The following is a 113,580-nucleotide window of genomic DNA, read 5'->3' on the forward strand; positions in this document are numbered from 1 at the left end:
CTCTGTACTGACGTAGGCGGGCGCGTAGTCCGAGCTCTCTTGGTCACAGCCGGACACTCACTCGGCGGACAAACGGCGGGTAACATGTTCGGTTTGCGCGTCCTCAACCCAGAGACCAAGAAGGAAGAGGACCTGTGCGACTCGCGCATCAACGCAGGCGTGCTATTCGCCACCGCTGGGCAAGGTGGGGACAGCCTGACAACGTTCGCGGCCGAGAAGATGCCGCATCTGAACGTGAGCTTCGAGCACATGACCAAGCCCACCCTCGTGGTCGTCGGGGATCAGGACGACACTCCTAACAAGTATCAACTGACCGTTCGAGGGCCGGATTGGATGACCGACCCCTACTTCCTCAGCCCGGGAGCCGAGAGCCTGCTCACCCTTTTTGGCGCAGAACACTCGCTTGGAGGAATCGCTGGTTACGAGGTTAAGGAAACAACAGACGATAACCCAGAACGAGTTGCCCTGATCAAGAAGGTTACATGGGCTTACCTTCGACATGTACTCAATATTGAGCAATCCAGCTGGTCGGCAGTGAAAAAGACTTTGTCTGACACGGCAAATTCAATTGGTCGAATTGAATCCAAATAAAGCTCTAGAAAAAGAGAGTAAGCTCCCCCGCCGGCCCAATGCCTGTAAAAGAGCTTACTCTCTTTTTCTGATCAGCACGTTAATGTCACATATATTGAGCTATGCTGTCCAATTGTTTAACGAGGTTGCCCGATCTATTCCGCGGCAACCTCGTTGTGTTTTAATGAAATTAACGTTTCCCGGCATGGATATGGTCACACCGTATTGAGGCATCTGTCCGGAGGTCATGACGGCTTCCTCACTCGCGATTGAAGATAATACAGCTGTTCCAACCCAACCGGCGCGTTGCACTTCCGGAACTCAGCCATTAACTTGAACATTCCCTCTAAGATATTCAAGGCTATATATATCGGAGATTTTTTCCAGCACACGCTGCGCATGTTCTGTAAATTTCAAGTCCGCAATCCGATCTTTGAACAGAAACACGCCGGTCTCATTGCTGTTTTTGCCGAGAGCTCCCTCATATAATAGGTTGGCTCCATGAGTAGGCGGAGAGGAAAAAAACTTCATAAACAGTTCAAACCCTGCGGTCAGTCCGGAATCTTTTCCTTTTCTTAGCGTATTGTTAATGCCTGGGTCAACGCTGCGGATCTTAATGCCTTCCTTTGCAAGCTGCGGTGCGACGGCTTGGGTCCACAACGAAAGAGCCAGCTTTGAAGTCGCATAGGGTCCATACATTTTGCGGAAGGTTTTGGGATGCTCCAATTTTTCGATCGTAAACTCCTTCGTAAATCTAAACACCTGCGACGAAGTGTTAATCACGGTTTTTAAGCTGCCGTTCTTCAACAGCTCCTTCAATTCCATCAGAACAATAAAAGGAACGACCGTCAACAATTCATAATGCAATTCGCGGCCTTGTTTCGAATAGCGCAGCTCACTTAAGCCTCCTCCGGCGTTGTTAAACAAAATATCGATCCGCTGTTCCTTGCTTTTGATTTCTTCCAAAGAGTGCCTCAAGCTGCCATATTCGGTGAGATCCTTCACTTTATAGGCTCGGAGCCGTCCGTCCTTGAGATGATTTTGAAGGAATCTATCGTCCGCCGGAAAATCCGACCGGTTCAAAGCAACCACCTGCCAGTTCTCCGACAGCATTTTCCGGGTCAACGCCAATCCGATCCCGTTACTTGCGCCTGTAATCAGTGCAATATGTTCTCGTTGGTTCTTACTCAATGCATGTCCTCCTTCATTCAGAATTTCATCGGTTATATGTGCTCATCAGTCGGAGTCGGGCAGGAGGATCAGTTTGCCGTGGGCACTCCCGCTCTGGCTGATTTGAACAGCTGAACGCCATTCATCGAGTTGGAAAGTCTTCGCGACCGGAATCGTGAACTTGCCGTCCGCTGCGTACCCGGCAAAGTCGCCGACAACGTCATAACGTGCGGTATGTAGTTCTCCATAGCTGGTGCGAACGCCAAGTTCAGCGGCTGCGGCGAAATCGCTGACGGTTAGAACATGCTGGGGATGCCCGTTGACGATTTCGACCAGATCTTTCAATGAACCGCTGTTTGGCGCCGTATCCAGGGCGAGGTCAACCGGCTGTTTCGCCAGTTCGGTCACTCGTTCGACCATTCCATCACCGTACGAGGTCACCAACGCTCCCATTGAGCGGAGCTTGTCGGCGTAGGTGGGCCCAGCGGTTGCGATCACGTGGGCACCGCGCATGAGGGCAATTTGAACGGCGGCGAACCCTACCGTGGTGCCGGCTCCGTGCACGAGTACGGTCTGACCCGATTTCACCCCAAGAGTATCAATGCCACGGTAAGCGGTTTCGACTGCCATTGGCAACGCTGCAGCTTGAACAAAGTCGAGTCCGGCCGGCATACGGAACCAGTAGTACATAATCGCTTGATCCGACGCACCGGCACTCGATCCATTCATGAAATCTGCCCCACCCAGAACGGAATCGCCGATGGCAACATCGGTTACGCCCTCTCCGATTGCGTCTACAATACCGGCCACGTCTAGCCCGATTCCGCGAGGCAAGGGCAATTGACCGGCAAAATGGCCTTGGCACGTCACCCAGTCAACCGGATTTAAACCGCAAGCGCGTACTCTCACGCGAATTCGTCCCGGCCCTGGCTCTGGGATCGCCACCTCATCCAAGCACAAGACATCCGTTGGTTCTCCGTATTCGTGGAACCGGATGGTCCGCATGGTATTCTCCATTGTGATCTCCCCTCCATTTTGCTCTGATAAAATCGTGTTCTCTGTGATTTCGAACGTTCTTCCAAGGAAAACAAAGAAATCCTAAACTAACTATAAAGTTGACTAGAAGCCAGGGGGGCATGAGGGGAACCTATGCCCCCTGCCCTCGCTTTAATAGATCTAATGTAAGAACAGAGGAGCTTAGATCTGGGAGCCGCCTCCATCGACAGGGAACTCAGCCCCGGTGGTATAGGTGGCCTCAAATGCTAGAAATGCAACAGCCTTGGCTACCTCGACTGGATCGCCTAAACGCAGCATTGGAATCTGCTGTCTCATCTGTGCCTTTGTCTGTTCGGCAGCTTCTTCAGGCATTGACTTTTCCATGATGCCTGTGTCAATAACGCCGGGACTGACTGCGTTGACGCGAATATTTCGAGGTAATAACTCGCGCGCCAGACCTCGAGTCATGGAGCGCAGCGCTGCCTTACTAGCTGCGTAAGCACTGAGCATTGGGAGACCCACTACGTTCACGATTGAGGTGGTAAGGACTACCCCGCTACCTGAGCCTAACAGCGGAGCGAGTTTCTGCACGGTAAAGTACGGTCCTTTGGCATTGATTGTAAGTATCTCGTCGTACTTTTCTTCTGTCATGGCTTCGAAAGGGACAAACCCCGTGACACCGGCGTTAACGAACAGGGCATCTACGGTTCCAAATTCAACCTCCACTCGATCGGCTAATGCGGCGATATCCTTCAATGAGGCGGCATCGCTTAAGACCGCGATCGCGTGGCTTCCGAGTTGTTCACGAGCCGCATCCAGCGTCGCCTGAGTACGTCCGGTAATCAGAACGTGTGCGCCTTCATCCACTAGCAATTTCGCCGTCGCAAGGCCGATTCCGCTGCTGCCTCCCGTGATCACGACCTTTTTTCCAGAAAATTTGCCCTTACTGAATGATTCCATTTAAATCGTCCTCCCTTTGATAATCCGTAATCGGATGATTAGGTACAGGAGCGATTATACATCAGTAAATTTAATAAGTAAACAAAATTAATTAAATTAGTTCATTTAATTAATTTCATACATAAGGGTCAGCAAATTTGTTATAATATGTTTTATAGGCATCAAAGGGAGGGTCTTATCCGTGAGAAAAGCTGTGAGTGTAGATACATATGTGGAAAAAATAAAACCCATTATAAGAAAAACAAAATTCAGCCAACTGAAAGTCGACGATCTCGCAAAATATATGGATATCAGCAAAGTGACGCTCTATAAGCATTTTTCCTCCAAAGACGACATCATCGAACAAGTCGTGGATTATTACATTGATTATTCGAAGAAGGCTGACACCGTTGTGAAAGACGATTCCGTCTCTTTTTTGGATCGTTTTCAATTAACATTTTTACAATCTTTGATGTGTGCCGCGTATATCTCTGATTTGTTCTTGCAAGATCTGAAGGAATTTTATCCACACCATTTTGAGAATCTGTCCGTTGCCCTGCAAAATCGGAATAAAAGCTTACAAACTTTTTTTGAATCCGGTATGGAGCAACAGGTTTTCAACAGATTGAATGCCGTGTTGTTTATGGTTCAAGATGACGCTGTTCTGCGACGTTTTATCGAGCCGTCATTTTCGATTCAGTATGATATCACTGTGAAACAAGCGATTATGGATTTCTACTACATGAAGCAGTATCAATTGCTCAAACCTGAATATCTGAAGATGATTGACGACTCCGATATGGAAAGGAAGATCGTTCATATTTTGCAAGCCATTTCGTAAGCGAAGCATCCATATCCGATTCCGTTGTGTTTCGCTGAACGTAGGATAGGTCGAAGGACGTCAAGAAAAAAGGAATCCCCCTTGAGGAATCCCTTTCTATAAAAATTATAATGTTCGACTTTACATCCTCTTTTAGTTAGAAGCTGGGGCTGGGCCAGCACCTTCTGTTGGAGGTGTTTTTTGCATTTTTTCCTTTGCTTTCTCGATTTCTTCCTTCTTCAGAGGTGCGCCGAACCATTACGCAAACGAATGACGATAGCGTAGGATTGAGAAAACTTAAAACTATAGATGTAATGGGAGGAACTGATTTGAGGACGGATATAAGTAATTGGATGCCAATAACTGTGCCGGAAATAAAGAAAGTTTTTTCTGACATGCCGCTTCATTGGTGTATCGCTGGAGGTTGGGCTTTAGATTTGCATCTATGTAAGCAAACAAGGGAACATAGCGATATAGATGTTATTATCACTCGAGATGAGCAATTAATCGCTTATCAGAATTTAAAACGTGATTGGATGTTATACAAGGCTCAGGATGGTATTTGGGGAAGATGGAGAGTATTTGAACTCTACCGAAGACATTTGGGTTAGTAAGAGTAGTGAAACGCCTTGGGCATTTCAAATTATGATAATTGATACCGAAGAGAATTTTTGGACTTATAAGAGAGATAAATCAGTCAGAAGACCACTTGATCAAATTTGTTTGAAAACTGTTGAAGGCATACCTTATTTAAGACCTGAAATCCAACTTCTCCATAAAGCAGGTAGTTCGCAAGTACGGGAAAAGGATTATAATGATTTCCAAACGATGCTTCCGTCACTTCTACCACAAGAAAAAGCATGGCTGAAATCTTCTCTAAACCGGCAATTTCCAGAAGGTCATGCCTAACTCAAATTTCTTTAATATATAGCGTAAATGCTTGTTGCTGCTCCTAACTAACGGGAAACGATAGTTCAACAGCACAGCGGCAGTCTAATACTTTATTTTCTCGTTCAGGACTGCCGTCGGTTTAAATAATGGGGTCAGTCTAAAACGGAAATGCAAGGCGACACGGCGCCGCCCATCGCCCCTTCCATAACCTTCAATAGCGAGTAGATCACTGACAAGTCATCGACAGGAACTTTATAATCCGATTTTAGATCACTATGTTATATTGAATGACTTTCAACGAAATTTTCCGAAGAGCCAGAAAATAAAAGCGCGTGAGGAATAAACAAAGGGGCAACCTTTTTAGATCGCCCCCCATCCTATTAATGAACTGCTATCCTTAAGCCTTTCAATTTCACTCCCGCTCAAGCCCTTGTCCATCCACGCGATGGCTCTCGATTAACTGCATAACCCACGTTTCATCAAATCGAAGCTTTTCCAGCCGATGCCGGAAAAAGATCTGAATATATTTCTGCTCCCCGCCGGGAATCCGTTCGTCTTTGCTCGCATATTCCAACCGTTCTTCCTCGTGACGGATTTCATAACGCAGGTAATCTTTGTATTGATGCAAAATTAAAAACTGCAATTCCTTGCTGATCAGTTCAAAATTTTTCAGTTTCGTATAAAAATGCAGCTCGTAATCCGGCGAATATGGAATCGGTTCTTCCATCAACCGAAAAAAACGTATTCTGCCTTCGTCCGTAAGTTTGTAAGTCTTTATTTTTTTTCCTCTTCCTTGTTTGGCACCCTCCGGTTGCTCATCGGGAACCTGTTCGATCAGCCCGTCCGCAAGCATGCCGTGGATCAGCGGATAAATCGCCCCCCAGCTGACTTTTCGCGTAGGACCAACGATCCCGTTCAAAATTTGATGCAGCAAATAGCCGTGCATCGGGTTATTCATCAATTCGCCGAGTATGAACAATTCGTACAAACGAAAGGCCCCCCCTTGTAGGTTTTACTGCTTTTAAGCAAACAACAGTATAACATACGGCTGCCTGAAAAAACAGAAAAGCCGCAAGTCGCGGCTTTTCCTGGCCGCATCCGTTTGCGGCCGGTTCCGGTATTTCGCTTTGTCACCCTGCCGTTACGCCGAATGCTGCTGCGCCATCACTTGGCGGTGCTTCGGCAGGAATGATACGGCGAGCAGGTTCGCAATCGCGATCCCCAACATGAGCAGAAAAACGGCATGCATTCCGGCAGTCAGCTCCGTTTTGGAGCCGATTATGGTTACATACTGGTTGTAAATCGTGCCGAATACCGCGATGCCGACCGTTTGGCCCAGCGCACGGGCCAGCATGCTGGAAGCGTTGGCGACGCCGCGTTTTTCCCAGCCGACAACCGATTGCACGACAAGGGTGGAGGGCGTCGCAACGAACCCCATTCCCAGTCCGATTAGCACGAGGATACCGATCCAAAATACGTAGGGCGAGTTCATCTGCAGCGCAATCAGCCAGAGGGAGCCTGCCATGACCAGCGAAGAGCCGAATACGATCGATGCCTTCACCCCGACCCGGTACATGAGTCGGCCGGCGATGTTGGAGGCGAGCGGCCAGGCCAGCGACATCGGCATAGTGATCAGGCCCGAGCTTGTCGCGGAATTGGCGAGCACGGATTGAATCCAGATCGGCGAGTACACCGTCAACCCCGTCGTAATGCTAAACGTCAGAAATCCGCTGATATTGGTGACGTTCAATATGCGGATGCGGAAAATCGATAACGGGATCATCGGTTCCTCCGCCCGTTTTTCAATCCAGAGGAACAACATAAAACATACGGCCGATGCCGCGAACAGCCCCACGATCACCGGGGAATCCCAGGAAAGCCGGGACCCGCCGCTCAGCAGTGCATACAACAGCGCGGAGAAAGTAATGGTAAACATAATCGCGCCGAGGTAATCGATTTTTTTCGCCTGACGTTCGATCGGCTGGTGCAAAAATAAGACCACCAGCAGCAGGGCGATGATGCCGATCGGCACGTTGATGAAGAAGATCCATCGCCAGGAAACTTGATCGACGAAGTAACCTCCGATTAGCGGGCCGAGAAGGCCAGCCACGGACCAAACGGACGAAAAGACACCCATCATTTTGCCGCGCTGCTTACCCGAGAACAAATCGCCGATGACGGTAAAGCACACGGGCGCAAGCGCCCCGGCGCCAAATCCTTGCAAAGCCCGGAACCAAATGAGCCCCGTCATCGATTGCGCGGCTCCGCACAAGATGGAACCGAGCACGAATAAACTGATGCCCGCGGCGAACACGGGTTTGCGCCCGAATAAATCGGCTAGCTTGCCGAAAATGGGGGTTGCCACGCAGGTGGTCAACGTATAAACCGCAAACACCCAACTGAACAGCGTCTCGCCGTGCAAATCCTTGATCATATGCGGGGTAGCGGTGGCGACGACGGTCGCATCCAACGCGCCAATAAACATCGCCGCCAGCAGGCCGGCGACAACCATGTTGACCTTGGTTTTCGAGGCCATGCGAAAAACGCCTCCTTACATTTTTTTATGCCGCCCTTTGGCTTAACGATTGCAAACCAAGTAAAGAGTATTGCCTTGAGGATCGTTGAAATGCACGACATTAGCCTCCTTGCCTTCCACGGAATCGTGGAATTGAACGCCGCTGGTTCTCAGCGTTTCGATGGCTGACTCCATGTCCTCCACCTCAAACCCTATGGTCATGCTGCCCGATTTTTCCGGAAGGGAACCTTGTTCTCCGGCAAGATGCAGGAGACCGATCGTCAATCCAGGTGCCGCGATTTGCGCAAAATGCCCGTCACCGTGCTGCAGCTCCAATCCCAAGGTTTCGGTATAAAATTTCACTGCCTCTTTCATATCCGCTACCATCACAGTCACATTGCCGCTTTTGAACATCTTATATTTCCTCCTTATTCGATTGATCGATTTTATTATATCAAAATAATATAATAAGTAAATATATTTTATTGATATATTTTTCGGGAAAATGGTGAGGAGCTACGTAAAAAAGAGAACGCCCTCAAAGGGCGCTCTGTCTATCCGGGCAGCCTTGCGTCGCCCTCGATCCTGCCGCACGTGATGTGCCTTTCTCAAAGATGGGAGAAGTATGCTAGACTAAAACAGCCTTAGCCCGATGGGAAGCTCGAGCTAAGGCTGTTTAGACATTTTGTTTTATTCCACTGTCTACTTGACGATATCACTAAAGGGCGGCCTTCAATCTTGACGTTATTGCATCATTACTGTCTTTGGAATGCAACCTTTAGGCCTAGTCCGATATAAATTGCTCCGACGAATTTGCCACTTAGGCGGCTTAACCGGCTTATCCATGTCCTCCCTTTAACCAGTTTTCCGAGCGCAGAGATACCTAGTACAATTGAGGTTGTATACAATGCACTTAAAATCACAAAGACAACACCAAGGATCAAAAACTGCGTGGTGACTTGACCTCGTTCGTGATGAACAAATTGAGGCAAAAAAGCCAGAAAAAACAGCGCTGTCTTTGGATTAAGAACTTCTGCAACAGTTGCCGAAAAGAATGACTTTAAAGCTCCTGCCGTTTTAACCTTTGGAAGTTGTGGATCTGATGGCTTACTCATCATTTCTCGAATTCCTAAATATAGTAAGTATACCGCTCCTGCATATTTAACAATATTGAAAGCTAGAGCAGAGGTCATCAGTATAGTGGAAAGCCCGACAGTAGCAAGTATGGTGTGAAGAAAATCTCCGATTGCGATGCCAAGCCCTGCCATAATGCCTCCTTTTCGCCCGTTTTGAACGGTACGAGTAATGGTAAGAAGAACGGCAGGTCCTGGAATTAAAAATAGAAGAATGACAACGATAACATACCCCAGTAAAGTTGAAAAATCCGGCATCAGGCTTCCCCCTTCAAAAGCATTCAAGATGATATATTGTTGTTACGGTTTTGCAGCCATTGTTCAAATTCAGCGGGTGTGCTCACTTTATGATCTAATACAGCCGTATAGATATCAAAGCTTTTTACCTGTTTACCATACTCGGCTCTCGATGCCCAGACAGTTTTGATCCGCAGGATAGAGAGAACCGCCTCTTCATGAAGACGACCGGGCAACGTACGAATATGCCGCAGATCAGGTTGTTTCTCAGGATCATCAACGAACCAAATATCCAGTGACCACTGGCTCCCGCTTCTAGATAAGTAATCCAATCCAATAAAGTACCCGTCCGGGTAAGCCGGATCGGTGTTCCAACTACCGGTATCGTTCATAAATTTCATCTGCCGAATCTTGGGATTCAATATCAATAGCGAAGCAATTCCGGAAATTACAGCAACGTCCAACTTGGAACAAACGACCGTCATATCAAGGTCTCTCCAAGTCATTAAACCGAGTGCCGCACTTCCAACTTTGACGGGCATGCCGGCTGCTTTTAGCGATTGGATAAGGTTCAATTCTTCCGCCACTGCAGCGGCCTCCGCTTGCAGCTGAAATTGACGAGCAAGCAGATCTTCACGTTTTATCATTTATTCGCTCGCCTCCTGACGTTCATACCAATTGTTCCTATAGTTTTTTCTATCGTGGTCAACCGCAAAGCCAAAGATGACTTTCAACATAAATAATGGAAGAAAGAATTATTCAATTCATTACTTTACCACTCCATTAAAATCTTATGCAATAGCCTTGTTGTAAACGCGAGTTGACCAAATCAATGTGATAATCGTAATAACCGCAATGACAATAAATCCTACGAAAACTGATTGGTTTATAATTGATCCTTCCGCTAATTTTTTGGATGCTTCTACTCCATAATATAGCGGATTGACATGGGCGAGTACTTGTAACCACTTTGGTCCAAATGACATTGGTAATAAAATTCCGGAAAGTAAGGTTAACGGTAATTGTAAACTTGTTACTACGGCAGCAACCCCACCCACATCTTGGAAAAGTAAACCCAGACTTCCAGACCATGCTGAAACCATCATCGTAAGAACCGAGAGCAATAATAATTGTAATAGAATACCAACACAGTGCATTTCATAACCAAATAAACTTGAGATTGCTAAAACGATAATTGCTGGAATAAGGAACGCTACGACATCTTTTAACACCCCTCCCATTAACATAGCGAACCGACTGGCTGGGGTTACACGTAAACGTTCAATAATCCCACTTTTTAGGTCAAAAACCATTGACCATCCAGCCCCCATTCCAGAACTAAATGCCAAGAGAACTAAAATGCCCGGCACAAACATATCTAAAACCTGAGCGGTAGTCATAGCAGGATGGGTAATGTTTTTCAATAATGGACTAAATAATAAGATATATAACAAGGGAGTCATCAAACCTGAGATTACCCAAACCATTTGGCGAGCTGACTCTTTTAATTTACGAACAAAGAAAATATTCGTTTCCCGTACAACCTGCATCATTGTTCTTCTTCCTTTCCGCCGTCACGTAATTCTTTACCTGTTAATGTTAAAAAGACATCATTTAAGGAAGGCATGGATAACGATAAATTGGCTAATTCAATCTGATGTTCTTTTGTGAAGTTAATAATATCCGTAATTAATTCTTCACCTATGTCAGTATAAATGGAAAATTTCATATTTGCTTCGGTCACTTTATCAAGTTCTAATTGTTTAATAAATAGTTTCATTTTTTCGCTGTCCTGCAGATGTTTCATTTCCATTGAAACAACTTCACTCGAAATCTTTTTCTTTAATTCTGTAGGTGTTCCTTCAGCGATAATATTGCCGTGGTCTATGATAGTTAAACGGTCACATAACGCGTCCGCTTCTTCTAAATAGTGAGTCGTTAGGAAAATGGTCATTCCATTGTTACGTAATTTTTTAATGTGCTGCCATAAATTAGCGCGGTTTTGTGGATCAAGTCCTGTTGTTGGTTCATCAAGAAATAAAACTTTGGGTTCATGTAAAATTCCTTGAGCAATCTCTACACGGCGTTTTTGCCCACCAGACAATGTACGAACAAAGCGCGGAAGTAATTCATGAAAATCTAGCAATTTACTCAATTGTTCCATTCTCTGCACTGTAACATCATTTGATAGCCCATATAATTTTCCTGTTAGCTCCAGATTTTCCCGTACTGTGGCGTTTGGATCCGCACCACCTAGCTGACTAACATAACCTATATTTGCACGGACTTTTTTGGCTTCGGTTAACACATTATATCCAGCTATATAAGCTGTTCCGCTACTAATGGGCAACAATGTTGTCAGTATTCTTTGTGTAGTGGTTTTACCTGCTCCGCTCGGTCCAAGAAAACCAAAAATTTCTCCTTGATCGACTGTAAAGCTGATATTATCAACAGCAGTAATTTTTTCCTTTTTGCTCACATAAGTCTTACTTAAACTTTCAACACTTATTAATTTGAACATAATGTTTATCCCCTTCTTTCTTTGTTTTTCAGCTTCTTTTAAAACCCAAGCTTTACGATAGCATCAAGCCTATTCCGGACTATTACCCGTTTCACTTCCTATCGCGAAAGGAGTGTATACATTTTCATAAGCCACATGCATCGTCATCCCTCTTAACGCATGATCCAAATTGTGGCAGTGATCCATCCATAGTCCGGGATTATTTGCCAGGAAAGCAACTTCAATCTTCTCGCCGGGTTCAATATTTACTGTATCTAAGACAAGTGGGCTTCCACTAATCGGTTTTCCATTTTTACTAATGACTTGGACATGGTGTCCATGAAGGTGCATCGGGTGATCGGCAAAACTCCGGTTTACAAATGTTGTCTTCACCAGATTCCCCTCCTTGACCATAAGGGTCGGGGTATCAGGGAACGTTTTTCCGTTAATAACCCACTGTTGTCCTGCCTCACCGTTATAGACACCAAAATAGGTCTGATCAAGAATCAGTGTAAACGTTCTGTCGAACTCGGTGGAGGTATTGAATGGAGCCTGTGCCGGTGAACCATATTTCGTGATATCTAAAATCTCTCCTTCATCGAGCACATTTCGTTCCCCATGTCCGTCTGGGCTATACACGATTCCTATTGGTTCGCCTTCCATTAGCATTCCCAGCGTAACGGCGGTGTCAGGCATGATGAATTCGATATCGTAACGTCCCCCTCCTCCGATTCGTAATAAACTAGTCGTCAGAGTACCTGGCTCATTCATCTCATACCCATCGATGGCTACAACCTTGAAAGGCACGCCGTTCAAGGAAAACGTACGAGTTAAATTACCCGCATTTACGAGACGGAGACGTACCGGTGTTCCCGGATTAACCATTTTCCTTTGGAATGTATCTGCCGTATCCAGGGCTGGAATATGCCTGCCGTCCGGAGTGATCCAATCATGAGCCACAATCGTCGTATCCATCGTTTTTGTTTTATGTTGACTGGATGGATGTATGATAAATGCCCCGAATAACCCCTTTTGCACTTGGATAGAGGACTGCTGGTGGGAATGGTACCAATGGGTTCCCACCTCTTTTACAACAAATCGATAGGTATACGACTCTCCAGGCATTACGGCATCCTGCGTCATCCCGGCAACTCCATCCTCACCATTAGGGACATCAACTCCGTGCCAATGAATGGTAACTCCATTATCGATATTTTTATTCACTAATTTTACTTCCACCAAATCCCCTTCATTGGCGACAAGCTCCGGGCCTGGGCTCTGACCGTTAAACGTCCATGCTTCAATGGTTTCACCGGAAGCAAGACGAATCTTCTTTGTCTCTGCGTAGAGGATGTATTTTTTGTCAGGAATGTCTGTTTGAGGTCCTTTCAACCCCACAACACTAACCGGCTTATTGTCTGAATTGGAATCATGACCGTCATGGTGGGGATTTTTATTTTTATCTAAGCTGGAATCTCCACCCCCAAAATCGGCAGTATGGTGATGGACCATATTCATTCTGACAGGAAATTCACTCATCTTTTGAGAAACGACTAATCCTGTTATGGCTACTACAAACACCAAAACGAAATATACAGCTCCTCTTACGATTCTTATGCTATATCGTGGAAGCCGATTTTCCAGAAGCCTTATCCTTCTTCCATGGTAAAGCCATAGCAGACCTGCTGAAATGATCAGTAACCCACCATAAATCAAAAGATCTTTTGTATTAGGAATTGCAGGAATGTCTATCGTTACTAAAAAAAAGGCAAGTACTGCTCCCACAGTCATGACATGTACAGACACAATAAAGAACAGTAAAGACTTTTTATTGGTTCCCCTCGATAAGTTAGACAGCGCAAAGATCAACACAGTTGCCGCTGGCAAGTAACAGAGGCAATAGGTTCAAGACCCGGTCCATGATAAATAGCCATCCGTAATTTACGAAAATGATCATGATGTCCAGTGCCCAAACCATGATGAGGGCGGTACCGATGTAGACGCCAGCTTTGGCTGTTTTTAGCCATAATCGGAAGCTCGATTCACTCTCTCCAACATATTTGAGGTGATTCGCGGCATAGCCAGTAGCCCCTGAGACACCCACTAATAACAGTAATAACAAAAATTCCACTCCCATAAGGAATTCGAACACGACGGTTCCCTCTTTTCCCGAAATTTATCTTAATTATTAAGATATATTTCATGATATCAATCAGTCGTTACCTTTACCTCGGTCTTAAGGCTGATTAAGAGTTCTTAAACTTTTAGTTCTGACTGCCCCAACGTATATCGCTCAGTGAATGGATCCTCTATGCTATACTTTATGTATCGAGATAAATTAAAGGGGAATGTATTATGCGACCGACACAATCAGACCTTCATCTGTCACTTTTAGAAGCTTCCAAGCAGTTATCCACTCAAACTATCATGTTTCATCAGGCGATAGCTGGGCATCTTGGCCTTAACATTACAGATCATAAGTGCTTAGATTTGATTCTAAGCAGAGGAAGAGCCACTGCAGGACATCTAGCAGAGTGGACGGGACTAACCACAGGTGCTATTACAAGCGTGCTAAATCGCTTAGAAAGAGCGGGCTATATCCGCCGGACGAAGGACCCTAACGATCTCAGAGTGGTCTATGCCGAGCCGCTCTATTCGCAATTGCATACGATTAAAAAAGCATTCACTCCGTTAAACGATGCCATGCTTGAACTCTACTCAAAGTACAGTCAAGAGGAGTTACAGACCATACTCGATTACTTGATTCTCTCCTGTCAATCTCTTCGAAAGCTTACCGACGACCTTCGTAAACCAACTATAGAGAATCAGTAAAGCCGATGTCGTTAGTCCAACCCCATTTATCTTAATCATTAAGATAAATGGGGTGATGAGGTATTTCTATTAGAAATTTAGAACTAATTTTAGTCCTAGACTTAGCATGCTATGCTGAAGCCTAAACCACTCTTGCACTGCAGCAGACCGTATGGATGTTAACCCTCAAGGACAGCTTTTAAGCCAGCAGCTGTTTGCCGCTGCTCTTTCTTCATCGATTGACGCATGAAAAATTCAGCTACCTTCGGAACGTTGTCAACTTGAATTGAGAAATGAACACGGCAAGATTGATCTGAGATCGGCTCAATACGATAGCTTTCGCGAAACGATTGTTTTTCATCAGGAACTGTCTCCATCGTTAACAATTGATCCTGAACAAGCTCGGTCACGATCATGTTTTTTTCGCTCTTGAAGCCTGAGTATTTTCCACTTTCAAAATACTTGGTCCCCAACTGAGCAGGTCCTTCAGGAGTAACTCGAGTCTCCATAATGCCTTTAATCCAGGAAGGTCTCCCCTTTAAATCAACGAGGCGTGAAAAAACGATAGATGCGGGATAATCATAGATTTCGGTATATTCAAATTTAAGCATAATTATTATTCCTTTCGTTTTTGATGTAGTTGATTTAACGAAAAAGGATTGTCGACAGAGCATTGGTTAACATTTTTTCCATTTCCCCCTTATTCTCCCCAGTACCCGGTTTTCGCCATCCGATATACCCGTCTGGCCGCACGAGAACAGCCCCTGTGGAAGTTATACCGTATGCATCAAGAAAATCGTTCCCAGGATTGTTGAAATCAGCATTATGCCCATCAACCTGATAAATATCTATCGGGAAACGTAGCGTATCTTTAACATGTTTAGCAGCCTCCACCCAGTTTTTTCTGTCTGATCCAACAAGTAACACAAATCGAGAACCAAACAGATCGATGGAGGAAAGCCGCTGACCGTTACGTTCCAAAACGACGTGCGCAGCGCGGCTTCCTGGCTGACCCGTCCACGACTCTGGCTGTTGTACAAGGGGGAGGTTCTGCCCGTCTCCATCCGGTATGAATGCGCCGTCTGGATAGCGATAACCCATATTGACATGTAGGGTGTTTACCGTAATTCCATCCGTTCCTTCATGTTCGCGCTGCTGGGAGAGCATGACGACCTGTTCCACGGTGTAATCCGCTATAGGCCGGCGCTCCATGTCGTAAGTGGCAAGCAAGTCCTCGCCAGCTTCACCGCGCAACACGGCAGCCAGCTTCCAAGCGAGGTTGTGTGCCTCGGCAATGCCGGTATTGCCTCCCAAGCCGCCGCTGGGAGGTTGAACTCGTGCGGCATCACCAACGATAAATATACGGTCTTGCTGGAAGCGATCAGCTACGCGAGCAGCCATTTCCCAGGTTAATACCTTCTTGAACTTGACTGGAATGTCAGGGATTCCGATAGCTGCCCTTACTAATGCAATACATCGCTCTTCCGGGTAATCGTCAATCGTTTCTTCCTCCGGATCATAGATCACATCCAATCGGTATACATGAGGCCGTCTGTTTGTGCCGGGATACAAGACAAGGCTTCCGCTTGCGTCTTCATTAGCGAAGAAACACATATGTGCATTCTGGTTCTTGAAGAGATCATGGATGTCCGCCTCGAAAATGACGCTGATCAGATGAAAAAGTGTCCCCTCTCCATGCTGCCCGATTCCTAAAGCTGCACGGATACCACTTTTGCCTCCGTCGGCTCCAACCATATACTCGGATCGAATTTGGCGTGTTTTGCCGTTGGTGCGATCCCGAATGGTCGCCGAGATACCATGCTCATCTGCTTCGAATCCGATCATTTCCGTGTTGTATCGAAGATCGGCACCTGCTTGTTCAGCCTTCATCCGAAGCACAGGCTCAAGTAAATCTTGTGCAATGCCGTTTCCTTCAACAGGACTGGCATCCGTAAAATATGCGCTCATATCTTCCATCAGATTCTCGAATACTTCCCCGGCCAGACTCTCGACAAACATGATACCGAATTCCCGTGGAAAAGGTGGTTCTTCATGGCGTATCTCCTCTTCAACTCCGGCAGAGCGAAAGATTTCCATCGTGCGGGCAGTCAAGCTTGAGACGCGCGGATGGATGGCCGTGCCCGGATGGCGTTCGACGACTATTGACTTTATCCCTTGTTTAGCCAGAAACAGGGAAAGGGATAGACCTACGAGACTCCCCCCCACAATAAGCACAGGTACCGTTTCGTCAATCGTTGTGGAATTTAACGGATTCATTATGACCATGTCCTTTCGTTATTCAATTTCTTTTTCATCTAATCGGTTATCGATTGACTCATTTCTCTTGCGCAGCTCCTCCATGCTCCATGTCAGCCTTCGGGCTTCAATATCAACAATGACGGATTGGATCCATCCGATTTCAGCTTCAAGCACAGCTTGTTGATACTCGCTTTCCAACAAAAACAGCCTCGGCAGTCTTAGCGTAGCTCCTTTCTGAAACTGATCTTTGAGCCGAGCAAGTGTGTTCTCTAGCGCTTTGACCCGTTGTTTGAACAGGAGAGCCACATCTTCGGGCGTGAGCAGCGCCAGAAAAGAAACAGCAGCGGGAAATTCCAAAAACTCCTGTGCCGGTGTAGAAATCATTTCACGAATCCAAGTATAGGCAGCTTCATGGCCCAGATCCGTAATTTCATAAACAACCAAGTCCGGTCTCCCTTCGTTCTTTTTCTTACCGTGAATGGCAATGGCCTTGTCTCGATGTAACCGTTCAATCGTTTGGTAAATACTTGCTCGATGGCGAACGTTAATGACCTCGTCCTTCTCCCTTTCTTTAATTAACTGTTGCATACGATACGGATGCATAGGCTCCTCAATAAGGAAACAAAGGATGGCTAAAGCGACAGGTGATTTTTTGATATTGGTTATCATAGTCATAATATAACTAGTAATAATATAACGTGTCAACAGAAGAATCGTTAAAAAAAGGCGCCCAATAAGTTGATCGATTGTAAAACCATGAAAATCATAGTATATCCCGTGCTACATTTTCGGACCTCTTGGGACTTAGGCCCGGGAGCCAACAAAAAACAGGTAAATCCCTTACGCCAACATATCGCGTTACTGGTATGGTGCAGGGAAAGTGAAATTTTATCTCGACGGCTACCAAGAATGCGGGACTGGTGCGGAGGTTTTCTTCAGTGGTGCTCGGAGCTTCGTGAGATACGCTAACGATAACCCGGTACATGAACAAACCTACTCCACTCCCTTTATGGGTTTCCCACACTTCCAAGTAACAGACAATACGAGACCGCATATTTACAATGGAGCTACTTGTCCGATGCGCGGCTTCTATCGTTGGCATATTCTTGACTCCATATTGTTTGAAGAGGATTACGTGTGTCACCGTACAGTTCGCGCATGCTCCGCGTCGACGATTAACTAAGCGGCCAAACCGGCGTGAATCACGCTATCAGAATTTGGTCACATTGACTTATTCGCATGATCAAGTTCCCGGATTCGATGATCGACTGAACGGAGCCAGCAAGGCTTTGCTGAATAGCGGCAAATTTAACGACGGTGATTACAGGGAAAATGACAGAAGCTTTGCGGATACGATCCTTTAGTTAATTGGTCCAAAACAAACAGCTGCCGCAAGCGTTGTTAATTTCATCTCAAGGGCACCCAGAGTTAATCTCAGTTTCTTCATAATTTGGGATCACTAATTGGCCGCCCTTAAAAACAACAATTGCTGGCCCTTTAATCCACTTTTCAAAACAATTCCAGTGAACTTGTAAGATTTCGACTAAACACTGATATAAACACGATTGCAGCTACATTAGTCAGGATATATTCTTTTCCCTTCACGTACCATTTACTTTTTCATTTTGTGCAGTGTTTATTATGTTGATTTCTACTGTAACGACTATAGGAACGAGTTCAGAGAAACAAACCTCTCTCCCTATGTAAAAAGAAAAATCGTTGGTTCCACTATAATTCGTGCCAATTTGTGAACCTCTACATAGGCATCTATATAGGATAAAAAACCAATCATTTGAGAGGGGTATGAATAGTGTACCGCAACTCGTATTTCAATTATCAGTACTACAATCCTATGCACTACAATAATTGGAGTTATATTCAATGTCTGCATTATTACAATCGTGACAATCACCAATGGAGTCCTCATTTTAGAACCGTTAAATTAGGAGATTATGAGCGAAGACCATTTGTTGTGAACATCGACCAAGCCGCTAAGCAAAACAATACTTACCGCACAACTCTATGGACCGGGGAACAATTACAAGTTACTCTTATGAGTATTAATGCTGGAGATGATATCGGTTTAGAAGTACATCCGACAACGGATCAATTCATACGTGTTGAAGAAGGAGAGGGACTTGTCCAAATTAGCAAAGATAAATTAGATTTTCAAAAAATAGCATATGATGACTATGCCATTATGATACCCGCGGGAAAATGGCACAATGTTATCAATATGGGTAATATACCGCTTAAAATTTATGTTATTTATGCCCCACCTGAGCATCCATATGGTACAGTTCATGAAACAAAATCAATTGCCATGTCAGCGGAAGAAAACCACCAATTCTAATTAATTGAGTGAGAGGATATTATTAGAATGAAATTGTGTTTTAACTATTGATATGTTAGTCGTCAAAAACAGCGGGGAACTAAGACAATGTTGTAAATAAGCCTTAATTCCCCGCTGCTTTAATTTTAATGGAGCTGTCTAAGCACACTTACAATAATAAATCATGTACTGATAGGTCAAAGGTCACTTTTGCGACGGGCAACCACTTCCTTCTCGTGCTTTTAACCTCAGACTACATCAACGGGATCGAAACCAATTCCAATATAAAAGGAAGATCGTTAACATTTGCAAGCCATTTCGTAAGTGAAGCATCCATATCCGATTCCGTTGTGGACTACATTGCTAGACGTCTTCCCTTAAGAGTTGAGTGTTACGCTGAACGTGAACAGACAGAAGCATAAGCGCCTTGACGAATGTAAACTTCCATGATAGCTGTGTGGCGGATGCTAAAACTAAACAACGAATAAAAGTTTCAGTTCATAATCAGTATTGCCTACAGGCAATCACGCCGCTCCGCGGCACCTTGACCTCGTACACAGCGATAGTAATAGAATGGATGTGAATTTCCATATCGCAGCCCTCATAAAAAAAGTAATAGCTGACCCTTGAAATCGAAAAAGCGAAAGCCATGAACGAGAAAATAATGTCCAGACTTTCGCTTTTTCATTGAACGTTAATGTTATCCGTTAAATTATACCCATAAAAAGTATTAAGCAATGGTGTACATGAGTATGCCTCCCTCCTTTAAACAGATTCTTTATCTCTTCAGCGCAATTATTCGTCGTACCCTAGAATCATTTGGTCCAGCGGCGTGCCGGCAAGCACCATTGGGTACACATTCTCGTTGGTCGGGATGACGAACTCGACGAGCACAGGTCCTGTCGTCTGCAGCGCTTCTAACCAGACCTTGGAGGCTTCGTCCTTGTTCGTTGCCCTTAATCCCTTGATCCCGTATGCTTCCGCTAGCTTGACGAAGTCCGGACTGCCGGACAGATCAATCTGGCTGTAGCGTCGTTCGTACATCAATTCCTGCTGCTGCTTAACCATGCCGAGCACCTGGTTGTTCAAGACCACGATCTTGACCGGAATCTGATGAATCGCGCAGATCGCCATCTCCTGCGCGCACATCTGCATGCCCCCGTCGCCGTTGATCGAGACGACGAGACGATCTGGATTTCCGACTTTAGCGCCGATCGCGGCCGGGAAGCCAAAGCCCATCGTGCCAAGACCGCCCGACGTGATGAGCGAGCGAGGATGCTTGAAGCGGTAAAACTGCGCGGTCCACATTTGGTGCTGGCCTACATCGGTGGTGATGATCGCCTCTCCTTGCGTCGTCTCGCTAATCATCTCGAGCACATATTGCGGCTTAATGACTGTATCCGAATCGGTATACCGAAGCGGATGCTGCACCTTATACTCTTGAAGCTGCTCAAGCCAGGTGCCCGTCTGGGCTGCTTGCGCTTTCGTGTTCGCATAAGCCAGCACGTTTTTAATATCGCCGATGCATGCGAGATCTGTCTTGACGTTCTTGCCGATTTCCGCAGGATCGATATCGATATGGGCGATACGTTTGGCCAGAGGCGCAAACCCGTCCAGCTTCATCGTGACCCGGTCATCGAAACGCGAGCCGATCGAAATAATGAGATCCGCATTCTGCACCGCCATGTTCGCCGCATATACGCCATGATGTCCGAGCATGCCCAGCCACATCTCGTCATCGCTTGGAAACCCGCCGAGGCCGAGCAGAGTGGTCGCGACCGGAATCCGCGTAGTGTGGACGAATTTGATCAGCTCCTGGGAGGAGTTCGCATAGACAACGCCGCCGCCTGCGATAATAACCGGCTTGCGCGCTTCCGCAATCGCCTGAAGCAGCGCATCTATTTCCGCCGGATTCGGTTCCGGGGCTCCATGGTATCCGCGCAACCGAACCGTGTCCGCTGGACGATATGCCATCCGCTGGTTGGTCACGTCTTTTGGAATATCGATCAAGACAGGACCTTTCCGGCCCGTGTTCGCGATGTAGAACGCTTCATGAATGATGCGAGGAAGGTCGTGTACATCGCGAACCATGTAGCTGTGCTTCGTAATCGGCATCGTGATGCTAATGATGTCCGCTTCCTGAAAAGCATCCGTGCCCATGACATTCGTAGATACGTTCCCCGTTATGATCACCAGCGGTACCGAATCCATATAGGCGGTTGCAATCCCGGTCACCAGATTTGTTGCACCTGGACCGGATGTCGCGATGCATACCCCAACCTTCCCCGTTGACCTGGCGTAGCCGTCCGCCGCGTGGATCGCGCCTTGTTCGTGTCGGGTCAAGATATGCTTGAAATCTGGCTGATGTACCATCGCGTCATAGATATAGAGCACATTTCCTCCAGGATAACCGAATACGCACTCTACGCCTTCCTGCAGCAAGCCGCGCAAAAGCACCTCCGAACCGGTGATATATTCCTCTGATGGCGTCGTTGTTTCATTCGTCATTCCTAATTGCTGTTCCACTTGGGCAGCCTCCTTTGCAAAATACTCCCCCTCTCCTCCTGAGCAAACTGACAGCGGTCAGCTCATACAGGGACGAAAGGGGATTTTTTCGCGGTACCACCCAAGTTCGCTGCACCCTCGCGAATGCAGCCTCATGAGGTAAGGCCGATGCCTTACCTGCGGCGCGTTAACGAGCACCATTTCGGTTAAGCCTACTTGCGGGACAGAAAAAGACCAGCCGCGCTTTCGGTTAACAGCTCCGAGACGACACCATACAAAGGGTTAAGGCAAAGGTTTCAGCGTTTCCTCTGCTCTCTGGGCATAACCGCCCTTGCCGGCTTTCTCTTCATCGCCTGTTGGTATTAAACAAATAACCCCTTCCATCCCAAGGCTCATAGAAATGCTAGAAGCCTTGGGACGAAAGGGGAATCGCGGTACCACCCAGGTTTACTGCAACCTCGCAATTGCAGTCTCATGAGGTAAAGCCGATGCTTTACCTGCAGCATGTTAACGGATGCCAGGCCGGTTGATCCTACTTGCGGGCGTGTAATCACGCCTTCCGCGTTCGGTCAACAGCTCCGAGACGACACTATACATGCGTTACGACGGAGGTTTCAGCAAACCCTCCGCTCTCTGGACATAAACGCTATTGCATAGCCTTCTCTTCTTCGCTATGTTTGGATTTTTCTGATAATAGCACAGACTCGACTTTTTTTCAAACCGAATGATTTATCTCACCTCAAAGTGAGGCAACAGCAACTAGATCAAGTTATCCTGCCCATAAGCAGAGCGAGGTCGCCGATCGATCCACTGTAACCTCGTCGTGTTGTATTTATTGAGTTCTTGTCCCCGTTAAGTTTAACCTCTTCATGCTTCAGATGAGTATTCACGGTTTCGAAAAATATAAAATTGCCGGCAACACCACATGATCAACAATCTCTTCCAATTTCTGATGCGACACCCATCCATTTTCAAGCAAAAACGTATAACGAATTTGCTCAAAAAGAATGAGTTTGGTCGCTTTAGGTGGGAGCTTTGTGATTTCTCCCCGCTGTACGGCCTGTTGAAGAACGTAATCCATAATCTTAATATTGGAAGCCGTTGCTTCGGCCAACATCTGGCTTGTCCGTTCTCGCTCCTGCTGGTTAATCATCTCGGAAAACAGCATTTTAAATAATCTAAACGGTCCTTGGTCGGACTCCAAAATAAAATGCTGACCAACAGATACTAAATAATCACGGAGACTGCCTTCGTCAAAATCCAAATTCTTGAATTTCTCTTCCGATTGTTGCATCCGTTGTTGGACAGCTGCAAACACTAAATCAAACGGAGTATCCCAATAACGATAAACCACCGAACGACTGGTATTCGCCTCACGAGCAATACGCGCAAAATTAATCGCGCTGTACCCTTCCGTCTCCAGCAGACGATACGTTGCTGCATAAATATCGTTTTGTAATTGGTCGCCGCGGCGGCGGCTTTTATTTGATTCCGTCATCACTCTTTCTCTCCTTGTACGTTCATTATACAGCAAACTGTATCTTAAATAAATAAGATTCACTTATGTATCTAATTGACTTTTTAAGATACACTGATGTATCCTAATTATAAAATAAGATACAGTTATGTATTTAAAGGAGAGGTAATCATGAAAGTTATTGTTTTAGGAGCATCGCACGGGGGTACTGAAGCGGTTGAAGCGTTACGATTGATGTGTAAGAATGCGAACGTTCAATGGTATGACAAAGGAGACTTCTCCTCCATTTCGGCCAAGGATCTTGAATCCATTCAACAACAAGGAGTATCCATCTTCGGCAACACTGAAATAACTAAAGTAGAACCTGGCAAACATCAAGTGGAAATATTCAATCATGCGACAGGGGAGACGCGAAAGGAGGATTATGACAAGTTAATTATAAGTCCTGGTGCAAAGCCATTTATTCTTCCTGTCCCTGGACATCATTTAAAAAACATCGGTACGATGAGCAGTCGACAAGACATATTCAATATGAGAAAACACGCTGCAGATCCAGATATCAAGAACGTTGTTATTGTTGGCGCAGGATACATCGGGACTGGTGCAGCTTCATTATTTGCCGAATCAGGGAAAAAGGTTACGTTAATGGACATCAACGATCGTCCTTTAAGCTCCTATTTAGATCAAGAATTTACGGATGTACTTGAAAAAGAAATGAAAGATCGCGATGTCGATTTGGCACTGGGCAACTCGATCATCGAATTTGTCGGTGATGAAAATGATAAAGTCATCAAGGTTGTAACTAAAAAAGGGACCTATTCAGCTGACCTGGCCATCTTGTCTGCCGGCAATCGTCCCAACACGGAATGGTTGCGAGGCGCAGTGGAATTATTGCCGGATGGCAGAATTAAAACAGATGAATACATGCGTACAAGTGATCCCGATGTTTTCGCCATTGGGGATGCAACAACGGTTTGGTACAATCCCGGTAAAATGCGGATGAATGTTTCATTAGGAACCAACGCGCGTCGTCAAGCACATTATGCAGTAAAAAACTTATACGAAGCCATTCACCCGCTTCCTGGCGTACAAGGCTCTTCAGGTGCGCATATTTTCGATTATTACTTCGCTACAGCTGGTTTGAATGATAAAACGGCAAAAAAGCTTGGAATTGAAATAAAATCCGTCTACTTGGAACAAGGGACAGCCCTGTTTTCTCCGGAGACGACCGTTATGTTCAAACTGGTTTACGATCCAACAACTTTAGAGATTTTAGGGGGACAAATCATGTCTAAAGTTGATTTGACTGCTAATATCAATACGGTCTCCCTTGCGATTCAAACCGGATGCACATTAGAACAATTGGCCTATGCCGACTTCTTCTTTCAGCCAGAATTAAACACACCATGGAATGTAATAAATACGGCAGGATTAAAAGCATTACTACAAGAGAATTAATGTAACCGACTTTCATTTCGCATCCACGTGGATGTAGAAAGGGAGAGATTTTGGCCCGCCCCCATTTCCTCGCTTACGACCGCATCGAAAAACCCCGTCTCGGTTGCACCCGGGCACAGTGCGAGCACTCGAACGCCTCGCCCGCGCGTTTCCGCCCATAACACCTCAGAGAAGGACAATACAAATGCTTTTGTAGCCCCGTGAACGGTAGAATAAGCACAAGGCATAAACACGGCTATCGAAGCCACGTTAACGATGACTCCGTTCTCTCGCCTCAGCATATCGGGCAGCAACGAATGCGTAAGATCGACTAGCGCAGCCGTGTTCAGCATAATCTCTTCTTGCTCGCGCTCCGTGTCTATTTCCTCGAAACGGCCATATGTGCCCACGCCTGCGTTGTTGATGAGGATATATCGACCGAAAAGCCCAGTTCGGATATATGTTCGGCCAGTTGACGCGGGGCATTCGCTTTGATACTTGTTCAAGAAAAAGACCTCCTATTTAGCACTTCTCTGACATAAATTATCTTCATAGTACTCTCGTTATGGTTCTCTTTTGTAGAAACGGCATTCAACAGAGACTATAATAATCATGTATAGAGTGCTTTTGGTCTATTTGGTTAATAGCGATATGTATCTTCCATATGAGTAAATAGAGGTGACCCACTTGAAAATGAATCGTTCCTCATCCGCATTGGGTGACTTCCTTAAATCGCGCAGAGAACGGTTGCAGCCTTCAGAGGCCGGGATTCAGCCGCTGCCCGGACGAAGACGCACTCCGGGACTTCGAAGAGAAGAAGTCTCTTATCTTGCCAATATAAGCGTGACTTACTATGCCTGGCTGGAGCAAGGCAAGGAGGTTAATCCTTCGCCGGAAGTGCTGCTAAGTATCAGCAAAGCGCTTCAGCTTGACGAAGACGAGCAGAAGCATCTATTCGATCTGGCCAATGTAGATGTGGCGAGCGTCGTCACAGTGCCAAATAACGGTGGGCCGGACACGGGAGTTCTGCAGAAAATCGTAAATCAACTGCATTATCCTTCTTTTATCACAGACGAAGGTACGGATGTTATCACCTGGAATCGGGCGGCTGAACTCATCGTAGCCGATTTCGGCAGTCTGCCGGACAACGAACGGAATATGATGGACATTATGTTTTTAAAGCCGGATTACCGCAGCAGACTGGTGAATTGGGAAGGCGCTGCCCGTTACTCTGTAGCCGTTCTGCGGGCAGGCTTCGATCTTTACAAGAACAACCCGTTATATATGGAACGGTTTGAACGCTTGATGCGGGAAAGCGTGGAGTTCGTACATTTCTGGGAACTATATGAAATCAAACAAAAACGCGTAGCCACCGCTTTATTCCGTGTTCCTGACGCACAGGAGATGGAGTTCGAGCTCCATTCCGCGGCTGTAATCGATAATGACCCGGGACTGCACTGGTGTTTCTTTGTTCCGGTGCCCGGTTCAGGCACGGAGGAGAGATTATTGCGTTTACTTGAGCAGGACAGGCAGCTACCGTAGACTGTTACTCCCGTTAATAGAATAGACGTACTGTGGCTAGCACCCTCCAGTTGCTTGTATGATTCAGTGGAAGACAACGATTGGAGGGTATTTAGCATGCAAACATGGTTCATTACAGGAGCGTCAGGAGGCTTGGCTTCACGTATAACTCGCCGGTTGCTTGATAGGGGGGACCGTGTAGCTGCAACGGTACGCAAGCCGGGGGTGCTGGATGATCTGCAGGCACAGTATGGCTCTGGGCTTTGGCAGGCTAATTTAGATCTGACAAACTCTCGGCAAATTGCTGAAGTGGTGGAACGTGCATTTTTAGAACTGGGCACGATTGATGTGTTTGTCAATAATGCAGCCTATGGCTTGTATGGCGCAGTGGAAGAAGCAAGCGACAGGCAAATTGAGCATCAGTTTATGACCAATGTGCTTGGCTCCCTGCGTGCAGCGCGTGCAGTCCTGCCCTTTTTCCGTAAGCAGGGCGGCGGTCACATGGTACAGATTTCGAGTATGGCGGGTCATTATTCTATTCCGGGTATGGGACTGTATTGCTCTTCGAAATGGGCGGTCGAAGGCGCCTTTGAAGCGCTAGCTAAGGAAGTGGCTCCGTTCAATATTAAGACCACTATGGTGGAGCCCGGCGGAATCCGAACGAATTTCATTACAAGCAACGCCGTATTCGGCGAGCGGATGGACGAATACCGGGATACGGAGGCGGGCCATTTCGTTAGCCTGATGAAGGGAGAACTGCCTGGTATAGATATGAGCATGTTCAATCAAATGGTTGTCGGCGATCCGGATAAAATGGCGCAGCAGATTATCCGCCGAGTCGACCAGGGAGAGGGTCCGATACGTATGGCGTTGGGCAGTGACGCCTATGAGCAAATCCGGGCAGCCCTGCTGGACAGACTCGCCGCTCTGGAAGCACAGAAAGAGCTGGCTTACTCCACTGATTCAGATGATGTGGTAAAACCATTTTAAAGGACACCAAAGAATTCGACATCCACGGAAACTGATATGCTCCTCTGAAGTAGCCGGTTTATTTATTTAACCGGCTACTCAGAGGAGCATATTTATTACTTGCCGTTATTTGCGATACAGTTCTCCGTTTCACCAAGACATCCGCTCGTCTTGATTCATGCCGAATAAGACTTCTGATTGCCTTCCTATACTAAACTCTTGAAGAAGATTCGAGCTGCTCTGAATGCTGGCTCTGATAATCGATAAGCAGTTGCTGCATCTTATCCACCGTGCCATCTGGATGAGGAACATGAATGGAAACGGTCAAATTAGAATCGTTCAAGTAATGAAATGAAACCAGATCAAAATTCAAGATCCCGAGATTCGGACAATGCAGCGTCTTAGGAGCATCCATAGCATCGAGAACCTCGTGGGAATCCCAAAATGCTCGAAACTCCCTGCTAGCCTGTGAAAGCGCCTCGAACTGCTCGGACCACCAAGGATCGTCGACGTGACGAGCATACCCGGCATGAAAATTAGCAACGATTCGCCTGGCATGCAGTTCCCATTGGTCTCCCTTTAGATAGCGGAAACGGGGAGAAGTAAAGGTCATCCATACCAAATTACGCTCCCTTTCCGACATAACCGCGAGATTCCCATTTATTGCGCAGTAGGCATCATTCCAGGCAATGATGTTCATGCGCGCATCCATGACATTCGCAGGGGAAAGGTTCTGGCTATCCAAAAAACGTTGAAGCTCCGGCGTTACCTTAGAGGGTTGCTTCGTACCGGTCAAGGGAAATTGTTTACGGGCAAGATGGTACAGATGCCTGCGTTCCGACTCATCTAACCGAAGCACCTTCGCTATTCGATCAAGGACCTCAGCGGATACGTTGATATGACGCCCTTGTTCCAAATAGGTGTACCAATCCAATCCCACGTCTGCCAGCAGAGCTACCTCGCTGCGGCGAAGTCCGGGTGTTCGTCTGCGTCCGGAATCCGGCACCCCTGCTTGCTCTGGGGTTATTCGTTCACGGCGTGAACGCAAAAAACGGGACAATTCCTCATAACGGTCCAATCTGTTGGCCATGTTCTCCATACCTCCTACCTATTATGAACGTAGGATTCCCAATCCTACGATAACTAGATCTCTTCCTAGGCTCTTCGAGTCCATTTAGACTAGTTTATGTCCTCCTTAGGAGGAATAGCAAGAATGGATAGACAGTGATGATCGGCCCCACCTGCTCAACTCCATTCAGACCCTATCATTGAGGTGATGAAAATGAAAATAGCCGCCATAGTCGGAAGCATTCGCAAAGATTCATACAACCAGAAGTTAGCCCGTTATATTCAAAACCGTTATCAGCATCTTTTTCAATTGGATGTGCTGAGCATTCGGGGTCTCCCCTTTTACGATCAGGATATCGAGTCTATTCCGCCGCAGCCGGTTATCGATTTTAAGGCGCAAGTCGCTGCTGCCGACGCGGTGTTGTGGATCACTCCGGAATATAATTCGACCATTCCCGGCGTCATGGCGAACGCGATCGACTGGTTATCCCGCGTGGATCGAGTCATGATCGGGAAGCCCTCATGGATCGCCGGATCTTCCATGGGATTGTTGGGATCGGTCAAAGCGCAGGGCCATCTGCGTGACATTCTGTTCGCATCCGGTATTTCCTCGCCGCTGTTGCCTGGAAATGAAGTGTACATTGGTCTTGTTCATGAGAAGTTTAACGAGAAGGGTGAGCTGACTGATGAACCTACCATTCAGTACCTTGATCTTGTAACCGACAATTTCGTGAAATGGATGAAGGAGCTCTCCCAATTGAAGCAGCTCCAAAGTCAAAAATAAACGGAAACCTTGGAGGGAGTAAGATGTTTGAGCATATCGTGCTATTGAAATTCAAGCCCGATGTTTCTATTGAAGTAAAAGAAAGTGCAATAAAGCGCGCACATGACTTTAAAGGGAACATTCCGGGGATCGTGGAACTTAGCGCAGGGATTAACGTTACAGAGGAAATAGAGCATATGCAGGGGTTTACGCTGGGAATCAGAGTCACTTTCGAGAATCAACAGGCTTGCCGGGAGTATATTCAGCACCCCCTGCATCAAGGATTATTGCAATCCATTGGCCCGTTTGTTGAAGGAATCGTCGTTATGGATTACCCGTTTGCTTAATGTTCCCGACACTTGTCATGCTGAAGCATGGCATCACCGGGAGCACCACAGGTATCCAGGACATCATCCGCCACCTCGAAAAGTCGCATACCGCTCGAATGTCGGGAACGCTCTTCCGATTTACCTCCAATATTTGATTTGTTGTAACCGCCACAGTTGTAACTTCGCTGATTACAACTCGTGTATAAAAAAGCCCGCATCGAGCTTTAATTATTGGGGCCTACCTTCTTTCAGCTTTATGTCAATAAAATCAACGATCTGCTGAAGCGAGGAAATTTGAATCATAATATGTTCACGTTGACTTCTTAATTGATCCACCAGTTCAGGATAATTAACGGAATCGGAGTCGACTGAGGCAGCCAAAAATGGCCGCATAGCCTCGAGCGACATTCCCGTTTTTTTGAGGCAGGTTATTTGCTTGATCCTATAAATGTCCTCTCTTCGATAAAAGCGATGCCTGTTTTCCTTCCGTTCTGCCTGAGGCAGCAGCATGATCTTTTCGTAATAGCGGATTGTATCCTCGGAAATACCGGTTTGCTCTGCGACTTGCTTGATCGTAAAAGTTTGTTCTTCCATTATGTCTCCTCCCGAAATTGCCGTTTTGAGCATTATACATCTTGGAGCAGACTCCAAGTCAATCCTATTTCCATCACTTATCCTTGGGCGATTTTTTTATTTTCGCGCCTTGACTTGGATTCGACTCCAACTTTTATTATGGGATCTGCGGGAGAAAACTCCCGACAACAATCTATCTTAAGAAGGGCAGGAACATTTATTATGGAACTAAAGATTACCGCACCCTCTCCAGTCGTCTCGGTAAAGCCGATAGTGCTTTCAGCCCCGGGCCGTGGCGAGAATCTGCAAGTGAGAGTCTCCGCGCCGACGACCGGTCGTAACTTACCTATCATTGTTTTCTCACACGGTTCTGGCTCATCGTTGGAGGGTTACGGACCCTTGGTTGACTTCTGGGCTGCACACGGCTTCGTAGTCATTCAACCTACCCATCTCGACTCAAGGACATTGGGTCTCCCTCAGGCCGATCCCCGCACACCACGGATATGGCGTTTCCGAGTGGAAGACATGAAGCGCATCCTTGATCAGCTTGATTTCCTGGAATCTGCCGTTCCCGGCCTCAGCGGGCGCCTTGACCGAAGCCGCATCGCCACAGCCGGACACTCCTTCGGCGGCCAAACGTCGGGCAACCTGTTAGGATTGCGAGTCCTCAACCCCGAGACTAAGAAGGAAGAGGACCTGTCCGACTCGCGCATCAAAGCAGGCGTGCTATTCGCCACCGCTGGGCAAGGCGGGGACAGCCTGACACCGTTCGCGGCCGAGAAGATGCCGCATCTGAACGTGAGCTTCGAGCACATGACCAAGCCCACCCTGGTGGTCGTCGGGGATCAGGACGACACTCCTAACAAATATCAGCTGACCGTTCGCGGGCCGGATTGGATGACCGACCCTTACTTCCTCAGCCCGGGAGCCGAGAGCCTGCTCACCCTTTTTGGTGCAGAACACTCACTTGGAGGGATCGCTGGTTACGAGGTTAAAGAAACAACAGACGAAAACCCAGAACGAGTTGCCCTGATCCAGAAGGTTACTTGGGCTTACCTTCGACATGTACTCGATATTGAGCAGACCAACTGGTCGGCAGTGAAACAGACTTTGTCCGAGACGACCCATTCAATGGGTCGAATTGAATCCAAATAAAGCTCTAGAGAAAGACAGCGAGCTCCCCCGCCGGCCCAATGCCTGTGAGGGAGCTCACTCTCTTTTTCTGATCAGCACGCAAAAAATTAAAAGATTGTCGGTACCATTCCCCCATCTATTCGGATCGGGGATCCTTTGAAGGCTGAGGCCCCATCTCCCGCCTCGTTTGGCCGGATCGCTTCTTGCCTTCTAAAAGGCGGCGTATTCATGTACGGTTTGTTGAGGTACGTTAGCGATAGAAGTCAACCATATCTCCAAACAGCCGTTTAATAAATTCGAGCTCGCTTTCGTTATATTTTTCCAAAAATTCGTACATTCTTTGCTTTTCCTTCGCATGAAGCTCATCATGAGCGGCAAACAGCTTTTTGCCGACAGGCGTTAGCCGAAAATACACTTCCTTTTTGTTGTCGTTGAACTGGGCTTTTCGCACCCAACCTGCCTTTAGTAGTTTATTTGCGATCTTGGAGGTATTTCCTTTACTTAAATTTATTCTCTCCGCGATGGAAGTGAGATTGATCGGCTCCTGCTCTCCGATGCACGCAATGGTGTGCAGTTCCGTCATATTCAAGCTGAATTCCGATTCAATGTGCTTCCGGATATCCTCCAGGTATGTGGCAGTTATTCGGGTTTCATATTGCTCTTTTTGCTCAAGAAACTGAACGAAAAATTCATGAATGGCGGTTTTGTTCTTACTGGCAGTATCCATGATTATGCTGGCTCCTCGACTTATTTGTTTTATTATAGCATAGATTGTTCTCCGGGAAACAAACGGGCATACTTATATTGATATGAGTTGACAGGATAATGAGTAAACAATTACAATAAAATTGTTTCATATGAAACAAAAATTATATATAATTTTTATCACACTTGTTTTAACAAGCAATAAAAAAGGTTCTAACGAAACAATAATGGATGAAGGAGGTAGCTGGAAACACTTATCCACTTTTCAAGAGAAGATGTATAAATATGGAAATGGAGCATACCTGCCTATGGAAATCGTGAATCCGAAGACATTGACGGATAAGGTTGCATCTGTCATTTCTCATGTCGTGGTAACTACTGCCTCCAAACTGGCCTTCATCTCAGGTCAGGTTTCTGTAGATGAAACAGGAGCATTGGTCGGTTCAGGGGACTATTACGCGCAAGCGATTCAAGTGTTCACCAATCTTAAGTATGCATTGGAAGCCGTGCGAGCGGATCCATTGTACATTGTAAAAATGAACATTTTTGTGGTAAACCACAACCCGGAATTGATTTCGATTATTTTTGACGCAGGATTTCAGGTGTTTGGCCCTAACTGGCCGAAGACAGCAAGTACCTATATAGGCGTTCAAGCACTAGCCGATCCTGAATGGCTTATCGAAATAGACGCTATCGTGATCTTCCCATAATGTTTAAGAAAAGAGGTTATTGATATGAAATATGAAGTCATCCTGATCGGTGGGGGACCTGTCGGCATGATGTTGGCTGGGGAATTGGCATTAGCCGGCGTAAAGGTCTGCGTCATTGAGCGATTAAAAGAGACAACTCCATATTCACGTGCGCTTACCGTACATCCGCGAACCCTTGAAATATTAGATATGCGTGGAGTGAAATCACAATTAATCAGTCAAGGCCGCTTACTTTCGAGAGGACATTTTGCCGGATTAGATACCCCTTTGGATTTCTCGGTGTTGGATTCCTCTTCCAATCACACCCTCTTTTTACCGCAGAGTGAGACGGAGAAGGTGCTGGAGGAATGGGCGCTTAGCCTTGGCGCAGAGGTCTGGAGAGAGGTTGAGGCTCTATCTGTACACCAGGATGAGGATGGGGTTGACGTTAAAATCGGGGGACCTCATGGCGAAACAACGTTAAGATCAGCTTATGTGGTAGGCACGGATGGAGCTAGAAGTTTGGTTCGCAAACATGCAAATATATCATTTGAAGGTACAAATGCGACCTTCACGGCGATCCTGGGGGATGCCGTTCTGTCTGATTTGGCTCCTATGAGTGTCATATCCCGGATTACAGAAAAAGGATTGGTCAGCATCATGCCTATCAATGATCATATCTATCGAGTCTTGATGATCGATATGGAGAGACGTAACATCTCTAAGGATGAGACCGTTACATTGGAAGAGTTTCGTTCATCGCTCATCCGTACGACCGGAAGCGACTTGGGATTGAACGATGTGAAATGGATGTCCCGTTTCGGAAATGCGACGCGGCAGGCGGGACGCTATCGGAATGGTCGATTGTTCTTGGCGGGGGATTCGGCGCACATTCATTTTCCCGCTGGTGGACAGGGAATGAACGTCGGCTTACAAGAAGCGATGAACTTAGGCTGGAAGCTTGCAGGAGCAATCAAAGGCTGGGCTCCGGACTGGCTATTGGACAGTTATCATGCCGAACGTTTTCCATGGAATACGGCCTTGCTCCGGAATACCGAGGTCCAAACCCTGCTTCTGGACGTGACTCCTCCCATCATGGAGCTGCGAAGCATGCTGGCTGATCTGATTCAAATACCCGAGGCTAATTATCAAATCGCTGCACAGATTTCCGCCATGGATGTACATTATGCACCCGACGCCGAAGCGCCTTCCCATCCTTTAAACGGGAAACGGTTCAAGGATCTCAGCTTAAAGCTGAAAGATGGACGATTGATGAACGCCTATCCGTTCCTGCACAAAGGTACTTTTCTTCTGTTGCATTTCCATTCTAATGAGCAGCATAGCGGTCAATGGGAAACGTATAGCAACCTTCAAGTTGTACATGCCTCTTTGGCTGAGGCTGACGCGGATTGGAACGACGTCCACACGGCGCTGATTCGACCGGATGGACATATTGCCTGGGCGATTCCTCTATCCGATCCGAATCCAATGCAAACCATAAATGAAGGAATCACTCGCTGGTGCGGAAACATTACGGATTAGTAATTCGTTTGAGGTGTGTAATGGCTACGGCAAGGTCTGTTTATGATTGAAAACAAGTACCGTCCATTATATCAATGGAATCAAGTTCTTATTCTCAGGCTGAGATAAAACTTGATTCCATAATTCCTCTACGTTATGGCTATCTTGGTTTTGAGGACAGCTCTAGTGGAAAGGCACCGCCAGTTCATTTTCGATGCCGTATCCCATTTCAGGAATGTCAGTATAAAGAAAGATGACGGTTCAGTCGGCTGGATATTCGAATCTTCAAGGCCAGCGCATGATACGGCTCAGCTTAACGTGGCCATCGGCGAAAAATACTAAAGGGGGTCCCTTCCGCTGTTCTTTATAATTATCCTCTGCGGTTCGTACGGATGTACCTCCAATTCCGTTCCGTCAAAAAGTAGGCGGAGTAGCAACCGCTATTAGCAGCGTTTCGCCATCCCAGATATTCTTATAACTATGGGGGATTCTGGCATCATAATAGATGCTGTCCCCTTCTTCGAGCGTGTAACGTTCATTGCCCAGCATAAACTCCAAACGCCCGGAGTGGACAAATAGAAATTCCTCGCCATCGCTATGGCCGACGCCGATGTCGCCATAAGCCGCTCCTTCTTCCAACACTCCCCATATCGGTCCCATTCGGTTGCTGCTTCCTTGACTGAGCGCGTACCAGGTAATACGGGAACCTTCGGAATGCACCAAAGGTTTGCGTTCGTTTTTTCTAACGATAATGCTTCGTTTCTCCTCGCCGAACAAATCGGTAAAATTCACGTTTAATGCATTCGCTATGCGCTTCAGAACACTGATGGACGGATTCGCCTTATCGCGTTCAATTTCACTGAGAAAAGATAAGGATACAGAGGCCGCTTGAGCTACCTTCTTGAGCGTTAATTTCTGTTTTTTTCGCGTGCTTCGAATGGCTTCGCCGATCGAATTCATATGCAAGCCTCCTAAATTTTCGATGCAATTTCGCTGTCGGCGAAATTTATAACTTTATAATAGGCGTAAACATGAGCAATATCAAGCCCTTTCACTATGGCGGAATTACGGTGTAAAAACGTTGATTTAGCGCCATTATTGGACTACCATTTAATTAAGGTTGACGAACGAATCTTACCCGGGTATCTGATCACCGTTCATTTCAACAGAATTATTTTCATTTACAGCGAAATTCTCATGGATAATAAGAAACGAAACACATTGATGCACCTTGTTATCCGGATTAAAGAGATATGCAGAAGGACGAAAGGAGTTCATAGAATGACCGCTAATATTCCCAAGGTCTATCGAGTCGGTGATGTTACCGTGACGCGTGTCACGGAGATGATGCTTGACGGTATTCCGCCAGAAGTATATTTTCCGGGATCGTGGAACCCCCTGTTCCTGGAGGAGAATCGGAACTCTCTTCCAGCTGGCCTGATCGATGGCAATTCTCAGCTTATCGTCAGCATTGGAACGTGGGTGGTGAAAACCCCGAAGCATACGATCCTTATCGATACGGCTACAGGAAACGATAAAAACTTGCCTTTAAATCCCGATCTCGCCAATCTCCAGCTCCCCTATCTCGAGCGGCTGAAGGAGGCTGGGGTTACACCGGAGGAAGTGGACTACGTTCTGCTGACGCATCTGCATGTGGACCACGTCGGCTGGAATACAAAGCTTGTGGATGGAAAATGGGTACCGACCTTCCCCAATGCCAAATACGTATTTCCCCTCGCAGAGCAGCAATATTACTCCAGCGAGGCCAGCCACAATGAGGCAAACGAAGCAAACTTTAACGTTTACGAAGAAAGCGTATTGCCTGTTGTTGAAGCCGGCTTAACGCAGACCATTGGCCCTGAGGGCGGGGAATTCCTTGATCTATTCACATTCATTCCGACACCCGGCCACAGCATCGGCCAAATGTCTATCCGTCTTAAATCCGGCGAAGAAGAAGCTTTATTCGGCGCCGATGTGATGCATCATCCGTTTCAGGTCTATAATCCGGAATGGAATTCAATGTACTGCGAATTTTCCGATCAAGCGCGTGTTTCACGGCTCCGGGTGCTGGAGCTCATCACGGATCGCCCGGTCATTTATTTCAGTACGCATTTCCCCGGAAGTGCGGCGGGGTACGTGACTCGCAGCGGGGGCAAGTATAAGTGGAACTTTATTTAATACAGCCTGATAACAAAATCCAATACGGAAGGCGCTGAGCTTATGACAACCCATGATTTTCTTAAAAATAACCCTATCGTGACCGAAGACCTGCATATCCCGAGCGATACGCCGGGAATCGAGCTTTATGTACGAAATAAACGTCCCGCTTCCATGAATACCTTCTCTAACGAAAAAACAATCGTAATGGTTCATGGCGCTACCTATTCAATTGGCAGTCTGTACGATGTGGAGCTGGACGGCTTCACTTTTCTGGACTACCTTGCCAGCCATGGCTATGACGTATACGCCGTGGACGTTCGCGGCTACGGCGGCTCGACAAGACCGCCTGAGATGGAGCAGCCTGCCGACCTTAATCCGCCGCTTGTCCGCACGGAGACAGGTGTCCGGGATTTTGGTACAGCCGTGGACTACGTTCTGAAACGCCGGAATTTGACGAAGGTCAACATACTGGGAATGTCTTGGGGGGGAACCGTTGCGGGAGCTTATACCAGCCAAAACAACGAGAAAGTAAACAAGCTTACGCTTGTTGCGCCGCAATGGCTAAGCTCCAAACCGGTTCCGATCGATACCGGAGGCCCGCTCGGTTCGTATCGCCTTGTTGCTGCCGGCAACACGAAGGAACGCTGGCTTAGCGCGGCGCCAGAGCATAAACGCGGTGATCTGATTCCGGACGGCTGGTTTGAACAATGGGTCGAAGCCACTCTTGCTACGGATCCGGGGAGCTTAACCGATCATCCCGAGCATATCCGGGCGACCAACGGCCCTATCCTGGATATCCGCGAATACTGGACGGTTGGCAAAGCTTACTATGATCCTAAGGATATCACGGTTCCCGTCCTTCTTGTCCATGCCGAGTGGGATATCGATGTCCCTCTTGAATTGGCGGAGAATTTCTTCACTTCCCTGACAGGAGCCGCCTACCGCCGCTGGGTGGAAATCGGTGAAGGGACGCACATGGTATTGCTGGAGAAAAACAGATTTCAGGCTTTTCAAGCCATTCGCGGTTTCTTGGATGAAGCATACGCGCCGGCGAAGTAAAGCTGCCGCTGCACAGTCGGACTCTAAGATTATATTGCTTGCCTAATGAGAGGCCCGGGCTGTCGCCTCGGGCCTTTTTCTTCACCCATTTATCAAAGAGACGGAGAGGAATTAAATACGATGAGCCATATCGCTATTACAACAACACAAGCACCCGCAGCTATCGGCCCTTATTCGCAGGCCATCGCTTTAGGAAATGCCGTCTATACGTCGGGCATGCTTCCGATTGATGCCGAAGGAAATCTGAAAGAAGGCGTCGTTGACCAAACCCATCAAATAGTAAAGAACCTGCAAGCCGTCTTAGCTGAAGCTGGATTATCTTTAGCAGACGTTGTAAAAACATCCGTTTTCATGACGGATTTAGAGCATTTTCAGCAGATGAATGAAGTGTACAGCCAATATTTCAGCGATCATCACCCTGCCAGAACAACCGTTGAAGTGTCTAAACTTCCAAAAGGCGCCAAGATTGAAATAGAGCTTATCGCAGTCAAACGCAATTAAATCCGCTCCATTATCCTTTATTTCTGTGAAAGAAGGCGCATCTGCTTGCGAACTTATTTGCTTCTCTTGTTTTGCGCAGCCCTTTACGGGAGCAACTTCGTCTTAGGCTCGCTGCTGCTGGAAGCATTCCCCGCCTTGCATCTGTCGGCATACCGGCTTCTGGTTTCATCGGCGTTCCTGCTTATTTATTTGGTTGCAACTCGTGGCTTGGCGAAGATTACGTTCCGCGACTTCGTTTATTTGGTCCCCTTCGTTCTAATCGGGATGCTGCTTCACCAAGTTTCTTTCTTTACAGGTCTCCGGACAACGGACGCAACCACAGCTTCGCTCATCTTATCGTTAGCTCCAATTTTTACGGCGCTATTTGCCCGCTTATTTTTGAAAGAGCCGTTAACGAAACGCATGGTTGCAGGCTCGATTGTCGCCCTCACCGGTGTCTTCTTCGTGGTTGGAACTGGCGGAAGGATGAGCAGAGCCATTACCGAAGGCGTCTGGATCATGTTTATCTGTATGTTGGCATTGTCGGGATCTATGATCCTCATGAAAAAGCTGACGGAACGTATGGATGCGTTTGTCGCAACGGTGTATACCACCGTACTCGGCTGCATCTCGGTATACCCGGTGGCGGTCTGGAGCGAGCCTAACGTACAATTACAGCCTCACTTTTGGTGGTGGGTTCTCTTGGTCGGTTCGGCGCTGCTTATTCAGGGCTTATGCGCCGTAATCTGGAATGCGCAGATTCGCAAGGTAGGGGCGGCTAAAGCCTCCCTGTTTCTGAATTTACAACCGTTTGTCGCCATGATTTTAGGTTATATCACGCTCGGCACCCCGATTTCCTTAACGCAAGTGGCAGGATCTGTTCTCATTATTTCCGGCGTAGTTCTAGCCACTATGCAGGGACAGAGAACAAGGAAAACAGAAGGCGATACACTGAAAATATCCTCTGCCAAGAGGTAAAAAGCCTGGGCTGTAATCGAGGCCCACAAGAAAAAGATGGAGGACTTACGATTAGCCAAAGGGAGCGCTTTATATCACGGCTCCCTTTGGCTTTAGATTTAGGGCCATCCTTTTGCGGGATGGCCCTTTCTTTGATTCGCTTGATCACGCCTTTTTGGTTCTTACTTAGATTCGATGCGACCTAATGGATTGGCACCCTCCTCCAGATCTTTCCGGGCTGCCAACCAGCTTGAATCGTCGAGATTGAGCGCATCGCGAAGCTCCCTCCTTCTCTGATATCATTTGTTCAACTTAAATAGAAGCCTTGTTTTCAAACTTCCGCATTGCCGGTTACGCTTCGTTTCGTTCCGCTATTGCAGATCGGCGACGCATGGATAAAGAAATAATAGCCGGGATGAGTGCCATTGCGACGCCAACTCCGCCAAACCAACCAACTGCTGCAAGAGAGATGCTTTCTACAACGATACCCCCAATTACAGCCCCTACGGCCATTCCCAACTGCACGATAGAATTGTTCAAACTTAGGATGATCCCCGAAGCCTGAGGAGCCATGCCGATTAAATAAACTTGTTGAACCGGCCCCGTCGACCAAGCGAATAAGGACCATAGCATAAGCAAAGGCAACACGATCATGGACGAATGGGAGAACGCCGACAGTAAAAGTAATATTCCGGAATGAAAGAGCAGACCTCCAATCATCGTGCGGGGGATACCCCATTTATCTGCACCGTAGCCGCCAACTTGGGAGCCTATAAGACTGGCCAGCCCAAACGCAAACAACCCGACGTTTACCATCCCTTCGCTCATCCCCGTAATGTCCAAAAGAAACGGCGTTATATAGGTGTACAGCATCGTGTAGCCCAATATCCAGAAAAAACTGATGGAAAGCGCGACAGTGATTCGGGGGCTTTTTAATAAAGCGAGCTGTTCCCGAATAGGAACGGGAGCCTCTCCTTCCGATTTCGGAATCGTCAGCCAAAGGACCAACATCGCCACCAAGCTCAGGGCCCCGACTCCCGTGAAGATGATTTTCCAGTCATGTGAGCCCGCAATGATCCTCCCAAGCGGGACCCCTAGAATAAGTGCGAGGTTAAAGCCCACTAGAACCGTGGCGATCGCGCTGCCCTGTTTTCCAGGACGAGATATTTTGGCGGCAACCGTCAGGGCGACGACCATAAATACCCCCGTGCTGATCGCCAAAATAATTCTTGCTCCAAGCAGCATGCCGTAGCCTGTAGTTGTGACAGTGATCAAATTCCCAACGAAAAATAATCCCAAAGCCGACAGCATAAGCTTTCTCCGATCCATTTTTGCCGTGAGTGCAATGAGAATCGGGGTGCCGATGGCATAAGCAAGCGAGTAGACCGTAATCAACTGTCCGGCCGCCGCTACCGACACTCCAACATCACTTGCAAGCATGTCCAAAATGCCGGCAATCACGAATTCCGAAGTTCCGACTAAAAAGCTGACAATTGCCAGAATATAAATTTTCCATGAGTTTCCCATATGTTTCTCTCCTCTTTTCATTTCAACAGATCTAAATCTATAGAAGTCATATTTAAAAAATAATGCTTAATTGCCGACTTCATTTCTCGGCTCAACCAAGCCTCCTTGTTCCAAGCGTTCGTACTCTGTTTAAGCGTTATGGCCTTACGTCTGACGGGCGAGCTCCTTACGAACAATCGGCGCTACTTTGGTGCCGAGAAGCTCAATCGTCCGCAGCAAGTCGCGATGCGGCAATGAACTAAAATCGTTATACATCATGAATCGAGTCAAGCCTAGGTTCTTATGCAGCAGCACGATCTTCTCTGCGACATATTCGGGATCTCCAACATAAAGAGCGCCTTGAAGGCTGCGGGCTGCATCGTACGAGTCCTGTGTATAAGGAGGCCAGCCTCGTTCCCGTCCAATGTGGTTCATTTGGGCGGCCATAACGGGGTAATACCGCTTAGCTGCCTCTTGTGTCGTATCCGAAATAAAGCCATGCGAATGCGTAGCAATTTGCAGCTTATTCGGATCGTGACCAGCTTTCACAGCGGCTTCTTTATAGAGCTCCACCAAGGGTGCGAATCTCCGCGGCGCACCGCCCAGGATAGAGAAGACAACCGGAAGTCCCAGCAAACCAGCGCGAACAGCCGATTCCGGGCTCCCCCCCGTACCGATCCAGACAGGTAAAGGTTCCTGCTGTGCACGCGGGTAGACGCCCATGTTGTCAATCGCGGGGCGATGACCGCCGCGCCAGGTCACCTTTTCGGATTCACGAATCTTCAGCAGCAGTTCCAGTTTCTCTTCATACAATTCCTCGTAATGTTTCAGGTCATAGCCGAATAGCGGGAACGATTCGATGAACGAACCCCGTCCGGCCATGATTTCCGCTCGCCCGTTCGATAGCCCGTCCAGCGTTGCAAAGTCCTGGTACACCCGCACCGGATCATCCGAAGATAGCACCGTCACTGCGCTCGAGAGCCGGATCCGCTTCGTTGTAGCGGCAGCAGCGGCCAGAATGACAGCTGGCGACGAGCTAGTGTATTCGATGCGATGATGCTCGCCGATGGCATAAACATCAAGGCCTACCTGATCTGCCAATTGGATTTCTTCGATCGCTTGGCGCAGCCTCTCGGCATGCGAGACACCGCCATTTCCGGGATTAGCATGGAGGAAGGTGCTCATTCCAATCTCCATCGTATTCGTTTGACCGCTCATAGTTATTCTCTCCTTCTTAATATGGAATAGGGATGATTAGCAAAGAGTCCCACCATTTCTACTGTTCTAAATATATAGAAATGATTTCGAAAAAAATTACGCCAACAAAAAGGGCGCAAATTTTTCCGCTACTTCTCGATTGACGTTATAGTGAATAAACGATCCATTCTTGCGAGAATCAATCAAGCCAGAGTCCGTCAATTGCTTTAAATGATGCGATAGCGTCGAGCCTGCAACCGATTCAAGCCTTTCACCGACCGCGGTGAAGCATAAATTGCTCTCTTTCGCGAGCAGTAAAGCGATCTTCAGCCGGGTTGGTTCCCCCAAAGCTTTATACACTTTAACCGCTTGCCCCATAGCTTCTTGATTTTCTCCCACTGTATCCACCTCCCCGCATATCTTCTGCAGTTCTATAACTATCGAAATCAAGTTTAGCACCATGTCATTCAAATGTAAAGGGCATATCTGAATCCTGCTCCTTCTACTTCGCTAATTATAATCCTCGACGGCGATGCCGGCAGCCCTTAAATGCCCGTAGGCAACGATTCTGCTAAACTGAGATGAAACTTCATCTGCAGGAAGGGGTTTATCGTCTTTAATCCACCAAATTACAATCCCCATGAAAGACGATCCGAGGTATTCGATCAGCAATTCCTTGGATATCGCTAATGGGGAGTTTCCCTGAGCAGGTTTCCACCCCTCAATTAATTTATCTTTGATGATATTTTCCATTTTCGCTTGAAACTGATAGATTCTATTCTCATCTATTAACATGGAATGATAAAAGGTCAAATTTAGAGAAATATGCTCCAGTACAGTTTGCATGACTGTCTCGAGTAGAGAAATACTGAAAGGATTCATGCTGATGGGACAAAGAATGACCGCATCCTTTAATTCGCTCAACAATTCATTCATACATGTATCTAATAAATCAGGCTTGTTTTGGTAGTGGAGATAAAATGTGTTTCGATTGATCATAGCCCGATCGGCAATATCCTGGATCGTTATCGATTCATATCCCTTTTCCTGAATAAGCTCATAAAACGCCTTTCGAATCGATTGTTTCGTGCGCAGTATTCTTAGGTCGGTTTTCTTGTTCATTGTTTTCGTTCCCCCTAAATTTATTTAGGTCGTTAAGCGACAAAGTTTTATGAGTTGTCTGTTATCCATCATAACTAAAAATATTGAATATTGAGCGTTATATTAGCCTCTATTATAATGAGCAACAGATAAATAAACAACGTCTTGTTCATTATTTATCTAATGACCAAAAAAATTCCCAAGGAGGATATTCCAATGACATCCAATCATCAGAATGAGCTTGTTCGTAAGGCAGTCGCCGTACTGGAAAGTTTTGAGAGCGGCAACCCCGAAGCGATTACGGCTTACGTTCATCCAGATCAATATATTCAGCATAACCAGGCCTTACTCGATGGTCGTGAATCCATGCTTGGCGCACTTGATCATTTAAAGGAAATGGGTACTAAGGTAAGCATTAAGCGTACTTTAGTCGACGGAAATTATGTGGCTCTTCATTCTGTATATCATTTTCACGGCCCTAAAATCGTATTTGATCTCTTCCGTTTTGAGAATGGACTAATCGTCGAGCATTGGGACAATTTGCAAGAGATGGTGGAGAAGACACCAAGCAATCATACGATGATTGACGGACCGGTTACGATTAAGGATATCGACAAGACGGATGCCAACAAAGCATTTGTCAAAAGCTATGTTGAGAACATCTTGCTCGGGAAGAACCCTGACCTGCTGGCCTCTTACTTTGATGGAGATCACTACATTCAGCATAGTCCGCATATTGCAGACGGCCTTTCCGGTCTTCACGCTGCTTTGCAGGCTCTGAAGGAGAGAAATATTGAGTTTCAATATACTCATGTCCACCAAGTAATCGGACAAGGCGATTTTGTCCTTACAATGAGTGAAGGTCTGTTTGATGGTCAACATACCGCTTTCTACGATCTGTTCCGCGTAGAGGATGGAAAGATCGCTGAGCATTGGGACGTAATCGAGGCCATACTGCCGGCAGAAAAACGAAAAAATTCGAACAGTAGATTTTGAAATTTGTGTGGCTAAATCGCAAGGCATCGCCGAAATGTAAGTGCGGTGATGTCTTGCGCTTCACGAATGTACTTGAGCAATCAATTTTGTAATCAAAAAGATACAGAAGCGTTGCTGCAGCAACGCTCTTTTTGTTCATTGCCATGAAGTGATCGTGTGATGCAGCCATATTATATGGTTGCCCTTCACAAATGAACATTGCCGTTGATAATCAACCATATGTTCATTATAAAGAACAAGGAGTAGTGGATCATGAAAATGCTGACACAAAAAATGATGTGGCTGGGCATGGTGCTCGTCCTGATCGTGTTGACCGTATTCGGGTTAGCGATGATGGGATCGGTGCTTGGATCGAAGCCAAAGGAGGTCCCGGCGGCCCTCGTTATCCTTGACCAGCCGACGGAGCTGCCGACTGGAGAAACGTTTGCGGTAGGGGAAATGATCCGGGAAAAGTTGCTGTCGAGCCCGGCAATGCCGTTTGTCTGGCATGTCGTGGATTCCGAGGAAAAGGCTCGGGATGGACTGGATAAACGCGAATATTACGGAGCGATGGTGATTCCTGCGAATCTGAGCAGCGGTTTACTCTCGTTAGCGACTCACTCGCCGATTCACCCTAATGTGAGAATCATCTCCAACGAGGGTATGAACACCCAAGCCTCGATGGTCGTAAGACAGGCAATGGGGCAAGCGATGAACATGATCAATGGGGAACTGTTGCAGCAGCTGCTTGGGCAGATCGGACAGCAAACGGGACAAATTCCCATTGAGACGGCTAAAGCTTTAATGACACCGGTGAACGTTCAGGAGGAAGTCGTGCATCCACCGGGAGTGAATAATGCGGCGGGAAATGCGCCGGGCTTGTTTACCCAGATTATATGGATCGGCAGCATGGTGACCGGAGTCGTCTTGCTCCTGGCTAGCCAGAAGGCGGTCGCCGCGGGTTCAAGGAGATGGACAGTCAGCGCGCTGCAAGCTATCGGGGGGCTTGCGATCGTCGGCATAGCCTCATGCTTCACCATATGGATGGCTTCGTCGTGGTACGGCATGGAACTGGCGAACGCGGGGGAGACGTGGTTGTTCTTATGGTTGGCTGGATCGGCGTTCTTCTTGTTGCAATCTTCCTTGCTGAATTGGATCGGATTCCGTGCAATACCGCTGCTCGTACTGCTGATGTTCTTCTCGGTGCCGCTCCTGAACATGGCTCCGGAGTTCTTGTCGCAGACGACGCGAGATTGGATCTATTCGTGGACGCCACTGCGCTTCGCGGCAGGAGGGCTACGGGAAGTCATGTACTTCGGCGGACTGGACGCCGCTCACTCAAACGCCTTGATTTTGTGGGGCGTCGCCGGTGGATTTTTGGTCTTGCTGCTCTCTTCCGGATTTAAGGCAAATCAAGCGACAGATGCCGCCCCTACTTCTGTTACAGGCGATACAATAAAGTAAGAACAATCAACGATGCGTTGTACTTCCTTTTTTTACGCTCATGTAATAATTTAATTTTCTGGGAAGTATTAAAAAGTTATTATAAAAACAAAAAAAACCCTTGATTTCTCAAGGGTTTCTCTTCGTATGGAGCCTAGGGGGATCGAACCCCTGACCTCATCGCTGCCAGCGATGCGCTCTCCCAGCTGAGCTAAGGCCCCGTAAGCGACTTCTATATCATATAAAAAATCAGCAGGCATGTCAACACTTTTTCAGAACTTTTTTGATAATGCGCAGTGCCTTTTTTCCTTCTCTATATAATGTCACTTATCGATGTTGAGAATTTGGCGCCATGAGAGCGCCGGAAGAGCACCAGGGTCGTTTAAGAACCGTGGCGCTCTTACAGCTCCTGCACGTCCGTATCCTTGGACAGCAGGCTTTTCAGTTCCTTCATGAACATATTGATATCCTTGAACTGCCGGTATACGGACGCAAACCGAACGTAAGCCACCTCGTCGACCGGATATAACCGTTCCATCAGAAGCTCCCCGATCTGGCGGCTCTCCACTTCCGCCGCCGCGGTATTGCGCAGCGCCTTCTCGACATCCGATACGATCATATCCAGCTGGTCCACGGATACCGGACGCTTCTCGCATGCCCTTATCAAACCGCGGAGCACCTTCTCCCGGCTGAACTCTTCGCGGCTTCCGTCCTTTTTCACGACGATCAGCGGCGTTTCCTCCACCATTTCAAAGGTTGTGAATCTCTTGCTGCACTGCTCGCATTCCCTGCGGCGGCGGATGGATTTATTCTCGTTGGCAGGCCTGGAATCCAGCACTTTCGTTCCGGCATAACTGCAATATGGACACTTCATAAGTTGTCTTCACTTCCTTTGTATTCAGCGTGATTCGCCCTTAATGGGCGTCAGAAAAATTTACCAGCAAAACTTTTGTCTTTTATGTTATGAAAATGCGAGACCCGAGACATAATACTTTTACCAACCCAAGGAGGTGAACTTAACATGGCACAAAGCAACAACAACTCCAACAACCTGGTTGTTCCTCGCGCAAACGCTGCTCTTGAGCAACTGAAGTACGAGGTAGCTCAAGAACTTGGTATCTCCATTCCACAAGACGGATACCAAGGTAACATGACTTCCTATGAGAACGGTTCGATCGGGGGATACATCACAAAGCGTCTTGTAACCCTGGCCGAGCAACAATTGGCTGGTCAATTCTCCGGTCAATAATTGATTCTTCCTTAAAAAAGGAGTGTTGGCGGCTCGAAGTAAGAGCCTGTCCAGCGCTCTTTTTTTCTTTAGAAGCCGCCCTTATACACATCCGTATATTGATTATAATAATAAATCACGCGCTGTACATAATGCCGGGTTTCCCCGATCGGTATACTCTTCACGTTCTCATAGGTTCCGTCCCACATGCCCTTGTTGATCCAATTCTTGACGTTCCCCGGGCCCGCGTTATAAGCGGCGATGGCGGCAATCGGATTGCCGTCCATTTCCTTGTGCAGATTCTGAATGTACCAGGTGCCCAGCTGGATGTTCGCATCCACTTCATTCTTTACGCTCAGCAGGTTCACCGACGGGAGCTTGGCCATTTCCATCGCCCAGTTCGCCGTATCCGGCATCAGCTGCATAATGCCCAGCGCCCCCTTCTTGGATTCCTTGCCCGGCTTGAAATTCGTTTCCACCCGGATGATCGAGGCCACCAGAAACGGATCGACCTCATAATAAGCGGCATGTTTGCGGATCTCATCCTTATAATGGATCGGATACAGCAGGGTCATCCAATTGGAACTTAGGAACAGCAGCGCTACAAAAGAAACGAACAGCAGGAGCAGCACCCTTTTTTTACGAAGCCACTTCATAACTGAACCAACCTGTTCCACAGGTTGTCCACCTGCTGCTGCGTTTCGGCCAACGTGCCGCTGTTATCGATCAGGATATCCGCTCGAAGCTTCTTCTCCTCAATGTCCATCTGGCTGCTAAGACGCGCCTCTGCCGCTTCCCGGGTAAGAGCGTCCCGCTCCATCAAACGCGCAAGCTGCAGCTCGCGCGGGACATAGACAACAGCGATCTGCTTCAGATAAGGATAGGCTTCCCTTGCCTCCAGCAGCAATGGAATATCCGCTACCACGAGCCGGTCGGGATGCTGCCGTTCATACGCCTCCGTCCGTTCCCGTATTTCCTGCCGGATTGCCGGATGCGTAATCTCATTCAATGCCGCTCTCTGCTCCGGATGACGGAAAATCATCTCCCCGAGCTTCTTTCGATTCAACGTACCGTCTTCAAACAGGATCGCTTGTCCAAAATGTTCGGTCACTTTACCCAGCACCGGATGACCCGGGAGCATCACTTCCCGGGCGATGATATCCGCATCGACGAGAAGCGCTCCCTTCATGGCCAACATGGAGGACACGGTGCTTTTGCCTGTTGCAATTCCTCCGGTTAAACCGATATTCATGACTTCACCTCATAACAGCTTCATTATACCCATGACAACTAATAAAAAAGCAGGCAAATACGAGATAAAACGCATGCCTCCCTTGGCCGCAAAACGGAGGCCGACCCGCATGCCCAGCACCAGAAATATCCCGCTGAACAAGGAAACCACGGCTGCGGTGCCTAGCGGCGAGAAACCCAGCATCGCTGCGCCGAGCCCTGCTCCGAACGCATCGAGCGACAGCGCGATCCCCAGCCACATCGCCTCCCATGGTGAGATGCTGCCGGAGTCGTCCAGATCCGCTTTCGTCGGGCTGCGGAGAATTTGAATGACGACGCCGATCTTCGGTATTTCAAGGGAGAATACCGCTCGCTGAAGCTGCTCTTGGCCTGCCGTGGTAACTTCACGACGCGGTGTCCCTTGATGAATGGCTCCCGGCGTTTCCGTAAGCGATGCGGAAGAATCCACGGCGGATGCCGGCTGCACTTCAGGCTCGCTGCTTCTCCGAACCTGCTGATATAAAGACCATAGGCCCAGCAGTATCAAAATGGCAGCTCCGATCACGGATGCCGCAGACGGGGATAAGAACCGCTGCAGCAGCGCGCCTGCCTGCATGGAGACGCCAAGCACCAAACCGGAACACAGCGAGATGATCAATACAGACAGCAGCGGTATCCTTGTTTTGCGCAGACCGTATGTAACCCCTGCCCCAAATCCGTCCAGGCTTAACGCCATGGCCAGCAGGGCAGACGAGAAAATATGACTGAGCACCCTTTTCCCTCCTCCAAAGCTCCACATCAAGCTGCTCATTCATGAAGAAGAGCTGCCGATGCGCTCCACATATGTTCCACATTATATGTGGGGGAGCAGGAATGGGTGCACGCCTATTCAATTACTTCTTGACCGGCTGACACTTCGGGCAGTAATGGGTCCCCCGTCCGCCGACCACGATCTTATGAATCGGGCCGCCGCACGCATGGCACGGCTTGTCCTTCCGACCGTAAATCTGATGGCTGTTCTGGAACATCCCCATCTCGCCCTGCCCGTTGACATAGGACTTGATGGAAGATCCGCCCGCGTCGACGGCTTCGGACAACGTATCCACGATCGCATGATACAATCGCTTAAGTTCGGCATCCTTCAGGCTGTTCGCGTTCCGCTCCGGATGAATCTTGGCCCGGAACAAGGCCTCATCAACATATATATTGCCGATGCCGACCACATATGCCTGATTCAGAAGCACCGCCTTGATCTTCGTTTTCTTGGTGCCGATGACTTCCTTGAAGGTTCCGAACGTAAACGTGTCATCCAGCGGCTCATAACCAAGCTTGGCAAGGGGAGCATGCTGGAACTCTTCCCCCGGCGCAAATAGATGCATCGTTCCGAATTGGCGCACGTCCTTGTACCGCAGCTCCGTCCCGTCCGAGAAATGGAAGATGACATGGGTATGCTTCTCCACCGGCTCCTCGGCTCGGTACACCCCGTAACGCCCCTCCATCCGAAGATGCGAAACGAGCACCAGCCCGTCCAGCAAGATCCGCAAAAACTTCCCGCGGCGCTCCACGCCTTCCACGGTATGGCCCTTTAACATAAAAGCAAATGCCTCGATATCGTCAGGACGCTGGATAATCCGCGGCAGGTTCACGGATACATGATCTATATGCTTACCTTTAATCAATTGGTTCAGTGTTCGTTTCACGGTTTCTACTTCCGGCAATTCCGGCATAATGACTTCACCTCATCCCCCATTATACCGGAAGTTGGGACAGAGCGGGACCATGGTTTTGTGGAAAGGTATGGTGCATAACCGCCTCCCTCTTCACCCCATGATCCCCCTTAATGAACCCTATCCGCCAGCACACCGTGCAGCTTTTACTTTGCCTCGTACCAGTTCTCGCCATAGCTGACTTCCGATTTCAGCGGCACGGACAGCTTCAGCGCCTGACTCATCACGTCCGGCACCAATTCCTTCATGACCTCCAGCTCATCCTCCGGTACCTCGAACACCAATTCATCGTGCACCTGGAGCAGCATGCGGCTCTTCAATTGGCGCTCATGGAGCGCCTTGTCCATATGGACCATGGCCAGCTTGATGATGTCCGCGGCCGTTCCCTGAATCGGCGTATTCATCGCCGTCCGCTCTGCAAAAGAGCGCAGGTTGAAGTTGCTGGCGTTAATCTCCGGCAGATACCGTCTGCGTTCGAGCAAGGTCTTCACATACCCGTCTTGCTTCGCCTGCTTGACGATCACGTCCATATAGCGCCGCACGCCCTGGAACACCTCGAAATACTGGTCGATAAACGCTGCCGCTTCCTTCCGCGTAATGTTCAGGTTCTGGGACAGGCCATAGTCGCTGATCCCATACACGATGCCGAAGTTAACCGCCTTGGCGGACCGACGCATATTGGAGTCCACCTCATCCATGCCGACTCCAAACACGTCCATCGCCGTCTTGGTGTGGATGTCCATGTCGTGGACGAAGGCTTCCTTCAGCCGTTCGTCGTCCGAGATATGCGCAAGCACGCGAAGCTCGATTTGGGAGTAGTCCGCTGCCAGAATGCTCCAGCCCGGTTCCGACGGAACGAAAACCTTGCGCAGCTTGCGCCCTTCCTCCAGACGGATCGGAATGTTCTGCAAATTCGGGTATTGGCTGCTCAGACGGCCGGTAGCGGCAATGGTCTGACGATAGTAGGTATGCACTTTGCCGGTTACGGATGAAATCTCCTTCAGCAGTCCTTCCACGTAAGTGGATTGCAGCTTGGCCAATGTACGATACTGCAAAATCAAGCGGACGATATCGTGATAAGGCGCCAGCTTTTCGAGCACCTCGGCATCGGTGGAATAACCGGTTTTGGTCTTCTTGATGACCGGCAGCTCCAGCTTCACAAACAGAATTTCGCCGAGCTGTTTAGGCGAATTGAGATTGAATTCCGTTCCGGCGATCTCGTAAATCTCCTGAACGAGCTTCGCGATCTGCCCTTCGAACTCGCGTCCCAGCTCCTTCAAATCCTCCGCATTCACGGCGATTCCCTGCTTCTCCATATCGGCCAGAATGCGGGAAAGCGGCATCTCCAGATCATGGAACAGCGGGAGCATTTCATTCGCAGCCAGCTCCTTCTCCTGAATGGGAACCAGTTCGGATACGGCCAGGCATTTTCTGGCCATGTGCTCGCTGAGCTTCTCCACATCGGGAACCTTGTACTTGGCCCCTTTACCGAACACGTCCTCATCGGCTTGAAGATAGGCCAGACCGTACTTGGAGGCCAGACCGCTAAGGGTTTGATTCGATTCCGTAGGATCCAGCAGGTAGGCTGCCAGGTGAACGTCGAATGCCGCGCCGGCAAAAGCGATGCCCTGCCAATGCAGCGCCAGGTCAATACGGTGCAGGTCATACCCGCGTTTTTGGATCTCGCTATCGGCAAGCCAAGCACGGACAGGCTCCGCCTCTTCCGACTTCAGCACGTCAAACGGAATGAAGTACTGCCGCTCCTCCGTCGCGAGTGCCAGCCCGATCACGTCCGCATGATGGGGGTTGTCCCCATGCGTTTCCACATGAAGCACGGTCACTTGTGCCAGATGATCCGCAACCTCGGCAATGCCCTTCTCGTCCACAAGGGTCACGTCGATCTTCGCTTCAGGCTTCGACTCCGCCGCATCACCAGCGGCACCGCTTGTGCTCAGGTTCAACCGTTCGATAAGCGATTTAAACTCGAGCTTCGCCAGTGCGGGACCAGCCGTCTCTTCATTCAGGCCCGTAAATGCCATTTCATCCAGCGACTGTTCCAGCGGCACTTCGCGGAAGATCGTAGCCAGCTTCTTGCTGAGTATGGCGGAATCCGCATGCTCCTCGATCTTCTCTTTCATCTTGCCCTTCAGCTCATCGGTCCGGGACACCACCGCTTCAACGGATCCGAATTCATGAAGCAGCTTCAGCGCGGTCTTCTCCCCTACTCCCGGAACGCCGGGAATGTTATCGGAAGCATCGCCCATCAATCCCTTAAGGTCGATAATCTGATCAGGCGTCAGGTTATACCGCTCCTTAATCTGTTCCGGTCCGTAATACTCGATTTCGGTGACGCCTTTGCGGACCATCGCGATCGTGGTATGCTCCGAAGCCAACTGCAGCATGTCCTTGTCCCCGGAGACGACCATCACCTTGCGGCCGGCTTCGTCAGCCTGGCGGGTAATCGTACCGATAATGTCGTCGGCCTCATAACCGCCGATTTCGAATTGGGAGACGCCCAGGCCTTTCAGCAGCTCCTTCAGCAGCGGGAATTGTCCTGAGAGCTCCGGCGGGGTCTTTTGTCGGCCGCCCTTGTACTCCTGAAAATCCGCATGGCGGAACGTTTCCTTGCCGGCATCGAATGCCACCATCATATGCGTCGGTTTATGCTCCTCGATCAAGCGAAGCAGCATCGTCGTAAAGCCGTAAACCGCATTCGTCTGTTGTCCGCTGGCATTGGTCAGCGGCGGCATCGCAAAGAATGCCCGGTAAATGATATTATTTCCATCAATCAGAATCAGCTTGTCCATAGAACACCTCGCACCAATATTACTTCCTTTCCACATGATAACATAGGTTAACGCCAAATCCGAACAATCCGTTCGATTAGCGGTGAATTCCTGTTTTTCCGCAAAATAGCCCCACAAAGTGGAGCCTGTGCTTCGATGCTTATTCCAAATCCTTTGCGGGGGCCCCAAAACATATAAATGCGATGAAAGAATGGCCTCGCTTCGCTGGAGTTTTCTAAATGCTCGCAAAAAAAACGCCGGCTTTCGCCAGCGTTTGACTAACATTTTGCTATTGATTGAGGTCGGGACGATGACCCGTTACGAGGTACACCGTGCTCTCGCCGATGTTGGTTGCATGGTCGGCGATCCGTTCGATGTAGCGTCCCACCATGATCAGCAGCATCGCTTGATTGGCCGAATCCGGATCGGATGTCAGATGCGAATACAGGTCCTGCAGAATGACGCTGTACAAGTGATCGACCTGATCATCATCCTGTGCCATTTTATAAGCCAGATCCGTATTTTCCGTCAGATAGGATTCGATGGATTCCGAAACCATCGCACGCACCATATCCGACATCCGCGGAAGATCCACCAAAGGCTTGATCAGTTTCTGGCCTTGCAGACGGACCGTAACTTTAGCGACATCCCGCGCCAAGTCTCCCATACGCTCCAAATCGCTTGCAATCCGGAAAGCAACCAATATTCGGCGCAAATCCTTTGCCACAGGCTGCTGGGTCACGATCAGGCGGGAGCCGATGTCCATGATTTGCTCTTCCATGTTGTTTAACTGCACATCGTTCTTGATAACCACCTGCGCTTTCTCCGCATCCAAGGTCTGGAGGGACTCCACGCTGTTTGCCAGCGCCTCCTCCATATGCTTGCCCATATCCTGCAGCAAACTTCTCAGCTCATCAAGCTGCTGATCAAACTCAATTCTCCGGATCATGTATGATGCTCCTCCTATCTACTTTTAAGAAAGATCATTGTCGTAATAACGGCCTTAACCGAAACGGCCCGAGATATAATCCTCGGTACGTGCATCCGACGGCGTCGAGAACAGCGTATCCGTGTTTGCGGATTCAACCACTTCGCCATTCAGGAAAAATACCGTCTGCCCGGATACGCGTGCAGCCTGATGCATATTGTGCGTAACCATAACGATGGTGTATTTGCTCTTCAGCTCCTGTACCAGCTCTTCGATCTTCAGCGTCGAGATCGGGTCCAGCGCGGACGTGGCTTCATCCATGAGCAGGATATCCGGCTGTACGGCAAGGGCCCGGGCAATGCACAGGCGCTGCTGCTGACCGCCGGACAGGCTCAGCGCAGAACGCTTAAGATAATCTTTGACTTCGTCCCACAGCACAGCCTGCTTCAAGCTTTGCTCCACGATTTGGTCAAGCTCCGCTTTATTGCGGATGCCGTGCAGGCGCGGCCCGTAAGCGATGTTGTCATAGATCGATTTAGGGAACGGATTCGGCTGCTGGAACACCATCCCTACCTGCTTGCGCAAGGCCTCGACGTGGACCTCCTCGCTGTAGATTTCCGTCCCGCCGATTTGCACGCTGCCTTCGATTCGGGTGGAAGGGATCATGTCGTTCATCCGATTCAGCGTACGCAGCAGCGTTGACTTGCCGCAGCCCGACGGTCCGATGAATGCCGTCACCGTTTTCTCCGGAATGTCCAGATCGACGTTTTTAAGCGCATGGTACGTATCGTAGTATAAATTCAATTTTTTTATCTGTATGATGGATTCCATATCTTATTCATGTCTCCTTTTTCACGATTAGATCTGCTATGCGTCTCTTAGATGTTCTTCGAATACTTGTTCCGAATCCACACGGCTGCGATGTTCATGATGAACAGCATGATGAGCAGCAGGATGATACCCGAAGCTGCCAGCTCGTGGAATGCCTCACTTGGTCTGGATACCCAGTTAAAGATCTGGATCGGCATGACAGTAAACGAATCGAGCAGATTTTCCGGCAAGAAGGCCACGTACGTTAAAGCACCAATCATGATAAGCGGTGCGGTTTCGCCGATCGCACGAGACAAGGCCAGGATAACCCCGGTCATAATTCCAGGAATCGCTGACGGCAGCACGGCGCTGGATACCGTTTGCCACTTCGTTGCGCCCAGCGCGTATGACGCGTCACGCCGGTTCTTAGGCACGGCGCGAAGCGCCTCCTGCGCCGCAACGATGATAATCGGCAGCACGAGCAGCGTCATCGTTAGTACCCCGGACAACAGGCTGCGTCCAAGATTCATGCCGCGCACGAAAATCGCCAGCCCCAGGATGCCGTATATAATAGAAGGAACCCCTGCAAGCGTACTGATATTCAGCTGAATGAGCCGAACCCAGCGGCTGCGGCCCGCATACTCTTCGAGAAAGATGGCCGCGCCCACGCCCAGTACGAAGGACAGTGGAGCCATGAGCAAAAGCAAATAAATCGTGCCGACAATCGGCGATTTCAGTCCCGCTTTATCCGCGATGCGCGACGGAAAGTTGGTGAACAGATCAGGCGAGAGCCGATGAACGCCATCCATCACGATCGTCACGATCAAAGCCATCAAAACAAGAATACCGATGCTGGTACAAGCCAGGAAAATCATATGCAGCGTCTGGTCACTACGGCGTCTCCGGTTGATTCCTTTGCTGTCCCCCAGATTCAATTGTTCCATCTAGTATTCCTCCCTGAAGCGGCGAGCGACCCACTGCGCCAATATATTAAGCAAGAAGGTGATGACAAACAAGGTCAAACCTACTGCAAAAATCGTACCGTATTCAATCGTTCCTCGCGGAACGTCTCCCATGCTTACCTGAACGATATACGAAGTCATCGTCTGAATGCTTTCCAGCGGATTCAGCGTCAACTGCGGCGTGGCGCCTGCAGCTACCGTCACGATCATCGTTTCGCCGATCGCGCGCGAGAATGCCAATACGAATGAGGACACGACCCCGGACAGAGCGGCTGGAAGCACGATCTTCAGCGCAACCTCAAATCGGGTAGCACCCAGCGCGTATGCCCCATGACGAAGACTCTTGGGAACAGCACGCATCGCGTCTTCGCTTAAAGACGAAATCATCGGCAGGACCATGATGCCGACCACGAGCCCCGCGCTAAGCGCATTGAATATCCCCATATCGGGAAAAATCTTTTGAAGGAATGGCGTTACGGTTTCAAGCGCAAAATATCCGTAAACAATCGTTGGTACACCAGCCAATACTTCAAGCACTGGCTTTACAACCCCCCGAACCCGGGCAGGAGCGTATTCATTGAGATAAATAGCGCATGCCAAGCCGATAGGCACTGCGAAAATGATCGCAATGCCTGTAATCAGCAATGTGCCGCCCAGCAGGGGCAGCACGCCGAATTCTTTTGGAGGGAGAATCGGACTCCATGTCGTTCCGGTCAAGAAGGACCATACCGGCACTTCCTTGAAGAAGATCACGGATTCCTGTAGAAGCGTATATACAATACCGATGGTGGTAAACACCGAAAGCATGGCACACAAGCCGAGCAGGATTGGAATGATTTTGTCTGAGATGCGCGTTTTGCTTCGACGGAATGTCATGCTTTTAGTGTTTGCCGCCACGGGTGAAGTTTTGTTCATTCTCCTCTTCCCTTTCTATGGGTTGCCCGAAGGATCCCCTTCGGGCATGAAATCTTTATTATTTTGCCAACTTGTCTTTTTCTTCTTGATACTGTTCGTCTTGAAGCGGTACGAAACCGACTTCGCCAGCAAGACTAGCGGCATTATCAAGGTAGAAGGTCATGAATGCACTCACTTCCGGGCGCTCAAGCTCTTTATCGTTTACGTAGAGCAGCAGCGGACGGGACAATGGAGCATAACTGTTATCCTTGATCGTTTCCATGCTTGGAGCTACGGTAGCTGTACCGTTATCGATCGGAACCAGCTTCAACTTGTCTTGGTTCTCTTCATAGAAGGAGAATCCGAAGTATCCGATGGAGTTTTTGTCGCCAGCAACTCCTTGTACGACTGCGTTGGTATCGGCACTGAACGTGATTTGGCTGTCGTTTCTGCTTGCTTGTGCTTCACCGTTAATCGCTTCTGTGAAGTAGTCGAATGTACCGTGGTCTGTACCAGGAGAGTAAATTTTGATTTCCTCAGCCGGCCATCCTTCGCGAACGTCAGCCCATGTTTTTACGGTGCTGTTCGGCTCGTAAATTTTCTTCAGCTCATCTACTGTCAATTTATCTACGAATTCATTGCTCGGGTTAACAACAACGGATAGTCCGTCATAAGCTACCAGAACCTCATGATAGGAAATGCCCTTGGATTTTGCTTCTTCAGCTTCACTGTCTTTAATTGGACGGGATGCATTGGAGATTGGAATCTCTCCATTGTTAAAGCGTTTGAAACCGCCACCTGTTCCGCCTGTTCCGATCGGAATGCGGACATCCGGGTTAGCTGCGCCGAACTCTTCGGCAATGGCTTCGGTCAATGGATGCAATGTACTGGAACCGTCAATTTCAATCGTTCCCGACAAAGCTGTTGTTGTACTTCCTTCATTTTGCTGTGCTGAACCGTTGTCTGTATTTTCTCCGGAAGCACCGCCGGAAGTTGTTCCTCCGCCGCATGCCGCCAAAAGCGTGCTCAGCATCAATACCAGTACGAGAATACCTGCTGGTTTACGACCCCTTCTTTTAAACAAACGAATCCACTCCTTCAAAATGGTTGTTGTCTCTAACTTCCTACTTACAATATTGATAATAATCCCGTAATGTAATAACAGTTTCTGAGAAATGTAAACGCAGTGTAAAATATTTTGATAAAACTAGATTCATAGGCTCGGCTTTTCTTCTAACGATCCGTTTAATCCTGCGAGCTCATCCTTCACCCGCTCCACGCGCCTAACGGTTTCCTCCGCCAGTTGATAAACCTGATTCCCCGACTTCTGAACCTTCTCGACGGCGGTCTCCATTTCGTTAAACATATCGGCGCCTTCCGTTACATACCCCTCACAGGACTGGATTTCCTTCAGCGAAGATACGGCGCCAACGGCTGTATCTCCCGCCAGCCGCTGGATGTGCTCCAGCAGCTGGGCGATATCCCCTGACAGCTTACGCGTTTGTTTGGCCAGCGACTGCACCTCTGCCGCGACCACTTGAAATCCCCGCCCATGCTCTCCGGCATGCGCAGCTTCAATCGAAGCATTCATTGCCAGCAAACTGCTTTGATTGGCCAGCTCGGTAATCATGCCGGTTATCGAGGAAATGCGGCTGGCATCCGCAGCGAGCTCGGCGGCCTGCCCTTCACGCTTCGTCATATCCTCCACAAGGCCAAGATAAGAGGTTCGGACATGGTCAAGCTTCTTCTTACCCGTCTGGGACCATTCCCTCATCCGTATACATTCCGCATTCGTTCTGGCTGCCGCCGCTCGAACCTCGGTCAACGAGGATTGGATGTTCCCGGTATGACGGAAGCTTTCCTGAAGAATCAGCTCCCGTTTCTCTTCCGCTTCCGTTTGGAGACCGCTTGACAGACTCATTAGATCCCGTACGGTAAGCACGCCCAGCAGGCGGTCAGCCTCCGTCATCAGGACGCAATCATAAAATTTCGAATCCGGGCGCTGCAGGGCCAATTGCAGCAGTGTTCCTACCTTCTCGGTCACATCGACCTTCATCGGTTGATGGTCCCCAAACTGGAAGGCCGGCCTGGAATAATACAGGTCAACGGCAAACCGGCCCATCATTCGCCGGTAAAAAACATCCCGCATGATCAGCCCCGACGGCCTGTCTGCCTCATCGCAATAAATAACGCAAGGGATATGCTGATCCTTCGTAAAAACATTCAGCACGTCGAGGCAGGTTTCGGATTTTCGGATAATAGGGACCTTTCTTATGTACTGCCGATATAATGCGCCTGCTTCAGGTTTGCTTGCTGATTGGCCATCCATTGCCGCCTCTACTTCCGCTTCGGTTCTCTCTGTCTGATTCGGTTGGCATTGAAGCAGTGTCATGCGCCCTCACCCCTTGATTGATCTGGTCCTTTAGACGCATCTTAACGGACAAGTGTTATGGGAATATTCCGGAATGATTAAGGGAGTGTAAACGAAGGAGGGATGTTGGCAAGAATATGAGACATTGGACATGCTTAGGTCCTGCCCAAAGACCCAAAAAAAATACTCCGCATCATTTCAAATCGAATGATGGGAGCCTTTAATGGGATTTACCACAAGTTTATAACCAACTCCGCGGATGGAGTCGATGTGTACGGACTCAGGATCAAGTTCAAGCTTCTTGCGCAGGGAGCTCACGTGAACGTCGACGGTTCGCTGTCCGCCGATATAATCGAAGCCCCAGACCACGTTCATCAGATCGTCCCTTGTTAACACCACGCCCGGTTTCTTGGCCAGATAGAGAAGCACCTCGAATTCTTTCGGACGGAGATTAATGCTCTGACCGCCAAGCCGCACCTCGTATTTCTCAGGATAGATTTCCAGCTGTCCAAGCGAAATGACGTTGCCTTGATTGTCCGTCGTCTTTACCTCGTCGGCATGGCCGGACACCCGGCGCATGACGGCCGATACGCGAGCCAGCAGCTCGGACACGCCAAACGGCTTGGTAATATAGTCATCCGCCCCCATCTTCAAACCTTGAACAACTTCCTCTTCGGCGTTCTTCGCGGTCAAAATGATGATCGGCGTCGTAATTCCGTTACTGCGTAGTTTCTCTAAGATCTGAAAGCCGTTCATGCCAGGCAGCATAACATCCAGCAGGATCAAATCGTATTCATGTTGTGACGCTTTCTCGTAACCTGCCGTACCGTGTTCCTCTACTTCGACTTGAAAGCCTTCCTGCGTCAAATTGTAAGACAACAGCCGCGAAAGTGTCGGCTCATCTTCGATGACAAGCATGCGTTGCGTCAATGGTACCCCCGCCCTTATCTTGTTAATTGGACTGCTCATGCAAGTATATCAACAGAATGTTAACGGAGTGTTAACTCCCTGTATCGTGGGTTTCCTGCAGGATCGGAAGCTCGATGATGAAGGAGCTTCCGATGCCCAGCTCGCTTTCCACCTTGATGGTTCCGTGGTGAAGATCCACCAGATGCTTAACGATCGATAGGCCGAGCCCCGTTCCGCCGGATCCGCGCGAACGCGCTTTATCCACCCGGTAAAATCGTTCAAAAATGCGGGGTAGATCCTTCTTCGGAATGCCAATCCCGGAATCCTTGACCACGAATTCCACGAAATCATCGGCACTCCCGTTATTATGCTTTTCACGCGCCGTTAATTTTACTCGTCCGCCTTCCTGCGTGTAACTGATGGCATTCGAAAGAAGATTCATAAATATCTGGCGAAGCTTATCCTCATCGCCTTCCATAAACAGCTCCTCCGGAACGTCGAGCTCCAGGCCGATCCGCTTCTTCTCCGCTACCGTGCGCATCATTTCGGATATCGTATCGAAGAACGCCGACAGATGAATCGGCGAGTAATCCATCTGAATCCGCTTCGATTCGATCTTGGACAGCTCCAGAATGTCACCGATCAGACGGTTCAGCCGTTCGGATTCGTCATAGATGATCTGGAGGAAGGAACGTGACGTCTTCTCGTCGGTAACTCCGCCGCCGAGCAGCGTTTCGGCAAACCCTTTCACCGCAGCCAGCGGGGTCTTCAGCTCATGAGACACATTGGCAACGAATTCGCTTCGCATGCGTTCGAGCCTGCGGATATCGCTAACGTCCTGCAGCAGGAAGAGCATGCCGCGCCGATAAGGCTCCTGCTCTTCCTCTTGCATCATCGTCACTCCGTCAATGCGGATAATCGATTCCACCGGATAATAAACGTTGCGTTCCTCATGGAAGTCCGCTTGGCTTCCAAGGCCTTCCTCCATCAGTTTGGTCAATTCATAATGCTGCTTCAGCTCGCGGTACGATTTCCCGGTAATCACCTCGGCGTTAATGCCGAGCATTTTCTCAGCGGCCCGGTTTACAAGGATGATTTGGCCGGCTCCGCTAACCAAGACGATGCCCCCTGTCATATTGTTGAGGACGCTCTGCAGCAAGTCTTCGTTATCCCGTATCGTCCGCAGCTGGGTTTGAAGGCTGTCTGCCATTCCATTGATGGCTTGCGCCAATTGACCGATCTCGTCCTTACGGTGAATCTTCACTCTCGCATCGTATTCCAGACGCGAGATCCGTCTAGCTACGCGCGTAATCTTCTCAAGCGGCGACGTCAACCCTTGAGCGACGCGGTAGCTCACCAAGGCAGCAATCAGAAATAACACCAGCAGGCCGATCCCCATGACGGTCCAGCCTTGCTTGACTCCCTGATCGACTTCCTTCAGGCTGACGGACAACCGAACGAATCCATCGAAATTCTCCCCGGCCTTGACCGGGAGAGCGACATACAGCATATCCTGCTGAAGCGTATCGCTGCGGCGAATGGTACTCCCGCGGCCTTCTTTGACCGCTTGAAGCATCTCCTCGCGATAAGCATGATTATCCATGGTCAACGGGTCGCTTTCCGAATCCCCGATCACCCTGCCGTCCTTCAGTATGAACGTCACTCTCGCATCGGACAGCTCCTCCAGCTGCAAGGACCTGTCGGTATAATACGAAACGGCTTCCGCGCCGTCCGTATCCGGGAACTCCATCATGGTCTGCAGGAGCCGAATCTCCCGGACCATATTATCCTCCAGCAGCTGAATATGGGACTGTTTGAACACCGTCACCATAGCCAGGCCTGCCGCAAGCATGGATAACCCGATTAAAGTAAGCATAATCAGAGTCAAACGGTTGCGATACTGCTTCATGGTCTCTCCTCTTTCTGCTTCATGATCATTTGGGATAACTTATCGCCCGTGTCCGTCTTCGGTGGAACAGTGCGTGAATGACCGTTGCGGCCGGCTGTTGAAACATAATGCCCAGCACGACCGGAATGGACGCCTGGGGCGAAAAATACGATGTCGCAAGCACCATCCCGAGGGATATATTCCTCATGCCGGACGCGTAGGTAAATGTAATTTGCATGTCCTGTGTCCGTCCCGGCATCGCATAGGAACCAAAGTAGCCGAGTAAATAACAGATCACGATCAGGGCAACGACAACCGGGATGACCACCAGCATTTCCTCCTTCATGCCTGCGGCATGGGGAGCGATAGCAGCCGCGTTCAGCATCACCACAAGCATGAAAAACAGCTTCGATATCGGCTGCGTCACGGGAGCCGACCACTCCTTGATCCGTCCTTTGGATACCTCATACAGCATCACCCCGATCAGAGTGGGCAATACCACCATAGTCAGCAAATCAAGTATCAGCGCGGACGCATTCCATGCAACCAGTGCATCTCCGATAAACATATCCATCAGAGCCGGCACGACCAAGGGACTGAGTATGGTGTCCAGCACCACCACCGCCAAGATGAACGGAACGCTGCCGCCGGAGCTTCCGACCCACATCACCGAGGATATCCCGAGCGGAATGATCGCGAACAGCAGCAAGCCTATCGTATAGTCCGAGTCCGCGCCGAATACGGCCGAGCCCAATCCATAGGCGAGCACCGGTGCGGCCGCATGGGCGAGAAACAGCGTCAGCATGACGGCAAACGGGCGTTTCAGCACCCCTTGCAGATGGCGGATGCCGCAGCCAAGCGCCATGACCAGCGTAATATAACCGAATAGATAAGGAATCCAGTGAACAAGGTCCAGCAGCACGTCCGAGAGCAGCCAGCCTAGCACCAGCGACCCGGGAATCAAGAGAAAGGTGTACTTTTCAAACCAAGATGCAAAGGCCAGTCCAAAACTTCTCAACAGTTTCCTCCTATGACTGAATTGACGTATTTGACTTTCATCATAAACCGGGGCGATCCGAACCGCAACGAAAATTCGAAATAAGGCTCCCTGCTTGCGCTCAACAAAAAAGCACCGACCGGCACGTGATGGCCAATCGATGCTTACTCATCGTGATTTGAATCAGGAGAACACCGGCTCTTTAAACATCGCCAGCTTCTGTGCGGAATCCTTGCTCACATCGGCATGCAGACTGTTTCCGTGCGAATCCATGGTAACGATGGCGGCAAAGCCGTCGACCTCCAAATGCCACATCGCTTCCGGAATGCCGAACTCCATGAAATCCACGCCGTTTACTTTTTTGATGCATCTCGCATAATACTGGGCAGCCCCGCCGATGGCATTCAGATACACGCCGCCATGCTCCTGCAAGGCTTGAAGCGTCTTCGGCCCCATGCCGCCTTTTCCGATAACCGCGCGAATGCCGAATTTTTTCAAAATATCGCCTTGGTACGGTTCTTCCCGAATGCTGGTCGTCGGGCCTGCCGCCTTGACATGCCATCCCTCTTCATCCTGCATCATAACCGGACCGCAGTGATAAATCACGGCTCCGTTCAGATCGAGAGGGGCATCGTGATCCATCAGGTATTTATGAAGCGCATCCCGTCCGGTATGCATCTCGCCTCGGATCACCACCACATCCCCGACGCGCAGGGAACGGATCTGCTCCTCGCTGATCGGCGTATGAAGCACTACTTCACGTCCTTGGGAATCACTTGGCGCTGATTCTTCGACTCGGGACGCTGCCGTTTCGGAGTTTGCATTCATCTGCACCTCGCTGCCGGCTTCATACAGCCAATCCGCGATCTCCCCGGTTTCCGGCTCAATCCGTACGCCCTGACGGCGGAACGCCCAGCAGTTATAGGCCACCGATACAAAAAAGCTTGCCGGCAAGCGGTTCATCGCACCGACCTTGCAGCCGAGCAGCGTGACTTCTCCGCCAAAGCCCATCGTGCCGATCCCCAGCTTGTTTGCATTTTCCAATATGTAATCTTCGAGCTTCGCCAGATCCTCATTCGGATTCACATCCTCCACATGCCGGAACAGCTGATGCTTCGCAAGCTCGTATCCGGTCGTGCGGTCGCCTCCGATACCTACGCCGATAAATCCGGCGCTGCAGCCCTGCCCCTGGGCTTGATACACGGCATGCATGATGCACTTGCGGATTCCGTCCAGGTCACGTCCCGCTTTTCCCAATCCTTCAAGCTCTGCGGGAAGGCTGTACTGGATGTTTTTGTTCTCGCAGCCGCCCCCTTTCAGGATGAGACGGACGTCCACCTTATCCTGCTCCCATTGCTCGAAATGGATGACGGGCGAACCAGGTCCGAGATTATCCCCGCTGTTGGCGCCTGTCAACGAATCCACCGAGTTGGGACGCAGCTTGCCATCCTTCGTGGCGCGAACCACCGCCGCATAGATCGCCTTCTTCATTTCGATGTGATTCGCACCCACGGGTGTATGCACGATAAACGTCGGCATGCCCGTATCCTGGCAGATCGGCGATACTTCCTGCTCGGCCATCTCGATATTTTGAGCGATCGTTGCCAGTGCCAGCCCCGCTCGCGTTGCCGCATCCTCGGACGCTCGTCCACGGTTGACTGCTCTTCGCACGTCTCCGGGCAAATTCGTGGAGGTTTCTACAATCAGTCGATACATGCTCTCTTCAAATAACTTCATAGCGTCAGTAAACTCCTCTCTTTCATGACCCAATCCTCATAGCAAAAAAGAATCATTATAAACTGCCAATATTGTTATCATATCATATCATTCCGCACATGAAAGGGTTTACTTGAAAAAATGAAAGAGACGAGAAAATGTGTTGAATTGCCGGTCATAATGACCATACCAATCTATGAATCTCTCATATATTGGTTAAGGAAAGGAGGTGATTGCTATGATGAGAAAAGTTACAGTCTCCCAGGTTGTTTTTCCAAGACTTGCCCTGTTCAGAAATGAGTTTTACAGAGGACGGCGATTTGTGGTGCGTGGAAATGTAGGGATCCGGAATCTCGAGAGAGCTTTTGGCGACATTGAAAGCTTAAGATTCTTCTCCCCCAACGCTAACGCAACCCTGGTCCTGTTCTCGGAGCCGAATTTCAGGGGCAGATTCAGAGTATTCCGCGGCAGCACCAACATCGGCGATCTTGACGATATCATCGGCGGTGAAGAGCCAGAGTCCATTATTAGTTCGAACCGCCGTTTGACGCTGGCTCAAATCCGGGCGATCCGCGATACCGGACGGCTTCCAAACGGGTTTAGAACCATCTGATTCTCCGTATGCCTGTAATCTCACCTAACCCTCTCCCATGATAAAAGAGCGGACATCCGGGCTGAAGCCCATGATGTCCGCTCTATTCTGTCATCGAGTATGTTTACTAGGCGCAAAAGGAATCAACGCTTTAACCGTTAATCACTTCGCCGCCGTTCACATGAATCACTTGACCGCTCACGTAGGAGGAGTCCGTTGATGCCAGATATACATAAGCAGGAGCCAATTCTTCCGGTTGACCCGGACGTTTCATCGGCTGGGTCGCCCCAAACTCGGCTACCTGATCCGCCGGGAACGTCGAAGGAATCAGCGGCGTCCAGATGGGTCCCGGCGCAACGGCATTTACCCGGATTCCTTGACCGACCACGTTCATCGACAAGGAACGCGTAAAGGCCACGATGGCACCCTTGGTTGATGCATAATCCAGCAGCTGCGGGCTTCCCCGGTAAGCCGTGATGGAGGTCGTGTTAATAATGGAGCTTCCCTTGGACAGATGCGGCATCGCCGCCTGCGTCAAATAGAACATCCCGAAAATATTCGTGCGGAATGTCCGCTCCAATTGTTCTTTTGTAATGTCCTCGATCTTCTTCTGCGGATGCTGTTCGGCTGCGTTGTTGACAAGAATATCGAGCTTCCCAAGCTTCTCTACGGTTTCGGTGACTGCATCGCGGCAAAACGCATCGTCGCCGACGTCGCCGGCGATCAGCAGGCATTTACGCCCTTCCTGCTCTACCTGTCGCTTGGTCTCTTCCGCATCCTTGTGCTCGTTCAGGTACACAATGGATACATCCGCGCCCTCCTTGGCATAGTAGACCGCAACCGCACGGCCGATCCCGCTGTCGCCCCCGGTAATCAGCGCTACCTTTCCTTTTAGCTTACCGGCTGCTTTGTACTCGTTACTTTCAAACTCCGGCTTCGGGTGCATCTCCGATTCGGTTCCGGGTCTGTGATCCTGATGCTGGGGCGGCAATGTCTGCTTCTGTTGATCTTGTGGCATATGAACATTTCTCCTTTCAGGTCAGTATCTCAAACTACCTCTCATAGGATGCGTTCGACGCGGCTTCTTATTCTCATAAAAAGCCCTTCGCTATTGTTTTTACCCATAATGAACGGGATCAAACGTAAGCACGGTGCTTTTCCCGTAACAAAATCCCCCTCTTGACGGGGCCTTGCGCTCAAAGTCCAGTCCGCCGTTTTGCGGTAACCCCCGGAATATCTAATTGCTGTAATATCAAAAAAACCGCCCGAATCAACGGACGGCTTCTCTTCGTATGTAGCTGTTCTTAGATGATATGATTGAATACCATGAAGAAGATCATAACCAGAAGCAGCAAGGCGAGCAATGCGCTAAGCGTGCCGAGCTTGCTTGTTTCTTCCTTCACTTCACGCTTCTCGCGGATGCCTGCAAGCGCATTCTTGAGCGGCTTGCTCATAATGCCTCCAATCGCAAACATCGCCAGCAGCAACACCGTTACAATGATCATCCAAGGAACCGAATACTCGCCCTGGGACATCATGTATCCGCCAGTCAACAGCTGAATGACCAAGCCGTACTGCGCAAAACGGTTCGCAACCCGAATCGTATTCACGGCTCCTTCTTGAGCGCCCAGAGACAGCTTCTGAATACCGCCGACAACAAACGGCAGGATCAAGTAAAACCCTAGCGCCGCCGTACCGACCATATGCAGAAAAAATGTCACGTTCCACATAAACTATTCCTCCAAAGTCGTTAGTGTGATTTATGTTACATCGAATTCATCGTCTCCTATTATACTGGACAGATCATCCAAAGAAAAGCAATCCCGCCCCGAATCACGGGACGGGATTGCATTATTAGACGATTTTGTGAATCCTGATTCAAATTACAGGTTCACGACCGAAGTCACGTTGCGCACGGATTCCGCCGACTTATCCAGCGCCGCCTTCTCTTCGGCGGTCAGCTCAAGCTCGAAAATGCGCTCGATGCCGTCTCCGCCGAGAATGGCCGGCACGCCCATGAACAGGTTGTCATAACCGTACTCGCCTTCCAGAAGGGCAATAACCGGAATAATCCGTTTCTTGTCCTTCAGAATCGCTTCCGTCATTTGGACCAAGGAAGCAGCAGGCGCGTAGTAGGCGCTGCCGTTCCCCAGCAAATTGACGATTTCGCCGCCGCCGACCCGGGTGCGCTGCACGATCGCTTCAATGCGTTCAGCCGGAATCAGCGTGTCGATCGGAATGCCGCCCACACTGGAGTAACGAACGAGAGGAACCATGTCATCGCCATGGCCGCCCAGAACGAAACCGCGGACATCCTCAACGGATACGTTCAGCTCTTGCGCGATAAAGGTGCAATAGCGTGCCGTATCCAATACGCCGGATTGACCGATGACGCGGTTCTTGGGAAATCCGAGCGTGTTGTACGCCACATAGGTCATGGCATCCACCGGGTTGCTCAGGATGATGACCGTGGAGTTCGGTGCATGAGTCTTCACGTTCTCGCATACGGACTTCACGATTCCTGCATTGGTGTTGACGAGGTCATCGCGGCTCATGCCCGGCTTGCGGGCTACGCCTGCTGTAATGATTACGATATCGGAATCAGCTGCATCTTCATAGTTGGATGTACCGACTATGTTGCTGTCAAATCCCTGGACGGGACTTGCTTCGAGCATATCCAGCGCTTTACCTTTGGTAGGGTTCTCGAGCTGCGGGATATCCAGCAGCACCACATCACCCAGTTCTTTTTGAGCCAGCATCAGGGCGGTAGTCGCACCTGTGAAGCCAGCACCTACTACCGTAATCTTTTTACGAGTAATTGCCACGATGAATCTCCTCCTTACAGGTTTTTAATGATTTCGTCTGCGAACTCGGAGCATTTCACTTCAGTAGCGCCTTCCATCAGGCGGGCGAAGTCGTAAGTCACGGTTTTGTTGTTGATGGACGTTTCCATGCCTTTGTAGATCAGGTCAGCCGCTTCCTGCCATCCGAGGTGCTCAAGCAGCATAACGCCGGAGAGGATTACGGAACCAGGGTTAACTACGTCCTTGTCTGCATATTTCGGAGCTGTACCATGAGTCGCTTCGAAAATCGCATGTCCTGTTACGTAGTTGATGTTAGCGCCCGGAGCGATACCGATACCGCCAACTTGCGCAGCCAGAGCGTCAGACAGGTAGTCGCCGTTCAGGTTCAATGTCGCAATGACGTCAAAGTCGGTTGGGCGAGTCAGCACCTGCTGCAGCGCGATGTCGGCAATCGCATCCTTAACGATGATTTTGCCGGCTTCTTCAGCCGCTTTTTGAGCAGCGTTAGCTGCATCTACGCCGTCCTTGTCCTTGATGATATCGTACTGGGCCCAAGTGAACACTTTATCGCCGAATTCGGCTTCAGCCACTTCGTAACCCCAGTTTTTGAAGGCACCTTCCGTAAATTTCATGATGTTGCCTTTGTGAACGAGCGTTACGGATTTGCGGCCATGCTTGATCGCATATTCAACCGCTGCGCGTACAAGACGCTTGGAACCTTCGGAGGACACCGGTTTGATGCCGATACCGGAAGTTTCCGGGAAGCGGATTTTGTTTGCTCCCATTTCGTCTTGAAGGAACTTGATCACTTTCTTCACTTCGTCGGAGCCTTCTTTGTATTCGATGCCTGCATAGATGTCTTCCGTGTTCTCGCGGAAAATAACCATGTCGACCAGCTCAGGACGTTTTACCGGAGACGGTACGCCGTTGAAATAACGGACAGGACGCAAGCAGGTATACAGATCCAGCTCTTGGCGAAGGGCAACGTTCAGGGAACGGATACCGCCGCCGATTGGCGTTGTAAGAGGTCCTTTAATTGCAACGATGTACTCGCGAATCGCTTCAAGCGTATCGTTCGGGAGCCACTCACCGTATGTATTGTATGCCTTCTCACCGGCAAATACTTCATACCAGGCAATTTTCTTGGAACCGTTGTACGCTTTTTCTACAGCTGCATCCAGGACGCGCTTGGAAGCTTTCCAGATGTCACGGCCTGTGCCGTCGCCTTCAATAAAAGGAATAACAGGGTTGTTAGGCACCTGCAGGGTTCCGTTATCAATCGTGATTTTCTCGCCTTCAGTCGGCAATGCGAATTTTTCCAATTTCATGAGTATGAGTTCCTCCTTCGAATATGGTTCTTTTCTCTAGCCATTTCAATGCGATACTGTGTGCAATAGGCATAGAGAAATCCGCCACCCGCGATTCACTCGCGTTTAAGCGGTCCTCTAGCCTATTGTACATGATTGCTAGCCACTTAGCGAAGTTCTATCGGCACATATTTTTGATCGGTCATCCCCGTATACTCTGCGCGCGGGCGGATAATACGGTTGCCTTCATACTGCTCAAGAATATGCGCGGTCCATCCGGATACGCGGCTGATCGCGAAAATCGGCGTGAACAATTCGTGCTCAATGCCAAGCTGCGTATAGACGGAGGCGGAATAGAAATCGACGTTCGGCTTCAGGCCTTTTTGGTTGGTAACCGTTTCGTCGATCAGCACCGACATATCGTACAGCGTGGTATCGCCTTTCATTTCGCCAAGCTCGCGGGACATTTTTTGGAGATGTTTCGCGCGCGGATCGCCGTTTTTGTATACGCGGTGTCCAAAGCCCATAATTTTTTCACGGTTGTCCAGCTTCTCTTGAATGTACGCCTGAGCCCGATCAATCGAACCGACTTCGTTCAGCATCTTCATGACGGCTTCGTTCGCACCGCCGTGCAGAGGGCCTTTCAGCGCGCCAATGGCGGAAGTAACACCGGAATAAATGTCGGACAGCGTGGCTACGGTCACGCGGGCCGCAAACGTGGATGCGTTAAGCTCGTGGTCCGCGTGCAATACGAGCGCCTGATCCAGTGCCTTAATGGAAGTCTGGTCAGGATCCTCGCCTCTGAGCATATACAGGAAGTTTTCCGCGATGGAGGCGCCTGCTTTCGGAGCCACCGGCTCTTTGCCCTGGCGAACGCGGGCAATGGCAGCGATGATCGTCGGAAGCTGAGCTTGAAGTTTAACCGCTTTCTTCTCGTTCGCTTCACGGCTCATATCGTCGCCTTCGGCGTCGTACAGAGCGAGCGCGGATACAGCCGAACGAAGCGCAGCCATCGTATTGCCGTCCTTCGGATACAGTTTGATCTGCTGGATAAGCTCATCCGGAATGGCGGCATAGTTGCTCAAATCTTGTTGAAGCGCCTTTAACTCTTCTACATTCGGAAGCTTTCCGAACCAGAGCAGGTAGGCTACTTCTTCAAAACTTGCATGTTCTGCGAGATCGTCAATATCATATCCACGGTAAGTCAGAACGCCATCGACGATCGAACTAATCGCGGAGGTGGTAGCTACAATGCCTTCCAAACCCTTGGTAGCTGTCATGCAACATCTCTCCTTTATGATCGGGATAAACTGAACTATTTTGACAATCATGAAAACATTTTCATGAAGTCAGATGAAAAAGAAAAACGCGCAAAAAAATTGCTATGGTCCTAGTCGCAAACCTTCTCATATCATACTGGATTTTGTCTGATATGTGAACATGAGCAGCGACATTCGCCGCATCAAATTGTTTTATCGATACCATAAACATTTTTTTGAAATCACTTACAATTCCATTATACCTGTGATAATTCTCATTGTCGAATCATGAAGACGACCATTTTTGAACTCTTTATCCTTATATTGAAACTCCCTGCATACGTATAGAATGAGCCTTTCTGCTCGTCCCTCCAAGTCAGCTGCAAAGGAGTGTGATTCATTGGAACGATTGATGCTTAAACGTTTGGGCCGGGGAGTGTGGGTGCTGTCTTCCATCTTCGTGATCGCCTATTTGATATATGTACTGCTGCCGCTGCTTTATCCCTTCCTTCTGGCCTGGATCATCGCCTATGCGATGAACCCTTGCGTTAACCTGCTCCAGCGGAGTCTGAGAATGCCGCGCTGGATCGCCGTCACGTTGTCCCTGCTCCTGTATTTCGGCGCAGCCCTGTTGATTCTCACCGCGGCCGTCAGCAGGCTGGTCAAGGAACTGATTGCCCTGTCCCAGTCCTTTAATCTCCACATTGACGCCTGGGTGGAATGGCTGACGGCCTGGACGCAGAATGAGAGCTTCCAGAATATCGTCAATGAGATCAGCCGTTTCTATCAGAACAACCCGAATTATCACGATACCATCAACCAAAACATCACCCGTACGACGCAGACGATCGGCACGGCCGTGACCGACCTCGTTACCGGTATTTTTAACGGTATCCTGCAAATTATTTATTATTTGCCGAATTTGGGGACGATTTTCATTGTCGTGCTGCTGTCCACGTTCTTTCTCAGCAACAGCTGGGAACGTCATAACCGCGCGCTGCTCCGTCTCCTGCCCGACGTCATTCGTAAACCGATGAACTATATCTTCTCGGATCTGAAAAAAGCGCTGTTCGGATTTGCCAGAGCCCAGCTGATTCTCATATCCATTACGGCCGTCATCGTCACGATCACGCTCTATGCGCTCGGCGTGGATTCCGCCTTCTCCATCGGGCTTCTGATCGGCTTGGTGGATCTACTCCCGTACCTGGGTGTGGGCATCGTCCTGATTCCGTGGTCGCTGTATGCTTTTATGTCCGACGACCTGACACTCGGCATCGGGCTGACGGTCCTGTACAGCATCATTCTGGTCGTCCGTCAGATCATGGAGCCCAAGGTGCTGGCCAGCAGCGTCGGGCTGGATCCGCTTGCCGCCCTGCTGGGCATGTTCGTCGGGCTTAAGCTGTTCGGGATTTTGGGACTGATCATCGGTCCCGTGTCGCTTGTCATCCTGGACGCTTTTCATCGGGCCCATGTGTTCAAGGACCTGAGGAATTACATTATCGGGGGCAGGTTCAGGTAGCCCGCGTTAAGAGACGGCTTGATTTATCTTATCATTGGGCTAATGTGAACATCGTATTTGGAAAGATTGAAATAGGCTGCTCCCTTGCATAAAATAGACCGGCCCCTTGCGGGACCGGTCTTATGGTAATGTCTGCTTGTATTATCTGCGAAAGATCGTAATCTTGCCGTTTTTCATATTTTTCTTCATCCATTTCAACAGCAAAATCCGATACAGCGGGCGGGTCAACGGAAATATCAACGTAAAGCCGATCATGTCAGTTACAAAGCCCGGCAGAATGAGAAGTACTCCACCCGCAAATATGCATAGGCCGTCCGCCATGGAAGCACCCGGTACCATGCCTGTATTCATTCTCTGCTTGGCGTCTTCCATCGCTTTGCGGCCTTCGAATCTCATCATGGCCACGCCGACGGCAGAGGTCAGCAGTGTCAAAAGCAATGTATTCATGCCGCCTACGCGGTCCGCAACAAACTGAAAGCCGAATATCTCAATAGTAGGCACAAAAATAATCGCTGCCAGCATCCATTTGAACATGAAGCTACTCCTTCCTCCCCAAAAGGGTATCCTTCAATGCATCATACAGCTTTGGCGCGCATTTATCCAGTCGGGCCGGCTTCCACTCCCGGTTCAGCCATACATGCCGGGTCGCTCCTGCCGTTAACAAGGCACCAGGGAGCTCGGACTCGGTATGCCAACCCCTCGCTCCCAAATCCGCCTGCTCCTGCTCACTCAGCAGACGGACCTCGTATTCATAGTGTATTCGCAGCGGGGAGAAAGCAGTCATTCTTGTAAATATTGTCACGAGATCATCATATCGCGCCGGCCGGCGGTACTTGATGTCTAGATCCACTACAGGGAGCAGGACGCCTTCTTCTTCCATTCCCCGATACGTAAATCCCATTTCACGGATCATTTCGGTACGCCCGATCTCAAACCAGTTTAAATAGTTCGCATGATACACGACACCCATTTGATCGCTTTCCTGGTAACGCACCCGAAAGGATGTCCAGAACCAGCGGCTTCGCGTCGGTACGGATGGACTAGCCAACGTCTTCTTCCCCCTCATGTATGCAAAAAGCAATGGCCGACAAGAAACGTCGTCCATTGCTTATATGCAGCTATATTCAGAATCCAGCGGATTCTTGATGATGAATCTACTTCTGCTGTGGAATTTGGTCCACTTTCAGCAGGTTCGTGGAACCGGAACGTCCCAGCGGCACGCCCGCCGTAATCACAACAAGGTCGCCTTCTTTCACGAGTCCGGATTTCACGCCGCCTTGCAGCGCATAATCAAACATCTCGTCCGTAGAAGAAGCCTGCTCGCCTTTAACCGGCGTTACGCCCCAAGTCAGTGCCAAACGTCTCAGCGTTCTTTCTTGAGTCGTTACGGCGACGATAGGAGCCTGTGGACGGTATTTGGATACCATGCGAGCTGTTTGACCAGATTCGGTAGACGAAATGATCGCTTTGGCATTCAGGTCGAGTGCCGAAATCGCAACCGATTGGCTGATCGCTTCGGTTACGCTGGTTTCTTGTGCAATGCGCTGCTTCAAGAACAATTCACGATAGTTCAGTGCGGATTCGGCTTTTTCCGCGATGCGGGACATCGTCAATACGGATTCCACCGGGTATTTACCTGCAGCCGTTTCGCCGGAGAGCATGATGGCATCGGTTCCGTCGAAAATCGCGTTGGCAACGTCACTTGCTTCCGCACGGGTAGGACGCGGGTTACGCTGCATGGAATCCAGCATTTGCGTAGCCGTAATGACCGGTTTGCCGGCCAGGTTACATTTTTCGATCATGCGTTTTTGAACCAACGGAACTTCCTCAGCCGGAATTTCAACGCCGAGGTCGCCACGGGCTACCATCAAGCCGTCGGATACTTCCAGAATTTCATCCAGATTGTCAACGCCCTGCTGGTTCTCGATTTTGGAGATAATTTGGATGTGCTCGCCATTGTGTTTCTTCAGCAATTCGCGAATTTCCAGCACGTCACTTGCTTTACGAACGAAGGAAGCGGCAATAAAATCGATGCCCTGCTCGATCCCGAAAATGATATCGTTGGCGTCTTTTTCCGTAATACCTGGGAGGGAAATCGCGACTCCCGGCACGTTAACACCTTTTTTGCTCTTAATGGTTCCGCCATTAACGATGCGGCATCTGATTTCGGTGCCTTGAATCTCCACCACGGTCAGACCGATCAGACCGTCGTCGATCAGGATCGTCGATCCGACTTGAACGTCTTGAGGCAACTCTTTATAAGTAATGGACAAACGATTCTTATCACCAAGGATTTCCTCGGTAGTAAGGGTGATATATTCATCTTGTACAAGCTCAATCGGTTCCACTTCAAGTTTGCCTGTACGGATCTCCGGTCCTTTGGTATCAAGCAGGATCGCTACCGTTTTGTTCAACTCTTCGCAAGCTTGGCGGATGTTCTTGATCCGGTTGCCATGCTCCTCGAAGTCGCCGTGGGAGAAGTTCAGACGAGCCACGTTCATGCCGGCCATAATGAGCTTCTTGGTGTTTTCCAACGATTCACTGGAAGGACCGATGGTACATACAATTTTTGTTTTGCGCATTTGGGTTTCCTCCGTTTATTAAAGGGTTCTCTATATCTCTTTTTCCAACAACTAAATCTACTACAAAAAGTCTCATTTGTATAGGAACTTTGTCATATCGTCACATACTCATCAGACTTTTAGAGGATAACGTCTTCCGGTTCCGCCTTCGCAAAGTCGAATTCGCCGATCTTGCGGAATTTGCGGTACCGGTCTTCCTTCAGCTCGCAGGCGTCCATCACGGACAGCTCCTTCAGCTGGCTGATCAGGGCGCTCCGAATGGCAGCGGCCGTCTCCTCGTAGTTACGGTGCGCACCGCCCTTAGGCTCAGGAATGATCTCCTCGATGACTTCCATTTCAAGCAGGTCCTTGGCGGTGATCTTCATCGCTTCCGCGGCCTGGTCCGCCTTGGACGCATCCTTCCATAGAATGGATGCCGCGCCGTTCGGCGAGATGGCGGAATAGATGGCGTGCTCCAGCATCAGCACGCGATTGCCTACAGCCATCGCAAGAGCACCGCCGCTTCCACCTTCGCCGATGACCACACAAACAACAGGCACCCCAAGAGACGACATCTCCCGCAAATTGCGGGCGATCGCCTCGGACTGACCTCTTTCTTCTGCTGTATTACCCGGATATGCGCCTTTTGTATCAATAAACGTGATAATGGGACGCTTGAACTTGTTCGCCTGCTGCATAAGCCGCAGGGCTTTTCGGAAGCCTTCCGGATGCGGACTTCCGAAGAAACGGGCGATGTTGTCCTTCGTGTCTTTGCCGCGCTGCTGGCCGACCACCGTGACCGGAACGCCGTCAAGTTTGGCCAAGCCGCCGACGACGGCAAGGTCGTCCCCGTAGAGACGGTCTCCATGCAGCTCGATGAAATCCGTAAAGATCAGCTGGATCAGATCAAGCGACGTCGGCCGCTGCTGATGACGGGCCAGATGCATTTTCTGGGAAGGCGAGATCGAGGAATAAATTTCTTCCTCCAAACGACTATATCGTTCTTCCAGGCGGGCGATTTCATCCGTGAAATCGATCCCTTTTTCCTGTCCGAATTGTTTCAGTTCATCTATCTTCTTGCGCATTTCGGCAAGTGGCATTTCAAAAGGCAATTCGCCTGACATCAGAATCCCCCTTTCACGGTATGCATCTCCAGCAGCTTACCAAGCATGGAGCGCATATCTTTCCGATGAATAACCATGTCAAGCTGACCATGCGCCAAATTGAACTCCGCTGTCTGGAAATCGTCCGGCAGCTTCTGGCGAATGGTCTGTTCAATAACGATACGGCCCGCAAAGCCGAATACGGCTCCCGGCTCTGCGATGTTGATATCGCCAAGCGTCGCGAAGCTGGCGGACACGCCGCCGGTCGTCGGATCCGTGATCACTGAAATGTAGAGCCCGCCGAGTTCATTGAACCTGGACAGGGCCGCGCTTGTTTTGGCCATCTGCATCAAACTGAGAATGCTCTCCTGCATCCGGGCGCCGCCGGAAGTGGAGAAAATAATGAGCGGTAAACGCTTGTCCGTCGCAAACTCGATCGCACGGGTGATTTTTTCCCCAACGACGGAGCCCATGCTTCCCGTGAAGAAGTCAAAACTCATCACGGCCACCACAACGGGCTGGCCCAGAATGGAGCCTTGGCCGGTAATCACCGCATCATGCAGTCCGGATTTCATCTTCTGCTGCTCCAGCTTGGCCGCATATCCCGGAAACTTGAGCGGGTCCACCGAGATCATCTCCGCGTCAAACTCTTCAAAGCCTGTCTCATCCAGCGTCATGGCAATCCGCTCAACCGCGTTCAGGCGCATATGATGCCCGCACTCCTGACACACCTTCAGATTCTTCTCAAGCTCTTTGCTGTATTGAATGGTGCCGCACTTGGCACACTTATTCATCAGACCTTCCGGAATTTCCCGTTTCGGGCGTTCGCCTTCCTGAGGCTGCCCTGCCGTCCCAAGTCGTTCCGATGGGATCGTTGCGTATTTTCTTTTTTTCTGAAACAAGTCTTTAAACACAACTACACCTCTCCAGCCGTAAATTTGAATGGCCGCCGCAATAGCACATCGCCGATCCGTACGCTAAGCTTCGCTATGTAACCCAGATGAAACTAGGGGTGCAATATCGAATTCAACACTTCCTGTACTTCCTCAAGCTCTCCGGAGGGTACCAAAATCTCAAACTGCTGTTTGGAAAGATTCACAGGACGGCTTTGAACCAAAAACCCTTCTTCCGTTAGCCTGGTCTTGATCATTTCCGCCACCTTTGCAGTTGGCGCAATATAGATAACCGTCCACATGCCTTTCAGATCCCCCTAATCTCGTCCCACAGGCATATCCTGAGCCGATATAATGGATAATGATAACATACTTCAGTTTTTACCTCAACAAAGAGAGCAGGGGGCTGAAAGCCAAATCCGTACCCTTATGCAGCGATTCGACAACACTCGCGCAAATCAGTCAGATCCCGCGGTATAATGGGCCGCATCGGGATTGTTATGCGCGATTCGCGAGGAAGCGGCGGCGGCAATGCCTGCAACGAGATCATCCAGAAACACATGAATCCCGTCCGTTTTTTCATTTAATATCTCAATCACGCCAATTTTTTCTTTATCCAGGTAGCCGAAGCTGGTCAGTCCAATCATGCCGTATATGCTCGTGACACCGAGCGCCATGGTCTCATCCACACCGTACAACGGTTCGTCCTGCTCCATAATTGATTGCAGCGGCTCCGGCAGCAGTTTCTTCTCCGCCAGCTCATCCAGCGCAATGCCCGTATACAGGGTATACTGCACTTCGCGCTTCCCGAGCACGGCCCGCACGCTTTCCTCGCACTGCTCGATGGTTAGCGTCGGATGGTAGCGCTGTTGAAGCTTCAACACAATATCCGCGATGGAGTTTACGCTGACTCCTCTGCGGCTGAGCATGCTCTCTGCCAAGTCCATTGACACCACAAATCCCCCCCGCGTCTTTGGCCGTTGCTCTGTCACTACGGTCATCGCCGTGAAGTGCTTTCTTCAGGCGAATACTCGGCCAACATTCCTGTAGTGTCCTAATTGTATGCGGGAGGGATGGGAAACGTTCTTAAATTTTCATGTCACTTCACTTTAACGGTGTCATTGCCCAGCATGCTCTCCATTTCGGCAATGAGCTCTTGCGAAGGCTCGATCCGATAGGCATCGCTGAGCGCAAGCACCTTCTGGCTTCGTTCATAAAACAACACCGTTGCGACAGGCCCCGGATGCCGCTGCAGAAGCTCTTTCAGCTTGACCAGCATCTCCGATCGCTCCGCATCGGCCGTTATTTTTACAAACACGCGCTGCTCTGCTTTAGGATTCGATGCGCCTGCTCGAGATTCCTTCCCGGACGTTCGGTTCATGCCCGAAACTTCCTTTCCGAGCGGAGGCAGGTCTTGGCCTTTCGTGGCGGCAAGCGGCTGCGCCGCATTCAGAACGGCCTTTGGTTCGCCGGCCGAAGCCGCCTGCTTGCCGGTTGCGCCCGACGCGGCGCTCCGGCCTGCTCCCTCGGCCCTGCCTCTGCCGCCCTGCGTTCCCCGGACCTTGCCCCGCCGAACGAGCTGGCCCAGGGTCTGCGCTTCAAGCGGAGCGATTTCTTCGGCCAGCAGCTTGAAGCCTTCGTCCTGCAGCTGGACCTTCGCCCGGATCGCGAGCAGGGCGCCTTTTTCAATCAGATGCGCGCTGCGCTTCCACACTTCCGGAAAGAGAACGACCTCGCAGCGCTCGATTTGATCCTCGCACTCCATGAAGGCCATCGCTTTTCCCTGTTTCGTCGTAATGGTCTTCAGCGAGACCACCATGCCGGCAACCGTAGCCATCGACTCATCCTCCGCTTCATGCAGATCCATGAGCCGATCCGCTCCGGACTCCGTCAGCGTCTCTTCAAAGCCGTCCAGCGGATGACCGGACAAATACATGCCCAGCAGCTCGCGTTCGAATTCGAGCTGCTGACTTGCGGTATAAGGCGGGATGTCCGGATATTCAATGTCCCAATTCGCGGTTTCCACGAAGTCGAAGAGCTGAATCTGAAGGTCATCCCGCTCCTTTCTCCACTTCACGGCCGCTTCCACCGTTTCGTCCAGCATGGCGACCAGCTGGGAGCGGTGCCCCTGCAAGGAATCGAAGGCGCCCGCCTGGATCAGGGACTCGATCACGCGCTTGTTGCATACGCGGAGGTCGACGCGGCGGCAGAAATCAAGCAGGCTTTCAAACGGCTTATCGCGCCGGATCTCGACGATATTCTCCACCGCTTGCGTGCCGACGTTCTTGATGGCGGCAAGCCCGAATCGGATCCCGCCACCGGCCGGAGAATCGGCCTGTTTATCGCTGCCCTCGGCAGCAGAACGGCTCATGACCGGCGTAAAATACGTCCCGCTTTCGTTGACGTCCGGCGGCATGACCTCGATATCGATGCGCCGCGCCTCCAGCACGTATTCGGCTACCTTCCGATGGCTGCCCATGACGGCTGTCAGCATGGAAGCCATGAACTGAACCGGATAGTGCGCCTTAAGATAAGCCGTCTGGAAGGCCAGCACGCCGTAAGCGGCAGCATGCGCGCGCGGGAATCCGTAGTTGGCAAACCGGACGATCATGTCGTACACGCGGTTGGCCTCATCCTCGGTATAGCCCAGCTTCAGGCTCCCTGAAACGAAGTGGCTGCGCTCGCGGTCCAGCACCTCGCGTTTCTTCTTCGATACCGCTCTGCGCAACAGATCCGCTTCCCCGAGCGAGAAGCCCGCCATTGTCGAAGCGATCTGCATAATCTGCTCCTGGTAAACGATAATGCCGTACGTATCGCCCAGAATCGGGATCAGGTCCGGATGGGGGTATTCCGGCTCGATCCGGCCGTGCTTGGCCTGAATGAACTTCGGAATAAATTCCATGGGACCCGGGCGGTACAGGGCATTCACCGATACGATATCCTCAAACACCGAAGGTTTCAGATCCTTTAGCACCCGCCGTATCCCGGCGGATTCGAGCTGAAATACGCCCGCGGTCTCCCCTCGGCCCAGCATTTCGTAAGTCGTTTGGTCGTCATCCGGCACTTGTTCGAAATCAAGCTTACTGCCGGTCAATTCTTGAATCCATTTCAGCGTACGCTCAATGATCGACAGCGTCCGCAGGCCCAAAAAATCCATCTTGAGGAGCCCCACGCTCTCCAAATTCTCCATGGAATACTGCGTCAGCGCCGTCTTCTCGCTGCCTTCCTGCAGCGGCACCGCATCCGTCAAGGGCTCCCTGGAAATGACGATGCCGGCCGCATGCGTCGATGCATGGCGCGGCATGCCCTCGACCTTCATCGCCATGTCGATCAGCTCGCGTATCTTCGGCTTTGTTTCGTACTGCTCCTTCAGCTGCGGGCTTTGCTCCATCGCTCTTTCAATGCTGATGCCCAGGTGGTTAGGGATCAGCTTGGCCGCCTTGTCCACATCCCCGAACGGCACATTCAGCGCACGCCCGACGTCGCGGACGGCTGCCCTTGCGGCCATCGTACCGAACGTAATGATCTGGGCCACATGCTCTTTCCCGTATTTGTCCACCACGTAATCGATGACCTCGTCCCGGCGCTCATCGCTGAAATCGATATCGATATCCGGCATCGTGATCCGTTCCGGATTCAGGAAGCGCTCAAACAACAGCTTGTATTTCATCGGATCCACATTGGTAATCTGCAGGGTATAAGCCACTAGGCTTCCTGCCGAGGAACCCCTTCCGGGTCCGACCGCGATGCCTTTCCGGTGGGCATAGGCGATGAAATCCCATACGATCAGGAAATAATCGCTGAAGCCCATGCTCTCGATAACGCCGAGCTCATAATCAAGGCGCTGCTCCAGCTCGCTGCGTTGCACTTCATCCTGCCACCGTTCCGTTTCTTCGTAGCGTTCCCGCAATCCGCTCAGGCAGAGATCCCGCAGATATTCCGCAGCATTCTTCCCATCGGGAAGCGAGCTGTATTCCGGCAAAATGGATTTGCCGAACTCCAGCTCCAAATGGCACTGGTCCGCAATCTTAGCCGTATTCAATATAGCCTCAGGCACATGGGGATACAGACGCTCCATGTCGCTGCCGCTCTTCAAATAAAGCTGATTCGTCTGAATCTGCAGCCTGTCTTCATCTTCGACCGTCTTTCCCGTGCCGATGCAGATCAGGACGTCCTGAACCTCGGCATCGCTCTCGGTCAAATAATGCACATCGTTGGTCGCTACCAGCGGAATGCCGGTCTCGCGACTCAGCTGAATCAGCTGGGGATTCACGCGCTTCTGCTCCGGAATTCCGTGATCCTGCAGCTCCAGGTAATAATCCTCTCCAAAAATTGCCTGGTAACGAAGCGCGGCAGCTTTCGCTTCCGCCTCGCGTCCATGAAGCAGATGCTGGGGAACCTCGCCTCCCAAGCAGGCGCTGAGGCATATGATGCCTTCATGATGGGCGGCCAGCGCCTCCATGTCGATTCGGGGTCTGTAATGATACCCCTCCAAATGCCCGATCGAGCACAGCTTCATTAAATTGCGATAGCCGGTCTCATTCTTGGCAAGCAAAATCAAATGATAGATCGGCTGGTCCTTGCGGCTTCCCCGCTCCTTGCGGGAGCCTGCCGTGATATAGGCCTCGCAGCCGATAATCGGTTTGATGCCCTGCGCCAGGCAGGCTTTATAGAACGGAACGGCACCATACATCACGCCATGATCCGTCAGCGCCAGCGATTTCATGCCAAGCGCCGCCGCTTCCCGCACCAGGTCACCGATACGTGCCGCTCCATCGAGCAAACTGTATTCACTATGCACGTGCAAATGCACGAAAGAGCTCATCGTAACGCCTTCCTTTCGCCGGTACATGTATATTTGAAATCCATCCAGAAATATCTGAAAAAGTCTTTATACCATTTTATCATAATCCCGCTAGGCCCGCCCATAGAATGAAACTAGGGAATACGTGGACAGGCGGTTGCCTTGACATCCACCGAGAGAAGAAAGGAGACATGAGGGCATGAGCGTTTTTTTATCCAAAGCGATCCTGGATTTTTTTATAGCCTTCGGCATCGTGCTGGGGGGGGCCATGGTGGGAGGCGTGGGCGCCGTGCTGTCCCTGCAGCCCCCGACCCTGACCATGATAGAAGTGGCCGACCGGATTAAGATATGGGCGCTTGCCGCCGCCATCGGAGGCACCATTGATCCGATGCGGGTCATTGAAAGCAACATGGTAGTCGGCAATCTGTCCCCTGCCATCAAGCAGGTTTTATATCTGGGTTTTGCATTTCTTGGAGCACATATGGGCAGCGAGCTGGTCAAATGGGTGTGCTCCAGCCGGAGCTGATCCATGCGCGTACCTCCGGCCCACCGATTCCGCCCCTTCTATCAGGTCGCATCCATCTTCGTGCTGGGGATGGTCGTCGGCAGCATCCTCTACAATTCGGTTTATCATGCAGCCTACAATAAATTATGGGAAACGAATCAGGAACAGCAGCTCAAAATAACGCAGTATGAAAAAGATATCGATTCGTTAAAAAAATACAATAAACAATCCACGGTCATCAAGGAAATCAAGATCCGCAGCGAACAAAACGACAGGGAGCCTCTTGATCCCGTCATCATCAAAGAGCTCGTCAGGCTTATGAGCGACGATCTGGCTGCCCTTCGGGGCCGCAACGTGTTTGATATCGATACGGACAGCAAGCTGACCCGTTCGCTCCTCAGCGACAAAATCTATACGGTCCGGGAAAAAGATTACAAGGTCCAGATCAAGACCATGCTCGTCATGGAAGGCGTGCTGCAAATCTGGGTCGGCGTCGATCATCTGGATGCAAAGTCAACGGGATCATGATACAATACATACTATTGTAAATGATCGAATCTAACATGCTTTTAGAGGTTGTTCAAAAAGTCATCTTTTGATCACGAAGCAGCACATGAACATACACTTTCAGCCACATCGCGAGCATGTTACCGAATATAAAGGAGCCTTCCATTCCATGATAACCGTCATCCACTATATCCTGTACATTATCCTTGTCCTGTCCGTCGTAGCTGCCGCGCTGTATAGCATTCGCGCACGGCGAGTAGCGGATCCGGTCGACCGCGGAATCCATATGTCCATGATGAACCTCTGCATGGGCATTATGCTGGTTTCCCTTTCGCTGGTGTGCATGTTCCTGTTCAGCGGCTCCACGCCCGCTGTCATTGTAGAAGCAGCGTTTTTGGTGCTTGGCGCGTTCAATATATTTGCCGGCATTCGAAGCCGCACCTATTACAGCAGACTGAAGAATTCGCGGACGGCCGGCTGAATGAAGCTAAGTTGAAAAAAGGCATCCCGCATGGTCTACAAGACCAGCGGGGTGCCCATTTTTATTAGTCGGGAGAGTTTCCCGTTAACCGTGATCGATCGCCTGCATCGTCATGACCGCTTTGGCAATCAGGCTCGTCTGATGCTGGATTTCAATCTCCATCTTGCAGGTACGCCGGCTGAGCTCCAGCAATTTCGGCATAATGACAATCGGATCCTCGATCTGCACAGGCCGGATGAAATACGTCGACAGATGATCGAGGACATGATCCCAGCCGCTGATATCCTTGGCAGCCTTCACGGCCGCCTGGCTCATCACGGTGGTGAGCACCCCTTGCGAAATCGTTCCGAGTTCCGAGGCCATCTGGGGCGTGATAAAGCCGTGGAAGAACAATCGCCCTTCCTCATCCCGATCCTCCGCTATCCCGTTCCAGATCAGCTGATCGAACGTCTCGCCGAGCTGAGGCTGGTTTCGCGCATCCCGCAGTGCGCCAAGCACCTCTTTCCGGGTGACGGTGGCAAGCAGCTTGCGGTTCCGATCCACGATCGGCAGAAAATCGATCCCTTCCCACATCATGATCTGCGCGGCTGACGCAAGGGAGGTCTTCATGCTGGCCGTCACCGGATTGCGGGTCATCGCTTTCTCGATCGGCTGGGTTTCGGCCAGCCCTTCCACGTCGCGAACCCCGACAATGCCGATGACCCGGTTCCATTCGTCCGTGACGGGGTACCGGTTTTCCCCCGTTTCCTGCGAAATCCGTTTGAATTCCTGAACGGTGACGGAGTTTTTCAACTGGTGATTCTTGGGCTTATCATGGGCGATATCCTCCACCAGCATAATTTTCTTCTTAATTAAACGGTCGAAAATGGCACGGTTGATCATGGAGGCGACCGTAAACGTGTCATGTCGGGACGAGATGATAGGCAGATCCAGCTGATCCGCCAGCAGCTTCACTTCCCGGCTCGTGCCGAAACCGCCGGTAATCAGCACGCCTGCCCCCTGCTCTAACGCCAGGGAATGGGCATCTTCGCGGTTACCGACAATCATGAGGCTTCCGGCGTCGATATAGCGGATCATGGCTTCCACCTTCATCGCGCCGATCACATACTTGTGCAGGCTTTTATTCAGCCCTTCGGCACCGCCAAGCACATGTCCTTCCACGATCTCAACGACATCGGCAAACGTAAGCTGCTCGGATATGTTCCGCGGCTTCCGTTCCACGCGAACCGTACCGATCCGTTCCTTCGTGACAACGATGCCTAGGCTTTCCGCTTCCTTCACCGCCCGGTAAGCGGTACCCTCGCTGACGCCCATCTCCTTGGCCAGCCGCCGCACCGATATTTTGCTTCCCACCTTCAAACTTTCAATATACTGAACCAACTGCTCGTGTTTTGTAATCGTATCATCCCGAACGTCCAACTGTTACACCCCCATAACACTATCTGTACTATACTGTATCTATTATATCACGTCCGCTGACGCTCCCATACCCGTCAAATCCAAAAAAACCTCCCCTCAAGGATGGCGGATGGATAATCCAGCCGCATCGGCTTCAAGGGAGGTTTTTGTTTATCGCAGCTCTCGCTGTGATCCGGCACTTAATTGGCTTCCTGGCTCTTCTGTTCCTCAGGCCATTTCAGTTCCCACTGGCTCAATTTCTCCTTGCGGATTGCGTCCAGCGCTTTCTGCTTCGCCTCATCTACTCCGATAAGATAATAGAGATGCGAACCGATCACGAGCAGGGCAAAGCCTGCCCAGACAGCACCGAACAGCGAAACCCAAGAGAACCCGCCGGCGAAAGAAATGCTCGGAAGGGCGTATATCAGCATGCCGAGTGCAACCAATAAATATGCGGTGTGTTTAAACTTGTTCTTCTTTTTTTTCATTGTAAACGCAGCTCCTCTACTCTCTGAAATCTATATTTCTACTCTATGAGGAGCTTGCGCAATTTATGAGACAAGTTTTTAAAAATTTGTTCGAATTGTCTTCGAAGTTAACCGCCGCACCATGGTTACAAACGAGACCGCTCAGGATTGGGCCGGTCCGTACAGATGCTGCAGGCTGTCCGATATAATCTTGTTGACGTCTTCGATAATGACGCTCAGACGCCGCTCGGCGTCAAACAGACGGCGGATGTTCAGGTTCAGGCTCAGCACCTCGAACTGCTTCTCCATCTTCTCCATCTCCTCTTGGGCCGGCATGTCTCCGGACATCATGCGCTGTTGAAGCTCCATCTGACGCTGACGGAAATCGTCCAGCATGCGTCTGCTCTCCGGATCCGCATCCACGAGTTTCATCGCGGATGTAATCTCTTCTACCTCCTGGCTCTCCTTCATTGCTTTTGCCAAATCATGCGCTTTGTCATAAATGTTCATTCTTGGTTCCTCCCCTATATTCGGCTAAGAAGCCGTTTTGTTCGTTCGCTTTGCCACATCTTAACTCTTAACATCTCATCTCCACAGTATCGTCAGCAGCGATTGGAGTAATCCAATGATTCCGCCCAGCAGAACCCCGAGCCAGGTAATAGCCCTGAACTCGCGGCCGGATACGCTCAGAATGACCTCTTCCAGCCGCTCGATCGGAAATTTCTCCACCTGCTCCTGAACGAGCTGAGGCAAGTTAACGGCCTTCATCGCCCCCGGGATGCTTCGCTCCAAAAAGCCCAGCCCCTTATCGAGCATTCCTGGCAGGGCTGCCTCGATAGCCGGCATGCGCGGGCCGATCGCTTCGCCAACGCGAAGAAGCTCGATCCGCTGAATCCATGTGGACCAAGGAAGCTTGTCATCCAATGTCCGGGTCAGCCACGCAAGCCCCGGCTCATCCGATGCATGTTCGATGATATCCCCGATCGGCATTTCCCCGTAATGGGACAGCTTTCCGGAGATGATGTCCGTGATGGTCTTGCGGACCTTCTCTCCCTCCAGCTGCTGGATCAGCACAGGGGTCATCTTCTGTACCAGTTTATCCTCATCCACAAAGATTGAAGCCATCGTACCGAGAAACCCGCCCGCCTTATCGATAAGCGAAGAAGCTACGTCCGACAGCATGAGCTGCCCCTTTGCCGACAAGAGCGTATGCTTCAGCTCCTTCAGCACGGTATCGGCTGCGGCCGCGCTCCAGCCCTGGATCGTTTCCTCCGACCAGCCGGGAACGAGCTCCTTCAGCGGTTTCGCCTCAAGCCCATACCCGTGCCATATGGCAGCGGCACCTCGGGCCGTAAGCTCGCGAGCCAATTGTTCCGCCCGGACCTTCATCTGCTCCCACTGTTCGGGACTCCATACTTTCAGCGCCAAATCGCCGAAGCTCAGCTCCGATTCGCTCCATTCCTCCAGCTTCCGCCGGAGGCTTTCCTCCATCTTGCTGCGGAACACCGGCCTGCGAATCAGATCCTGCAGGCCCTCGCTTGTCACCAGGTAATCCGAAACCACATGCCCCAGCGACTCGGCAATCTCGTCCTTGCGCTTGGGGATGAGCCCCGGGGTAAAGGGTACGCGGCGGCCCAGGATGATTTTTTCTTCGCGGGGATGAAACAGCATTTTTATCGCAAAGTGGTTCGTTACGCCGCCAACAAAAGCAGCGACGCACACGTTCACCAAAATAAACAGCCAGTTCTGCATTTTCAGCACTCCTTTTTCCCGAGCAGTACAATCACCAAGGGATATATGTCCTCATATGATGCATTACATGCAATGATCAGATGAAGTCTTCGTCTGTTCACTTAAGTATCCAGTTGTTGTCGGAAGGAGATCCATCATGCGCAAATCCAAGATCAAATCCAACACCAAATCCAAGATATCGGTTCAATTAATCCGCTCAGCCCAGCTTCCGGATAACGATATCAAACTTGGTGACCGGCTCATAAGACAGCTCCGTATCCCGACAGATTCACCGATACAGCTTGCCTTTGGCTCCTTCAAGCAGGAAATCCGCGTTACTTCAGGAGGAAAATCGAACACGCTGGCCCTAAGCCCCACCATATTCAGCAGTTCGGAACTGCTTCCTCGCACCACGATGAATGTCAGATATTATCCAACGGAAAAAATGCTGAAGCTCGGTCCGCTCATCGGTGTCATGGTCAGCCGCTTTTTACCGGATGAACCTGATAAACCTTTCGGGTCGATTTCGGCTTTCTGTTTGGAAATGGTAAACGCGGCCAAGAAACAAGGCGCATATGTGTACTTTTTCACCCCTGACATGATCGGTTCGAACCCGTCAACACTTGAAGCAATTATCTATGACGCGGGTTGGAAAAAGCGCAGCGTTCCAGCTCCGGACGTCATTAATAACCGGCTGTCTACCCGCAAACTGGAGAATAGTCCTAGCGTACAGCATTTTATGAGAGAAGTAAAATCACGATTCGGCACCCACATCTTTAACGAGAAATTCCTCGATAAATCCGATGTCTTCGAGGCGCTCGGACCCGATGCGAAGCTCCAAAAATATTTGCCGGAATCCTATTTGCTCAGCGGTTATCCGACTCTCAAAAAAATGTGCACCACGTATCGGACGGTCTTCCTGAAACCGGTGCGGGGAAGTCTGGGAAAGGGAATCATCCGGATATCCCGGCAAGAGAACGGCCATTACCAAACGATGACGACATCTCTTGAAGGATCCAAGAAGAGCACCTACTCCTCGCTTCCAAAGCTGTTCAGCAGCTTATCCGGAAAAATAAAAAAAACGCGTTATCAAATTCAGCAAGGATTGGATTTAATCCGCATCAACCGGCGAAACGTCGATTTTCGCGCGCTTGTTCATAAAGACAAAAACGGCAAATGGGCAGTGACCTCGGTCGTGGCCCGAATTGCCGGCGGAAACCACTTTGTCTCCAATCTCGCCAGAGGCGGTACGCTATCTTCCGTCAAGGACGCGCTGGCCATGAGCAGCATTCCGTTATCCTCCAAGCAAACTGCTCCCGCACGAATGAACCAAGCGGCGCTCGATATCGCTCATGGATTGGAGGCTGCCATTCCTTATCACTTCGGAGAGCTGGGCATCGACTTGGCGATTGATACCTCGGGACGCATTTGGCTTCTGGAGGTCAACTCCAAGCCTTCCAAAGGCGAAAACGCGCCATTGAATGCCGACTCCAAAGTAAGGCCGTCTGCCGTACGACTCGTTCAATACTGTCAATACTTGACGGGTTTGTAAAAAAGGAGAACCTTATGTCCTCAAAGATAATAGGCACCCTGGGTGTCATGGCATGCCGCAAACCGGGCTTCCCACCGTTCGCCGAGAAGCAATTTCTCCGCGAGCTAAGCTTGAAGTCCGAGGGACTCGGCATGCAGGTATTTGTTTTTTGTCCGGATGATGCCTCACCTGCTTCAGGTGCGGACAGCGCCGCGGACAGGATAAAAGGATATCGCTTCAATCCGGAAGAGGGCTGGATTACCGGCACCTTCCCGCTTCCTGACATCGTCTATGACCGTTGCCTGCACCGAAGCGGCGAGGAAACGGCCGCAGCCGGTGAACTTCTGAACCGAATGTCGCAGCTTGGCGTTAAGCTGTGGTCGCGCGGTCTGCCGGGCAAGCAGAAGGTTCATCAGCTGTTAAAGCGCTCCTCAGCCATCAAGCCTTATTTGCCGGCAACCTTAAGTTATACGGGAGCCGAATCCCTCAGCCGGGCTTTGCTCGCCTTTGGCGGACGTCTCTTCATGAAGCCAAGCGGAGGCTCTCAGGGCCGTCACACCTTGTACCTCGCGTTGACAGATCAACAGCGTGTCAGACTGCAAGGAAGGGATCGGAGCAATCGCATGTTCCTGCATACCATTCCCGTGCAAGAGATGAACGAATGGGTGGGAAGTTTTACCGGCCGCCGCCGGTTTATCATTCAGCCCTTCCTGAAGCTTCGCAACGGTAACGGGCACCCGTACGATATCCGGTCATTGGTTCAAAAGAATGATCGCGGCATATGGTCCGTCACAGGAATCGCTGTTAGGCAAGGAGCCGACCAAGGATTAACCTCAAACCTTCATGGCGGAGGCACGGCATTTCCCGCCCTCCCCTATCTAACGACCGATTTCGGAGAAGAAAAGGCCACGGGGATCATGCGGACCATCCGGGATTTGTCCGCTCAGCTTCCAGCTCTGCTGGAGGAAGGATTCGGCCGGCTCGGCGAGCTGGGAATCGATTTTGGCGTGGATACCAGCGGACGGGTCTGGATCCTGGAGGTCAACTCCAAACCTGGCCGACGCGCATTTACACTAACGGGAGATGGTCACGCAGCCCGGCTGTCCGTCGAACATCCGATTCAATACGCCCGTTATTTATTGCTTCGACAACTTAGGAGGGTAAATACATGAGTTTGAATTTCGGAAATATTCATTTCTCGCAGCAGCCCGAAAAAGTCGTCTTTTTATCCGGTTCGCTTCTCAAGAGCCTGGGGCTATCAAGCAAGAAATCGATAAAGCTTCGCATTGGCACCAATACCGTGTCCGCTGCCCTGAAACCGATCGAACGGTCGGGAAAGCACATCTATTTAAGCAGCGGAGTCCGAAACAGCGTCAACGTTCCCAGACAGGGTCCTGTGTATATCCATTCCCCCCGGGAAGGAGAACTTGAACTCGGGCCGGTGGTCGGGGTTCTGTCCGACGGCCCCCCGAATCCGTCCAGTCCTTTTGGAGCCCGCACTTCATATATCCGGCAGCTGCTTCGCGAAGGCAACAAAAAAATGTTCGTATATGCCTTTGCCCCACGGGATATCAATTGGCAGCGCGAAACCGTTCATGCCTATATGCTTGGTTCCGGCGGCGGCTTCATTCGCAAGACCGTTCCGCTTCCTGATGTCGTTTATAACCGCCTACCGAGCCGGAAAACCGACTTCTCCCCTTTTACCAACCAACTGAGGGACCGGTTCGGCAAACGCAACATCAAATTCTTCAATTGGGCGTTCTTCAATAAATCGGATGTCTACTCGCAGCTGGACGGTGACCTGCAGGCGGGCAAATATTTGCCGGAAACCTACAACAATCCTAGTCCCGAGCGGATTAAGGATATGATGGAACGCCATCATTTCGTATATTATAAGCCTTCTGCCGGAAGTTTAGGCCTGGGCATCTACCGGTTAACCTATCTTCCCAAAAAAGGATACTATGCCCGCTATCACGGAAACGGCGGCAACACGCTGCTCAAATTCCCGAACTTTAACAGTCTGATGCGGATGCTTCAGGCAAAGCACGGTGCCAAGCTGAAGAGCTACGTCATCCAGCAAGGAATCCGTCTCATTGAAATCGACGGATGTCCCATCGACTTCAGGTTCCATATGCATAAGAACAGCAGAAACCGTTGGGCCGTGGTCGGCATCGGCGCCAAAAAAGCCGGACGCGGCAGCGTCACCACGCATATCAAGAACGGCGGCTCGCTGATGACGCCGGAAGTGGCGCTCTCCCGCGCTTTTGGAACCAGATCGCGTGATGTGCTGGAGCGCGCCAAGGAAGCCGCCATTGCGATGTCGGAAGCGATCGAGAATCACCACCCGCATCTGTTAGGGGAAATCGGGTTCGATATCGGCATAGACGATAACGAGAGAATCTGGATGTTTGAAGCGAATTCGAAGCCGGGCAGATCGATTTTCAGCCACCCTTCACTTAAAGCGGAAGGAAGAGCATCAGTCGAGCATATTTTTGATCACAGTTTGTATCTGAGCGGCTTCCACAGGGGGGAATGATTCGTGATCAGCCGAGTGGAGAGTGATGGAAGACCGGTTGTAGCAATCTTGACCATGCACGATACTCAAACCATGTTCAGAGGCAACCGGCAAAACTTTCAGGAAATTATCAAGACAGGAAAAGATATGGGGTTTCTGGTCTATGTGGTCACGGTACGCGATCTGAAGCTTGATACGGATGCTGTCAAAGGCTATATGCTGATGGGCGACCATTGGGAGCAGAGGTTATGTCCTCTGCCCCAGGTTATCTATAACCGGATTCCATACCGTGAGGATGAAGCGCTGCCGTGGGTTCGCCGCAAAATCAAGGAATGCCAAAGGCATCCCCATATCGACCTCTACAACCCACATTTCTTTAATAAGTGGAGACTGTTCGCTTGGCTGAACAAATCGCGGTTAACCAAGCAATGGACTCCTCTGACTAAGCGCTTGAAGGGGTATCCGACTTTATATGAGATGATGAAGAGGAAGCCCTACCTGTATCTAAAACCGGAGGATGGCAAAGCCGGTCAAGGAATTATGAGGATTCGGTACCAGAAAAACAAATCGCTCCCCTACCGCATCCAGATTCAGAACAACAAAAACAGTACCACGTACAAAGCGGCTTCCTTGGAAAGGCTCTGGAGCCGGGTTTATCAGGAAACCAAAGGAAGCTCATACCTTATTCAGCAGGGAATCGAGCTGGCTCAGGTCCATGGCCGCTCCTTTGATCTCCGCATTCTTGTGCAAAAGAACGATTCGGGTTCCTGGGCGGTCACGGGAATCGGAGCACGCATGGCAGGGGCCAAGAGCATAACCACGCATGTTCCCCGCGGGGGAACGATTGAGGACCCGGAGAAGCTGCTGCCGATCGTATTCGGTCCGGAACGTTCAGATGCCATCCTGGGCGAGGTTAGAAAGGCAGCCGTGCATATGGCACGGCAGATTGAGAAATGCTCCGGGCAGATCCATGGGGAAATGTCCATGGACCTTGGAATCGATAACGAAGGCATCCTCTGGTTCTTCGAGGCGAATTCAAGACCGATGAAATTTGACGAACCGGCGATCCGCAAAAAATCACTGGAGCGGATTTTTCAATATTCCGACTATCTGATCAAGCAAAAGTAAATCTTGCACGGTCTCAAGCACCGGTCAAAGATGTACGGAAAGGAGGGGATCATGTGGAAATCTCATGTCTCTCTCTCGCAAGCCCGGAAGAATGGCCGCATGCCAGACAGCAATGCAGCGAGTTCTTCCGGCGTTACAGCAACAAGCGTCTAACCCGCGAAGGTTATCAGCGTCTGGCATCGTTATCCTACGACGAGCTGCTGCAGCCCGGCACTTCGATCGTGGCGGCAACGGTTCGGGGCGATATCGGGCGCATACCGGTGGGGATTTGCTTTGCGGCGGATTATGGAGAAAGTGCCTGTATGATTGCTGTACACCCTCTATACCGCAACCGGCAAATCGGTTCTTCCCTGATCCGCTCGCAATTATCCAGGTTCGGGCGGCTGCGATGCAAAGTGGCTGCAGATCATACGGCAAGTTTGCAAATGTGCTTTCATGCAGGGATGCAGGCCATTGCTCTTGAGCAGGGTCCGACAGGAAAACCTACGCTCATTATGAGCGGAACCCTGCCCCTGCACCAACCATTTAATGCTGACTCTATTCAAGAAGGTGAACCTCTGTGTCGAAACCCGTCTTAGGTATTATGACGCTTTACTTGGATGAACGGAAAAAGCTGGAGGAACGGCATATCTACGAGCATATGATCAAGGAAGGAAAGGCAATGGGGCTGGACGTCTACGTCTTCACCCCCGCCGAGGTCAACAGCGCCCAAGGGCTGATCAACGCCATGGAATACGACCCTGACCACCAAAGATGGAGCCGGAGGTGGCGGTCGTTTCCCGACATGATCTTTGACCGCTGCCGCATTCAAAAGAGCCCGCGCTTTCAACAGCTGCTGCGCTTTCGTTCCCGCTACCGGTACTTGCTGTTTCTGAACCGGCCGCTGCGCAACAAATGGACGATTCATCAAATACTGTCCACCAAAAAACGCTTCCGGCCCCATCTGCCGGACACCCGGATCGTTACGAGCACCAGTGACATTCACCGGATGCTCCATGTTCACCCTGTCGTTTATTTTAAGCCGATCAACGGAACGGGCGGACGCGGAATCCTGCGGATTGCGAAGGTGCCGGGCGTTACGGGCACGTATGAAATCCGGGGACGCAATTCCAATCGGAGCATCATTAAACCGAAACGGATGCCATCGGGCCATTTGGCGCAATATTTATCAGGCTGGGGCAATAAAGACCGATATCTCGTCCAAGAAGGAATACAGCTGGAGCTGCCGGACGGAAGAGTGCATGACTACCGAATGCTCGTGCAGAAAGACGGAGCCGGTCAATGGCAGGTGACCGGTTGCGTGGGACGCGTCGGGGCGCCGAAGAGCGTAACCTCCAACCTGCATGGCGGCGGAAGCGCGACGATGATGGAAGAATTGTTAAGCAAATGGATCGCAGATCCGGCAAAGCGCGCCAGCATCCGCGAGGAAGCCGATTCCCTCGGCGTGACCATAGCCCAATTTCTGGACGGACAATATGGAGGCTTGTGCGAGCTTGCGCTGGATCTGGCAGTGGATAAAACCGGAAGGGTTCTTCTCCTGGAGGTGAATCCTAAGCCATCAAGGGAAGTATTCTCGCAGATCGGCGATATGGCTGCCTACCGCGAATCCATGGTGAAGCCCTTAGAATATGCCATGTGGGTATACAGTCAAAAAAAATCCGCGAAGAATGCTTAAGGCCAAACCCTTGAGAATCGAATACTAGAATCCGTAAACACGCACAAAGGCTGTTTCCAAGAGGGTTGCATGCTACCCTTGGAAACAGCCTTTGTGACTCCTATCCAATCTACTCGGCTTGGTCATGAAGCTTCAGCAGCTGTGAAAAAGAATGGATGACAACGTCCGATCCCTTCAGCTCCTGATCCTCGCCAAAACCTGCATAGCGGCAGCCAATGACGGTTTGTCCGTTCTCTTTGCCTGCCTCCACATCCGATGACCGGTCTCCCACCATCCAGGCATCCTTGATTTCATGCTGATCCAGCAGCAATCTGACCAAATCCACCTTCGAAGCCGTTCCGTGCTCTCCGGCACTGTAGACTCCTTCAAAAAGCGGCATAAGCCCCCTCGCTTGGGAGATGCCCTTCACGTAATCCTCCAGGCCGTTGCTGGCAACAAACAATCGGACGCCGCGCCGATGAAGCTCCTCCAGCGTCTCCTTCACCTCAGGATACAAAACGGCTGCTTCATCGCTTAAACCTTCGAGCTCCAGCTGCAGCAGCAGCTCGTTTGCACGGTTATGGGCTGCCGGCGTCGCATCCGGTATGACCTTCTTCCAAATGTCTTCGAGCAGCATCCCCAGACATCCAAGCATGAGCTCCTCATCCGGCGTTTCTCCTTCGTGGTGCCCCTCTTCGCGCAGAATGTCGAACAATTTGTGATAGGCGGGCAGCAGCAGGGTCTCCGTCTGAAACAGCGTTCCATCCATGTCAAATATCATCGCTTCCGGCTTGATTAACGTAGCTGTTTTTTCCAATTTTGTCCTTCCCTTCGCTCCATATAATCTGATTCTAGTCTAATCTCCCCTCATCATATAGGAACCATATCACATCTGCAAATCCCATTCCCCCATAACTGCTGCTTTTGGTCTATATCATCATGCGTAACCAAGGAGGCTTTAACGTTGTTATATATACAATAAGTGCTAAGAAAGGAGAGGATGAACTTGCCGGAAACAAGGGAGTCTGGTGAAGCATCGGCCATCGGGCTGCTGGAAGCCGAACTGCTGGCAGAGCTGGACCGGTATGATCCCCGTGAGCAAGCCGCCATTCTCAAGAGGATGGTTAACCGGCTTAAGAAGGGCCGATATGTCCGAAGCCCGATTGCCCTGGTGAAGGAGATGGTTCGGACACCGCTCGTATGGTACCTGTTGTCCCTGGGGTTTGCGATACCGATCCTGTTCTATATCTTGTTCGTTTGGATCTCGCTGGTGGTTGAAGGGTAACGCCGGAACGAAGCGTTATTGATCAAATTCCGGGCGCGGCCGCCAGATCATTAACGTAGCGGCGTACCATGCCGAGGTAACAAACGGCAGATATTTGAGACCCTTCAACCCGCCCTCGTCTCCTCCAAATACCATGTGCGACGTAACGGCGATCACTGCATTCAGAACGATCCCGCCTGCAAAACCTCCGATTAAAGCCATAACCAGCACGGCAAGGCTTCTCATGTTCGTATTACCCCTTCTGTTCCTGTCGAAAGGACGGGAGTACACCACGTGCCGTATCCACGGCAAGCCAGAACAATCCGATGGCGATGACCGGATGCCATGCCCCTGCGCCAGGCAGGTTCGCCGTGAGGTATTGGCTGATGACCAATAACAACAGAGCCAGTGATCTCCTTTTATACGGGGCTGGCAGTTTGCCTGCAATACCAAATATCAGCATGAGCAGCGGCACGATTTCAAAAAAATGGACAAACACGGTATGGCTTCTCCACATCGATCCGTCGTGAAACAGCGCCATGCCGGCAATAAACGTCTGAACGGCAATACAAACAACAAATAACCATGCCAGCCCTAACGATATCCATACGGCCAGCGGTGTTTTTCTTACAGCTTGTTGCGTCATGTCGATATCCCTCTCTCGATTCAAAAATTTTTACGAGATCATCCTATCATCGAAATGTTGCGATCTTGTGATGATGGCTTGCGGATTCCGTGAAATTTTCCAATTGCGGCTGGATACCGTATATAATGGGGTGGATTTACCGCTGAACCTAACGAATCAATGGAAAGGCAGGATGCTTGCATGGCACATACCTTGCTTCTTGTGGACGATGAACGGAAAGTCATTGAATTTATGGAGCCGTTCCTCCGGCAGGAGGGATTTCACATCATTACCGCTTCGACCGGCACGGAGGCTTTGGCCAAAGCGAGAGACGCCAAGCCGTCGCTGGTCGTATTGGATTGGATGCTGCCGGAATTAAGCGGCATTGAAGTATGCCGGGAGCTCAGAAAATCAAGCCGTGTCGGCATTATTATGGTTACCGCCCGGATTGAGGAAACCGATAAGCTGATCGGGCTGGAGGTAGGCGCAGACGATTACATGACCAAGCCTTTCTCCCTGCGGGAGCTGGCTGCGCGTATCCGGTCGGTCCTTCGCAGAATAGAAGGCGAATCGGTTACTGAAGAAATGCTTAAGCGCGGCGATTTAACGATCTCGGAAACCCAATGCCGGGTATGGAAACACGACCGGGAGATCCTGCTTACGCCTACCGAATTCAAGCTACTCCTGACCCTTGCTTCCAGGCCTGGCGTGGTATACAGCCGTCTGCAGCTGCTTCAGGCGGCCATGGAGGATGATATCCACAATGATGAACGGACCGCGGACGCCCATATCAGCCGGATTCGCAAAAAAATCGAAGATGACCCGGCCGAGCCCGTTTTTATCAAAACGGTGTATGGATTCGGTTACCGGTTTGAGCAGCAGCCATGAGCGTGGGCCGCAAAATCTTCATCGTCCTCTCGTCGTTCATTATCGGTTTCAGCACCGTCTTCGTCCTTCTTACTTATATCGTGATCCGCGATTCCATGGATGTCATGCTGCAAACCTCGCGCGAAGAAGAGCTGGATCAGCTCCAGGACCGGCTGGTCGGCTACTACGTAAAGAATGGGCATACTTTTCGTGCCGTTCAGGATCAGGCATGGTTAGCGGACAGTCCCCGTTCGGCTGACCGCCAGGAGAGCATCCTGCTGGTGTCAGGGGAACAAACGACCCTCTTGCATGAGGGGGAGGCTGTAGAGCAGCTGATCAAACGTCTGGGGGTAAAGCGGACGTTGCATGTTGAAGGCGACGCGGTCGCGGAGCTGTATTATTATGATACGGACGTGGCAAACCTGACCAAGCTTCGGATCGGCACGCCCACATCCATCATCATTCTGCTGGGCGGAGGCACCATCCTCTTCGTCCTGCTATCCCTCGGGGCGGCATACTGGATATCGCGAAGGCTCACGGCGCCCCTGCGCAAACTCGTCCCGGCCATCGAACGCCTCGGTCAAGGCGAATACGGCATTCAGGCCCCCGTCACCTCGGAGGACGAATACGGGAGGGTCGCCGTCGCTTTTAACGGAATGTCTTCCAAGCTCGAACAATCGGAAATGGTCCGCCGCAATTTGGTGGCTGATGTCGCCCATGAGCTTCGCACACCGCTGACCATCGTGAGGGGAAAGCTGGATCTGCTTCAACAGAATCGGCAGCCGATCGAACCCGAACTGCTGCTTCCCATCCAGGACGAATTGATTCGCTTAACCCGGCTCGTGGGTGACCTCCATCAATTATCTTTAGCCGAAGCGAAGCAGCTGCCGCTGGTTCGAAAACCAACCGATATGCTGGTTCTGCTGAGTCAAATCCGGGAACGGGTAGAGCCTGAGGCGGAGGCCAAAAACTTGGCTCTGCGACTGACGAGCGCTACGGAACGCACCTCCGTACCCGTTGATCCTAGTCGAATCACCCAGGTGTTCCTGAATCTGTTCGTCAACGCGATCCGGTATACGCCCCATGGCGGGCTTGTCCATGTTTCGCTGTTAGAGGAGTCCCCATCCGGCATGCTTCGGATCGATATTCGGGATACGGGCCCAGGGATTGAAGAAGAGCATCTTCCTTATATCTTTAACCGCTTCTACCGCACGGATGAAGCGCGTGCGCGGCATCAAGGCGGCATGGGACTAGGTCTTGCGATTGCCAAGGAATTCATCGTATCTCATGGAGGCACGATTCAGGCGGAGAGCAAGCCGGGGCAGGGTACCACCTTTACGGTCCGGCTGCCGTATCATGATTCGGACCAGGAGCTGCGCGGGACCTAATGGCCGCGATATCTCCCTTCCACCATAAACAGGCCCGGCCGCTATCGGCCGGGCCTGTCATGAACGATTCACTTGGGTGGGGCTAACGATGTACGCACCCTAGAATATTTTCTTCGTTTCCCGATCTTCCTTGATAATCTCAACGGCCTCCCGGAAGCGGAGGGAATGAATGATTTCCCGTTCCCGCAAAAATTTGAGACTGTCCTGCAAATCCACGTCGTCGGTCATGTCGATGAGCCATTGATATGTAGCGCGCGCTTTCTCTTCTGCCGCAATGTCCTCGTACAAATCCGCAATCGGATCGCCTTTTGCCTGAATGTAAGTTGCCGTGAACGGAACGCCAGCGGCATTCTCGTAATACAGCGCATGATCGTGATTGGCATAGTGCGCGCCCAATCCGGCTGCCTCCAGCTCCGCCACGCTTGCATCCTTCGTCAATTTGTACACCATCGCGGCAATCATCTCGAGATGTGCGAATTCCTCTGTACACTATAGTTATCAATAACAAAAAATCGTTCATCATACCAGATAGGAAGTCAAAAAATGCTACTCCAATTTCCTCTTTTCATCTCTTGATTTAAATGAAAAAGTATACGATACATCTTTAGGTTTAATTCTTTGATCATCATTGATCATCATTGCATCTACTGTTATGTCTATTCCGCCGGGATGCTGAATGTAATCCAGATGCATGCTTGGTTTAGTTTTAACGGTCGACGTTGTTGGTAAATAAAATGTTATTATCTTAAAACCAAAAGTAAAGCGAATTGCTATTGGATAATCTGATTGTTCATCAACAGATTTCCACAATTCCAATATTACCTTTGCATATCCATTTCCAGGAACAAATGCTACATCACAAAAGAGTGGAAGGATCTGTAATTTGTTTAAGAGCCACTCAGGAACATATGTTAACTTGGTTCGGAAAGATTCAGGTAATAAAGGCCAAGCCATATGAGTTAAGGATTTACATATATCTTCAGGTCGGTAGGGAGGAGGGTCATTCAGCTTCATAATAATTGTATTACCGCCATCAGTCTCAATGATTTCAAATGAATCTTCCCCGTCCAATAAATTTAATCGAACTTGATTCGTTCCTACCTTACCTTCAATATAAGACTCTCCTCCAGAAGGCTTATACTTAGGGGAACCATTCCTTTTACGTGCCCGGACGAATACACGGTCCAACATAAGAAAATTCACCAATTCGTTTTCATGTTTACTAAAAAATTGTTCATTACACACATCGCACTCTTCATGATTAAATAAGACTCGATTTCCTAAGGCAGCTGGAATAACATGAGCCACTTTTTTGAATGAAACCTCATTTTCTGTTTTACCACAAAAAATGCACTTTTTATTCTGGGAAATTCCTAAAAAATCCTTATTTCCAGTTACATCAAGTTCATAAGAGTATGGTTCTTTTATTAATTGATACAACACATAAAGTCACCCTCAAAATTTAAATACTTTCTTTTTTAGCAGGAATAATACCTGCCGGTAATTCGATTTGATCCCTCCTATATTTATCCAGATTACATTTATAATACTACTTTAATTTTGTTGCAACTACCTCGTATATTTGCGCAAAAGTATATGTCCCTCTGACTTGCTTAAATTACTTCCTCTCGTATACTATATATAACAGGGAAAATATTCCTTTTAATCCAAACGAGGAGAGATTATAAATGCCAAATGAAAATGATATGGAACGTTGGAATGCTTTGCACGATATGGATACCCAAACTGCAAGTGAACGAGATGCGGAACAGTTCATGAAAGATGATTTGATCACAGAAGATGAATATAAGGACTATGTAGGCGAAGATTATTGGAGAAATAAGTAAGAAAAGACCCTGCCAGTAATAACTAGCAGGGTTCAGCTCTTATATGGGAATTGAGGGAGTTTCCTAGACATAATCCACTACTTCTTTCGATTTGTCACTAAAATAAGAAGACCTAGAGGACTTCCTCAAGAGTTAATTCTGACTAAATTTTCGGTCGCTCTGAGTATTTAAATCCCGCAAATTCACAATTTTTGCGGACTCAATTTGTTCTGTAAAATAACCTGGTTCTAAACCATTTAAAACTTCGGTCAAGGCAATGGGAGTTCGCAGTTCTTGAATGATTTCTTGCTTGGATTTTAGTCCATGTTCAACAATCATTTTTGCTGCTTGACTAAATGCAGTAGGTTTCTCTCTCTGGATTACATCATCAAGCGGCTCAACTTTCCCATGTTTTTTAATTTGACGCATTAAAGATTCGTATTTGGATTCGGAAATTATTTCCAAATCCTTACACCGTCTGATCATTGCAGCTATTGATACTCCCCATCTTTCTTTAAGTTCAACCAAATGCTGAATTGAAGTTGAATATAACTCGTTGAGAAAGGCTTCTCTAGGCAGCAAGAAAGCTCCAGCAAATCTATATGCTTGTTCCTCTACTTTTGCATAAAACTCAGCATCTTTATTGGCCCTTTCCTCATATTCGCTATCCGTATGGAGTAATAGATGACCGAACTCATGCATTGCGTTTAATCGAAGTCTACAGGCGGAGAAATCATCAGATCCAGTGATTATAAAAGGTCGGCCATTTCTCCACTGAGAAAAAGCATCTATTTTGTCCAAACGCTTATTCAGTTGTCCGATAATAACTCCATTATTTTCAAGGAGTCTGTAAATGTGGCTTATAGGCCCTAATCCCAATCCCCAATGCTTCCGAACTTCAACAGCTATATCTTCAATGTCTTCAATTGAGGAGTTAAGGTCAAACTCCAATAATGGAATATTGACTGGTGTAAAATCTAAAAATGATTCGTAGTATTCAAAGATTTCTTGCAATTGAAGCATGAGAAAACGGGACATTTCCTTGGTTTTTTTCAAGGAAGATAAATTCGCTCGGAATAAAAACGGACCCTCATTAACTTGTGTAAGTGGCTTGAAAAAGTAGCTCATGGGGAAGCCAGTAACAAGTTCAATCCTTTTCATTGTATCAAAGCTAGGTGTTATTCGATTCGTTTCAAATTGATTTAGGGCCTGACGACTAACTTCAATCTTGTCTGAAAAATCGACTGATGAGTAACCAAGAGCAACCCTAAGTTGCCGCAAACGATCCGGGATGAATTGTTGCTGCAAATTTGCTCTTGTTGTTTTCCCGTGATCAATATGTTTACTCACTTTCTGACACATCCTTATTTCGTTTTACAAATTCATCTTTCACAGACATAACATCTTGTTTAGTAATGTTCTCCGTTTGTAATATTGGTTTCTCCACAAGAGAAAGAGCATTGGCAAGATTGTATTGAAACATCCATCTAGTTATATTCGGGTTCGGAACACCTAAATGCATAAATTCCACATCTGATGTTCCGCCAAAAGTTAATATCGAATAATATTTTTCGACAGAGTCAAAAAATTCAGGAACAATAAGTGATGTACCATCATTGACTAACTCCACTTGGGAGTTTATGGCGCTGTTCATATTTCTAAAATCTGCATCTCTGGGAAGAGAATCGTATTTATCTGTTCTGCTTACAGTGAAAATAGACTTTCCAACGTGAAAATTATAATGAGGAAAAGAACCTCTGATATTGTTAGCATGAGATGCGACAATATCCAGATCGTAACGTTCTGCTCTAATCTTGATAGCGTACTCTACAGCGGTATTTTGAAGTCGAGCACGATCACGTTTTGCAATAAAATCTTTAAGAAAATCATAGTCTTCAATACATTTAGCGCATATTATGTATCCTTGTTGGACTGCGTATTTGAGATGACCAAGAATTTTTGGATGAAAATCACTAAAAAACATTGATTCGGTAAACGTCATATCCTTACTCATTGAAAAGCACCTCACTTTACATTATCGATGTAAAGCAATTATATAAAAAAATATCAATTGTGTAAAGTGAACATCCAATTTATAGGAATTAAAATCAAAAAATAACCCTGCCAGCAAAAGCCAGCAGGGTTATTTTTACCGATACCATCGGATTACATCACGGTGTTTCCGTTGATATTAATATGATTATAATCCACTTGGGATTTATTGTAAAAACACCCCGATCTGTAACTAAACAGAGTCTTTTTTATATTCAATCAAATCCGCTATATTCTCGATCCCTAACGCAATCATAACCTTCTCTAGATTATCCGGAGCCCAATGCTTTGCCTTGTTCTTAGCCATATCATCGATTGTATTCCAACGTATCCCTGTCATCTCACTTAACTGACGAGTATTAACACGCTTTTCTTCCATATGTTCGTTCAACTTCAATATCAACATGGTCTATCACCTCAAAAACAGTATACCCATCTCGCAATAAAATATCAACGAAATTCGTTAAAAAAATTCAACTGAAATAGTTGAAATTCAACGAATTTCGTTGTATAATAAATGTATAAGGAGGTGAGACAAGGATGAGAAAAACAAGGAAAGAAGAACAACGAGATGAAAGAATCGCAAGGCTCATGCTAATGGGTGCAACCATTGGCTTAGCTGGTTCAATCATCAACCTCATCACCGCTCTGGTCGACTAATCAGATGACCCGGAAGGGAGCCCTAAAAAAGGGCTCTCCCTAAAGGGTTGGTGAAATATAAGGCGTTGTTCTTCTCTCCTTAATTATATCACAAAGGAGCTGAAGGTATGAACATTACCAGGATGTACAAAGCAACAATGGTATTAAGCACGACATCGATTGTAATCAGCTTGGTGACGTTAGGGATCCTAATTGCTAAGTGGTAAACTCTATCTTAGGTATCCACGAAATAAGACCCAACCGGCTAATTGGCTGGAAGGGTCTTTTCTGTGTTTCTTGGATAGTCAGATCAGATAAGTGATTCAAGAACACCTCAGTAAATGCTAATTGTTATAGAAATATTTTCCTACTTCTGTTAGACTAATTTCAAACATCTCAATAAAGGAGAAAGTAATTATGCGGTATCTTCTTTGCCTTATCCCCCCACTTGCTATCTTGTCCTGTGGAAAGCCTGGACAATTTCTCTTAAACATCATCCTTACCCTGTGCGCTTATGTTCCAGGAGTCATTCACGCAATCCTCGTGGTAAACAACTATAAAGCTGACAAGAGGAACGAAAAATTGATTCGTGCGATTCAAAATCAACGAAATTAAATCAACCATGACATTATATATTATTGACATTGCCGTGTAGCAAGGTCTTTTCATATTCCCAACTTGTGAAATTTCAAAAATTACCCTGTCAGCCTGAGCAAACTGAATTCTCTTTTGGCGAGTATTTTCAATTTGCCGAAACTATATCCTCGATTTTTATCCATTCCCATTCACCTGATGCAGTCGCTAGCTTGATCTCACGTCTAAAGGTATGGATCGTTACAACGATACCGGTTAACTCAACATGCTCATACTCATTAAAAAGTCGAATAGTAACAGTACTGTGTTCATTAAATGACTCAGCCAACGTACTTTCGATTAGCTCAAGCTCCTGAGAATCCAATATTGGCCTTTCTTTTCGACCCTCTTCTTTATTTTTGATATTTATGGCAACTTTGTGCTCAGGCAACATCATACGACTTGATTCCCATAGCCCATTACCCTCTAGCCTCTTTCGTTCTGTCATTTATAATGTCCTCCTATCTTAGCTGATCGGTCCAGCGCTTGGCCTGCGTCTGTTTTGGATACTGCTCTAATCACAATAGAGTTTCCATATTTGTTTTTCAGGGCATCAGTCACCCGTTCAAGTGCCATTGACCGCTCCCGTCCAGTATCAAACAATGACATTTGATATTCCGTATCCGCTGAAAACTGCGACAAACTAATACCGACCCTCCGAATCGGTAAGCCATCCCAATACGTTTCAAGCAACCGGCAAGCCCAGCGGTATACCTGATTCGTGATATTAGACGGGTCCTCCATCTTCATTTGACGCGAAAATCCCGTAGGGCGATCGAAGTCGGCTCCCATACAGCCGACCGATACAACGTGCCCCATAAAACCAAGCCCCCTGCATCTCTGGCAAACCAATTCAGTCAGCTCAAGTAGCACGACCTTGATTTCTTCTAGCTTGGTGTAATCCCGAGGGAGGGTCATCATGTGTCCTACAGATTTAGGGTCAACACTGTGCGTACCTGGCCGTACTGGACTATCATCGATACCGTTAGCAATTCGCCAATACATTTCCGCAGAGATATCGGAGTTTTTACCGAACTTACGACGCATCATCTGTTTTAACTTGGCAAGCGGCGTCTGAGCAACGCTGCCGATCGTTGGTAGACCCATTACGTTAAAGTGACGCGTCATCTTGCTGCCGGCCATAAACATACAGCTAACGGGGAGTTTCCAAAGCGTGTCGGCCAACGTTTCCTTTGACAACGTGTAGATTCCGGATGGATTCTTCTTAGCGTAATTGTCGCAGGCTGTCTTCGCGAGGATCTTGGTTTCACCAATACCGAAACGTGCGTAGACACCGGTCGCATCCATAACATGGCGCTGAATTGTTTCCGCCAACTCGACTGGCGTGCCAAATAGATGTAGCGAACCAGTCACGTCTAAAAATTGCTCATCGATACTATACGGCTCAACAAGATCAGTATAGCTCTTGTATATTTCCGTGATTTGCATCGAGACGTCAATATACTTTTGCATCCGTGGTTTGATGACGACAAGGTCAGGACATTTAGCAAGTGCCTCACCTAGTCTTTCCGCTGTCGTTATCCCCTTCGCCTTAGCGAGAGGACATGCAGCCAATACGATTCCGGACCGTCTTTCCGGATCCCCGGCAACTACCACAGGGCGATCTTTATATTCTGGATGGTCTGCTTTTTCAACAGAAGCATAGAAGGACTGACAGTCACCTAGAAACACTACTCGGTTAGCAGGCATTAGTGTATCCAACCCTTCTCTGCGATTTTTAACCCCAGATAAGTGTAAGATCTCTGCTCAATTTCTGCCTCGATTAATCCCCAAAGCATGGACAGCTTATGGTGATATCCTCTACAAACAAATTCAACCTCGATTCCAAGCTTTGTCTTTCGATTTTCGTACACCTTTAAGCCTTTTTTGCGCATGCTCCTACGTGCTTCCGTTAATTCCGCTAATGCTGCAGATTGTAAATGGTCGATCATGGCATTGGTCAGTTCTGGTGTCTTTAAGTCTGATCGGCAAAGGACTCCCCGATCATGTTCCAGTACATCAAGTAATAAAGGTAATAACGTGTAGTCCTTCACTAGCTTGCTTTCGTCTGGTTTAAGCCCAATACTCAACATATCTATCCACCTCATAACGAGAACGTTTGTTTGTATTATATGCGAACATTCGTTCTTTTATCAATGTAAATTTAACCCTTATGTAATGTCATAACTTACCGCCTGATCCGCATAACCTTGAACGTTATAATTACAGTGAGGTGTATTTATGTTTATTGATCCGATGTTACTCGCAACCGCGCAAGCTCCGTTCTCGGACTCGCGTTATATATTTGAACCTAAGATCGACGGCCACCGCTTGATCTTCTCGCAGCAGAACGGCGTAGTCCGTCTATATACACGCCATAACAACGACTGTACGCGCCAATATCCCGAGATAGCTAGCGCTCTATTCCCGCATGACATTATTTTGGACGGAGAGATTGCATGCGTTGATCCAGTGACTGGCATTTCCGTTTTTGAATCCGTTATGTCACGTTTCCAAGCGAAGAAGACGGATAAAATTGCGGCATTAGCCCGGACTTTGCCGTCCACTTTCGTTATATTCGACGTGTTGCAGTATAACGGTAAAGATCTTCGCAGGTTGCCGCTTATGGAGCGTAAAGAAATACTCGCGTCTGTTTCGCTGCCCTCTGCGAGCTTCGGTGTTATACCCTTCATTGAAGGCGCAGGCGAAGCACTGTTTATGCAGATTGAGGAACGCGAGATGGAGGGCGTTGTCGGTAAACGAAAGGATAGCGCATATGAAACAGGGCACCGATCGGATAATTGGCGAAAAGTGATAAACTGGTCGTACGAAGACGTATTCATCACCGGCTACCGCAAAGAGGAGTTCGGATGGCTGGTGGCCGTGCCGGCACTAGACAACGCAAAGATGCGCCCAGCCGGTATTATCGAGCTGGGCGCAAATCCTACGCACAAGAAGGCATTTTATAACGTTGTGAAGTCGTTGATTATTGGAGAAGACCATAATTTCGTATACATTGAGCCGCGAATAAGAGCTGAGGTTAAGATGAGGAACTGGACCAAGTCGGGGCTTTTGCGTAGTCCAGTTTTCACGAAGTTTATTATAGTCTAGATGACATATTTAAAAGTACACGCATCCCGAACATAAAATTCGTCACCAATTTTAACAATGAAGTCTGTTATTTCATCAATTTTGCCACAACCAACCATTTCAAGACCAATAAAAACTGCAATTGGGGTACCATCTAATTTAGCAGTGAATAGTTGAATTGGCGAAGTAATAGACTTCATATACCGATTCATTAGCCTCTTCCTTCCTTATTAAAAAGGTAAGTCATCTATTCTATTTGTACCGGAATCCGCAAGTTGCATAATGTTATAAACTATCCTAGTTACTCTATCACTTTTAAATATTTGTGATAAGGTACTTATAAAATCATCCTCGTCTATAATTGAAACAACTTCTTCAATTCCTATTTCTTGAGCTGTTGGAGGGTCTAGTTTAAGTTTTAAAGGGTAGATATCAATATTGTGCGAAATTATAAACATTTGGAATCTATAATTGGTTAAATACTTACTGGCTAACTCAAATCGAAAGTTAAAATCATAGTCTTTATTACTAAGGGTTAATGCCAGTAAACTTTCGCCTTTCATGGGCTTGTCAGCAGAGCGCATACTTTCACTTACTGATCCATACACGAGCCCATTTGTTAGTTCCATTAGTTTTTTACCCTGTATTTCAAGAATTTTTTGTGGTGTTTGTATTTGAGAAAAGCTATTAAATTGTGGCCAAAGATTATTATCCATAAATCAAGACTCCCTTCACAATGCAAAACATATTGGTAAATGATCACTAACTTTGGGTCTTCCATTATGATCTGTTAGTGATTTTTCATTGGATTTGGTTAATATTTTTAACTCATTAAGATCAAAATGAGGGATTAACCCTGGTCTTAAAATAACTTGATCAAACATATTCCAATTTATCATAAATTGACTTGAGGAATTATAAAAGTAGGTTCCCGCTGGGCTAACCTCATCCCCAAATAAATTCCACATTGGGTTATAAAACATGGTAAACCTTCGTCCTCTTATAACTCTCTCAAATCTGGATGCTTCAATCTTAGTGGGTATCGCATGAAATGCATTGGCGGTTATCATCCCAGGTTCAAAAGGGTTCATGTTAAAATCACCAATGATTATCGTATTCTGACATTCATACTTTTCCTCTATTTCCTCGATTAACTCCTTGAGATAACTGGATTCCTCGAGTAAGTCAAATTCATTTGTATGTAGTTTACTTGGAAAATGAACAAATACTAAAATAAGAAAGCCAACTTCAACATGAGGAATAAGTCTAATTGTGTAGTAATTACTTTCATTTAGAATGACTGATGCAGCTGGGTCAAACTTGGTGAAAATGTTAATTCGTTCACAACCGATAATAGGTAAGTGGTAGAAATCCAATCCTTTATCATTTAATTGTTTTATTAAATCAATCTGATCATTATTATACTCAGCAAAGGCTGCTACTTCACAATTATTCTCTGAAATTATGTCGCATATTATTTCGTTATCCACTCGTCGTCCCGTATTCCAGAAAAGAAATTTCATGATCTCGCTCCGATACTCGATCTAAACTACTTTAAGTAAGTATAGTCCTCCCATATCAAACTGTAAATAAGCAGTACCCGAAGACCCTGCTGTAATTAGCCACAGGGTCTTTGAGTTATAAAAACTTGAGCTTATTGTATATAAACTATTGTTCTCTTCCCTGTCCCTGTACCTTCTTGGAGACTAGGGATTATCCGAGCAGCACCTGCAGCCCGAGAAAGGTTCTCTCTTAAAGATCATGCCACCGCGCTGCAGGACAGTCAGCATGCGGTAAAATTCGTAACTACTTGGGCTCTTCGTCGTGATAAGTCCAGCATTAAATGCTTGATCGACGGCATCTTTGGCCCAGTTCGGCATGTCCATTTTCTGAAGCTTCTCCAACTCCTCGATGCGCGCCTTCTGCTTTTTCAATGACGCCCCTTGCTCTTGCATCCCTTTCTTCAGGACTTTATTGCTGTTGTCGAGGCTGGCAACCTTACGTTCCAGCGCCTCGAATGTAGCTTTTTCTGATGCATTCATTCCCTCATCCCTTTCAGGTGTTTTTCTATCGACATCATCCCGAAACTTTTCCATGTCAATGACGGGGCATGCCTTCCATGAATAGCCTGGGTATTCGCTGTGCCCTTTGATCTGCTGAGCGGAAGGAATGACCTTCCGGAGCTGCCGGACCAGTTCAAGCGTCGCCTGGTACTGCTCTGACGTCGGCTGCTGTGTCCGGAAGTCTCCGACCATACAAATTCCAAGGGCGTGCTTGTTGCTGTTTCCTACGTGATAGGTGACCTTTTCAGGGTCCCAACACTTGTACACGGTGCCGTCACGCTGGACCACAAAAGCATAGGCGATGCCCGGCCATCCATTGGTGTTAACATGATAAGTCGCGAAGGCTTCAGGTGACCCCGTGAATGTAAGCGAGTGATGAATGGCAATCGAACGGATGTCCGTCAGTTTCCGGGTACTATACCGCTTTGTCTTGTGAATCGGGAGTTTCCCCCGAAGATCGACCATTTTCATTACCGTCATCCTTCTCCCCACTTATTTCATTAAATTCCTCAATTGCCTTTCTGAATATCTTTGGAACCGGCACACCCATGCGACCCACATTTTCGATTATCGATAACAACTCATTCGCCAAATAAAAAAAGACCACAGCATTTTGAAAATACTGTTGCCCTCCTAAAATGACATCGATGAAATGTGAGATCACAACAAGCCCGAAAATCGCAACCTTACGTGCAATTCCATGATATCCCTTTCTGCTTTTGAGCTCTCCTTTTATCCATGCGGCCGCCCAACCGGTTAACCAATCGAGGACGACAAGCCATAGAAGCAAGTTCATTAACATGTTCCAACCTCCAAACATATACCCGGCCAGTGCCCCCAAAGCTGTGGATATGGTTTTAATTATTGAAGACCATTCCCCCATTCGACCCTTCCTCCTGTCTTTGTCTCTCTATTAAAAAGAGCCCCCGGACCACCCAGGGGCATAAAACACGCCTCGCAGCGCCACTTACTCCGTAATACCTAGATCCGCTTTAACGATATCCAAAATCACGACTGGCACCTCGCCAATCGTCCGACGACCATTAAGGATCAGATGCACATATGTTGTGGCGAATACACGCTTCTGCTGCTCTGTCATAAGCTTCTCACCTCCCTTCATCAGAAGGTTTAAGGCCAACAAAAAAAGCCGTTCCAGCAGCTTACGCATTGGACTCAGCTTTTAACTCGTCATATTCTTTACGAATTTCTTCCGGGATACTGACTTCTTCGCGTCGGCCTGCTTTAACCAAATCAAGATAAATCTTCGCTATTGCTCGCTTATCCATTTTACAGACCTCCTGTCAGTTGCATTTCAAACAGCAACGCAATGGCTTCTTTGTTATCCAAGTCTGCCGCCTTTAATGCCTCGACTTCTTCGGATAAGGGCTTTTGAAATACTGGCGGCTGTTCTGGATCGTCCGGATCAGTATATAAAAATTCGATGCTTCCCGTTTCGGGATTAAATCGCCAACTCGAAGCTTTTTCAAAGTCCTCGGCGTACTGTCCGGGCTCGAATGTGGTCATTTCAATAGCGTCGGGGTCATAGTTTCTTAGTTCGATATAGGCTAGAAAATCCTCTCCTTTTGTTGACTCAACACCCGCTAGCATTTCATTCCGTTGAGCGATGATATTCCCGGTTGTCTTAACCCAAAAAAAACGCCGACCTAAAGCTTTAACCTCTCTCATTCTCTAATCCCTCCATTGCCTAAACACCAACTACAACATAATGCCGATTGGATGCTGCCAAGGTACCGTAAATCTCGAAGTTTACATAGTTTGATCCAAACACTACATTGGACAGATTGGCTCTATTGTTCCTCATATTATTGATACTGATTTCTAGCGTATTAGAGTATTGAACGGTATTTGTATCCGTTAACCATGCACCAGTATATCCATAGGCAAAAGCTCTGTCGTTTAGGGTTGTCTCATTGGTAACATGCAGGAAAATAACCTTGGGTGCGAACGGTAAATTTGTGATGGAACGATCTTGATAGGTGGGTAAAGTTCCGCTCGCTATCTTTAAACCTGTAAAAATTTGTCCGATTTTTTGAGCCAATACCGTATTGGTATCACTTGCTGAAGCAGCCACACCTTTACCAGTTATGGCATTGGCTATAGCTTGCTTTTCGGCTGTTGTCATTCGCTCAAGTAGTCCGGTAATACCAAAGAATGTCTTATCTTTTGGTAGATTACCAGCAATAAGGTTTGGCTCTCCCTTAATTGTGATTGCGCTTGTGTACCGTCCAGCTGCCTTCGTCTGGTCTGCTGTGTTCGGTGTGACTATCCCCCCGGCACCTCTATCTGGAATGTTACCGATTAACCCATTCGCATTTGCATTGCTAAAAGTTTTTCCTGCAATTACATCATCAACCGTCGCATTGCCAGTAGCTCGGATCACTGCCGTTATCTTGGGAATGAGCTGCGCCCATGTTTCGCTTGTGGATGCCGATACACCTATGGCAACAAGCGCGGCAACCACTTCCGCTTTTCGCTCATTGCCAGCTGTAAAAGCCTGATCAGCTCGATCATGTGCCTTCTTTACAGCTGAAGGCGTCGCAGCATGCGCATCAGAAGTGCTGTTTATTGCATTGGATAGTTGGACAATACCGGGTTCCGTTAACGATGCTGGTGGGATATCCGGGTCCAGCCCTTCCAAAGCCTCGGCCAACTCTTCATGGGTTACATACACCAGGGAACTATTAATAACCGCCGATACGTTCTGAGCCTGGCCGAACGTAACAATCATATCGATCGTTTTCTCAATAACGTCTGCCGTGCCTCCTGCTGAAATGTACTCCGCTGCACCGCTTCCAGAATTCCCGTAGGCATAAAGGATTTCTCCCTCGTCAGGATCTTGTGCAAATATGCCCATCTCCCGAAAATAAAACCCTGTAGTTACATCCTGATTAGACAACACCGCCCCGACAATTGCCTGAGCTGGAAGCTGCGTCTTCAACCTAGTGATCGGGAGAGATTTCTTCTCGTTAATCAACCGATTTAAGGAGGGGATGGACTGGCCGCTTAGCTGACCGTCTCCGACCCCCATCCTTGTAAATTTCAGCTGCGTTCCGGTTTCCGCCTTGGCCTGAAGGTTCCGGCCTTTATTTGTTTGAATAAATCCGCCAAACGCGCCCATATTACACCATCCTTACTGTCATTTTCTCGCCCATTCGAAGCACCCCGGCAAAATAGAGATTCATCGGTTCGGATTGAGACAAGATTACACGCTCCAGGTGCGCACTTTTTCGCTTGACTGACTCAACCGCTCGATAAAACTCCTGAGCACGTTCTTGGGTCACTTCCGGATTGTTCGTTATGACCTGGAAGTATCCTCGATCTCCGCCGTACTCGAACCATTCCTCGACTTTGCCCTCACCAAAAAGGATCGACACCAATTCCTCGACGGCCGCTGGCGTCCCTTTTCGCCGGTGGAATGGGATCGCATTTTTCACCAGCTCGCGTTTTTGGCTAAGCGGAAGACTTGTATCATAGAAATCAACATGCATCTCCCAAGCGAGTTCATCAGCTTCAGCGTCCGTCAATTCATCGAGCCGGTCATATCTGGAAAGCTTCGAAATTGCCGCTGTAATGCTCCGTAGTTCTTCATCAATCGACTTAGCTGCTGCCGCTAGCGCAGGATCTCGTTTGAGATTTGGAGGCAGGAGATCGAGCATACTTACTTGTGAAATCTCAGTCATCTGCCAGCCCTCCAAAATCAAAAACGACTTGGCTTTCTCTTGCTACTTGCAACCTCGTTAATTCGGTAAAAGAAGGTTCTAAGACATTCAATCGCAAGGCTCCAGCTGCCATAACGCGCCGAATGAGCTCCGAGGGATTTATATCCCGGCCAAGCTTAGATTTTTGCCACAAGCGATATTCCGCAATGGCAGTTTCGACATTGCTCCGTATGACTGCCGAATCAGCTGCTTTGTCTCTACTGATCCAGTAGGTTAATTTGATATTGTAATCAACAGGCTCCGGAGGTTGGACCGTGACACGATCCGTTAAGGGTCGGACCTTACGATTTAAGGCAGCGTCCACGGCATCTAAAACCTCTTGAGGCGGCAACTCTCCGCCGACCAACAGCGGTATCAATACAACCTCCACCGGCGAAGGAGACTCAACGCCAACATCAATAATGGCTGAGCTCGCAGTTTTAGCCCAATATTCGTATGCTCCATCCGGTCCGGCTACGCTAAACGATTCCGGCGCAGTCCGAATGCGTTCGCGATAAGCCTCGTCCGATTCAACGGCGGCGCCGCCCGAGCTCTCAGATATGTTCGTTACGCTTTGCACGAAAGGAATAGGATCGATCAATTCCGTTAATTGACCTGGTAAAAACCCGTTGCCATCAATGCCAGGAATCGAACACTCAGCAGGAACATTTCCGGATACTTCGCCCGGTTTAATTTCCAGGACGTTAACAGTCATGAAGAACAGCTCCCCTCCACCGCCTTGTGGGCCGACTCTCGTTCCTGCTGGAATGATAACCGCCAATGTTAACGGCATGGATAGCTGAAACTGAACCGTTGTCCTGGATGGCTCAGCTTGCAGGCGAGCCGTATCATACATTTCACCCTTTGCCTCTAACACTTCCCCGGTTGCATACCGTAAAAGACTTTGCTTGGCCGCCTCATTGATCAGAACTTTCTGCTGAACAATGATCTCACATAGAGACAAAATAAAAAGGCGTTCCGGATCAGCAGGGTACAGCTGACGACCGGTTATCGCCTCGTGCATCTTTAGAATGTTGTTTATGGTCACTTGTGGGTCATCGTCTATGAACTTGATCTCGCTCATTCGGAATCCCCTCCTTCGGCAATTCTATACTTGATGATGGGCAGCAAACGCCCGTTCATCTTATCTTGGTCATTCAGGTGAAAAAGGATCTCTGTAATTTCAGCCCTGGGCTCTTGATCGGAGATGGCCATCGTGATTACACCGCTCATTCTTGCCTTCAGGATGGGCAGTGGCTCATCAACCATTTCATAATCCAACCCAATTGATCGGGCAAACGGTGCTGATCCGGACGGCGTTGTTACAATCGTCCGGATGTTTTGCCCAATCTCTTCGACCAAGGTGGCCGGACGGAAGTTTATCTTCGTTGGCTTTGTCATATCCACGATGTATTCGCTCATTTCACATATTCCTCCAATGAGATATTCACCGTTGCGGCCAAGATGTTTCCAAGATGATCGATATTCAACCACGATTGTTCCAAGGACGTAATGACCCATAATCCCACGCCGACGCCCTTTCCGCCAACAACTAAAGGTAAAGCCTTCCCTTTACGATCCAAGGCCGTTAACCGGTCTAATTCTTTGCGTGGATTCATGCGATATTGTGCATCGAACCGCATTGTAAAGGATACCGTATCCAAGCCGGGCCCGATCCATTGGGTTAATGGTTTCTTTCCAAGCACTTCATGCTTGGCCCAACGTGACGCGCTGCTTCGTGTAAATTCGTTGAAGGTTCGAAGCGTTTTTTCTGAAACGACGAATACAACGTCGCCTAAATATCCGATCTTGTTCACAGCGCTTCACCTGCCCGTATGATTGAGTCCGTCATGATGGATTTTGTCTGAAGGGATTCCGATGTGATGGAGCCTGTCACCGTTAGATCCCCTTCGATCCGGACATTTCCGACTGCTTTGATATGCAAGGTCTTGGATGTTTTATCGAAAGACACATAGCTTCCATCCTCAAACCATGTCCCAATCTGATCTTTGTTCGATACAGGCGGCATATCCTCGTCCGTGTAAAAGCTGCCCAAACAAAATCCATTCTGAAGACCGTTCCCAAGAAATACACATAGTACGCTCTCTGATACTTCCGGCAATCGATATGCTTTCGCTTTGGCGCTGTATGGAACAATAATAGGCAGGTCACCTGAAACCAAATTATCTTTGTCCTCAAACACCACTCGAACGGTGTGCTTTGCCGCATCGACAGAAGAAACGAGTCCGATACGAATTAGATTTTCAATGACGCTCATGCTTACCACCCCAATACTGGCCGTATCGTCATGTTCGTGATATATCCTGAACTTCCGATTCCGTGACTTACATTGATTACTAAGTATTTGCCGTCAAACGTACCAAAGCCTTCGACCTGGATCGTTGCCCCGGCAGCGATTCGAATATCGCCAACCACACTCAAACTAGCTTCGCCCATTTCGCGATTCTTCTCGCGCAGTGCATTCCTTGCCTTTCGGAGTGCCTCGGCTTCGCTGTCTACTTGCTCGTTAATTTTAAGGACAGGGCCGATTTGGGGAGCGCCGGGCGGGGTATACTTTACTTTAATCGTCTTCTTTGATTTAGCTTTGGTATAGCTGATTTCGCAGGCGACATAGGATGCATACGACGAGCTCCAATTAAAGTCATAGGATAAAATTCGATCTCTCCCACGCCTGAAGGTAGCGACCACCGGCAACTTTTCGAATTCAAAATCATCGAACAACACCAGCTGCTTACCCGATATTTTGACGGACAGCCCTTCCGCTTTAGCTTGTTCAAATAAAAAGGCCAAATCTGAAACCTCCGTTTGATCCAGCCTGTCATACGTTGGATTTACAGGTGCGTTATAGCTCAGCTTCAGCCCTGCCCGCTTGGCAATCTCGCCTGCTATCGTTTTTAGCGTGGCTTTTTCCCATGCTTTTGTTCGTTTCTCCTGCCGAATACTGGAGCCAACGCCCAAGCTTACTCCTTTGATGGATACCGTGTCCGGTGCGCCGGTTAATTGAAATGAATCGACTTCGAATTCTCCAAGCGGCAGCTTCTTGACCTCCCCTTCTTTTTCCCAATGATGCGTGCGGATTTCAGCTTTCAAACTGTCTCCCGGTAACGGCATCCATTCCGGACTTTGCCAAAGGTTATTTCGATCCTGCAACGTAATCTGAAGGTCGTCCAGCTCGCCCGGAGGGGCATCCGTATAGGTGAAATCAAGCAAGTCCTTGGCGATATCCAAGGAAAGGTCATATCCGTTATACGATAATATCAGCTCGGCACGCCTCGCCTCGATCGTTTTCAACATCCTGCTTTATCCCTCCCTTTTCCACGGTGGTAAACTGCTGGATTGCCCAACCGGGTAAGGCGGAATCATCAATGTGATTCCGCCTGAAAACACGGTTGTTCGCATATAATCCGGATTGGCTCGCATGAGATAGGTAACGTGCTCTTCCTCGC

Annotated in this window: 123 protein-coding genes, 1 tRNA gene and 3 pseudogenes (1 of these 127 only partly in view); 39 read left to right on the forward strand and 88 right to left on the reverse strand. The window is 49.1% G+C overall.

Translation table 11 applies throughout. The features are described 5' to 3' along the window. The coding region (locus RB298_RS26590) for an alpha/beta hydrolase (protein ID WP_486049360.1) at window positions 1-591 on the forward strand (591 nt) is incomplete at its 5' end. 300 nt (window positions 592-891) lie between these two features. Here RB298_RS26590 and RB298_RS26595 read toward each other — a convergent pair. The 3 genes from RB298_RS26595 to RB298_RS26605 all read right to left on the reverse strand — a co-directional run bounded on the left by RB298_RS26595 (window position 892) and on the right by RB298_RS26605 (window position 3,696). Then, window positions 892-1,761, reverse strand: coding sequence for an SDR family NAD(P)-dependent oxidoreductase (locus RB298_RS26595; protein ID WP_486049362.1), 870 nt, complete (start codon window positions 1,759-1,761; stop codon window positions 892-894). Window positions 1,762-1,806: 45 nt separating this feature from the next. Beyond that, complete coding sequence (locus tag RB298_RS26600) at window positions 1,807-2,757, reverse strand: NADP-dependent oxidoreductase (protein ID WP_486049364.1); 951 nt, start codon at window positions 2,755-2,757, stop codon at window positions 1,807-1,809. A gap of 180 nt (window positions 2,758-2,937) precedes the next feature. Then, complete coding sequence (locus RB298_RS26605) at window positions 2,938-3,696, reverse strand: SDR family oxidoreductase (RefSeq protein ID WP_096776269.1); 759 nt, start codon at window positions 3,694-3,696, stop codon at window positions 2,938-2,940. 181 nt (window positions 3,697-3,877) lie between these two features. Between RB298_RS26605 and RB298_RS26610 the strand changes: the two genes are divergently transcribed. From RB298_RS26610 to RB298_RS26620, 3 genes are all read left to right on the forward strand, one after another. Then, window positions 3,878-4,516, forward strand: a complete 639-nt coding sequence (locus tag RB298_RS26610; RefSeq protein ID WP_036659741.1) for a TetR/AcrR family transcriptional regulator — start codon at window positions 3,878-3,880, stop codon at window positions 4,514-4,516. Between the two features lie 308 nt (window positions 4,517-4,824). Then, window positions 4,825-5,106 (forward strand): nucleotidyltransferase domain-containing protein, encoded by a 282-nt coding sequence (locus tag RB298_RS26615; protein ID WP_486049366.1) that lies wholly within the window; start codon window positions 4,825-4,827, stop codon window positions 5,104-5,106. Further along, window positions 5,078-5,404, forward strand: coding sequence for a hypothetical protein (locus RB298_RS26620; protein WP_369682847.1), 327 nt, complete (start codon window positions 5,078-5,080; stop codon window positions 5,402-5,404). The genes RB298_RS26615 and RB298_RS26620 overlap by 29 nt, the downstream gene beginning before the upstream one ends. Before the next feature lie 394 nt (window positions 5,405-5,798). Here RB298_RS26620 and RB298_RS26625 read toward each other — a convergent pair whose 3' ends face one another. The 9 genes from RB298_RS26625 to RB298_RS26665 form a co-directional block, all read right to left on the reverse strand. Then, the gene (locus tag RB298_RS26625) at window positions 5,799-6,374 is read right to left on the reverse strand and encodes a PadR family transcriptional regulator (protein ID WP_096776271.1); all 576 of its coding nucleotides are present in this window, start codon (window positions 6,372-6,374) and stop codon (window positions 5,799-5,801) included. A 153-nt stretch (window positions 6,375-6,527) separates the two neighbouring features. Continuing rightward, on the reverse strand, window positions 6,528-7,922 hold the full coding sequence (locus RB298_RS26630) for an MDR family MFS transporter (RefSeq protein ID WP_486049368.1): 1,395 nt from the start codon (window positions 7,920-7,922) through the stop codon (window positions 6,528-6,530). 42 nt (window positions 7,923-7,964) lie between these two features. Next, window positions 7,965-8,315 (reverse strand): VOC family protein, encoded by a 351-nt coding sequence (locus RB298_RS26635; RefSeq protein ID WP_096776273.1) that lies wholly within the window; start codon window positions 8,313-8,315, stop codon window positions 7,965-7,967. A gap of 341 nt (window positions 8,316-8,656) precedes the next feature. Continuing rightward, entirely contained in the window at window positions 8,657-9,292 is a 636-nt protein-coding gene (locus RB298_RS26640) for a LysE family translocator (protein ID WP_096776274.1), read from the reverse strand. 23 nt (window positions 9,293-9,315) lie between these two features. Then, on the reverse strand, window positions 9,316-9,918 hold the full coding sequence (locus RB298_RS26645; protein WP_486049371.1) for a hypothetical protein: 603 nt from the start codon (window positions 9,916-9,918) through the stop codon (window positions 9,316-9,318). 144 nt (window positions 9,919-10,062) lie between these two features. Continuing rightward, window positions 10,063-10,824 (reverse strand): ABC transporter permease, encoded by a 762-nt coding sequence (locus RB298_RS26650; RefSeq protein WP_244235411.1) that lies wholly within the window; start codon window positions 10,822-10,824, stop codon window positions 10,063-10,065. Beyond that, on the reverse strand, window positions 10,821-11,792 hold the full coding sequence (locus RB298_RS26655) for an ATP-binding cassette domain-containing protein (RefSeq protein ID WP_486049373.1): 972 nt from the start codon (window positions 11,790-11,792) through the stop codon (window positions 10,821-10,823). Before RB298_RS26655 ends, RB298_RS26650 begins: the two co-directional genes overlap by 4 nt. Before the next feature lie 69 nt (window positions 11,793-11,861). After that, window positions 11,862-13,640: a multicopper oxidase family protein gene (locus RB298_RS26660; protein WP_486049375.1), complete on the reverse strand. Its 1,779-nt coding sequence runs from the start codon at window positions 13,638-13,640 to the stop codon at window positions 11,862-11,864. Beyond that, complete coding sequence (locus RB298_RS26665; protein ID WP_486049377.1) at window positions 13,621-13,893, reverse strand: hypothetical protein; 273 nt, start codon at window positions 13,891-13,893, stop codon at window positions 13,621-13,623. The genes RB298_RS26660 and RB298_RS26665 overlap by 20 nt, the downstream gene beginning before the upstream one ends. 233 nt (window positions 13,894-14,126) lie before the next feature. On the opposite strand from RB298_RS26665, the gene RB298_RS26670 reads away from it, so the two are divergent. Continuing rightward, window positions 14,127-14,603 (forward strand): MarR family winged helix-turn-helix transcriptional regulator, encoded by a 477-nt coding sequence (locus tag RB298_RS26670; RefSeq protein ID WP_096776278.1) that lies wholly within the window; start codon window positions 14,127-14,129, stop codon window positions 14,601-14,603. A gap of 158 nt (window positions 14,604-14,761) precedes the next feature. Here RB298_RS26670 and RB298_RS26675 read toward each other — a convergent pair whose 3' ends face one another. Genes RB298_RS26675 through RB298_RS26685 form a run of 3 tightly spaced genes read right to left on the reverse strand, consistent with a single transcriptional unit; the run spans window position 14,762 to window position 17,516 of the window. Further along, entirely contained in the window at window positions 14,762-15,193 is a 432-nt protein-coding gene (locus RB298_RS26675; protein WP_162939091.1) for an SRPBCC family protein, read from the reverse strand. Between the two features lie 34 nt (window positions 15,194-15,227). Beyond that, complete coding sequence (locus RB298_RS26680) at window positions 15,228-16,859, reverse strand: FAD-dependent monooxygenase (RefSeq protein ID WP_176502523.1); 1,632 nt, start codon at window positions 16,857-16,859, stop codon at window positions 15,228-15,230. Window positions 16,860-16,877: 18 nt separating this feature from the next. After that, window positions 16,878-17,516, reverse strand: coding sequence for a PadR family transcriptional regulator (locus RB298_RS26685; protein WP_096776692.1), 639 nt, complete (start codon window positions 17,514-17,516; stop codon window positions 16,878-16,880). A gap of 175 nt (window positions 17,517-17,691) precedes the next feature. On the opposite strand from RB298_RS26685, the gene RB298_RS26690 reads away from it, so the two are divergent. Beyond that, a complete protein-coding gene (locus RB298_RS26690) occupies window positions 17,692-18,024 on the forward strand; it encodes a DUF2961 domain-containing protein (protein WP_255250662.1) in 333 nt (110 codons plus the stop codon). A 669-nt stretch (window positions 18,025-18,693) separates the two neighbouring features. Beyond that, window positions 18,694-19,194 (forward strand): cupin domain-containing protein, encoded by a 501-nt coding sequence (locus tag RB298_RS26695; RefSeq protein ID WP_096776693.1) that lies wholly within the window; start codon window positions 18,694-18,696, stop codon window positions 19,192-19,194. 774 nt (window positions 19,195-19,968) lie between these two features. On the opposite strand, the gene ilvB is transcribed toward RB298_RS26695, so the two are convergent. Both ilvB and RB298_RS26705 read right to left on the reverse strand, forming a co-directional pair. Then, window positions 19,969-21,681, reverse strand: coding sequence for a biosynthetic-type acetolactate synthase large subunit (gene ilvB / locus RB298_RS26700; RefSeq protein ID WP_096776694.1), 1,713 nt, complete (start codon window positions 21,679-21,681; stop codon window positions 19,969-19,971). A gap of 883 nt (window positions 21,682-22,564) precedes the next feature. Then, a complete protein-coding gene (locus tag RB298_RS26705; RefSeq protein ID WP_096776282.1) occupies window positions 22,565-23,176 on the reverse strand; it encodes a TetR/AcrR family transcriptional regulator in 612 nt (203 codons plus the stop codon). 150 nt (window positions 23,177-23,326) lie between these two features. On the opposite strand from RB298_RS26705, the gene RB298_RS26710 reads away from it, so the two are divergent. Then, window positions 23,327-24,613 (forward strand): FAD-dependent oxidoreductase, encoded by a 1,287-nt coding sequence (locus RB298_RS26710; protein ID WP_375121693.1) that lies wholly within the window; start codon window positions 23,327-23,329, stop codon window positions 24,611-24,613. On the opposite strand, the gene RB298_RS26715 is transcribed toward RB298_RS26710, so the two are convergent. Further along, window positions 24,610-25,098 (reverse strand): SDR family NAD(P)-dependent oxidoreductase, encoded by a 489-nt coding sequence (locus RB298_RS26715; RefSeq protein ID WP_375121694.1) that lies wholly within the window; start codon window positions 25,096-25,098, stop codon window positions 24,610-24,612. The genes RB298_RS26710 and RB298_RS26715 overlap by 4 nt on opposite strands. 187 nt (window positions 25,099-25,285) lie before the next feature. Here RB298_RS26715 and RB298_RS26720 point away from each other — a divergent pair, with 187 nt between their 5' ends. After that, window positions 25,286-26,134, forward strand: a complete 849-nt coding sequence (locus RB298_RS26720) for a helix-turn-helix domain-containing protein (protein WP_486049624.1) — start codon at window positions 25,286-25,288, stop codon at window positions 26,132-26,134. Between the two features lie 96 nt (window positions 26,135-26,230). Beyond that, window positions 26,231-27,103, forward strand: a complete 873-nt coding sequence (locus RB298_RS26725; RefSeq protein WP_096776285.1) for an SDR family oxidoreductase — start codon at window positions 26,231-26,233, stop codon at window positions 27,101-27,103. A gap of 190 nt (window positions 27,104-27,293) precedes the next feature. Here the strand turns inward: RB298_RS26725 and RB298_RS26730 are convergent, their stop codons facing one another. After that, window positions 27,294-28,172 carry a helix-turn-helix transcriptional regulator gene (locus RB298_RS26730; protein WP_486049381.1) on the reverse strand — a complete coding sequence of 293 codons (879 nt, stop codon included), beginning with the start codon at window positions 28,170-28,172 and terminating at the stop codon, window positions 27,294-27,296. A 192-nt stretch (window positions 28,173-28,364) separates the two neighbouring features. Here RB298_RS26730 and RB298_RS26735 point away from each other — a divergent pair, with 192 nt between their 5' ends. Both RB298_RS26735 and RB298_RS26740 read left to right on the forward strand, forming a co-directional pair. Beyond that, on the forward strand, window positions 28,365-28,934 hold the full coding sequence (locus RB298_RS26735) for an NADPH-dependent FMN reductase (RefSeq protein WP_486049383.1): 570 nt from the start codon (window positions 28,365-28,367) through the stop codon (window positions 28,932-28,934). A gap of 23 nt (window positions 28,935-28,957) precedes the next feature. Further along, the gene (locus RB298_RS26740) at window positions 28,958-29,260 is read left to right on the forward strand and encodes a Dabb family protein (RefSeq protein ID WP_375121697.1); all 303 of its coding nucleotides are present in this window, start codon (window positions 28,958-28,960) and stop codon (window positions 29,258-29,260) included. 219 nt (window positions 29,261-29,479) lie between these two features. On the opposite strand, the pseudogene RB298_RS26745 reads toward RB298_RS26740, so the two are convergent. After that, window positions 29,480-29,839 (reverse strand): annotated as a pseudogene (locus RB298_RS26745) (MerR family transcriptional regulator); the annotation flags it as partial. A gap of 198 nt (window positions 29,840-30,037) precedes the next feature. Between RB298_RS26745 and RB298_RS26750 the strand changes: the two are divergent. Next, a complete protein-coding gene (locus tag RB298_RS26750; RefSeq protein ID WP_486049385.1) occupies window positions 30,038-30,970 on the forward strand; it encodes an alpha/beta hydrolase family protein in 933 nt (310 codons plus the stop codon). A gap of 86 nt (window positions 30,971-31,056) precedes the next feature. On the opposite strand, the pseudogene RB298_RS26755 reads toward RB298_RS26750, so the two are convergent. Both RB298_RS26755 and RB298_RS26760 read right to left on the reverse strand, forming a co-directional pair. Then, a pseudogene (locus RB298_RS26755) lies at window positions 31,057-31,203 on the reverse strand (SDR family NAD(P)-dependent oxidoreductase); the annotation flags it as partial. Next, the gene (locus RB298_RS26760; protein WP_486049387.1) at window positions 31,200-31,676 is read right to left on the reverse strand and encodes a MarR family transcriptional regulator; all 477 of its coding nucleotides are present in this window, start codon (window positions 31,674-31,676) and stop codon (window positions 31,200-31,202) included. The pseudogene RB298_RS26755 and the gene RB298_RS26760, both read right to left, overlap by 4 nt. Before the next feature lie 130 nt (window positions 31,677-31,806). Here RB298_RS26760 and RB298_RS26765 point away from each other — a divergent pair, with 130 nt between their 5' ends. Continuing rightward, window positions 31,807-32,364 carry a RidA family protein gene (locus tag RB298_RS26765; RefSeq protein WP_255250635.1) on the forward strand — a complete coding sequence of 186 codons (558 nt, stop codon included), beginning with the start codon at window positions 31,807-31,809 and terminating at the stop codon, window positions 32,362-32,364. A gap of 24 nt (window positions 32,365-32,388) precedes the next feature. After that, complete coding sequence (locus tag RB298_RS26770) at window positions 32,389-33,885, forward strand: monooxygenase (RefSeq protein WP_486049390.1); 1,497 nt, start codon at window positions 32,389-32,391, stop codon at window positions 33,883-33,885. Window positions 33,886-34,278: 393 nt separating this feature from the next. Here RB298_RS26770 and RB298_RS26775 read toward each other — a convergent pair whose 3' ends face one another. Further along, the gene (locus tag RB298_RS26775) at window positions 34,279-34,824 is read right to left on the reverse strand and encodes a helix-turn-helix domain-containing protein (protein ID WP_090909222.1); all 546 of its coding nucleotides are present in this window, start codon (window positions 34,822-34,824) and stop codon (window positions 34,279-34,281) included. A gap of 321 nt (window positions 34,825-35,145) precedes the next feature. On the opposite strand from RB298_RS26775, the gene RB298_RS26780 reads away from it, so the two are divergent. The 4 genes from RB298_RS26780 (at window position 35,146) to RB298_RS26795 (ending at window position 38,541) form a co-directional block, all read left to right on the forward strand. Continuing rightward, complete coding sequence (locus RB298_RS26780; protein WP_096776294.1) at window positions 35,146-36,042, forward strand: MBL fold metallo-hydrolase; 897 nt, start codon at window positions 35,146-35,148, stop codon at window positions 36,040-36,042. A gap of 42 nt (window positions 36,043-36,084) precedes the next feature. Further along, the gene (locus tag RB298_RS26785; RefSeq protein WP_486049392.1) at window positions 36,085-37,083 is read left to right on the forward strand and encodes an alpha/beta hydrolase; all 999 of its coding nucleotides are present in this window, start codon (window positions 36,085-36,087) and stop codon (window positions 37,081-37,083) included. 120 nt (window positions 37,084-37,203) lie between these two features. Further along, a complete protein-coding gene (locus tag RB298_RS26790; RefSeq protein WP_486049394.1) occupies window positions 37,204-37,584 on the forward strand; it encodes a RidA family protein in 381 nt (126 codons plus the stop codon). Window positions 37,585-37,629: 45 nt separating this feature from the next. Next, window positions 37,630-38,541, forward strand: a complete 912-nt coding sequence (locus RB298_RS26795) for a DMT family transporter (protein WP_486049396.1) — start codon at window positions 37,630-37,632, stop codon at window positions 38,539-38,541. 330 nt (window positions 38,542-38,871) lie between these two features. On the opposite strand, the gene RB298_RS26800 is transcribed toward RB298_RS26795, so the two are convergent. The 4 genes from RB298_RS26800 to RB298_RS26815 all read right to left on the reverse strand — a co-directional run bounded on the left by RB298_RS26800 (window position 38,872) and on the right by RB298_RS26815 (window position 42,345). After that, on the reverse strand, window positions 38,872-40,047 hold the full coding sequence (locus RB298_RS26800) for an MFS transporter (protein ID WP_486049398.1): 1,176 nt from the start codon (window positions 40,045-40,047) through the stop codon (window positions 38,872-38,874). Window positions 40,048-40,191: 144 nt separating this feature from the next. After that, entirely contained in the window at window positions 40,192-41,244 is a 1,053-nt protein-coding gene (locus tag RB298_RS26805) for an LLM class flavin-dependent oxidoreductase (RefSeq protein ID WP_486049400.1), read from the reverse strand. Between the two features lie 96 nt (window positions 41,245-41,340). Then, window positions 41,341-41,622 carry an ArsR/SmtB family transcription factor gene (locus tag RB298_RS26810; RefSeq protein WP_096776696.1) on the reverse strand — a complete coding sequence of 94 codons (282 nt, stop codon included), beginning with the start codon at window positions 41,620-41,622 and terminating at the stop codon, window positions 41,341-41,343. A 111-nt stretch (window positions 41,623-41,733) separates the two neighbouring features. Beyond that, the gene (locus RB298_RS26815; RefSeq protein ID WP_486049401.1) at window positions 41,734-42,345 is read right to left on the reverse strand and encodes a TetR/AcrR family transcriptional regulator; all 612 of its coding nucleotides are present in this window, start codon (window positions 42,343-42,345) and stop codon (window positions 41,734-41,736) included. Window positions 42,346-42,540: 195 nt separating this feature from the next. Between RB298_RS26815 and RB298_RS26820 the strand changes: the two genes are divergently transcribed. Together RB298_RS26820 and RB298_RS26825 are read left to right on the forward strand one after the other, a co-directional pair. Next, window positions 42,541-43,320, forward strand: a complete 780-nt coding sequence (locus tag RB298_RS26820; protein WP_096776301.1) for a nuclear transport factor 2 family protein — start codon at window positions 42,541-42,543, stop codon at window positions 43,318-43,320. Window positions 43,321-43,572: 252 nt separating this feature from the next. Further along, entirely contained in the window at window positions 43,573-44,763 is a 1,191-nt protein-coding gene (locus RB298_RS26825; RefSeq protein ID WP_096776302.1) for a YhgE/Pip domain-containing protein, read from the forward strand. A gap of 127 nt (window positions 44,764-44,890) precedes the next feature. On the opposite strand, the gene RB298_RS26830 is transcribed toward RB298_RS26825, so the two are convergent. Together RB298_RS26830 and nrdR are read right to left on the reverse strand one after the other, a co-directional pair. Further along, a tRNA-Ala gene (locus RB298_RS26830) sits at window positions 44,891-44,963 on the reverse strand. Window positions 44,964-45,142: 179 nt separating this feature from the next. Continuing rightward, window positions 45,143-45,616, reverse strand: a complete 474-nt coding sequence (nrdR, locus tag RB298_RS26835; protein WP_006212015.1) for a transcriptional regulator NrdR — start codon at window positions 45,614-45,616, stop codon at window positions 45,143-45,145. A 147-nt stretch (window positions 45,617-45,763) separates the two neighbouring features. Between nrdR and RB298_RS26840 the strand changes: the two genes are divergently transcribed. Beyond that, window positions 45,764-45,991 carry an alpha/beta-type small acid-soluble spore protein gene (locus RB298_RS26840; RefSeq protein WP_053492022.1) on the forward strand — a complete coding sequence of 76 codons (228 nt, stop codon included), beginning with the start codon at window positions 45,764-45,766 and terminating at the stop codon, window positions 45,989-45,991. Window positions 45,992-46,059: 68 nt separating this feature from the next. Here the strand turns inward: RB298_RS26840 and RB298_RS26845 are convergent, their stop codons facing one another. From RB298_RS26845 to RB298_RS26915, 15 genes are all read right to left on the reverse strand, one after another. Beyond that, window positions 46,060-46,626 carry a lytic transglycosylase domain-containing protein gene (locus RB298_RS26845; protein ID WP_015736970.1) on the reverse strand — a complete coding sequence of 189 codons (567 nt, stop codon included), beginning with the start codon at window positions 46,624-46,626 and terminating at the stop codon, window positions 46,060-46,062. Beyond that, window positions 46,623-47,222 carry a dephospho-CoA kinase gene (gene coaE / locus RB298_RS26850; RefSeq protein WP_375121704.1) on the reverse strand — a complete coding sequence of 200 codons (600 nt, stop codon included), beginning with the start codon at window positions 47,220-47,222 and terminating at the stop codon, window positions 46,623-46,625. Before coaE ends, RB298_RS26845 begins: the two co-directional genes overlap by 4 nt. A gap of 9 nt (window positions 47,223-47,231) precedes the next feature. Continuing rightward, window positions 47,232-47,972: an MntP/YtaF family protein gene (locus RB298_RS26855; RefSeq protein ID WP_340968317.1), complete on the reverse strand. Its 741-nt coding sequence runs from the start codon at window positions 47,970-47,972 to the stop codon at window positions 47,232-47,234. A 121-nt stretch (window positions 47,973-48,093) separates the two neighbouring features. Further along, window positions 48,094-48,927, reverse strand: a complete 834-nt coding sequence (mutM, locus tag RB298_RS26860; RefSeq protein WP_015736973.1) for a DNA-formamidopyrimidine glycosylase — start codon at window positions 48,925-48,927, stop codon at window positions 48,094-48,096. Between the two features lie 146 nt (window positions 48,928-49,073). Beyond that, complete coding sequence (gene polA / locus RB298_RS26865) at window positions 49,074-51,734, reverse strand: DNA polymerase I (RefSeq protein ID WP_486049406.1); 2,661 nt, start codon at window positions 51,732-51,734, stop codon at window positions 49,074-49,076. Window positions 51,735-52,002: 268 nt separating this feature from the next. Beyond that, on the reverse strand, window positions 52,003-52,662 hold the full coding sequence (gene phoU, locus RB298_RS26870) for a phosphate signaling complex protein PhoU (protein ID WP_486049408.1): 660 nt from the start codon (window positions 52,660-52,662) through the stop codon (window positions 52,003-52,005). A gap of 54 nt (window positions 52,663-52,716) precedes the next feature. After that, on the reverse strand, window positions 52,717-53,472 hold the full coding sequence (gene pstB / locus RB298_RS26875) for a phosphate ABC transporter ATP-binding protein PstB (protein ID WP_009594645.1): 756 nt from the start codon (window positions 53,470-53,472) through the stop codon (window positions 52,717-52,719). A 47-nt stretch (window positions 53,473-53,519) separates the two neighbouring features. After that, window positions 53,520-54,395, reverse strand: a complete 876-nt coding sequence (pstA, locus tag RB298_RS26880; protein WP_096776306.1) for a phosphate ABC transporter permease PstA — start codon at window positions 54,393-54,395, stop codon at window positions 53,520-53,522. Then, window positions 54,396-55,289, reverse strand: coding sequence for a phosphate ABC transporter permease subunit PstC (pstC, locus tag RB298_RS26885; RefSeq protein WP_009594642.1), 894 nt, complete (start codon window positions 55,287-55,289; stop codon window positions 54,396-54,398). It lies immediately after the preceding gene. A 97-nt stretch (window positions 55,290-55,386) separates the two neighbouring features. Further along, entirely contained in the window at window positions 55,387-56,391 is a 1,005-nt protein-coding gene (locus tag RB298_RS26890) for a PstS family phosphate ABC transporter substrate-binding protein (protein ID WP_009594622.1), read from the reverse strand. A gap of 129 nt (window positions 56,392-56,520) precedes the next feature. Next, window positions 56,521-57,699 (reverse strand): methyl-accepting chemotaxis protein, encoded by a 1,179-nt coding sequence (locus RB298_RS26895; RefSeq protein WP_486049411.1) that lies wholly within the window; start codon window positions 57,697-57,699, stop codon window positions 56,521-56,523. A 177-nt stretch (window positions 57,700-57,876) separates the two neighbouring features. Then, window positions 57,877-58,608, reverse strand: a complete 732-nt coding sequence (locus tag RB298_RS26900) for a response regulator transcription factor (protein WP_015736978.1) — start codon at window positions 58,606-58,608, stop codon at window positions 57,877-57,879. Window positions 58,609-58,678: 70 nt separating this feature from the next. Beyond that, window positions 58,679-60,496 (reverse strand): two-component system histidine kinase PnpS, encoded by a 1,818-nt coding sequence (gene pnpS, locus RB298_RS26905; RefSeq protein ID WP_192570845.1) that lies wholly within the window; start codon window positions 60,494-60,496, stop codon window positions 58,679-58,681. 25 nt (window positions 60,497-60,521) lie between these two features. Then, window positions 60,522-61,493, reverse strand: coding sequence for a bile acid:sodium symporter family protein (locus tag RB298_RS26910; protein WP_096776309.1), 972 nt, complete (start codon window positions 61,491-61,493; stop codon window positions 60,522-60,524). A gap of 162 nt (window positions 61,494-61,655) precedes the next feature. Further along, a complete protein-coding gene (locus tag RB298_RS26915) occupies window positions 61,656-63,209 on the reverse strand; it encodes a fumarate hydratase (RefSeq protein ID WP_486049414.1) in 1,554 nt (517 codons plus the stop codon). 217 nt (window positions 63,210-63,426) lie between these two features. On the opposite strand from RB298_RS26915, the gene RB298_RS26920 reads away from it, so the two are divergent. Further along, window positions 63,427-63,801, forward strand: coding sequence for a hypothetical protein (locus RB298_RS26920; RefSeq protein WP_036673584.1), 375 nt, complete (start codon window positions 63,427-63,429; stop codon window positions 63,799-63,801). A 130-nt stretch (window positions 63,802-63,931) separates the two neighbouring features. Here RB298_RS26920 and RB298_RS26925 read toward each other — a convergent pair whose 3' ends face one another. From RB298_RS26925 to citZ, 5 genes are all read right to left on the reverse strand, one after another. Then, a complete protein-coding gene (locus RB298_RS26925; RefSeq protein ID WP_015736983.1) occupies window positions 63,932-64,798 on the reverse strand; it encodes an SDR family oxidoreductase in 867 nt (288 codons plus the stop codon). A 286-nt stretch (window positions 64,799-65,084) separates the two neighbouring features. Next, window positions 65,085-65,510, reverse strand: coding sequence for a hypothetical protein (locus RB298_RS26930; RefSeq protein WP_009595065.1), 426 nt, complete (start codon window positions 65,508-65,510; stop codon window positions 65,085-65,087). A 153-nt stretch (window positions 65,511-65,663) separates the two neighbouring features. Then, entirely contained in the window at window positions 65,664-66,605 is a 942-nt protein-coding gene (gene mdh, locus RB298_RS26935) for a malate dehydrogenase (protein ID WP_015736984.1), read from the reverse strand. 14 nt (window positions 66,606-66,619) lie between these two features. Then, the gene (icd, locus tag RB298_RS26940) at window positions 66,620-67,912 is read right to left on the reverse strand and encodes an NADP-dependent isocitrate dehydrogenase (protein ID WP_009595069.1); all 1,293 of its coding nucleotides are present in this window, start codon (window positions 67,910-67,912) and stop codon (window positions 66,620-66,622) included. Window positions 67,913-68,058: 146 nt separating this feature from the next. Further along, entirely contained in the window at window positions 68,059-69,171 is a 1,113-nt protein-coding gene (gene citZ / locus RB298_RS26945; protein ID WP_009595070.1) for a citrate synthase, read from the reverse strand. 379 nt (window positions 69,172-69,550) lie between these two features. Between citZ and ytvI the strand changes: the two genes are divergently transcribed. Then, a complete protein-coding gene (ytvI, locus tag RB298_RS26950; protein WP_015736985.1) occupies window positions 69,551-70,669 on the forward strand; it encodes a sporulation integral membrane protein YtvI in 1,119 nt (372 codons plus the stop codon). Between the two features lie 141 nt (window positions 70,670-70,810). Here ytvI and RB298_RS26955 read toward each other — a convergent pair whose 3' ends face one another. The 8 genes from RB298_RS26955 to RB298_RS26990 all read right to left on the reverse strand — a co-directional run bounded on the left by RB298_RS26955 (window position 70,811) and on the right by RB298_RS26990 (window position 80,051). After that, window positions 70,811-71,203: an FxsA family protein gene (locus tag RB298_RS26955; RefSeq protein ID WP_096776312.1), complete on the reverse strand. Its 393-nt coding sequence runs from the start codon at window positions 71,201-71,203 to the stop codon at window positions 70,811-70,813. A 4-nt stretch (window positions 71,204-71,207) separates the two neighbouring features. Next, window positions 71,208-71,717, reverse strand: coding sequence for an acyl-CoA thioesterase (locus RB298_RS26960; protein WP_036659790.1), 510 nt, complete (start codon window positions 71,715-71,717; stop codon window positions 71,208-71,210). Between the two features lie 106 nt (window positions 71,718-71,823). Then, complete coding sequence (gene pyk, locus RB298_RS26965; RefSeq protein ID WP_009595064.1) at window positions 71,824-73,251, reverse strand: pyruvate kinase; 1,428 nt, start codon at window positions 73,249-73,251, stop codon at window positions 71,824-71,826. Between the two features lie 119 nt (window positions 73,252-73,370). After that, window positions 73,371-74,354 (reverse strand): acetyl-CoA carboxylase carboxyltransferase subunit alpha, encoded by a 984-nt coding sequence (locus RB298_RS26970; protein ID WP_009595072.1) that lies wholly within the window; start codon window positions 74,352-74,354, stop codon window positions 73,371-73,373. Beyond that, window positions 74,354-75,247 carry an acetyl-CoA carboxylase, carboxyltransferase subunit beta gene (gene accD / locus RB298_RS26975; protein WP_009595062.1) on the reverse strand — a complete coding sequence of 298 codons (894 nt, stop codon included), beginning with the start codon at window positions 75,245-75,247 and terminating at the stop codon, window positions 74,354-74,356. The genes RB298_RS26970 and accD overlap by 1 nt, the downstream gene beginning before the upstream one ends. Window positions 75,248-75,339: 92 nt before the next feature. Continuing rightward, window positions 75,340-75,528, reverse strand: coding sequence for a hypothetical protein (locus tag RB298_RS26980; RefSeq protein ID WP_006212044.1), 189 nt, complete (start codon window positions 75,526-75,528; stop codon window positions 75,340-75,342). A gap of 156 nt (window positions 75,529-75,684) precedes the next feature. Further along, on the reverse strand, window positions 75,685-76,179 hold the full coding sequence (locus RB298_RS26985) for a phosphatidylglycerophosphatase A family protein (protein WP_036673757.1): 495 nt from the start codon (window positions 76,177-76,179) through the stop codon (window positions 75,685-75,687). A 146-nt stretch (window positions 76,180-76,325) separates the two neighbouring features. After that, window positions 76,326-80,051: a DNA polymerase III subunit alpha gene (locus RB298_RS26990; protein ID WP_486049420.1), complete on the reverse strand. Its 3,726-nt coding sequence runs from the start codon at window positions 80,049-80,051 to the stop codon at window positions 76,326-76,328. Window positions 80,052-80,229: 178 nt separating this feature from the next. Here RB298_RS26990 and RB298_RS26995 point away from each other — a divergent pair, with 178 nt between their 5' ends. The 3 genes from RB298_RS26995 to RB298_RS27005 all read left to right on the forward strand — a co-directional run bounded on the left by RB298_RS26995 (window position 80,230) and on the right by RB298_RS27005 (window position 81,523). Continuing rightward, on the forward strand, window positions 80,230-80,556 hold the full coding sequence (locus RB298_RS26995) for a YtrH family sporulation protein (RefSeq protein WP_009595060.1): 327 nt from the start codon (window positions 80,230-80,232) through the stop codon (window positions 80,554-80,556). A 3-nt stretch (window positions 80,557-80,559) separates the two neighbouring features. Next, a complete protein-coding gene (locus tag RB298_RS27000) occupies window positions 80,560-81,063 on the forward strand; it encodes a sporulation membrane protein YtrI (protein ID WP_009595061.1) in 504 nt (167 codons plus the stop codon). Between the two features lie 148 nt (window positions 81,064-81,211). Next, window positions 81,212-81,523, forward strand: a complete 312-nt coding sequence (locus RB298_RS27005; protein WP_009595071.1) for a YtpI family protein — start codon at window positions 81,212-81,214, stop codon at window positions 81,521-81,523. 84 nt (window positions 81,524-81,607) lie between these two features. On the opposite strand, the gene RB298_RS27010 is transcribed toward RB298_RS27005, so the two are convergent. From RB298_RS27010 to RB298_RS27025, 4 genes are all read right to left on the reverse strand, one after another. Further along, complete coding sequence (locus RB298_RS27010) at window positions 81,608-82,942, reverse strand: DRTGG domain-containing protein (protein WP_036659800.1); 1,335 nt, start codon at window positions 82,940-82,942, stop codon at window positions 81,608-81,610. A 179-nt stretch (window positions 82,943-83,121) separates the two neighbouring features. Continuing rightward, the gene (locus RB298_RS27015) at window positions 83,122-83,409 is read right to left on the reverse strand and encodes a hypothetical protein (RefSeq protein WP_096776316.1); all 288 of its coding nucleotides are present in this window, start codon (window positions 83,407-83,409) and stop codon (window positions 83,122-83,124) included. A 141-nt stretch (window positions 83,410-83,550) separates the two neighbouring features. Next, window positions 83,551-83,898: a YlbF/YmcA family competence regulator gene (locus RB298_RS27020; RefSeq protein ID WP_009595776.1), complete on the reverse strand. Its 348-nt coding sequence runs from the start codon at window positions 83,896-83,898 to the stop codon at window positions 83,551-83,553. 75 nt (window positions 83,899-83,973) lie between these two features. Next, a complete protein-coding gene (locus RB298_RS27025; RefSeq protein WP_015736993.1) occupies window positions 83,974-85,140 on the reverse strand; it encodes a DUF445 domain-containing protein in 1,167 nt (388 codons plus the stop codon). Window positions 85,141-85,276: 136 nt separating this feature from the next. On the opposite strand from RB298_RS27025, the gene RB298_RS27030 reads away from it, so the two are divergent. The 6 genes from RB298_RS27030 to RB298_RS27055 are packed head-to-tail and all read left to right on the forward strand — an operon-like array spanning window position 85,277 to window position 91,968. Beyond that, window positions 85,277-86,671 carry a YheC/YheD family endospore coat-associated protein gene (locus tag RB298_RS27030; RefSeq protein ID WP_015736994.1) on the forward strand — a complete coding sequence of 465 codons (1,395 nt, stop codon included), beginning with the start codon at window positions 85,277-85,279 and terminating at the stop codon, window positions 86,669-86,671. 14 nt (window positions 86,672-86,685) lie between these two features. After that, complete coding sequence (locus RB298_RS27035) at window positions 86,686-87,822, forward strand: YheC/YheD family endospore coat-associated protein (protein WP_096776318.1); 1,137 nt, start codon at window positions 86,686-86,688, stop codon at window positions 87,820-87,822. Next, on the forward strand, window positions 87,819-89,186 hold the full coding sequence (locus RB298_RS27040; protein ID WP_096776319.1) for a YheC/YheD family endospore coat-associated protein: 1,368 nt from the start codon (window positions 87,819-87,821) through the stop codon (window positions 89,184-89,186). The genes RB298_RS27035 and RB298_RS27040 overlap by 4 nt, the downstream gene beginning before the upstream one ends. A 3-nt stretch (window positions 89,187-89,189) precedes the next feature. Continuing rightward, a complete protein-coding gene (locus tag RB298_RS27045; protein WP_486049424.1) occupies window positions 89,190-90,293 on the forward strand; it encodes a YheC/YheD family endospore coat-associated protein in 1,104 nt (367 codons plus the stop codon). Between the two features lie 53 nt (window positions 90,294-90,346). Beyond that, a complete protein-coding gene (locus tag RB298_RS27050) occupies window positions 90,347-90,871 on the forward strand; it encodes a GNAT family N-acetyltransferase (protein WP_036659806.1) in 525 nt (174 codons plus the stop codon). Then, window positions 90,853-91,968 carry a YheC/YheD family endospore coat-associated protein gene (locus RB298_RS27055; protein WP_486049426.1) on the forward strand — a complete coding sequence of 372 codons (1,116 nt, stop codon included), beginning with the start codon at window positions 90,853-90,855 and terminating at the stop codon, window positions 91,966-91,968. Before RB298_RS27050 ends, RB298_RS27055 begins: the two co-directional genes overlap by 19 nt. Before the next feature lie 109 nt (window positions 91,969-92,077). Here RB298_RS27055 and RB298_RS27060 read toward each other — a convergent pair whose 3' ends face one another. Beyond that, complete coding sequence (locus RB298_RS27060; RefSeq protein ID WP_486049428.1) at window positions 92,078-92,764, reverse strand: HAD family hydrolase; 687 nt, start codon at window positions 92,762-92,764, stop codon at window positions 92,078-92,080. A gap of 183 nt (window positions 92,765-92,947) precedes the next feature. On the opposite strand from RB298_RS27060, the gene RB298_RS27065 reads away from it, so the two are divergent. Continuing rightward, a complete protein-coding gene (locus RB298_RS27065) occupies window positions 92,948-93,232 on the forward strand; it encodes a hypothetical protein (protein WP_486049430.1) in 285 nt (94 codons plus the stop codon). 15 nt (window positions 93,233-93,247) lie between these two features. Here the strand turns inward: RB298_RS27065 and RB298_RS27070 are convergent, their stop codons facing one another. Continuing rightward, on the reverse strand, window positions 93,248-93,457 hold the full coding sequence (locus tag RB298_RS27070) for a DUF5957 family protein (protein WP_096776323.1): 210 nt from the start codon (window positions 93,455-93,457) through the stop codon (window positions 93,248-93,250). A gap of 7 nt (window positions 93,458-93,464) precedes the next feature. Then, a complete protein-coding gene (locus RB298_RS27075) occupies window positions 93,465-93,857 on the reverse strand; it encodes a DUF6220 domain-containing protein (protein ID WP_096776324.1) in 393 nt (130 codons plus the stop codon). 180 nt (window positions 93,858-94,037) lie between these two features. Here RB298_RS27075 and RB298_RS27080 point away from each other — a divergent pair, with 180 nt between their 5' ends. Together RB298_RS27080 and RB298_RS27085 are read left to right on the forward strand one after the other, a co-directional pair. After that, window positions 94,038-94,724: a response regulator gene (locus tag RB298_RS27080; protein ID WP_096776325.1), complete on the forward strand. Its 687-nt coding sequence runs from the start codon at window positions 94,038-94,040 to the stop codon at window positions 94,722-94,724. After that, complete coding sequence (locus tag RB298_RS27085) at window positions 94,721-96,091, forward strand: sensor histidine kinase (RefSeq protein ID WP_486049433.1); 1,371 nt, start codon at window positions 94,721-94,723, stop codon at window positions 96,089-96,091. The genes RB298_RS27080 and RB298_RS27085 overlap by 4 nt, the downstream gene beginning before the upstream one ends. A 99-nt stretch (window positions 96,092-96,190) precedes the next feature. On the opposite strand, the pseudogene RB298_RS27090 reads toward RB298_RS27085, so the two are convergent. Further along, window positions 96,191-96,577: pseudogene (locus tag RB298_RS27090) on the reverse strand (manganese catalase family protein); the annotation flags it as partial. Between the two features lie 60 nt (window positions 96,578-96,637). After that, complete coding sequence (locus RB298_RS27095; protein ID WP_486049435.1) at window positions 96,638-97,534, reverse strand: HNH endonuclease; 897 nt, start codon at window positions 97,532-97,534, stop codon at window positions 96,638-96,640. Window positions 97,535-97,779: 245 nt separating this feature from the next. Here RB298_RS27095 and RB298_RS27100 point away from each other — a divergent pair, with 245 nt between their 5' ends. Continuing rightward, entirely contained in the window at window positions 97,780-97,938 is a 159-nt protein-coding gene (locus tag RB298_RS27100) for a hypothetical protein (RefSeq protein ID WP_486049437.1), read from the forward strand. A gap of 132 nt (window positions 97,939-98,070) precedes the next feature. On the opposite strand, the gene RB298_RS27105 is transcribed toward RB298_RS27100, so the two are convergent. The 3 genes from RB298_RS27105 to RB298_RS27115 all read right to left on the reverse strand — a co-directional run bounded on the left by RB298_RS27105 (window position 98,071) and on the right by RB298_RS27115 (window position 100,375). Then, window positions 98,071-99,267, reverse strand: coding sequence for an ImmA/IrrE family metallo-endopeptidase (locus RB298_RS27105; RefSeq protein WP_486049439.1), 1,197 nt, complete (start codon window positions 99,265-99,267; stop codon window positions 98,071-98,073). Continuing rightward, window positions 99,260-99,931, reverse strand: coding sequence for a hypothetical protein (locus RB298_RS27110; RefSeq protein WP_486049441.1), 672 nt, complete (start codon window positions 99,929-99,931; stop codon window positions 99,260-99,262). Before RB298_RS27110 ends, RB298_RS27105 begins: the two co-directional genes overlap by 8 nt. Window positions 99,932-100,162: 231 nt before the next feature. Then, on the reverse strand, window positions 100,163-100,375 hold the full coding sequence (locus tag RB298_RS27115; protein WP_486049443.1) for a helix-turn-helix domain-containing protein: 213 nt from the start codon (window positions 100,373-100,375) through the stop codon (window positions 100,163-100,165). A gap of 650 nt (window positions 100,376-101,025) precedes the next feature. Between RB298_RS27115 and RB298_RS27120 the strand changes: the two genes are divergently transcribed. Further along, window positions 101,026-101,223, forward strand: coding sequence for a YqaE/Pmp3 family membrane protein (locus RB298_RS27120; RefSeq protein WP_036673458.1), 198 nt, complete (start codon window positions 101,026-101,028; stop codon window positions 101,221-101,223). Between the two features lie 127 nt (window positions 101,224-101,350). Here RB298_RS27120 and RB298_RS27125 read toward each other — a convergent pair whose 3' ends face one another. Genes RB298_RS27125 through RB298_RS27135 form a run of 3 tightly spaced genes read right to left on the reverse strand, consistent with a single transcriptional unit; the run spans window position 101,351 to window position 103,334 of the window. Beyond that, the gene (locus tag RB298_RS27125; protein ID WP_486049445.1) at window positions 101,351-101,689 is read right to left on the reverse strand and encodes a YolD-like family protein; all 339 of its coding nucleotides are present in this window, start codon (window positions 101,687-101,689) and stop codon (window positions 101,351-101,353) included. Beyond that, window positions 101,686-102,951 (reverse strand): DNA polymerase IV, encoded by a 1,266-nt coding sequence (locus RB298_RS27130; protein ID WP_486049447.1) that lies wholly within the window; start codon window positions 102,949-102,951, stop codon window positions 101,686-101,688. Before RB298_RS27130 ends, RB298_RS27125 begins: the two co-directional genes overlap by 4 nt. Continuing rightward, complete coding sequence (locus RB298_RS27135) at window positions 102,951-103,334, reverse strand: YhjD family protein (RefSeq protein WP_486049449.1); 384 nt, start codon at window positions 103,332-103,334, stop codon at window positions 102,951-102,953. The genes RB298_RS27130 and RB298_RS27135 overlap by 1 nt, the downstream gene beginning before the upstream one ends. Window positions 103,335-103,482: 148 nt before the next feature. Here RB298_RS27135 and RB298_RS27140 point away from each other — a divergent pair, with 148 nt between their 5' ends. Then, window positions 103,483-104,352, forward strand: coding sequence for an ATP-dependent DNA ligase (locus RB298_RS27140; RefSeq protein ID WP_486049451.1), 870 nt, complete (start codon window positions 103,483-103,485; stop codon window positions 104,350-104,352). On the opposite strand, the gene RB298_RS27145 is transcribed toward RB298_RS27140, so the two are convergent. From RB298_RS27145 to RB298_RS27220, 16 genes are all read right to left on the reverse strand, one after another. Further along, complete coding sequence (locus tag RB298_RS27145; protein ID WP_486049453.1) at window positions 104,349-104,543, reverse strand: hypothetical protein; 195 nt, start codon at window positions 104,541-104,543, stop codon at window positions 104,349-104,351. The genes RB298_RS27140 and RB298_RS27145 overlap by 4 nt on opposite strands. A gap of 18 nt (window positions 104,544-104,561) precedes the next feature. Next, window positions 104,562-105,047, reverse strand: a complete 486-nt coding sequence (locus RB298_RS27150; RefSeq protein ID WP_486049455.1) for a hypothetical protein — start codon at window positions 105,045-105,047, stop codon at window positions 104,562-104,564. Window positions 105,048-105,062: 15 nt separating this feature from the next. Next, window positions 105,063-105,854, reverse strand: a complete 792-nt coding sequence (locus RB298_RS27155) for an endonuclease/exonuclease/phosphatase family protein (protein ID WP_486049457.1) — start codon at window positions 105,852-105,854, stop codon at window positions 105,063-105,065. A 183-nt stretch (window positions 105,855-106,037) separates the two neighbouring features. Further along, window positions 106,038-106,865, reverse strand: coding sequence for a peptidoglycan recognition protein family protein (locus tag RB298_RS27160; RefSeq protein WP_486049458.1), 828 nt, complete (start codon window positions 106,863-106,865; stop codon window positions 106,038-106,040). Next, on the reverse strand, window positions 106,810-107,277 hold the full coding sequence (locus tag RB298_RS27165) for a phage holin family protein (RefSeq protein WP_009594467.1): 468 nt from the start codon (window positions 107,275-107,277) through the stop codon (window positions 106,810-106,812). The genes RB298_RS27160 and RB298_RS27165 overlap by 56 nt, the downstream gene beginning before the upstream one ends. Before the next feature lie 84 nt (window positions 107,278-107,361). Then, entirely contained in the window at window positions 107,362-107,493 is a 132-nt protein-coding gene (locus tag RB298_RS27170) for a CD1375 family protein (protein WP_486049460.1), read from the reverse strand. A 61-nt stretch (window positions 107,494-107,554) separates the two neighbouring features. After that, entirely contained in the window at window positions 107,555-107,680 is a 126-nt protein-coding gene (locus RB298_RS27175) for a hypothetical protein (protein ID WP_486049462.1), read from the reverse strand. 1 nt (window position 107,681) lies between these two features. Further along, complete coding sequence (locus RB298_RS27180; RefSeq protein ID WP_486049464.1) at window positions 107,682-108,080, reverse strand: hypothetical protein; 399 nt, start codon at window positions 108,078-108,080, stop codon at window positions 107,682-107,684. 19 nt (window positions 108,081-108,099) lie between these two features. Further along, a complete protein-coding gene (locus RB298_RS27185; protein ID WP_486049466.1) occupies window positions 108,100-109,533 on the reverse strand; it encodes a tail fiber protein in 1,434 nt (477 codons plus the stop codon). Between the two features lies 1 nt (window position 109,534). After that, on the reverse strand, window positions 109,535-110,095 hold the full coding sequence (locus RB298_RS27190) for a phage tail protein I (RefSeq protein WP_192572372.1): 561 nt from the start codon (window positions 110,093-110,095) through the stop codon (window positions 109,535-109,537). Further along, complete coding sequence (locus tag RB298_RS27195) at window positions 110,088-111,197, reverse strand: baseplate assembly protein (RefSeq protein WP_486049468.1); 1,110 nt, start codon at window positions 111,195-111,197, stop codon at window positions 110,088-110,090. The genes RB298_RS27190 and RB298_RS27195 overlap by 8 nt, the downstream gene beginning before the upstream one ends. Beyond that, window positions 111,194-111,535 carry a lysozyme gene (locus RB298_RS27200; RefSeq protein ID WP_486049470.1) on the reverse strand — a complete coding sequence of 114 codons (342 nt, stop codon included), beginning with the start codon at window positions 111,533-111,535 and terminating at the stop codon, window positions 111,194-111,196. Before RB298_RS27200 ends, RB298_RS27195 begins: the two co-directional genes overlap by 4 nt. Continuing rightward, window positions 111,532-111,930, reverse strand: coding sequence for a phage tail protein (locus RB298_RS27205; RefSeq protein WP_486049472.1), 399 nt, complete (start codon window positions 111,928-111,930; stop codon window positions 111,532-111,534). The genes RB298_RS27200 and RB298_RS27205 overlap by 4 nt, the downstream gene beginning before the upstream one ends. Beyond that, window positions 111,927-112,391 (reverse strand): phage baseplate assembly protein V, encoded by a 465-nt coding sequence (locus RB298_RS27210; RefSeq protein ID WP_486049474.1) that lies wholly within the window; start codon window positions 112,389-112,391, stop codon window positions 111,927-111,929. Before RB298_RS27210 ends, RB298_RS27205 begins: the two co-directional genes overlap by 4 nt. A gap of 2 nt (window positions 112,392-112,393) precedes the next feature. Further along, window positions 112,394-113,428 carry a phage late control D family protein gene (locus RB298_RS27215; protein ID WP_486049476.1) on the reverse strand — a complete coding sequence of 345 codons (1,035 nt, stop codon included), beginning with the start codon at window positions 113,426-113,428 and terminating at the stop codon, window positions 112,394-112,396. Window positions 113,429-113,434: 6 nt separating this feature from the next. Further along, window positions 113,435-113,580 carry the 3' portion of a tail protein X gene (locus tag RB298_RS27220; protein ID WP_486049478.1) on the reverse strand. Its footprint extends 61 nt past the window's final position, so only the last 146 of its 207 coding nucleotides appear in the window; its start codon lies off the right edge, out of view; its stop codon occupies window positions 113,435-113,437.

The sequence above is a fragment of the Priestia sp. BR_2 genome (assembly GCF_041954005.1).
Taxonomy (GTDB): domain Bacteria; phylum Bacillota; class Bacilli; order Paenibacillales; family Paenibacillaceae; genus Paenibacillus_AQ; species Paenibacillus_AQ lautus_A.

Excerpts from the sequence above, each read along its gene's own strand:
- RB298_RS26600 (WP_486049364.1), bottom strand. The coding sequence starts at position 2,757 with ATGGAGAATACCATGCGGACCATCCGGTTCCACGAATACGGAGAACCA.
- RB298_RS26605 (WP_096776269.1), bottom strand. The coding sequence starts at position 3,696 with ATGGAATCATTCAGTAAGGGCAAATTTTCTGGAAAAAAGGTCGTGATC.
- RB298_RS26630 (WP_486049368.1), bottom strand. The coding sequence starts at position 7,922 with ATGGCCTCGAAAACCAAGGTCAACATGGTTGTCGCCGGCCTGCTGGCG.
- RB298_RS26635 (WP_096776273.1), bottom strand. The coding sequence starts at position 8,315 with ATGTTCAAAAGCGGCAATGTGACTGTGATGGTAGCGGATATGAAAGAG.
- RB298_RS26640 (WP_096776274.1), bottom strand. The coding sequence starts at position 9,292 with ATGCCGGATTTTTCAACTTTACTGGGGTATGTTATCGTTGTCATTCTT.
- RB298_RS26645 (WP_486049371.1), bottom strand. The coding sequence starts at position 9,918 with ATGATAAAACGTGAAGATCTGCTTGCTCGTCAATTTCAGCTGCAAGCG.
- RB298_RS26650 (WP_244235411.1), bottom strand. The coding sequence starts at position 10,824 with ATGATGCAGGTTGTACGGGAAACGAATATTTTCTTTGTTCGTAAATTA.
- RB298_RS26655 (WP_486049373.1), bottom strand. The coding sequence starts at position 11,792 with ATGTTCAAATTAATAAGTGTTGAAAGTTTAAGTAAGACTTATGTGAGC.
- RB298_RS26670 (WP_096776278.1), top strand. The coding sequence starts at position 14,127 with ATGCGACCGACACAATCAGACCTTCATCTGTCACTTTTAGAAGCTTCC.
- RB298_RS26675 (WP_162939091.1), bottom strand. The coding sequence starts at position 15,193 with ATGCTTAAATTTGAATATACCGAAATCTATGATTATCCCGCATCTATC.
- RB298_RS26680 (WP_176502523.1), bottom strand. The coding sequence starts at position 16,859 with ATGAATCCGTTAAATTCCACAACGATTGACGAAACGGTACCTGTGCTT.
- RB298_RS26685 (WP_096776692.1), bottom strand. The coding sequence starts at position 17,516 with ATGACTATGATAACCAATATCAAAAAATCACCTGTCGCTTTAGCCATC.
- RB298_RS26695 (WP_096776693.1), top strand. The coding sequence starts at position 18,694 with ATGCACTACAATAATTGGAGTTATATTCAATGTCTGCATTATTACAAT.
- ilvB (WP_096776694.1), bottom strand. The coding sequence starts at position 21,681 with ATGACGAATGAAACAACGACGCCATCAGAGGAATATATCACCGGTTCG.
- RB298_RS26705 (WP_096776282.1), bottom strand. The coding sequence starts at position 23,176 with ATGACGGAATCAAATAAAAGCCGCCGCCGCGGCGACCAATTACAAAAC.
- RB298_RS26710 (WP_375121693.1), top strand. The coding sequence starts at position 23,327 with ATGAAAGTTATTGTTTTAGGAGCATCGCACGGGGGTACTGAAGCGGTT.
- RB298_RS26720 (WP_486049624.1), top strand. The coding sequence starts at position 25,286 with ATGAATCGTTCCTCATCCGCATTGGGTGACTTCCTTAAATCGCGCAGA.
- RB298_RS26725 (WP_096776285.1), top strand. The coding sequence starts at position 26,231 with ATGCAAACATGGTTCATTACAGGAGCGTCAGGAGGCTTGGCTTCACGT.
- RB298_RS26730 (WP_486049381.1), bottom strand. The coding sequence starts at position 28,172 with ATGGCCAACAGATTGGACCGTTATGAGGAATTGTCCCGTTTTTTGCGT.
- RB298_RS26735 (WP_486049383.1), top strand. The coding sequence starts at position 28,365 with ATGAAAATAGCCGCCATAGTCGGAAGCATTCGCAAAGATTCATACAAC.
- RB298_RS26740 (WP_375121697.1), top strand. The coding sequence starts at position 28,958 with ATGTTTGAGCATATCGTGCTATTGAAATTCAAGCCCGATGTTTCTATT.
- RB298_RS26750 (WP_486049385.1), top strand. The coding sequence starts at position 30,038 with ATGGAACTAAAGATTACCGCACCCTCTCCAGTCGTCTCGGTAAAGCCG.
- RB298_RS26760 (WP_486049387.1), bottom strand. The coding sequence starts at position 31,676 with ATGGATACTGCCAGTAAGAACAAAACCGCCATTCATGAATTTTTCGTT.
- RB298_RS26765 (WP_255250635.1), top strand. The coding sequence starts at position 31,807 with ATGAAACAAAAATTATATATAATTTTTATCACACTTGTTTTAACAAGC.
- RB298_RS26770 (WP_486049390.1), top strand. The coding sequence starts at position 32,389 with ATGAAATATGAAGTCATCCTGATCGGTGGGGGACCTGTCGGCATGATG.
- RB298_RS26775 (WP_090909222.1), bottom strand. The coding sequence starts at position 34,824 with ATGAATTCGATCGGCGAAGCCATTCGAAGCACGCGAAAAAAACAGAAA.
- RB298_RS26780 (WP_096776294.1), top strand. The coding sequence starts at position 35,146 with ATGACCGCTAATATTCCCAAGGTCTATCGAGTCGGTGATGTTACCGTG.
- RB298_RS26785 (WP_486049392.1), top strand. The coding sequence starts at position 36,085 with ATGACAACCCATGATTTTCTTAAAAATAACCCTATCGTGACCGAAGAC.
- RB298_RS26790 (WP_486049394.1), top strand. The coding sequence starts at position 37,204 with ATGAGCCATATCGCTATTACAACAACACAAGCACCCGCAGCTATCGGC.
- RB298_RS26800 (WP_486049398.1), bottom strand. The coding sequence starts at position 40,047 with ATGGGAAACTCATGGAAAATTTATATTCTGGCAATTGTCAGCTTTTTA.
- RB298_RS26805 (WP_486049400.1), bottom strand. The coding sequence starts at position 41,244 with ATGAGCGGTCAAACGAATACGATGGAGATTGGAATGAGCACCTTCCTC.
- RB298_RS26815 (WP_486049401.1), bottom strand. The coding sequence starts at position 42,345 with ATGAACAAGAAAACCGACCTAAGAATACTGCGCACGAAACAATCGATT.
- RB298_RS26820 (WP_096776301.1), top strand. The coding sequence starts at position 42,541 with ATGACATCCAATCATCAGAATGAGCTTGTTCGTAAGGCAGTCGCCGTA.
- RB298_RS26825 (WP_096776302.1), top strand. The coding sequence starts at position 43,573 with ATGAAAATGCTGACACAAAAAATGATGTGGCTGGGCATGGTGCTCGTC.
- nrdR (WP_006212015.1), bottom strand. The coding sequence starts at position 45,616 with ATGAAGTGTCCATATTGCAGTTATGCCGGAACGAAAGTGCTGGATTCC.
- RB298_RS26840 (WP_053492022.1), top strand. The coding sequence starts at position 45,764 with ATGGCACAAAGCAACAACAACTCCAACAACCTGGTTGTTCCTCGCGCA.
- RB298_RS26845 (WP_015736970.1), bottom strand. The coding sequence starts at position 46,626 with ATGAAGTGGCTTCGTAAAAAAAGGGTGCTGCTCCTGCTGTTCGTTTCT.
- coaE (WP_375121704.1), bottom strand. The coding sequence starts at position 47,222 with ATGAATATCGGTTTAACCGGAGGAATTGCAACAGGCAAAAGCACCGTG.
- mutM (WP_015736973.1), bottom strand. The coding sequence starts at position 48,927 with ATGCCGGAATTGCCGGAAGTAGAAACCGTGAAACGAACACTGAACCAA.
- polA (WP_486049406.1), bottom strand. The coding sequence starts at position 51,734 with ATGGACAAGCTGATTCTGATTGATGGAAATAATATCATTTACCGGGCA.
- phoU (WP_486049408.1), bottom strand. The coding sequence starts at position 52,662 with ATGATCCGGAGAATTGAGTTTGATCAGCAGCTTGATGAGCTGAGAAGT.
- pstB (WP_009594645.1), bottom strand. The coding sequence starts at position 53,472 with ATGGAATCCATCATACAGATAAAAAAATTGAATTTATACTACGATACG.
- pstA (WP_096776306.1), bottom strand. The coding sequence starts at position 54,395 with ATGGAACAATTGAATCTGGGGGACAGCAAAGGAATCAACCGGAGACGC.
- pstC (WP_009594642.1), bottom strand. The coding sequence starts at position 55,289 with ATGACATTCCGTCGAAGCAAAACGCGCATCTCAGACAAAATCATTCCA.
- RB298_RS26895 (WP_486049411.1), bottom strand. The coding sequence starts at position 57,699 with ATGACACTGCTTCAATGCCAACCGAATCAGACAGAGAGAACCGAAGCG.
- pnpS (WP_192570845.1), bottom strand. The coding sequence starts at position 60,496 with ATGAAGCAGTATCGCAACCGTTTGACTCTGATTATGCTTACTTTAATC.
- RB298_RS26915 (WP_486049414.1), bottom strand. The coding sequence starts at position 63,209 with ATGAAGTTATTTGAAGAGAGCATGTATCGACTGATTGTAGAAACCTCC.
- RB298_RS26920 (WP_036673584.1), top strand. The coding sequence starts at position 63,427 with ATGATGAGAAAAGTTACAGTCTCCCAGGTTGTTTTTCCAAGACTTGCC.
- RB298_RS26925 (WP_015736983.1), bottom strand. The coding sequence starts at position 64,798 with ATGCCACAAGATCAACAGAAGCAGACATTGCCGCCCCAGCATCAGGAT.
- RB298_RS26930 (WP_009595065.1), bottom strand. The coding sequence starts at position 65,510 with ATGTGGAACGTGACATTTTTTCTGCATATGGTCGGTACGGCGGCGCTA.
- icd (WP_009595069.1), bottom strand. The coding sequence starts at position 67,912 with ATGAAATTGGAAAAATTCGCATTGCCGACTGAAGGCGAGAAAATCACG.
- citZ (WP_009595070.1), bottom strand. The coding sequence starts at position 69,171 with ATGACAGCTACCAAGGGTTTGGAAGGCATTGTAGCTACCACCTCCGCG.
- RB298_RS26955 (WP_096776312.1), bottom strand. The coding sequence starts at position 71,203 with ATGTTCAAATGGATGCTGGCAGCGATTATTTTTGTGCCTACTATTGAG.
- pyk (WP_009595064.1), bottom strand. The coding sequence starts at position 73,251 with ATGCGCAAAACAAAAATTGTATGTACCATCGGTCCTTCCAGTGAATCG.
- RB298_RS26970 (WP_009595072.1), bottom strand. The coding sequence starts at position 74,354 with ATGTCAGGCGAATTGCCTTTTGAAATGCCACTTGCCGAAATGCGCAAG.
- RB298_RS26980 (WP_006212044.1), bottom strand. The coding sequence starts at position 75,528 with ATGTGGACGGTTATCTATATTGCGCCAACTGCAAAGGTGGCGGAAATG.
- RB298_RS26990 (WP_486049420.1), bottom strand. The coding sequence starts at position 80,051 with ATGAGCTCTTTCGTGCATTTGCACGTGCATAGTGAATACAGTTTGCTC.
- RB298_RS26995 (WP_009595060.1), top strand. The coding sequence starts at position 80,230 with ATGAGCGTTTTTTTATCCAAAGCGATCCTGGATTTTTTTATAGCCTTC.
- RB298_RS27000 (WP_009595061.1), top strand. The coding sequence starts at position 80,560 with ATGCGCGTACCTCCGGCCCACCGATTCCGCCCCTTCTATCAGGTCGCA.
- RB298_RS27005 (WP_009595071.1), top strand. The coding sequence starts at position 81,212 with ATGATAACCGTCATCCACTATATCCTGTACATTATCCTTGTCCTGTCC.
- RB298_RS27015 (WP_096776316.1), bottom strand. The coding sequence starts at position 83,409 with ATGAAAAAAAAGAAGAACAAGTTTAAACACACCGCATATTTATTGGTT.
- RB298_RS27020 (WP_009595776.1), bottom strand. The coding sequence starts at position 83,898 with ATGAACATTTATGACAAAGCGCATGATTTGGCAAAAGCAATGAAGGAG.
- RB298_RS27025 (WP_015736993.1), bottom strand. The coding sequence starts at position 85,140 with ATGCAGAACTGGCTGTTTATTTTGGTGAACGTGTGCGTCGCTGCTTTT.
- RB298_RS27030 (WP_015736994.1), top strand. The coding sequence starts at position 85,277 with ATGCGCAAATCCAAGATCAAATCCAACACCAAATCCAAGATATCGGTT.
- RB298_RS27035 (WP_096776318.1), top strand. The coding sequence starts at position 86,686 with ATGTCCTCAAAGATAATAGGCACCCTGGGTGTCATGGCATGCCGCAAA.
- RB298_RS27040 (WP_096776319.1), top strand. The coding sequence starts at position 87,819 with ATGAGTTTGAATTTCGGAAATATTCATTTCTCGCAGCAGCCCGAAAAA.
- RB298_RS27065 (WP_486049430.1), top strand. The coding sequence starts at position 92,948 with ATGAACTTGCCGGAAACAAGGGAGTCTGGTGAAGCATCGGCCATCGGG.
- RB298_RS27070 (WP_096776323.1), bottom strand. The coding sequence starts at position 93,457 with ATGAGAAGCCTTGCCGTGCTGGTTATGGCTTTAATCGGAGGTTTTGCA.
- RB298_RS27075 (WP_096776324.1), bottom strand. The coding sequence starts at position 93,857 with ATGACGCAACAAGCTGTAAGAAAAACACCGCTGGCCGTATGGATATCG.
- RB298_RS27080 (WP_096776325.1), top strand. The coding sequence starts at position 94,038 with ATGGCACATACCTTGCTTCTTGTGGACGATGAACGGAAAGTCATTGAA.
- RB298_RS27085 (WP_486049433.1), top strand. The coding sequence starts at position 94,721 with ATGAGCGTGGGCCGCAAAATCTTCATCGTCCTCTCGTCGTTCATTATC.
- RB298_RS27100 (WP_486049437.1), top strand. The coding sequence starts at position 97,780 with ATGCCAAATGAAAATGATATGGAACGTTGGAATGCTTTGCACGATATG.
- RB298_RS27110 (WP_486049441.1), bottom strand. The coding sequence starts at position 99,931 with ATGAGTAAGGATATGACGTTTACCGAATCAATGTTTTTTAGTGATTTT.
- RB298_RS27115 (WP_486049443.1), bottom strand. The coding sequence starts at position 100,375 with ATGTTGATATTGAAGTTGAACGAACATATGGAAGAAAAGCGTGTTAAT.
- RB298_RS27120 (WP_036673458.1), top strand. The coding sequence starts at position 101,026 with ATGCGGTATCTTCTTTGCCTTATCCCCCCACTTGCTATCTTGTCCTGT.
- RB298_RS27125 (WP_486049445.1), bottom strand. The coding sequence starts at position 101,689 with ATGACAGAACGAAAGAGGCTAGAGGGTAATGGGCTATGGGAATCAAGT.
- RB298_RS27130 (WP_486049447.1), bottom strand. The coding sequence starts at position 102,951 with ATGCCTGCTAACCGAGTAGTGTTTCTAGGTGACTGTCAGTCCTTCTAT.
- RB298_RS27135 (WP_486049449.1), bottom strand. The coding sequence starts at position 103,334 with ATGTTGAGTATTGGGCTTAAACCAGACGAAAGCAAGCTAGTGAAGGAC.
- RB298_RS27140 (WP_486049451.1), top strand. The coding sequence starts at position 103,483 with ATGTTTATTGATCCGATGTTACTCGCAACCGCGCAAGCTCCGTTCTCG.
- RB298_RS27145 (WP_486049453.1), bottom strand. The coding sequence starts at position 104,543 with ATGAATCGGTATATGAAGTCTATTACTTCGCCAATTCAACTATTCACT.
- RB298_RS27150 (WP_486049455.1), bottom strand. The coding sequence starts at position 105,047 with ATGGATAATAATCTTTGGCCACAATTTAATAGCTTTTCTCAAATACAA.
- RB298_RS27155 (WP_486049457.1), bottom strand. The coding sequence starts at position 105,854 with ATGAAATTTCTTTTCTGGAATACGGGACGACGAGTGGATAACGAAATA.
- RB298_RS27160 (WP_486049458.1), bottom strand. The coding sequence starts at position 106,865 with ATGAAAATGGTCGATCTTCGGGGGAAACTCCCGATTCACAAGACAAAG.
- RB298_RS27165 (WP_009594467.1), bottom strand. The coding sequence starts at position 107,277 with ATGGGGGAATGGTCTTCAATAATTAAAACCATATCCACAGCTTTGGGG.
- RB298_RS27170 (WP_486049460.1), bottom strand. The coding sequence starts at position 107,493 with ATGACAGAGCAGCAGAAGCGTGTATTCGCCACAACATATGTGCATCTG.
- RB298_RS27175 (WP_486049462.1), bottom strand. The coding sequence starts at position 107,680 with ATGGATAAGCGAGCAATAGCGAAGATTTATCTTGATTTGGTTAAAGCA.
- RB298_RS27180 (WP_486049464.1), bottom strand. The coding sequence starts at position 108,080 with ATGAGAGAGGTTAAAGCTTTAGGTCGGCGTTTTTTTTGGGTTAAGACA.
- RB298_RS27185 (WP_486049466.1), bottom strand. The coding sequence starts at position 109,533 with ATGGGCGCGTTTGGCGGATTTATTCAAACAAATAAAGGCCGGAACCTT.
- RB298_RS27190 (WP_192572372.1), bottom strand. The coding sequence starts at position 110,095 with ATGACTGAGATTTCACAAGTAAGTATGCTCGATCTCCTGCCTCCAAAT.
- RB298_RS27195 (WP_486049468.1), bottom strand. The coding sequence starts at position 111,197 with ATGAGCGAGATCAAGTTCATAGACGATGACCCACAAGTGACCATAAAC.
- RB298_RS27200 (WP_486049470.1), bottom strand. The coding sequence starts at position 111,535 with ATGAGCGAATACATCGTGGATATGACAAAGCCAACGAAGATAAACTTC.
- RB298_RS27210 (WP_486049474.1), bottom strand. The coding sequence starts at position 112,391 with ATGAGCGTCATTGAAAATCTAATTCGTATCGGACTCGTTTCTTCTGTC.
- RB298_RS27215 (WP_486049476.1), bottom strand. The coding sequence starts at position 113,428 with ATGTTGAAAACGATCGAGGCGAGGCGTGCCGAGCTGATATTATCGTAT.